We start from the raw sequence: 110,737 nt of genomic DNA on the forward strand, positions 1-110,737 counted from the left end.
CAAGTTTGTAGTTCTCAGTCATAGCAATTCATCCTTCCTTCTCACGTATTGTGGATTGGTGTATTTGTAAAGGGTGTTTACCCGTTTACACACGATTGTTTTCTTTGTTGCTTTTTGCAACAGGTGGCATAAATTAGAATGTGCCAACCATTTCGCGTACTACCTCTTCGGCAGTTGCGATTGCGTTCTCCTTGATATCGGCAGCGCTGCCGCCAGTAGGTACGCCATAGGTCTTGATCTGGCCTGCACTGATCCATGTCAGCTTGCTTTCCGTGCGATCGTTCATCACGTAGAACAAATCGTCAGCCAGCGTCTCACGCTCCACATCGTCGTCCGTGATTTTCCATGTACCTTCGATGTTATAAACGCCAGTCGCCAAAGAGCTGATTACAATACCTGTACCAGCAATGTTGATAACAGGCCGGTTCGTCAACTGATCGTAGTTAGAAACACCGCCAGATCCGCCACCTCCGCCCTGATTGGTCAAGGCAGAAATCCAGCTCAAATCAGCCATAATTGTGCCTCCTCTCAGAACATATAGTAAATATTGACATTAACCGCCTCAGAAAATTCCAGAGACGTAATGTTAATCTGATCCATGCCCAGCTCAAAAATACCAGTGATCAGTGGGATCTCCTTCCCGTTGATTTTCACTTTCGTTCCTTCTGGACAAATCATACTGAGCTTCCGCAGCGACATTTGACCGAAGTTCAAAATGCTATTGGGGTTATCCGCACGCTCATTCTGTTTGAAGATATCCAGCATATTGACATTCGGCGTCACAGTCCCGCTGAAACAACCCAAATGTGCCTGTGACATTTTTCTTACTCCTTTCCTAAGCAAGTACAACAAAGTCCAACTCTTCCAGAGTCATATCGTCGATCTCTGCCAAGGTTTTATCGTCCAGATCTGACAACAGGCGGTAGCGCTTCATGCCCGCATTCAGTGTCATTAGGATCTCTGCATCATTTGACACAGCAAACAAGCTGATCGTCTCGACAACCAGTTCGTAGAACATTTCGATAGCATTACCAATTTGCAGTTTCTTTTCTGCAATGGTTTCTGGTTCGGAAGTCTCAATACCGATTGCATTGCTACCGTCCCCCAGAGAATAGTGGAACTCTGTTTCTCCAATGCTTGCCGCAATCGCAAATGCGGCCTCCATTCCTGTTGTATAGCGATAAAGCAGCTCCGGGCTTGTCTGGTCAATACCGATCGCACTACTGCCTGACTCAAAATCGTGTTTCCGAAATGCAAGATCATTTGCACCAAAAACAGTCTGATTTTGAATAGTGTCAAAGACTTGCTTTTGTTCCGCAAGACTTTTTGCTACAATCGCCATTGCACTCTGCGCATCGCCAAGGGAACTCTTAGCATAAGCAATCGGCTGGCTAACTTTGATACCGATTTGACTTTCCAAGGCAAAGAAACTCTGGGCAAACAGCGTGAAAGCTGGGATATCCAGCCTCATCGCTGCCTGCTCCAGTTCGTTTCGATACTTGATAGTAAGTGCGGCGCTCGCTTCCAGACAAACTTGATCACCGATTTTCTCACTGACCGTAGCCAGCATCTCGTCGATCTCCGACAACAGAGCAGATTGATTTGCCACTGCAATTTTCTTTTGCAGGCTGAAATATGACAGCATCGCCCGCAAAACTACTCTGTTTACAGCTGATACGCCATCACGAAATGGGAGGGAGTAAACGATGATTGAACCTTCAGTCAAACGCTGTTTCAGGAAAATATCGTACTCCTTCATCTCCTATCGCTCCTTATGCCGTCGGGTTCACCACAGACAGGTTCAGAGAACCCAGCTTGATGGTCATGATGGTTGCAGCCTCAACACGACGACTTGCAGACAGCTCGCCGTACATCAGCAGGTTGCCACCAGTCAGAGCATCGTAAACAACAAAGTGGGTCATAGTGCCCCACTCGGAAGTGCTCTCCGCAAAATCAATCGCAGCATTGTTGGTCACGACGCCATTAACAGGGGCGCTCAAAGAAGTCAGCTCTACACGAGCATAGCCGGTGCCATCACCAGGCTCAACAACGCCACTGCCATCCAGAGCAGGCGCGGCGCTACTCAGACCCAGATAATACTTCTCCGGCACAGCCGGGGTTTTCTTGGAGCCAAACACATTGCCTGACACCAAATTCAGAAAATAGGTCGTATTCATCGTCCTCATCCTTTCTCAATGATTTTCTTTGTTGCTTAATGAGGGAAACTTTTGTTGATATTGTTCGCAATGCGAATAATACCCTGATCCGGAATCTCAATTTCCCCTGAGATATCCTGAATAGTAATCTGATAGATAAACTTACCGACCAGATCTACCGTTTCCTCTGGCAGCAACACCACACGCAGAACATTTGTTACAGTTCCGTCGCCGTCCTCACTCTTACTAACCTCCATCGGTTTGGCAATAAGCGGTGATCCGTTTTTGTTGACAAAATTGATCAACGCAAAACTGGCCGTACAGGAGGATAGATCAAACGGCTTTTTGTTTTGTGAAAAGAACGTGTGGAACACAAGTTCCTGCGTTGATCCTCCCACAAAGTCGATGGTAGGAAGTGAGTAAGGGCTGTAATCACAATTCATACCTATCACCGCCCTTTCAAATATTATTTTTCAGCGGATTTTGAAGTAGCTTCAACAATTTCCGCATTGTTCAAAACGTCGGCAACCTCTTCGAGAATGGCGATACTACCACTCAGATTTGCCAAATTCGCCTTGCCTTTTACATAGACATTGTTCAGCGCATTCAGCACGAATCCCAGTTGCTGCATAACTTGATCCTTCATATAGTCCTCCTTACAAAGACTTGATTTTTTCTTCCAGTTCGGAGATGCGACGGTAAAGCGTTTGAATCATGTAGGTATTCAAAGAGATAAACTCCCCATACCGCAGACGATAGAAAACGTCATCAATACCGTCTTTGGGATTGACTTCTTGGACAGGAGTAATTGTCAGGCCGGCAAAGTCATTCGTCGTCAAACCACTTTCCAACAATGCACGCTCAACGTCCTGCGCGATAAATCCAGTATGAAGTCTCTTAGACTTTCCAGCTTTTAGCTGATACTGAGTAGGTTTCAGCTTCATAAAGAAATTCTCGTACTTGTCCATTCTGTACTCGATCGCTTGCTTCAATCTCCTATCAGATCCGACCGAGATCTCTTCATCAGCAAACAAACCATTGTTTGTAATGGTAAAACCATGATCCGGTGCCTGCATACGCACACCTTTGTTGGTCGCAATAAAGTAGTATTCATCATCACTTCCGTACATTTTAGCGCCGTAAGTAAAACTCACGCCGTCGCTGCCCCTCGCGCAACAGAATCCACCATACTCACTGCCAAGAGTGATCAAATCGGCGTCAATCTGACCTGCACGAATATAGCTTGCATTGATATACAGCTTGCGCGTCGAAGAATCACTAAAAACGCCAAACTTTGTACCGCCATTTGTCAAAACATTAAAAACGTTTCGCTCATTGACGGTCGCATCGCTTCCGTCCATACCATCCTGGCCGTCTTTACCATTCTGACCGTCTTCACCGCGAATCTTAATCGCCGAAGTCCAGGTCACTCCGCCATCGTAGGTATAAGAAGCATAGAGATCTCCGTCATTGATAGACTTGTGCCAACTGGTACTTCCCCTGGACGGATACGAGTTGTATGACCCGGTAGGAGGTGAGGCGGCAATACTGCAATACAACACCAAGCACGGGCTGTTGCCGCTGCCCCAAGTAATGCTGCCGTCCGCCATATTGATGCTGCCCTTCATAGTGACATTGCCGGACGGATCGACATAGAACGCGCCGTTGTTTACATCAATACCGCAGCCTTTCAGCCATCCACCAGATTGTGGATCGGCGGTCAGATTTCCGCTCAGTCTTGAGGCAGAGAGCGTACCGCTAAACTCGCCATCTCTTGCGTGCAGTGTGCCGTCTCGCTTTACCCAGAATTTTGCATTCTCAGGTTTTGTAGCACCCGCCCAAATCGCATACAGCGAATTGGTATCCTTGGAAGAGTTGAGGGCAACAAAAGTAGAGTTTGATCCACAATGAAGCTCATTCTCGGCCAGTTCCCACCCGCCAATCGAACCGGAGTCGGCCTTGATTCTTCCTCTGAAATAAGCGCTGCCGTCTCGAAGATCCAGATAGAAGTTTGCGTTCTCAGGCATACCGTCCGCATCGAACTTGATATCGCCCCAATCGTCAATAAACTCCGGGGTCACGGTTGTACCGTTAGTATTGAACAGGAGCTTATTGCCGGCCACGATACCATACTTCGGATCGAAGATCATCAGGCCACCGTCGTCATGCTGCATAATGTACGAGGCGTTATACAACCACGCTCCAGTGGCGTCCACCTTGAATTGCATTACGCCGTTATCGTTGGCGTTCTCCAAGACGAGGTTGTTACCAATAATGAGACTACCCGCAAGCAGTTCTGTATTGATACCCCATGTCTCTCCAATCAGGATATCGTTACCCTTATCATCTTTGAGACCTGTTTTCGCATCGGAGTAAAACCGACCGATACCCAGTTTAGCAGTCTTCCAACCATCGTCAGTCATGGCAATCATGTTGTCCACGATACGCAGTTGATACTTACTGTCACCACCCACTTGGATACCCGCACCATTGATCACAACGCTCTGATTACTTGCACCAATAATGGTGTTTACTGCCGCATTCAAGGCGTTCTCCATAAACTGCGAAACCTGAGTAGTCTTATTCGCAGTTCTGTTGTAGAGGTATTTGCTGGTATCAAAACTGCGGCTGGACGCACTGACCTTATTGACCTCACTCAGCCAATTCGCAACTACGTCACGTTTTTGGAAACGATTAGAAAAGGTCAATGTCAACTTCTCGGGGTTCCCAAAGTCCAGAGCTACCCCGATCAGCTTCGGCTCGATCACACCACCATCACCGACGTTCAGATAAATGCTCTTGCCGAACTCCAATTTATTCTTAAACGGCTCAAATTCTTTCTGGAACAAGAAATTAGCCGTATCAATGGAGAACTCGTAAACAGGCCATGCCCATTCATCCAAAAGCTCTTCGCCAAATGCGTACAGCTCTTGCGCCACAGAATATTTTTGATACTCGTTCACATTTACTGTGAAAAACAGCTTGGATGTGCCCGCCTCAAAAGAAATCTGGGTGCCTTTGTTCTCCGTTACCCCATCCTGAGAAACAGGAGAAATATCACTGCTGAACTGAGAAAGTATGCCGGATGCAGTAACAAGTCCGCTCGGGAAGCTATGCTCATCAAACGTCGTAGATCCCATGTACACCGTCAGTACATATTCGTTTGTACTTGGGTTAACCTCCAAAGTACCACGCACAATGTCTGCCGTCAGCTTTGCGCTGGCAATTTTCAAAACGCCGCCCGCAATAGCATACATACTTTTACCGTTAAGACTTGCCTGTGCAATATCAGCCCCGGTCAATGTAACCTCCCCCTGCAATGTGGAGATGGCACCAGAAGCCGATGTATCTACATCGGTCGCAACGAAAGTTTCTTCTGCCGCTTCGCCCTCAATCAAATAGTGGTTGAGGATTTTTTGTTCGGCTTTTGTGAAATACTTGGAAATAGACAGCTGCTCTACAACACCCTGAATATCAGTGGTATACCGATCAATCTCTGCCTGCAAATTCGCAATCACTGTTTCTTGCGCCTCAATCTCAGAGTTCTTTGCAGAGATTTTCTCATTGATCTCTGTCAGCTGTTGCTGTTGACTTGTCTTTCCAGCGGCAGTGGATTCCAGAGCCATTGTCTGGATAATTACGCTTTGTTGCGTAGTCAGGACTTCCAAATCGCCTTTCAGCGAAGCGAGTGTCACTTCCTCCGCCAGCCTTTGGGCGGTTCTGGATGCCCGTGCTGCTACCAGATTGGTGTAGTGAGTTTGGTTGCTTTTAATTGCAGCATTCCAGCTCTTGACACGCTCGGCCAAAGTAACTGTGCTGCCCTCGGCGATCACATCAAAATCGCCGTTGGAAATGAAGTATGACAGGTTTACCATGTAGTCTGTGCCGATCGGGTTTACATCCCGAATACTCAGGTCGTCCGATCCGTACAGATGGAGCTTTGTCACCATATCATCGGTAAGCTCTTCCAGATCAACCGCGTCCACCAAATTCTGATAACTCAGATAGATAGGTACGGTTCCACGGCTTTTGCCCGCGTCGTAAGCACTAATTGTCCTGGCGTACACGTCAAACACAATCGTGCAGTTATACTTCTCCATAGCACTGCCATAGCAAAAACTCAAGGCGTCGCTATCGTACTCGTCAAAGGTGCGATAACATCCAATCAGCTTGGGGTCAACATACCCAATACTCCATGTCGTATCCAATTCCAGAATACGGCCCAGAATAGTATCCTCCGGCTGAACAGGATTCCAGAAGTTATACGTTCCTTCTTCCAAATAGAGTTTCTTTTTCTCAAAAAGCTGCTCAATAGAGTATCCGGTAATATGCTTTACCTCAGATACACCGTCACCTGATGTAGCTGGCCTCTGAAGAATGTAGATACCAAGTTGTTCGGTAAACAGCATTTTGTAGCTGGTCAGCAAATGATAAACCGGATTGATTTTCCCATCGGAATGCCGAGGAACATCGAACTCAACGCGGCTTACATCCGCATAGTTCAATTCAAAATTAAGGTTGCTGACCCAAGGGATAACCCCAAGCTCTTTACCGGCCAGAGTCTGCAACCGCAAAGCGGGCTGCTTAATCTGGCTGGCTTCCAATTTAGAATAATCCAGATACACCTCTGGCCTCCTTTCTTATGCTCCGACGTTATAAAGGTATCGACCGCTGATCGTTACGCTCCCAGTTCCAGTGAATACCAATTCATTGTCTCCGGGTTCCAACTCCAAAAACACAAAATTGAAGTGTTCATAAAGATCGTAGCCAGAAACTTCCTCGGTAACTACCTGGTTCTCATTGTCAACACGGATAGACAAACTGCTTCCCGGCAAATTATCAAACCGCATTTCTGCTCCGGTCGTCTTGTTCTTTACTGCAAAACTGGTACAGCCGGCAGCAAGAGTGACCAACATTTCTGGGCGCAACTTTTCCATGCAGGTACTGTCGTTGTAAAACCGCACCGCTGTTCCCCCGCTGATTTGATAGGTCTTCGCAAATGGATAACTATATCCATATGGGCAGTCGCAGATGATTTTAGCTTCAAACGCCATAGGCACCCAGCTGAGATGAATAGGCGTCAGTTCCTGAACGAGACACCGGAATTGAATATGCTCCATATCCGGCTGATCAATACTGAGCCATTGGTACTCCTGATACCCTGTCAGCCATTTTGAAACCGCCTGCATTTCATAGCGATCCAACTTATGATCTGCTCCGAAAATCAACGTAAAGCTCAACGGACTATCGTTATATCGCACACCATAGTGGATCGGCGCAACACGATTTGCCAGCCGCGTCTCCACCAGATTTGCTTTATTGCCAAAACTATTGGCACTATGTTTATTGCTGGACATATCCGCAATGTACATACCAAACATGGAAGCGGGCATACCAGCATAGGTAAATTCATAGCTTTTGAACATTGTCTTCCCTTCCTTGCTATATGAAAGGGACGCCCAATTTCGGGCGTCCCAATCTTATCTCCCGATTCCAATGAGCCGTCCAATCTGATTGACCATATCGCGTGTAACCTTGATATGCTTATCAACTGTAGACTGGTCGGCACCATGAATGATCGTATCGCCAATCTGCACTTCAATGGGTCTGCTGTTGTTGGTGATATTATTTACCGTCTTACTGCCGCCTACCTGCTTCATCACATCAGACAAAGTAGACTTGCCAGCATAATCCGGCAGATCACTCATTGCGTCAGAGAGCATATTGATACGATCCATCTGTGTGGTCAGATTGTCCACCATCTGTTCGCTCAATACCCACTCCTTGGTTTTCAGCAGAGAGAGTTGTTCGTTGGACTTGATATCTCCTCCGCCGACAATGCCACCCTCATGATAGGTGTACTTTCTGTACTTATCGTACAGCAGTTGCCCACCCACGCGATCTACGTACCAAACACCATCACTGCCGCGCACCGCAGTAATGCCATACTGTGCCAGCTGTGCGCCAAGCTCAAGATTGCGCCGGTTCAGATAGAGCTTGCCGGCAGCATCTTCATAAGCGTGCTGCTTGCTGTTTGCATACATTTCTTTGATGATCGCATGGATCATATCTTCGCCGCTGGAGCTATTGTCGTAGGTAGCATTCCCAACTTGGAAATTTGTTCCGCTGGACTGCGTGGCCTTGATGTCTCCTCCGATACTTCCCAGAGCAGACACGTAACTTCCATACCGTTGTGCAGCAGCCAAGCAGTTATCCCAAGCATTCGTAATATCACTGTTCAGCACATCACCATACTGCGTGTTCCAACTGATCAGCTCGCTATACAGCGTATCCCAGTGAGACTCGATATAAGAGATTGCCATATCATAGAGCTTCTGATGAGAAGAGATACTGTCTTCCAGAATCCCAATTTCCTTATCCTTCTCGTCATGATAGGACTCTTCCATCTTATCCAGAGCGTCCTCCTGAGCCTCCAGTGTTCTGTCCGCCTGTTCGTCGGCCAAATCAGACTGAAGCTCACTCAGTTCTTTGAGCAACGCAGCTTTTTCAGCTTGAGCTTCGCGGCTGTCATCCAGAGAAAGCATATCAATACGAGCTTGCAGCTTCGCAATCTCACGCATTTTAGATGCCATGGTCTTCTGGTGATCTGCCTCGTCTTTGCTGGCCTCCAATGACTGCTTCTTCAGGTCGATAATTTCAGAGTACGCATCCTTCATGTCCTCCAATCCGTCGATCTGATCTTGGATACGCTGTTTCAGCATATCCATTACATAATCGAGGATGTCGTTCAATCCGTTCTGCATCTCCTCTAACTCGTCCGTCACGCCACCCACGGTTTTACCAATGCTCTGTACGGCGCTGTCCGCCATAGCCCGAATTGCATTGATATTCCGCAACGCCGCTTGGTACTGATCTTCGTCCAGTCCAGCCAAAGCCAGATTTGCATAGACCAATCCCCAAGTTGCGTCAGTAGCCTGTTCGGTTGCATACAGCAAATTATTCAGAGTTGCGATATCGCCCTCAGACTTTGCCATACGAAGCGCTTCTACATAGGCCAAAGAACTCTCAATCGCCATCTGCTGCGTCCGTGCGGCAATAACCGCCTGGATGCGCTCTTCGTTGATGACAAGCTGCCCATTCTCATCAATCAGGTACGCTACGTACTTCTGCCCAAGCCCGATAATACTTTGCAAAGTATCTACGGTAATGAACCCGCTCTGGGCATACTCGTCCGCCGCGTCATGGAGTGTGTCATAAACATTTTGGATAGTATCAACCGCGTCGGAAGCCTCTTCAACGATACCATCCAGAAGCTCCGTAATCTGCTTACGGGCTTCCTTGATATCCTGTCCAAGTTCTTTCCAACTTTCCGAACCGTCACGATTTTCCTCGTTCAAGTCCGTCAGAGAATTGATAAGATCCTCAGTTTCCTTCCTCAAACCATTTGTGGCCTCCTGCAGAGTGTCGTATCCACCCTTACTATCGGCCACCAGCTCATTCAGGTGCTCCATGTTTGCGATCCAAAGTTCATTGGTATCGGCGTTATACTGTACCTCGAACCCCAGATCTCGCAGCGCCTTAGCGCCTGAAGAGATCGTGCTTTCCCTTTGGTCATTCAGATTTTGCAGCGCCTCTTGCTCACGCTGATAGGCACCGATCAGCTGACGCTCCAAAAGGATTTTCTCTCTCAAATCGTCAGAGTTATCAATTTTGGTTTCAAGCTCCGCTCTGGCCTCTTGTGTCTTGCGCAGCCGTTCAACCGCCTCTCGATAGTCGTCAATGGTAGCGACATACTCTTCGACATCTTTCTTAGAGCTGCTACCCGACTTCGTATCGCTCTTGAAACTCTTCAAAGGCGCATTTTTCAACGCCTGCAAAGCCGCGATTTGTCCATCAATCTGGCTGATCGCGTCTTGGTACTTGGAAACATCCAGTTCAATCTGGGAAATAAAGTCCTCCAGATTGCTTTCCTTAGCGGTGTAGGAATATTCTGTCCCCTTAAAGCTACCGCTTGTTAGGTTGAGCTTAATGCCACTACCGCCAGTACCACCACCAGACCCACCTTGTACGTCAGCCGATCCAGCTACTGTACCGCTTGCAACACCAGCAATAGCCTTAGCTGTCTGGTGTGCCTGCTTTGCGACAGAAGCAAGATCCGTCTTTACGCTGGTCAGGTTGTTGTACATCGTCTGCGCCAGATCATAGGCAGCTTGATTAAAGTTGCCATTTACATCCGTGCAGACCTCAGCCGCTACCCGGTTGAACTCTTCCGCATTTTGAGCCATAGCAGCCGCCGCCAGCTTAAACGCAGTCGCCTCATCAACGCCAGCATCAATCAGAGCCTGAGCAACAGCGTTACCGGCATTGATCCGATACTCCGCCAGCTCTTTTGAGATATCTCCCTCACCCTCAGCAACCGCTTTGGCAAGGTCAAGCTGCGTCTGAGCTGCTTCCATCTTGGCCTGCAAGACTGCCTTTTCAGCTTCCAGCTGGGCAATTTGCCCATCAATCTGAGCATCCAATTCAGCCTTTTTGCCTTGAATGAAAGAGTTTACTACGCCCTCGTTAAGGATAATCTGACCATCAGCCGCTACTTGGGCATTGTTCATGATCTCAGGATAGACCTTGGCGAACTCCAAAGCCTTATCCAATGACATGGTAAACCCGTTGGCTACCCCAGCCTGCAAATCTGCAAGCGTCCGGAAAGAATCAGAGATAGTATCAATGGTAGTTGCAACATTCGAGAAGTTTTGCAAAGCAGAAGTATATGCGTCCAGATCACCGGTGATTGAACCGTACAAACTGCTGTAGATCGCCAACTTGCCCTGGTTTTCAGCAATCGCCTCGTTGTTTTTCTTGATTTCCTCTGTGGCATTGCCGATCATGCCCGACCACAGACCACCATCATTGCCAAGGTTACGCTGCTCCTCGTAATACTTAATGCTCTCTTGCAGGGTGGCGTTACGCTCTTGAAGCGAGTCGATCTCCTTTTGGATCTCGTCCATCTCGCCCTGCATTTTAGCATTAGCGTTTTCTTTCCATGCCGCTGTGTTGAGCTTTACGACGCCGTTCTCCTCGTAGAGGTAGTCCAGATATTTTTCCTCAGCGCCGGCAAGAGACTCAATAGTTTCAGCAGACAATCCGCCGCCACCGGCCATATCACTTTCGGCAGACGCCAAAGCATCATACGAAGACTGCAACCCCGAAATAACATCGGTCAGTTTTTCCAGCTGTGCGATATATACAGAAGTACCACCGTTGTTTGTGGCCTGTTGCATTGCTCCGCTGAACTCCGGGAAGGTATCGTTGGCAAGCTCCAAAAGGATCTTCTTATATGCCTCAGAATACTCCGTGCTATCCTTGATCCCCTGGATATATCCGTCGAAAGCATCCTGAGTATTGATATCAGTAGTTTTCAGCGTCTCTCCAAGGTCAATGACCGCCTCATTTTTGAGGAAGTTCTCTTGAGCGGAGTTATAATCGTCTACGAGTCCCTGATAAAACTCAATCTGCTGCTGGACGTTGTTGAGGACATTTTGGGATGAGTCCCCAAGCCAGCTATCAGCCATGCTTTGCCAGCTATCGTCACTCAAAAGTACGTGCTGGAGTTCTTTGTACATTGCCAGGACTTCTTCTGCGTTCTTTCCTGCCAGTGCATAGCTAATACTGATTTGCCCGTTGACATTTTCCCACGCATCATTAACATAACCGATCTTTCGCAAAATCTGGTCAATGCCCCCTGCGTCAGTAACAACGCCAAGGAAATTCGTTCCAGAACCTTCAGCGTTGATACCTTGGTTATATCGTGACATTGCGTCACGGTACTTGGTATCCAAAGTATCTCTGGCGTCATACGCTGCTTGCAGTTTAATGTTGTCGAGCTTCTTAATCTCGTCATCCAGCTTGCCATTAACCAGATCAAGATTATCAGCCTGCGCCCCAACCAGATCCGTAATATCTTTCTGGATACGCTTCGCCGTCTCTCTGGCAGAAGAGTCGAAGTCGCCGGCAGTTGCCAGCTCTTTATACTCTGCAATCAGATCGGCAAGCGAATTACGCTGATCGTTAGCGACCTCCGCAGCCTCAGTCATAGACTGACGAGCTTCTTCTGCCCGTTGCTTTACGCTTTGCCATACCTGAGCCAAAGCCATGACAGCAGTAACTGCCAGGGTAATCCATGTCATGGGGTTAGTCGCCATCGCCGCAAATGCGGCCTTGGCGTTGGCACCGAGAACCTTCAAAGAAAATGCCTGCTTCTCATTCGCTGCGGTCTGTTGCAGAGCAGCAACGATTGCTTCCTTCTGAGCAGCCGTCAGTTTCTTGGAGTTTAGGATCTCGGTCATCATTGCGGCGGTAATCTGCTCGGTCGTCCGCTTCTCGGTAGCTTTCGCCATATTCTTGGCAAGCGTAGCAGCAGTCGTTTTATCCGTAGTAGCCTTTTCCGCCAACTCTTGGATCGTATATCTCTGTGCAGAAGCAATCAGACTGGTCATTGTCATGACCTGCTTCTTCTGCTCCGCAGTCAGTCCAAGTGCGCTCATTGCTGCCGCACGCTGAGACTTATCAAGTCCCATCAGCTTAGTAGCATAATACTGTACACTTGTGGCGCTACCGTCCATAACCACGCCAGACGCTCTGATAGCCTCTGTCACCGGAAGGACAGTGCTCTGGAGCATATTCATTTCGGCACGGAATTTATAAATCAACGCAATCGCACCAACAAGACCGATTGTACCAAACAATCCCAGCTTCTCCGTCAGCTGGTCAATCCCGTTGGAAACAAGGTTCAAAGCATCAACAACGAGCTTCATATCGTCGGTCTGGAACAGGTTCTGAGCCACACCAACCCATGTTTCTTTCAGTGCATTCAGCTTATAATCCAACGATTGCGTAATCTTGTCCATCTCGCGTCCTGCGCTGCCGGCGCTCTCTTCCATCTTTACGATGGCACTACGCGCCTGATCAAAGTTGGACAAAATCGCGGCACCAATCTGAGCCTGCCGTTTACCGAACAGAGCCTCCAAAAGGTTAGCTCTATTCTTATCGGTCAGCTCATCCCAGATATCCGCAATATCGGACAGAATGTCATAGGTCGAACGATAAGTCTCGGGATCGTCCGCCTCAAACAAACTGATACCCCGGTTATTATTGCTTGCGACCTTAGTGAGATCGGCAATCGTACCGGTCAATTCGGACACGTCTGCGGAGTATTCCTCCGTCTCCTCATCATAGCCACGGATACGCATTGACAAGGTTTTCAGACCGTTACCAACCGTCGCCGCGTCTCTTGTGATTTCGATAGCGGCGGTCGCCAGAGCTACCGTTTCCTCAAATGTATTGTTTGCAGCAGCCATAGCAGCAGAGCTACGGGTCATAGCCTCCACAATATCACCGTTGGACACGGCGAACTTATTACCCACTTCGTTGACCTTGGAGATAATACCATCCAAAGAGTCTTCAACATCGAGGTCGTAAGCCTTGATGATACTTACCAAGCCGTCTGTCGCCTGGGTAATATCCATGTCGGGAGAAATAGCTTCAAAGATAGCAGAGTTTTCTGCCAGCTTTGCGGCATCTTGCATAGCATAGCCCAGTCGTGCCCATTCCGCCGTCTGAGAAATAACTTCCTCAGTGGTTACACCCAGCGCTTTGGCTGTGCCATTGGCACTATGATAGAAACGGTCATACTCCTCTCTGGTCGCGGTCGTGACTTTTTGCAGGTCAATCATGGCCGTATCCAGATCAACGATCGTAGTAAGTGCAGATCTCAGCAGCCGGAACGCACGGAAGAGAAGCGTAGTAGCAGATACCCACTGGAGTACCTTACCTACGTTGTTCTTCAAAATGTCGCCCAAAGACTGCATATTCTTTCCAGCAGCTTTGACCTCAGATTTGAACGTGCTAAATTGCGCCGTCCATTTTCTCAAATCCATCTGATTGTCAACGCGCTTAAGGTTTTCACTCAGCTGTTGGAATTGCGCATTAAGACCGGGATCTTGCTTCAATGCACTCCACGTTCTTCCAACTGTTTCCAAATCCGCCTTTGCTTTCTCCAAGTTTTGAGTAAACTTGAAGTCGTTGACATCACCACGCTGGACGCGGAAAAGTTCAGACATTTCCTTACTGCAAGCACCAATCAGAGATTGCAGCCGCTCATATGTCGTAACCTTCTCCCTATCCCCCATATCAGCGCCATACTGTGCCGCTGTCTCCCGGAGCAGTCTCATATTCTGCACGAGATTTTCTGTGGGGGCCACCACCTGGCTAAACTTCGTTTGCAAATCAGCAATGGTAGACGGGATACTCTGCATTGCGACATCGTAATCTCGCGCTTTGTCAGCCAGCTCCATCTGGGTATAAACCAGTTGGGTACCATTCAAAAGACGGCTCTGTTCAAGAGCCGTCGCCTGTTTCGCATATTGAATAATATCAGCATAGGGAACCAGCTGTGCCTCCAGAGCCGCCCGCTGATTATTCAGCACAGACAGTTGACCTTGCAAAGCCAGCAACTTGTTTTTGTCGTCGCTGGTATTCAGCTTTGTCATAGAAGACTGAACAGAGGTAATCTGCTTGTCCAGAGAGATCAACTGAGTATAGATCTTGTTCGCACCACGCAGCCGCTCCTGGAAGACAGCCACATCATTGTTCAGCTGGTCAAAACTGTTGAGGAAAGCTACCAACTGATCTTTGGTGCCGACGCCTTGCAAAGTTTTCTTCAATCCGTCGATCTTACTCTTGAACGTGTCGGTCAGTGTTCCGGCAGATTCCAGTCGTTTCTCCAAGGCTTCCAGCCCGGAAAGCTGATCGGCCTTGATAGAACCGATGTCCTTTGTTCTCAGCTTGGTTGCTACATACTCGGCATTCTGGTACTCTTTGACCAAACGCTGCAAGCCGGAAATCTGAGCTTCCAGATTAGAGCGTTGAACATTATCCAGCCGCCCTTCGGCGGCAATCATGGTCTCAATCCGGGCATTGACTGCGGCGTAAGTATCATTCAGCGCTGTCAAATGAGCGCTATCCGTAATCGGCTTTACAGAAGTTTGACCGACATAAGCGGCTTGAATATCAGCCAAAAGAGCCTTTTGGCGATTCAAGTATGAAACCCTTGATTCATTGTCCTTCTTGGCCTGAGCCGCTACCTGCTCCTGCTCTCTGCGCTGACGCTCCAGATTTGCAGTCACATTGGTCAAATGGGTATTGATTTCGCCCGTCTCCGCATTATAGGTTTGCAGATACGTGACGGTTCTCTGCATCTGATCCGTACCCTGAATGGTCAGATTCAGCATACGTTCCTCTTCGCCGTTCACCGCTTCCCAGCGGCCAGTGATTCGGTCAATCTGGATACCCATTTGATCCAGTTGATCAGTCATGGCACGAGAGATGTCGGGGCTGACCTTCAAATTATTAAGCTCAGTCTTAATCTTGTTGACAGAGCTTTGATCCAAGCTCAAAGAAACACCAACGCTTTTGGATTTTGTTGCTCTGGCGATTTGCTGAGTAATCCGCTGAGTTTGAGACTGAATACCAGCTTCGTCCAGAGTTACACCAACCTTGATGCTGCTTTTGGAATTGATCAGCTTTGCAATGTTGGGAAGTTGCGCAGAAATACGTTGTGCGGAAGCCTCTTCATCAGCCTCCAGCTCACTGGTCAATACAATTTTCAGATCTTCGTCCACATCTCTCACCACCTTTTTCTGTTAAATTTCATTTCACATTGATCCCCTGTCGTCTCAGTCCAGCTTTCAAAGCATTTACATGAGCGCGGCTTTCTTTCAGGTGCTCAATGGTTTTTGCAGTAAAAGGACGAGGCTCCATATAGCGCCTACGGCTGGGAAAATCATAGTGATAGAATTTATAACCGTCTCCAAATTCCACCAGCCCAGGTAGATTTTTACCAGTCGTTACCTGATCGTCGTTCATACAGCCACCCGGATTCGGTTCAGTCATATTGACCACGACCATCACGCCGCCCTTTGCTGCTCCGCCTCGGATTTCAATGTTGTAGGGATCTCCCAATCCGCCGTATTCTCCACGGCGACGGTACATCCGAGGGGTATAGACCTTGTACACCTCAGAGTAGATGGTGGCAGCTTCTTCATCCTGGACTTCCTCAAAGACTTCTTTTGTCATTGCGTCGTCGATTTTTGCCATAAGCTGCTTGTTTGCCTTTTCAAGCGCTTCCCGAATGTTCATGCCGCCACCTCCCACTCAATAATTTTCTTTGTTGCTTACGCCTTTCTTGAGTTCAGCAGACCTTGCAGGATTCCACCTTCACCCAGTCCTTTGGTACCTTCGGAAAGGATACCGGCATACTGCATGAGCGACTCCGTGTCGATATCCTTCACCTTATCGGCCAATCCCTCCAGCAGATCGCGGAGAGCTGTATCCGTACCATGATCGGCAAGAATACTGCTCTTTTTCCAGTCGATAGCCTGCCCGCACAGGGGAACCATCTCATTCAGCATATCCTGATATCCGGCGTTCTGGACGTGATCCAAGTCCATAGCCAGATACAGCTCATTCATGGCATCCACATCCAGAGCGGGAACACCCACTTCATCTGTCTCGTTTTTGAGCGTCATGGCCGGGATATTGGTACACATCTGGAGAATAGTAGCTCGCAGCATAGGCGAGACATACTCAGGGCGGAACTTGCCCGTCGCATCGAAACATCCAGAAACCACACGATTCAGAAAGGTGCTCTTCTCTGCGATAGTCAGAGCTGTATGGAATGACACCTCAAAAGAGCTGTCCCCCACAGTAAACGCCTGGGTGTAAGCATCTTCCTTCTTGTTCTCTTTCAGAAAGGCTTTCACCGTATTTACAGCGATTTTCTTCATTTTATTGATCCTCCACAAGATTCATTGCCGCACGGAACGTCAGTTCGTCGGCGTGTTGGCTGATCCAGCCGCGATGATTTTCTACCAGTCGGCACACCGCCGTCCGATCATCACCTGCAAACCAGTTCAGATATGGAACAAAACCGGAGCGCTCCGGGTGATCGAACAAATCATTCTGTCCCTCATGACCGATTACGATGATTTTGCAACTGTCATGTAAACGAGTCAGAACCTTCTTCAACTCGTCAAAGTAATAGTTCTGCGCCTCGTCGATGATTACCACTTTGTTCTCAAAGTTGGTACCACGCAGAAACGTGTGCGTAGCGCACTGGATATATGCGGTTTGATACTTCTCGTTGACTGCACCATCGTAAAATGCAGTATTGCGATTTACACCAATTTTTTCCAATGCTTCATAAAATGGCTCAAAATACGGCTCGGATTTTTCCTCGATCGTGCCCTTCAAATATCCCTGCTTCTGCTCCTGAGTAGGAGAGGCAATATAGACGATGCCATTACACCGTCCGTATTGATAAAGCAAATTGGCTGTGGCCGTAGCAATCAGTGTCTTGCCGGTACCAGCTTTAGCATTGCAAAACACAATCAGCTTCTCCGTGTCCCAAATAGCATCCCGAAAAACTTTCTGGTATTCATCCAGTCTCAGTCCATAAAAAGGATGCTCCTGCAGGGTAGCGGGGACATCATAGATTTCCATGCTGGTATTTTTCTTTGCCATATCTTCTTCACTCCTATCAAAGAATGGTATCAATGTCAGTTACGATCTCGTCGGCAATACCCAACACGATCATCTCTTCACTGAACAAGAACCAATCACGGCGATAGTTCTGGTCGTAGACTTCCTCCGTGATTCGGGTGCTGGACAAGATGTACTCCTTCATGCGTTTTTCCAATTCCTTGGTAAACTCCAAGTTGTCCAACATTTTGCCGATGCTTCCGATCGCACCGGAAGATCCATCATGAATGAGACAACTGGTATGAGGAAAGACATAGCGCTTATGGCCGGCCATCAGCAGAAGTCCGCCAGCGCTGTACACTCGGCCCATACCGATCGTGTAAATCGGTGTCTTGGACAGGTGGATCATGTCGATGATGTGGAGCACCGTGTCCACGCTGCCGCCATCCGAATTGATGAAGATTTTGATGGGCTTACGCTCTTCCGGCGCAATTCCCTTATCCTCGGAGTTCCACTTCTTGATATACAAAGCGATATCAATAGTAGCGTCGCTGATATCGTCATTCCAAAGAATCTCGCGCTTTTTCAACCGGCGATAATATTCCACCATAGTGGGATCAGGCAACGTGGTGTCTAATACCCCCCCACGTCGATAAAATCCTCGTTAAACTCCTCCATGAGCTTCTTAGTCATCTCGTTCTTTTTCATTGAAGTCGTCCTCGCTTCCGATTTTGATATTGTTTACGACGTAATGCCCAATCATCACGGCGTCCGCCAAGTTGTCGTTTTCAGTAACGATCCCATAAATATCCCTTGCAGCTTGCAACGATAGGATTTTTGATGTCTTTTTGCCCGTAGGTTCGACAGATGTGATCTTTGACTTGATCTCCTTTGTCGTCCTACCTCTTGCTTTGCAGTAATTTTGCCATTGTGTGGGTGCTACCAAATTGTACAAAATATTCGTTTTTTCACACATATTCACGAGTACGCCCTGTAGTTGAGCCAGTTTTTTGAAAGATTGAACATTCTTTCTAAGCTGAATGTCCTCCAAAAACACCGCATCAATGTCGTGCGTTCGGATCACCTCACTAAGCAAAGCCTCAATGTGCAAAATTGCCTGCTCGAATGTATAGTTTTTGCTATCAAAGCCCCACGTCCCATAGTCCAGCAGTTTCTTTACCTCATAGTCATAAACCGCCCATGCGCCGTGTCTGGCTTGGTCAACGGCCAAGATTTTCACCCGTCTCACCACCTTTCTTTATGAGTCTGAAAAGGAGGGCCGAAGCCCTCCTTCCCATTACTCCTGCTGCGACTCAGCCTCGTTATCCACCTGTTCTTCGGCCTTGGTTTCCTCCGCTTCGACTACTGCTTTCTTCGCCCTGCTGTTTTCGTGCGCCAAAGCATAGATTTCCGCCAGCAGTGCTTGCACACTCGGCGTATATTCTGCCGTATTACGAAGGTCGATGCCGCGTTTCCGAAGAGCGCTATATGCCTGTTTCGCATCGTGGTTGGCCTGATACTCCATGAGCACCGTCCAAATGTAGTAGTGCTCAGGGGTGTCAGTATGAAGCCTCCAGCTCCGCTCTTTCTCACAGGAATAGCAGGTTTTGTACGAAGTGCCGCACACCTTGCAATTCCGAATCATGGTAAACCGCCTTACTCCTCAAAGAGGATGTAGCACAGCTCCGCGTCGTCGGCGCAATAATCCTTCAGAGCAGTGAAGGAGAAGGGGTGCGTACCTTCTGTGGTCAGGTTGACCGTGAAGTTGTTGTCGATCTTGGCCTTGGGGAAGACAATCTTACCGGCACGCTTGACAGACGGGTTGCACACGTCAGCAGCCAGAATGTCCACGACATACATCGCGGCCTCGGCAAAGCTCTCGGCGCTGTCCACCAGCTTGACGGCAGAATCCGTCTCGTACTCATAGAACACACCAACAGTGGTTCCGACGAAGGAAGCGGGCAGAGTGATAACCTTGCCCTCGATCTTGGCGTTACCCTCATCAACACCGACCTCGATCATACCGCTGATGTTCTTGTCCTCGCTCATGGTGTACACGGCAGCGGGGGCAGAAGTGGGCACGTGCTTCAGCGTAGCGGTCTTGGTGCCCTTGTCGTCCGTCACGGTGAGGATAGCAAAGTCGGCACCCTTGACCTTCTTGGAGCTATCGGCCACCTGCACCTCAGATCCGAGCTGTGCGCCCATCAGGTTCAGGTTCAGCAGAGACAGCTCACCAGAGAAGTTCACACCCTTAGCGGTGTCGAAACGGGCGAGCAGAACGCCCTGAGCGTCAGTCTTGTCGGTAGACTCGCCAGTGAACTCGATCTGAGGACTCTCCACGCTCGTACCGGTGAAGTCCACCAAACCCGTTGCCAGGTTGATCTGAGTAATTCGACGTACCTTGTCGATGACAAATTGAGTTGCGTTAAACATGGTATTCATCGTCCTTTCTATGTTTTTTTTCGGGATCATTTCAGATCCCCCATCCAATGCAGTTCCTTTTTGTCGAGCTTCTTCATATCCACACAGCCGCTGTAAATGCCTTGCATTACGAAGTTGTAGCTCTTATGCTTCTGAACACGCTCCACGCTGTCCATAAAAACACCGATGGGCAACGTCCATACGTCATCCCACCGGTACTTAAATTCTGGGCAGTTTGTCAAAGAAGAGATAAGAGGCAACAGTAATGATTGAAAAGGCTTCTGCATTTGCAGTGCCATTTCATCCCTGTCATCCTCAATCATGATTTTTCTCGTGGCGTCGTTAAATCCCGTATCCACATTCTTTTTCAGCTTATGGATTTGACGGAGATAGTCAGTCATGAGCTTATGAATAGCTCGGTCGATCACCACTTGATCTTTATTCTTCAGTACAAGGTCTGGGAGACCTGTTTGTGTACCGAGCTTAAAGGTCGTGAAGTCCATATCCCCAAAAAGGATAGACACCTCAGATTTTTGAAGCGTCTGGAAAAGGGATATGAAAAGGTCGTATTCGTCTATCTTCTCCCAGAAGACATGAAGTTTGTCCCAGATTTCGACTTTTCGATCGGCGGGGGTCGAACAGATAGTGCGCACCAGTCCGAAATACCGCTGCTCGCCAAAATCTACGATTTCCTCCAAGGTGGGTTGCCTGATCAAGATTTTATCGTTGATCTTGTATCCCTCTCCACGAAACAATTTCAGCTGATCAATCAATGATACCAGCCTCCCTATTCATCTCGTGGGTAACGTACGGGATCGACCACCCGGAGTATCCTTCGTTGAACTGAACTTCATCCGCCGTACTGAGCTTGATCCCACCCAGTCCGAACAGGGGCTTGTCCCCGTTGTTCAAAATGCGATCCACCTCATCTGCCAGCAGATCCGCTCTGGAACCCTGCAGCAAATCAATCTGGTGCTCGTTACAGATGATATAGACAGTAATCCCTGTCTCCTTAATCACATTCGAGTCGGTATAGACCACGCGACTACGCATCGTGATAAAGTTTTTGTCATCTGTTTGCGTACCAGGGACATAAAAGTGGGTTTTGATGAGGGGTTCCGCAGGGCTTTTACTACCCGTTTTGAAATCCTCAAACTCCGCCACGTTGTTCCCTACGTTACAGAGCAAATTGACCACCGCCTGATTTTGCAGCAGCTTTCGTTTCAGCAAGATCTTCTGTTGAATCATCGAATCAAAATGCGGCACCCTCATCACCTCCTTACCAGTTCACAATTTGGATTTTCATAACGGCCTCACTGCCGGAGGCGTCGAGGATTGCCTTGATCTCAATTTGTGTTCCCACAAATACGGGATCATCCGACGCCCGCAGCGTGATAACGCCGTTCATCTCATCGACAATGCTGGCCGCACCAGCAAAGTCATACTCCAAACGATATTGGAGTGGATCAATAGGAACGCCGCTCTCATCCAAGACTTGGACACGGATTTGCTTTGTCTCTCCGCCCGCGATCTTGAAATCGCCGTCCAGGTCTGTCAATGTGATATGGACACTCGCTCCCGAGGTTTCCTCCGTCCCACCGGGGACAGAAGTATAGTAATCTGCCACCATCAACTCGGCGTTATCGGTAGCGGCATTGAATTGGTCTTCCAGTACGGCCCATTGGATCAAGCCATCCTCTGCACGTTCATCGCCCACTGCATACGAGATCGGATCAACTCTGGTGATACGATAGGCTGTTGGATCGACCTTGTTCTTGTCCATCAAGAACCGGGTCTGAGTATCCAACATAATCGTTTCCTCATTGTACGGCAGATAAATCAGGTGCTGGTCTTCGCCAACCGTCATCTGCGTTTTACCCGCCTCACCAGTGCCATACTGTGTGCTGTTTGTGCTATATACGGGGTATTCTACAATCTCACCTGTCAAAGGGGAGACGAATCGGATGGAGTATTTGCACTTCCAGAGTACCGCCTTTTCATAAATGCGGTTGTTATCTGGCAACGAACTCACCAGCCAAAACGCCCCGTCGTGTTTCACGTACTGCCCACATCTCAAGATACCGATATTGCAAAGAATCTGTCTAACCGTTGTGCTGTTATACACATCGCTGGTTTTCTGTTGGACAATAGCTCTTACCTGCTGCGGCTCAGTTCCAATCGCCTTATCGTAGATCAAAACATCAGACCCGATAAAGGAATCGAGCACTTCCTGAAAACCATCTTGGCCGTATGCCCAAAACTCATCATCCTCAAACCCGCTGTTGAAAAGAGGGCGTGTCATTCGATACCAGCTTTTGGATTCTTCTGACATATTGCTACCCCCTTATCCATACGCAGGATCTTTCTGACGATGAAGCAAAACTTCAACCTTAGCGATCTGGTCGTCAAGTTCCTGTTTTGTTACACGTTTGGTCGCATCTTGGCCGGTTAGCTGAACATCCTTTCCATAGATCCCGTTCAGCGCCATTACCCTGCTCAGTTCCCTTTGCAGGTAAGACACATACATCATCTGGGCGAGAGTACGAACGGCAATACTTTTCAACTTGCCAGAAAACTTGCGTGTCTCCTCGTTATACCCGAGGTCACAGCCCAAATTCAGTTCAAAATCTGCTACCGCTGTGGATAGCCATTCTGCTTCCAATGCCTCCGGGATCTCATATTTAGTCAAAGGCATGGAGTGGAATTTTTGCTCAACGTCCGCAAAGGTCGTTTTCTTTTCGTCCGCCATAATCCACACCTTTTCCTTTCATCGGTTAGACCTTGGCAGTCTCAGCCAGCTTGCGCAGAACGTCCACCTTCCAGGACTCCGCGTCCTCAGCGCCCACATTGAACGCCAGCTCCACGAGCATTCTCTTTTCGGCGTCGGTTTTCACCATAGCTTCCAGCTGCTCGTTAAACTTGGCTTTGGAGCGAATAGCCAACAGTTCCTTAACGCTTTCCTCATTCAAGAGGATAGGCGCGGAAACTTCGGCATCATCCAGGCCGAACAGCTCCTTACGCTTTGCCTCGTCCACGATCTGGATACGGGCATGATTGCCCATACCATCAGTACCGGTAAACATCACGTTGCCGGTTTGGATCTGAGCCAGAACCTCCTCTTCGGAGAGGAGGGGAAAATTCCGAGCTTTGCCCGGAATTGAAATATCGCCCTGCCCCGCCAAACGCCGAAAGCCCAGAGGCCAGGAGCAAAGGTTGTTTACCAGAACATTATTCGTTTTCATAACGATTCCCCTTTGATTGAAATTAGGGGAGGGGTTTGTGCCCCTCCCCGTTTGTGCCGTCATTCAGGCATAAAAAAAGACCTCTCACTTAAAAAGTGGGAGCATCAAAGTTCGTGTCGGAAATCAGACCGATCTGATCTTCCATGCCCTCGGCAACGCCTGCGCCGAACTCCATATCGAAGCGGGTCAGGTGCTGACGGGTTACGATGTCGTCGCCGGTCATGGTGGTCAGTCCGCCACGCAGGAAGACCTGCAGAGGAGACACAGAACCGCGAGGCAGGAAGAACAGCAAACCCTGGGGCATATACAGGTCATAATCGGTGCCGTCCTTGTTCAACTGAGTCCAGTTGATCGCGTTGGGCAGCTCGGTTACAAAAGCACCGTTGTACATACTTACCAGACCAGTCTGGCGGATCTCCTCGGCAACAATGTTGTTGGCGTAGCGGATCTCGTCGGCGGAGAACCGCTTGAAGCCAGCGAAGTCGTTGAACTGGGACACTACGCTGTAATCGCCGGCAATGTTGACCTTACCATAGCGACGCATGGACTTGAGCATATTGTCAACGGCGGTCTTGGTGATGCCGTTGTCCTCAGCGAAGTGCTTCACACCCTTGGCGTTTTTCAGGGCGTTGTACAGAACGGTCATGACGTAGTAGGTCATCTTGTTCTGCATATCAATCTGCACCTGGTTCATACCCTCACGGATATTGCCGTCGAAGTTACCGTTCTGAAGCTCACGGTAGTCAACAGCAAAACCGGCAGAGATGGTCTGGGTGCCGATCGGATACTCACGCCAATTCACAGCGGCGAAGGGTACGTCGCTGCTGGATGCCTGGAATCGAGAATCGATGCTCTCGTATCCGTAGGTCTTCATCATGGGAGCCTCGTTGTAACCGATTCGGCGATAGGTGCCCATGAAGTCGAACAAGCGAACAACCTCCAACAGCTTCGGCTCAATGGAGAACCGGATGATGGAGTTGATCTCGCTACGGGCGGCGTTATCGCCGTCGATAGCCTTGCTGGACAGCTCTTTGATGGTTGCAACGCTCTTGTCCAGAGTCTTGTCGTCAACCTCGGGTCGCTTACCGGCGCTCAGAGCAGAAAATACCTCCACGATCTTGGAGTTCTGCTTGACACGACCAGTATTCACATCAGCCTGAGCGTTGCTCATGTTGATTTCATAAATCGTGCTCATCGTTTATCCCTCTCTTTCTCTTCTCACTGCACGCGGACAACGACGAGGACGCCCTTGCCCATGTATGCGGTCTTCTTCGTAACCTCGAAGTACACCTTGTAACCGGTTACGTCGGTGCTCTTAGCGAGCAGGCCATCCGTACCAAAGACCAGCTTATCGCCAACAGAGATGCCGGCATAGTCGGTGCTGATCTCATAGCTGGCAAACTCCATCTCCAGATTTGCCACAGTTGTCAGGTCGTCGGCGCGTACCTTCTCGCCGGCCTTGACCGTCAACGTCTCCTCGAAATTACGCATTTCAGGCTTGTCGTTGATATTGCTCACGATGCGGAAGCAAGCCTTAGCCTCCTCCTCAGAGGCGGGCAGGTTGGCAGTACGAGCGGCGCGATTCAACACCACACCCATGCCGACCTTCAGATCGACGGCGGCATTAACGTCGCCAACGTTCTGCACGTTCTTGTAGTAACCAATCGTCTTAGCCTTCATTGTTTTTCATCCCTTTCTTAAAATACGTCCACGTCGGCGGGGTCGGTGTTCTCCTTCTTGCCGGCGTCATCCGTCATGCCAAACACGTCAATCTGGCTGGCGGCATTGGTTTCTGCGATCTTACTCTCACGAGCCGCCTGCACCATAGCGGTGCAGATCTTGCCAACGATGCTGTTGATCTCTACGCTGCCGGGATTGGAATTGAAAGCGTCGATATCTTCCTTGGCAACTGCACGTTGCTCCTCGGTGTAGGGGGCCAGTGCAGCATTCAGCTCTGCCACGGCAGCGGCGTTCTGCATTTCGGTGATTTTGGCATTAGCCTCAACGAGGCTGGCCTCTGCCGCTTCCTTCGCGGCGTTAGCCTCAGTCAGTCCGGCCTCTGCCGCTTCCTTCGCGGCAGCTTCCTTGTCGTAATCCGCCTGAAGCTGCTTGATATCAGCTTCCTTCTGTGCGATGTCAGCTTTCAGCTGGCTAATCTCAGCCAGAAGCGTGTCAACTTTGGCCCAATACTCCTCCCACTTGGAGTTGACCTCAGAGACAGCACCAGTCACAGCCGCCATCAACTCGTTCTTGGTCTTCTCGTCCATTGTTCCATCCTCCTTGTCCACTTTTTTATTATTTAGCTCCATTACGATGGCGGCTTCATCAGCCGGTTTAACACTGAGAATCGCATATCCGCTGTAATCGTAATACTGCGGAACACGACCTTCCTCTTTCCAACCGCCGGAGTAAATAATGTATCCATCGTGCTCGGGCTTACCCACAATTTCCACGGAACCCTTAACAACAGAGTCCGCCATATTTTCGCGGAGCCAAGCAACAAACTTGGGATAACGCATTTCATCCAGCGTTCCTTCTGCTACCAAGCAGCGTTTAGTAACGCCTCCGATTTCTACGTCATCCACATACGCCTTGTCGAAGTGTCCAACCATAGTGGCGTCTTCAAACAAAGGCAGCTTATCCTCCTCCCGCACGTCCGTCATACCGTGGTTGTATGGAACATCCCGATCTTCGGTCAAAAATTCCGCTACAATCGACATTCCGACAACGGAGTGGAGGTTAGCTTGAACATATTCCTCTTTCCATGAGATTCCGTTTTCCTGCCAACGAGTGTTATCAGGGAAGATCTCATGCAATACGACCTTGATAGGTCGTCTGCCAGCAATCTTATTTTCACTGGAGATCTCATAGATAGGGGCAAAAGCTCTCTCAGACATACTCTCACCTCCTTATCCTGACGGAGAGGGGCTTGCGTTGGCATTGTTAGCCTTTGTAGACTCTGTGCTTGGATTGACCGGAGGATCGCCACCGATGCTCTTGTCCACATCACCGTCAGGCGCATCCTTACCGGTAACAGTGAACGAAGTCTTATGCACAGGGTACTTGTTCTCAAAGTCTTCATCCAACTCAAGATCCATAAGGGAGAGGTAGTCATCCACGTCAAACCCTGTAGAGGCAATCCATGCCATCAAGCTGCCCTTTCCACGGGCATACAGGTCAGAGAAAAACTTCACCTGTTTTTCTCGATTGACAAAAGTAATGGGAAGCACCCGGAACTCCACCCGGTAGCTGCCGTCCCTGATCACGTTGTAATTCAAGCACTTGTTCAGCTCTTCCACCAAAGCCTCAATCCACGTGAATACGTTATTCGCAACGATTTCCATATTCAGTGTGGCCGTGGCATAGTTACCCGTAGAACTGCCACTCAGAGCAGCAGCGGCCACGCCGATGTCCTCATTCACATCCTCTTTGATGGCATTTTCGTTTTCCTCATTCAAAAGGGAGAGATCAACCGGAAGCCGATCCATCTTTGTGCCAGAAGCCAAAGAGAAGAATGATACACCGTTTGTGTTGCTGCGTTGCGTCAGCGCTTGCTTGACTGTGTTATGCTGGTTTTCTTGCTGTGACTGAGACAGAGCAGATGTACCCTTGTCCTTTCCCTCGGGGAAAGTCTCATAGTAAATCTGGTTATTGACCGTATCCAACACACGCCGCTTCGTATTGATGAAGTATTTGGCATAGTCGATATCGTCCAACGCGGCTACTGCAAAAGGCACGCCGTACGGATCGTTCTGTCCGCTCTTGATCTTGGTTACAATCGTCTTGCGCCAGTCCAGTCTCTGCCAGCACGCACCATCCGGGAACTCTCCATTGGAATATCTACGCCATCCTTCTTGAATCTGACGAGGGAAGCCTTGCAGCTTACGCTTACGATCTCCCTCTGTCATGGCGCTAAAATACCGCAGGTCAAACGCTACTTCGTAGCAGTTGTTCCTGCGGCCAATGATTCTTGTATATTCTACCGGCAAAGAAATAACAACACAGTTGACGCCGGCTGAGTTAATCTCGGTGATGCCTTGGATATCAAGATCAGTCAGCGCAAGCCGATCGTCTACTGGTACTGTTCTCGTCTCCATGTACCCCACGTACATACCCTCATTGGCATCATGGAATAGACCGTCACGAATAACCTCCTTGTAGCGCATCGACCGGAGCACGCTGGTCATCTTGTCCATGCTGGCACGATACCCTTTACGGGGGCCTCCCGCTTTCTTGGGCTTAACAACTACCACATAATCAAGGGAGTGAAGACTAACCAGGCTATCAATAGCTGTCGTCACCGTGCCGTTTGAGTAATACGCCCACTTCGCCCATTGACGCAATTCAGAGATGTACTGCATAGGATCTCTCGCCATTCGCGTGATTTCTTCCGTGGAATACGGTGCCGTACATTTCGTACCGTAGTTGACCACGTTCAAATAGGACGAACCCAAACGCGTGTTAAACTCATAGGTCTTGTCGTCCTGCGGCGCACTGTTTACTTGCGACATAGGTACTGCGGCCTGCGTTTCAGATTGATTTCGGCCCATAATCCGACCAAAGAATGATTTTCCTGCCACTTGTCTTCACCTCCTTTAATTACAAAGTGTTACGTATTCATACCCGGAGCTATCCGAGAAAAGATCCGCCTCCAAAAGTGAAACGAAATAGTTGCCATAAGATACTGATGTATACCGGTCTTTCCGCGCACCTGGGCGTTCCTCAATCTTAATGAGGTTGGTCTGGTTCTGCACAGTATACTCCAACCCAATCATCTCATTGATCAACGCCACCGTCTCAAGGAAAGGACGCTCATAGAAAAGTTGGGTATCTACATCGGCAGAGACATACTCAGGATACAAGCGCTGCAATTCTTCAACGCCCTCTTGGTTGCTTACCATGAGTTCGATCATCCGGTTATTCAAACTATCCCGCATAGAGACAGCAATTTTGCTGTTCAGCTCCAAGGACGCCTTAACCGAGAAAACTGCCTCTTTCTGGCCTGCAATTACGATACGAGCTTTCAGCTTATCATCGTTCATACACGTCCAAGGTTCGTATTCCACGTTCCGATCTACGTCATAAAGCACTTTAGCCAAAGCGTCGTAAATAGCGACACCCGCGTTTCGTGTATCCAAAACGCAATAATCCGCCTCAAAGTCAGCGAACAGCTGCTTAATGCGAATGGCTTGTTTTGTCGTTTCAAATTCTGCCTGCGGCTCCATATAGACTACCTGCCGGCGATATCCCTGCTTGACCTCAATATGATCTCCGCTGGTATCTGAGACCTTATACTCCTTGCTCTCAGGGAGAGCACGAATGCAAGTAAATACCGAGTTATCGTTGCCGGTACCGCCCTCCGGGGCAATATCGCACGCGATAATACGGATTTCTCCTGCCTGTTTGGGAATTGTGTGCTTTGCCTTGACCTTTGACAGTACGTCCTCGTTCTTCCTTGGATAAAACGGACGTTTCAACACACGGTTCTTGTTCAGCATATCGTAGGTGAAGTAAGCATGGGCGTTCTCGGCCACCATCTGATTTTCATACTCAATCGTCCAGGCGACCCTATCCAGCTTCTTTCGCTCCTTCACCAAGAAGTCACGTGTTTTAATCTCGTGCTTCAAAGCGATGCTGTAATCCATACCGATCAGAACAGATTTGCCCTTGCCTAACATATCGCGGGTCACGAGCTTCATGTAGTCCCACATCCAGTGAGATTTGTACCATGCAGAGCTGATATAGATTTCTTTCGGTTCCTCTTTCAGTTCTTTGTACTCGTCGGGGTACTTGATTCTGAACGGAATCTGCCGCTGGAACAGCGTAGGAGAAAGAACCGTGTCGATAATGCTTTTCACAATCATACGGAACTCTTCATAAATGAAGACCGTAGCACGGTATCCACGCACATTTTCATTGGCAACCAGTACGACAATAGAGCTTCCGTTATTAAACTTCACTTCGATATCGTTCTGGTTGTCCTTGATAGTCTTAATCTCCTGTTGAAGCAACGGAGATCTTGGCAAAATCTCTTTGGCGATTTTTTCTGATACGATCAATCTCGCCTGCTTTTTTGTTGCCGAAGCTACGACGATCAATGATCCAGGCCGCAAAATTGCTTCTTTACAGGCATAGACCGCAATGATAAATGACTTTGCCGCACTACGAGCGGCCACAATGCAGATACTCGGAAAAATATCCATCAGGTACAAAATGATGTGCTGATAGAGATACAGAGTAATTCCGAAATACCGCTGCACAAAGCGGCTGGGGTTCCTTCGCCAAAACGTTATCCAATCCAATAGCTTTTTGACAAACTCAGGGTCGTTCAATTTGCTATTGGGTGAGAAATGTTCATGGACGTGTTTTTGCCGCTCATCCATCAACGCTTCGTAATCCATAACTCACTCCTCCGAATCAGACAGGCTAAATTCCTTGTCCAGTTCCTTAGAGCCGGTCAATAGATTGCGAAGAGGTCTGGTCATGAACCGCTCAATATACTCCTTCAAATGATCGAAGTCCGCATACAGCTTCTTGTCCTTGTAATATTCAGCCGGACAAAACTCCTCGATGTCTCGAATCATTTCTCCCAAAGGACTCAGCTGCTTTTCAGCCTCAGCCTTTTTCTTCCGGTCTTCGATCTCAGTAGTAGCTGCGTCAATCTGCGACTTGTAGCTATTCGCAGCCGTACCAATGTTGGAATCTCCCTTCTGAAGCAGCTTCCGCAGATTGAGCTTCATAAAGCAGATCGAAACGTACAATTCCTCCTGCCGCTTATCCATCGGCTCGCCGTATCGCTTTACCCAATCCTGATACTCGTACTGCATAGAATCGTAGTCGCCAGCATCAAAACCGACACCAAACCGGCGCACAACCTCCTCGGGCGTCTGGATGTCGTCATTTTTTGCTACATCCTCCACCGTAGGTGCGTTTTCCACATTGGCTTCCCAGCGCCGCACCAATGTATCAGAGTAGGTCGTTGCTCCGTCTACCTGGCTCAAATTCAGTCTGGAAATATAGGTACTGATCCGATTGCGGCTCTTTCCATTGCGGCTCTCACTGATCTTTCGTGACGACGCCCAGATGTCCAAATCAAAGTACATATCCGTGATTTGGCAAATCCGCTCTGCCGCTGCATCTTCGTCTCCGTCATAGAACTTTACGTACTGTTCGTAAAGCTCTGCAACGCAGTTCTTACAGATAGAGACAAAGCCGTTGTTACCCTTATAAATAGGGGACTTTGAACGGCCAAAATTAGTCTCCTGTTTTTTGTACTTGTGGCCGCAGCAGGTACAGCGATATTCTTCATCGCTGATTACACGCGGCTCAACTTCGGTAGGCTTCGCATCTTTCACTACCTTTTGCGTAGCCGGTTTCATCAGCTGTTTCTTTGCCGCCATGTCCGCGACCTCCTTTCTATATGACAAAACCTCGGAAGTCCAAAGACCCCGAGGTTTTCTCAATCGTTATAATTTTTTCTGGTGCGCCTGAAGGGATTTGAACCCCCGACCCACGCATTAAAAGTGCGCTGCTCTCCCAACTGAGCTACAGGCGCATATGTTATATTCAATCAGGCAATAATTCCGATTCGCACGGTTACTACACTTATTTATCCTCCGTTGCTGACTACCTTTAGAGGGGCATACTTTCTCAGGTTCACGAAGTCCCGTTGGGGTATGCCAGCCCGCCGCGCTCCTGATCGGCTTGCCGCTTTGCTTACAGCGTTCAGGTTGGTCTATCGCGTTTTGCCTGCGCCGGACTTTCACCGGAGGGAGCGACCCCAATCTACCTGCACACGGCCAATTTTTTATTTTACCGACGTGTCAGAGCCGTCACACGTCATCATAGGTAGTGTCCTTACGGACTGGTGGGATAAGAAGGAATCGAACCTCCGACGCGCAGGGCTTCAACCTGCCGCTCTTCCAACTGAGCTATCATCCCATAGAGCTACGCATTTTTGTTTATCGGCATTGCACAGGACAGCGTAGCAAAGTCCACCGTCCCCTGTCGCTGGAACCGCGCCGCTTTCGTACCGTTTGTCTTGGGGTCGTTAGAAAGCAGTAAATATCAACACATCCCGTTGGCGGCGGAAGTAGGACTCGAACCCACAAGCCGCTCATCACGACCAACAGTTTTCAAGACTGCTCCCCGCACCTACTGGGGTCAATTCCGCCACTTGTGAAATTTAGGCACACATTATTTTTTCAAGCTGATCGTACCCAACCCGAGCTGCCCATTCTGCGTGCTCAAAGAACACAACAGCCTTTCCATGATCGTCTCGAATGTATAGGCAAAGTGTTTTTGCTCCATTCACCGGGGACACATAATACATTAAAGATCCAAACGGAAACTTCATTGAATCACCCACTCATCAATTTGAACCCGACCTTATTTCAACTGCATATCGGGTAGCAACAAATATTTGTATGGTAGGGGAGGTGGGAGTCGAACCCACTCAGCTCGAAAGCAACGGTTTTACAGACCGCCCCAGCTCTCCAACTCTGGCGCTCCCCTATATTTACTATTCTTATATTGGTACGGGTAGAGGGGGTTGAACCCACGACCTTCTGATTAAGAGTCAGCTGCTCTACCAACTAAGCTATACCCGCATATGGAGCTGGTGGACGGACTTGAACCCCCGACCTACTGATTACAAATCAGCCACTCTACCGACTGAGCTACACCAGCATATGGAGCTGACACAGAGACTCGAACTCTGAACCTATTGCTTACGAAGCAACTGCTCTACCATTAGAGCTATGTCAGCATGGCAGGGGTTGAAGGACTTGAACCCTCACCTACATCGGTTTTGGAGACCGGAGTGCTACCAATTACACCAAACCCCTATAAAAATGGCGACGTGTACGGGACTTGAACCCGTGACCTCCGACGTGACAGGCCGGCGCTCTACTCTTCTGAGCTAACACGCCATATACAGCAACCATTTATGGTTGCATTTTTATTTTGCAACCAATTTAGGTTGCTTTGGTGATGCGTCCGGGGATCGAACCCGGAAATTCCACCTTGAAAGGGTGGTGACTCTACCAATTCGTCCAACGCACCATGTTGGTACTGCTAATGGGACTCGAACCCATACGGAATTTCTCCCACCAGCACCTCAAGCTGGCGCGTCTGCCTATTCCACCATAGCAGCATATTTGGATTTATTTGTCCCAATCAATTAAAGGGTATAGATCATAGGGCGAATCCCCAGTCGCAATTTTCTCATATCCGCCATCCACAATACGCCATAGCGTATGCTTCTTCTTTTCTGGATTTTGGCTGATCTGGTACTGCTTGCCCGACCTCGTTGTACACAGCACACCGGTACCGCACTCAGAGGCGGAAATCTTTTTAACGATTTTTGATGTTTTTTCTTTCGTTACGCCCGAATCTTTCTTCGGCATGATTGCACCTACTTTATAAATTATGGCAAGGCGCTTCCAGTTGGAAGCCTTGTTGCGGCAAGCAGTTCATGAGACTACTCTTTCTGTTATAACAACTTGTGCGCACAAGCCCCTTCACAGATCCACCTCTGGTACTCCCAACGAGACTCGAACTCGTATTGCCGACTTGAGAGGCCGGCCTCCTATTCCAGTTAGAGGATGGGAGCATATATAAAAATGCGGGCAAGGATTTACACCTTGCATGATAGCACCCCTTGCAGAGCAAGATACTTCCACGTCTACCTTCCCAATCGCCCACAGCGTCTACCTATTCCGCCACCGCATTTATTTTATTGGCTGGGGTAGCAGGACTCGAACCTGCGGTCGAGGGTAAACCTCTTGTCGGAGTCAAAGTCCGATGCCTTACCAGCTTGGCGATACCCCAATATGGAGATACCGATAGGATTTGAACCTATGATCCTGGGGTTGCAGCCCAGAGCCTTGCCACTTGGCTACGGTATCATAAGCTGACTTCAGCGGTAATGGATGTCAGCCCCATTGATTAACGCCCCACTCATAAGGCCACCGCTATTTATAATATCGTTTCGCCCAAAATGGGAGAGCTGTGGTGGCAGTAGCAGGACTCGAACCTGCGTCTTACGACGTATGAGGTCGTGCTGGAGCCATCTCCAGTCATACTGCCATATACGGTTTGCGTGGCTCACATCACTTGTACTTCGTGATTGCAACCCTCTCATCCCAGTACTGGCACTGGGTCGAGTGACCATCAAAACCGAAAAAATGGTGCGGGGCTGTGATTTAATGCAGATACGCCTTGGTGCCGAAGGTGGGACTTGAACCCACACGGTATCGCTACCAGAGGATTTTGAGTCCTCCGCGTCTGCCGATTCCACCACTCCGGCATATGGAGCGAGTGACGGGGATCGAACCCGCATCCCCGGCTTGGAAGGCCGGTGCCCTGGCCGTTGTGCTACACCCGCATATGGTGTCCAGTGACGGGATCGAACCGCCGACCCTTTGCTTGTAGGGCAAATGCTCTCCCAGCTGAGCTAACCGGACAGATCGGCTTACTCACACCGTAAGCCATGGTGCCGGCTCGTACTTCGCCTGCCGGATTGCGCCGGTTTTACTCCCAAAACCTTGTAAAAGTCATCACTGCCAGATGTGAAGGTTTCTATTTCCCATTCGGTTTACAGTCTCCGCTCTGTTCGTGGGACGGGCATGGTTGCGGGGGCAGGACTCGAACCTGCGACCACCAGCTTATGAGGCTGGTAAGCTACCACTGCTACACCCCGCAATATGGCTGACCCGGCAGGACTCGAACCTGCGACCATCTGATTAACAGTCAGACGCTCTACCATCTGAGCTACGGGCCAATATAGATCTACGAGACGCATTCTTAACGACACCACATTTGTTCGGCATATGCTTAGTTAAAGGCGATGATTTTTCTATTTCAAGTAGAATTGTTTTCAAAATTGCTGTTAGCGTCTCAAAATACGGAACACGGTTGTTCTTTTTCCCATAAAAAGTTTTTGAAAGTTGCTGTACGTGCCCCAAAAATGGTAGAAGATGCCGGACTCGAACCGTTCTTCCTGCTCCCTGGGCAGGCGTGCTACCGTTATCACTACATCCTCTATATATGGTGGAGCCGAGGGGAATCGAACCCCTGTCCGAAATCCCTACATGAATAAAACAGTCTTACGCAATAGACAACACTTTATCAATTCGCCTCAAACTGAGACGGGCGGATCAGCAGTTGTCACTCCGCGCCCAAGGCGCATCGGTTAGATGCACCTCCACCACCTTGTTTCTTTTCACAGTGACAAGGAAAACTGCAATACTCTGACCGAATCTTTGACCTCAGATGTTTACCCGGTCAGTGGGTACATCGTTTTGGAATCCAGCCGTCATCAGGCGGCAATTCCCTTTGCTGCAAGAGCAGCGGAAAAAGCGGGATGGATCATTACAACAGTCGTATCGTTGTCATTTCATTTTTGTTTAAGCCTTGAGGCGGTCTTCTACCTGCGAGTCTTACTCTCTCAGAACCCCGTCGAACCCATTACGGCCCCATATGAAATTGTCAAGGTGTACCGGTTCGGGCGTAGGCGCTGCCCGACCACGTTCCCCAATCCCTGCATATCTCAGACGTCGAATCTTATCGGCGCGTGGAAGGGGAAGTCTTGCAGTTCATAGAGAAAGATATGTGCCACAGCCGTATCTCCCGCCTTGTCATCGGCATTCGGTCAAAATACCATTCCTGTGGCGAATGGGACTGGTCGGGACAAAAAGGATCGAACTTTTGACCTCACGATTATCAATCGTGTGCTCTACCAACTGAGCTATATCCCGATATTACGGCAGATGCGTCTGCCGTAATAGCTGTACGTCCGAAAAACCTCGTCTGCAGCCGATAGGCTTTTGGCTGAGATAGCAGTAAAAGTAATGAGCTGAACCGCACAAACGCCAACTTAGCCAATACAGCATAGTGGTGGAACCAGGGAGGATCGAACTCCCGACCCCCTGCTTGCAAGGCAGGCGCTCTCCCAGCTGAGCTATGGCCCCATATGTCCGCCCCCTAATAAGGGGCGGCGCTGTTTTCGTTGATTTTCTTTGTTGCTATGGTCATATGATACCATAGGCATTTCTGGATGTCAATAGCTACAAAGAAAATTATTTTATATTTTTTGTGTCACTGCTGCGAGTCTGTACCGGCGCGAACATCCTCTTTCAGGCTGTTACTGGCTCGGAACGTGGGCACCTTGCTATCGCTCGATACCCGCATCTCCCCGGTGGAGATGTTTTTGCTATTGCGGCCTTTTCTGGTTTTCACCTCAAAGGTTCCGAAACCTCTGAGCTGTACCTGCTCCCCGCGAACCAGCGCGTCTCTGATGATTTGGAGCACTTCGTCCACCACATCATTGGCCTGATTCTTGTAGTAGCCTTTCTCGCACAGAGCGGACACGATATCGGCCTTAACCATTGTCCCACTCCTTAATTCAATTTGATCTGATAGCAGGCATCCGCACCTACTCCGGGGCGGAAAACCATCATCAGCTGTGCCGGAGTCGAATAGAGCCGTTTTCCGTTAGCATAATCATCCGTACCGCACAAGCAGGGTGCGATCATACTCTCGATTCCCAACTCTTCAAACTCCTCTTTATGGTGCTTATCGGCCAACACCACATAGTCAATATCGCTGGAATACTTCTTGGCAAACAGCGTGTGCAGCGTCTTTCCGGCATTCTTCACGTTGTCCAAGTCGCCATGGGCGGCACAAATGTTATACCCGCATACGGAGAAGTACAAAAACTCGTAATACTCCGATTCCGGGAAAACGATATCGCCGCGATCATGAAGCCGCTGCTCAAGCCACCAGGGGATCAGCCGCTCCATGTTATCCGCATGAATACTGTCGTTTTTATTTTGAACGGTTCTCAAATGATTTCCGTAGGTCGCGTGAACTACTGTCTGCTCAACCTCGTCGGCCAAAACACTGATCGCCTGTGCCATAATTTCTGACACCTGCATGATCTGGTCACACGTCAGCTCCTCAGAGGCAACACGCGCACTGGTGTGTATTGAACCATGAGCCGCGTCGCCCAACAACACGACATGAAGTCTCTGGCATTTATTCAGCCTGATACGCTCAACTGCTCGCTCAATCAGCCGTTCCACACGATAACGGCATACCTGAGTATTATACTGCTCCCAGATATTGTCCGTCACCATACCGTAATGCCAGTCGGCAAACACAAGAACAGCCTCAGCATCGCCAAGGAACATACAAAAGTCGTCCGGTTTATTAACCGATAGCGGCAAAAACTCATTCAGATTCTGAGCAGCCTCAACGAGCCGATCTTCCAGATTTTCCTCACGACCCATCCGATCGACCATCTTATTGAACTCGCGGCGCTGGTCGTAGAAGCGTTTGGCCTCTTTACGCATCTCCGCAATTTTACAGTTCAGCTCTCCCATATAATCGTCCTGGCCGGGATTACCCTGAGCGGCATACTTTTTCTTGAAATACTGCGCAACAGCATAGCCGGAGTATGGCGTTACAGATGCCGCCTTTCTCAAACTATCCCGATGGCATTCGATGCCAGTTGCTTCAACGATGTCTTCCCAGTCCAGATCGTCGGGCTTCTGTTCGACTTTGATTTCGATTAGGCGAAGACCATATTCATATGTATCCTCACCTTCTCTGCGTTCATACTTTGGATTCACGAATGTCTTCACCCCTCTTCTGCCGGCAGAAGCGTACTCTGCCTGATTTCAATTTCAATGTTTGGTACGCCGGCCCAACGCTCCAAGATCTCCTTGATATCGTAAGTCCGAGCACCATTCACGTCATACTCCGTCAGCGTCATATCGGAGCAGTCGATTGTTGCGTGAGAATATACCTCACGCTGCTCCCGCACTGCCATTTACTTGTGCTCCTCGATCACGTTCATACAACGAATTTCGTTCAGCTTTGCAAGCAGCTCAGGGGATTCGACGCAGAAATAATGACCTCTCTTCGAGTCCTGCTTCATCGTCCGAGGATAACAGTAGTAGTGGGGATACTTATGCGGAGGAAATGCTTTGACCAGCAGATCTTTTTCTGTCTTGTTAATAGGAACCACGAGAACCATCCTTTTCTAATAAATTTGAGGGTACTCCCTCAAAATTACACCAAATTTAGGACTTGGGAACTCCCGACAACAAACGGGAGTTCCCAACGTGGTTTCAGAATTATTCGACCAACAAACCCGAAAAACTGTATAAAATTGTGAAAATTCAACAGTTGTCGGACGTTGTTTTTGGGCATATTACCGTTTCTCTACGGAAATGGAACCCATAAATTTCCACATCCCACGGGCCGTCAGAAACCTCGGTCAACGTTGAAATGGGTGTCCGGCTCTGCTCAATCAAGTCCAAAAAACACTGATTAGGTGCCGAAAACAACGTATAAAACAAGGTGCGTGAGATATCTTTATTCTGAGGCTCCTCAATGGCGAGCATCAACCGATATGCAGTATGAGGACTGATCCGCAGTGACTTAATATAGTTGATATACTCCTGCCGAATCTCATGTACCAGGATTGCCTTACCGTAGTTATCCAGGTTTTCGTCTGTTCCATCCCAAACCGCCCGGATCTTAGATCTCATATCCCTGACAAACCCCAAGATCCGTTCGACCTGTGAATAGCTCACAGATTTTTGCAGATAAGCGTCGTTTACCAACAGTTCAGAAAACGGGATGAACGACGTATAAGCATAGCTTGTACGGTAAGAGTTCAGACTGTGCTGCAAAAAATCCATCGTCGTATTGTGGAAACGATAGTTTTTTCCCACACTGTCATAGTAGCCCTTCATGCGGGCGATCTTCCCGAAAAAGTTGGGCTTTACTTGCCGGCCATCATCGTCGCGTATCTCATATTTTTTTCTCAACCGTTTGATTTCCGCAACACTGTCTACGGCATATTCTCGCTTCGCCTTATCAATCTCGATGTTACTCAAAACGTCCAGCTGGGCGATCTCGCAGTAAAGCTCCTCATACTCGGAAAAATCTGCTCCGCTGTTCAGCGCGTCCCATAGCTTCGTATTCAGCTCTTGGGAGAGGTTTACGATCTCACCGATTTTATTGACCGATGTTTTGATATCCAGATCAGACTGATCTGATTTGGTATAATGACGCACGATTTTCTTAGCGTCTACCATGCTGGTCGGGACGAGGAATTTGTGATAGTTCTGTTCTGCGGCCCGAATAAGGATAGCGTTATTCGTCAGCAACATGGTATCAGAGTCAAAGTCTGCACCGGATAACCGGAAAAGAATATTCTCACCGATACTGTTAACACACACGATCTCTCGCGTGGTATTGACGTACTGCCGAATCTCCTCGTTGTCCGTATTCCTCGCCAGGAGTACATTTCCCATCGTCACATGGGGGCTGCGCGATCCGAGAATACTCTGATCAAAAGCAAACTGTTGGCAAAAAACATTGCCTACTCCGATTTTACTCTCACCATCAAATTGCCCAATCGCAGAGTAGAGCATTTCGATAGGGTTTCCCAGCAGAGTTGAATAGTTCCCTTCTACAAGGATGTGTCCACGGGCCAGCTCTTTTTTGAACGACTTCGATACGTCGGTTTTGAAGTTGTGGTACAGCTTCGTTTGAGAAAACTTATCTGTGACGCCCAACATCTGATATACCACATCGTTCGTCGTCGTAATTCCGTCGCTGTCGATCTCCTCATCCCCGCCCATATATTTGATATGGTACCGCAGCACCGCAGGATCTGTCTGGATCATGCGCAGATAATCCAACGACGGTTTTACCAACTGGTCAACATCATCTTGCGAAAGCTGAAGAGTATTCAAAAGCTGGTAATGGATCTGCACCATGCGGCCATCAAAGAAATGCGTCGGCTTCTCATGCTTCACGACACCAAAGTTACCGTCTTCGTCCAGCAATCTCAGCCACTGTTCCAGAGTTCCAAACTTCACGTACTTAATACTACTGGGCGTAGTAATGACCTTGATATCGCTGATATCCTGCGCCAGCGTGAAACCGGAAAGCTGGGATACGTCAGTAATGCCACGATCGGCAAAGAACTTCTGGATATTGGTATTAAAACAGGCCGATTTGAAAAACCGGTTCCGCAGAAGGATCATACCGTAATCCTGCCATTCGCCCATAGCACTTTTGTCAATGAGGGACTGTCCGTCCCAAATACTGTTCTCGATCTCAACCTCTTCCGGCTTTGAAGTAAGCCAGTTATCGCTACCAATCCTTGTCGCCACAACGCGATCTTTGAACACACTCTTATAGTCGTCGATTACCAAGAAGTTCTCGGGCCGCAGCGGAATAGTACCGACGATGCTACTCAGAGTAAGGGCGATATAGGCTTCCAGAGCGGCCAGATCAATCTCCTGACCCTCTTTCACTTTCAGCCCACAAAGCTCCCACTTGTGCATTCTTGGATACAGCTGCTCATCAATGAACAGGCACTTTCCAATTCGGCTGCTTCCGCTTGAACGCTTGAACCTACGGAACACAATACCATCGCACGTGAATCCGTCCTGATAAAGACGATTCCGAAGCTGGGCTACGGTAAGAAGTACCTTCATGGTTTTCCCAAGCCGATACATTCCATTATCAAAAACGAACAGATCCCCCAGCTCCTGGGGAGAGGCCGGATTTTCGACGGGAGATCCTACCCGTACAGCAATCAGCTCCCCATCCTTGATACAAATATTGTCGGTAAGCTGCACATCCTGCGGCAGATAGCCATACTTGATGTAGGTGTTGTCAAAGAAGCGGTTGAACTCCTTGACGCTGTACTTGAACGTGACATTGATCACGCGCCGGCAGTATTCCTTACCCCGCTTACTGAACGTGAAGTCCATGCGGCGGTATACCTTCTCATAAACTTCCCTCAGCTTTATCAGGTCGAGGCTATAATCCAAAGTGTTGACAAAACGTCTTGTATTGAACTGGTCGTTGTGGTCTGATCCAGCCAGCTTCACAGAATATTCCTTACTGTTCGGGCTTGAATAGTTCGCCAAGAACAAATCCTTGGCATCCACAGACACGATATAGACCGAGTTACCCATGGCCTATTCACCTTCCTCAGTTTGAATGTTTTCGACTTGAATCAGATCCCCATACCAGAACAACCAGGTCTCTACGCCCTCCAGCTCGATCAGAGCAGAGAACCCATCGGGTCGTTCACGATGCGGATGCGCAACAAATACCTTGTCGCGGCTGGACTCCACGAATTGACGGTACTCCTCTTGCATATGCGGATAATCCTTCCGAGCTGTGATTTGATCCACATTCAGAGCGACCAAATCCCCATCATGGATCTTTTTGTCGATCTCGTTTCCGAGGCTTTCCAGGACACCCGCAGCAAGTGTGCGTGAGCCTTTGTCCCTGAGCTTCTTTTTCAAAGCTCTGCGATTTTCACGGTTCAAACACATTACCCCCTGTCTGAATATTCCTGAATTACCTTTTCGTACTCCTGAGCGTTCTCTTTCAAAACGCCCTGATAGAACACTTCGTTTTCCCCTGCGTCGTCAGCCGGAGAATAGTCATCACACTTCCCCTGGCACTCCGAGCCACATTGGTCATACCAAATACAATTTTTTCGTGCGGTGTTCATTGTAAGCCTCCTTCCGCTACACACCGCCGCGTCAGCTCTCTTAAATTTCAAGTTCCCTATATGATCAAATGAATCGTTGACGCCGCATTAGTCTGTCGTGTTTCCATGAGAGATGCCGTTTAACCAATTCCGAAACAGTTCCCTCATCCGCCTGCTTGGAATGTAGATCCAGATTTCTTTGCCATCACGAATGGCTGACCGCCATACCCACTGGATCATCTCACTCAACGCATAATCATCCTCGCGCACCTCAACTCCTTGCTCCTGAAAGTAGTTTTTCAGCAAAGGGTTGTAGTACACGTTGACGCAGTAGGCCAAGCAGTCCCTGTTCCGATATGCGTTAGTAGCCCGGACATTGCAGGAAAGGAAACCCTTGGTATATCCTTTGCCTTTCAGGAGGGCTTGATAATCCTTAAAAACCGTCCACAAGTTACGGTCTGATGAAGAATTGAGCATATTCTTGAACAAGTTCGTCAAATTGTTTCTCAGCTGTTTGATAAGCGGCTGTCCTTTAGTATCACGCGCTTTCTTATACCAAGAAACAGATAGGCTCGACCTCATTTCGCCGATCTTATTCAGTTTCTCATCCTCGATGATATGAATTTTCTTTGGGAGTTCGGCCACGTAATCCGGTATGTGAGGTGTATCGCTGAAATGATATACCCCGTTCTCACAAACCGTTCCGATCCGCTGAACTTCGATATTATGAATGTCGAAGTAATATTTCTGCACCTGGGCATCGAACATATAGGTGAGAATGATCACCTCATCGAAGGATTGAAATACCTCAATCGGGAACTTCCATAGCAAGAGGCAGTCATTATACAAAATGACGTTGCCGGTCATGCACATATCCCGCAGGTCTTCAAATCTACCCTCGTAGTCATCATTTACCCACCGCACACGGTACTCAGAGTCAACCTCGATCATCTCCCGCTTGAGCATTTGCAAATCCTTTGGAGAAATCGGGATTGTCTGAACGGCTTGGAAAACCTCATCCAAAATGAGCTTATAGCCGCCGTCTTGGATCAGCGAAATCGTTTCATCGTTATACGACTCAAACAGCGCATGAGTACTGGCGATGTTATCCCTCATAGACAAAAGGTAATGCAGATTTTCCAACTTACCCTTACCTTTGCTTTGCGGATCTTTGAATTTCCGCCCACTGCAACTCCGTTTGATTCGTTCTACTTCGTCCAGGTATGGCGTGATAAATACGTAGCGGCTTTCCTTGTCTTGGTTCATCAAAGTGATCGCGGACTCGGTTTTACCTGCTCCCATAATCGTGTCACATACCTTAACGATCACACGCTTTCCTCCTTCGCCGTCTTGCGGTAATAGAAGAATTGGAGCTGCTGAACATAGCCGGCAAATCCGGCGTACTGAGAAGGGTCGAAATTGCCATGGTAGATATCATCAATCATGCGGTTGATCCACACATCCCTGGGGTAACTGTCCATACGGTGAAGCCCAAACAGCATCACACAGTTCGCAACCTTCTCGCCAATGCCCCGCAGAGCAATCAGCGTCTTCCGGGCTGTATCGTCATCCTGCTTCTGGAGCTGCACCCAGAAATCTTCGTCATACTCGGCCATCTCTTTCACATAGCTTTCACGATAGCCCAGCGATGCCGGTGACAAATCCTGACCTCTCAGCTGCGCCGGTGTCGGGAAGGAATAGAACTGCTGACCGTCGATCTCCCCCAGCGGCGTACCGAATGTCTGGCAGAGAATATCTACCGCTTTGCGAATGCGCGGGATATTGTTCCGCTGAGAGATAATGAAGGTCACTACCATCTCCCACAAATTCTGTCTCAGGACACGAATGCCGCCACCTGCCGCGATCGCCTCCCGCAAAAACAGGTCTCCGGCCATCTTCTGCTGATATGCTTCATAGTCAGCAGACAAGTCAAAATAGGGCATCCATACATCCCGGAACTCATCATAGGGGCAGTGAAAAACATACCCGCCATTGGTACCCGGTGTGATTTTCACCAGTTTCATGTCGGTGACCGCCACATATCCCCCATCCTGCAGTGCGGTCAGCCGGAAGCACTGGCCGGAATCTGCAATCTGCTTCAAATCAAACGTATGGGGAATGTTAATGAGCACGCCATCAGAAACCCTCCGGCAAATTACCTTTTCGCCACTCATCATACTCGCTCCTTTTCTTCAAATATTTGCGGATTATGCTCAGTCCGCAGTACACCAGATCGCAATACGGCTTGGAGCCGTCGCCATCGTATTGGGTGATTGCTGATACAACCTCCTGCTCCGTCAGATTCTCCGGCACATACCGAAACAGCTCAAATACCTCCTGCATTTTCTCAATGAGGCGGATATTATCGGCGCAGGTTTTGACTTGGCTCTTAGCCAGCGTCAGCATTGTCGCCGGGTCAATTCCATAGAGTCTTGCGGCATTTCTATACGCTTGCACCTCTTCAAACAGAGCGGCACGCTCCTGGTTCATACGCAGGATCGTTGTTTCGTACTCGCTCAGTCTGTGCGTCAACTCTTTAAGGTCGTCCACTGCACGCGCTCCTTTCTGATTGATTTACTTTGTTGCTATTTGAAAGTCAAACTTTCTTCACTATGCAGCCATATCCTCTACACGTCCGGCCATATCCCATCTTGTCTCCGAATAGGCCGTTGTCGTCCAGATTACGAATAGTCGCCTGCTTTTCATTGAGCTTTAAGATCTCGCCGTTCCGAAGCTCTTGGTACTTGGAGTCAATGTAGGCCACACGATCTCCGACCACAAGCTCCCGACCGAAAAAATCACAATGTTTCATATATTCACCGCCTTATCCAAAGTCCACGCAACCGCATTTGGGCGCTTCCTCACGGGAGCTTTGTTCCTTCTCGCCATCCCACTTCCAGACAGGAACGAGCTTCCGAAGATCCGACACAGCAGCGTCGCGCTCTGCCCGCAGCGCTTTCACTTTCTCCGCACACTTATACCAGTTCGAGCGCAGCCCGTCGCATTCCACTCTGAGCTTTTTCAACTCCTCCAACCAGTGAGCGAGCTGTTCATGCTCGGCAGCGCAGGTATCACAAGGGTTGCTTTTTCTCAGTCTTTCCCCAACCTTATAGCAGTGCTGGATCGTTTCGTCAAGGGTCATGGCCGCATCGGGCTTCTTCGGTTCAACCACGAAAGCCCACTCGTAAGCATCAACCGGAGAGTTGAGGTTCTTAAAGCACAACTTCCCATCGTAAACACTCCCCTTGACGTGAGAGCAGGTTTCCTCATCGCAGATGGAGCAGGTCGTAGAGGCTACACTACATCCGATAGACACATTCTTTACCATGTCGGCATTCAGGTCTTCGATCAGCTGCTTAGACACCTCAGAACGGAGGATGTAAGCATATGCAATCAGTTCGCAATAGATATCGCCGGATCTCGTAGTCCTCTCGATATCAGAGACCACGACGGTATCGTAGATACGAGCACTCTTCTCATTCTTGATAATCCCCGGCTTGCCGATGTACATTTTGGCAAGGCTATGAAGCGATTTAGTAGTAAAACGCTCAAAGTCCTTATCCACATCGTTGCTGCACACCCTCATACCGAATATAAACACCTGATCGGCGGTCAACGGGTGTGAGCTTACGGTATTGATCTTTCTCATGTCGGCATCGGTCGGGACGCCGCTTCTCAATTTAACGGGGCAATCCATGTTCTTCACCCACCCTTTCAAAGTAGAATGTAATTTTCTTTGGCGTTGGCTTAACCATACCAAACCGTACAGCCTGACGGTAAGTATAGCAGTCACGCTCCAAGGTGACCGGCATAGCTTCCAGTATTCGCCGCCAGCCCTCCAATGAGTTGCTGCGCTTGTAGTGATTGCAGCTCCGACAGGCCGGCAGCATATTTGCCAGATCGTCTTCGCCCTCACTCCTCAGCGCAACAACGTGATCGACTTGCATATCCTCATAGTTCAGCTGCTCGCCGCAGTATGCACACCGCCCGCCCATCTTGTCATAAATGGTGCGGCGCTCTGCCGGCGTCAGCCTGCGTCTCTTTTCCATTCATAAATTCTCCTTCCGCTCATTCTCCAACTTGTTTATCCGATGCGCTATAAACAAGTTCTTTCCGTAGCTCATCCTTCAATCTGCGCTTAGCCAACCGCTTGTTGGACTTTTTGGCTTTTGCCCACCCATTGTGGTTGTTCGCCCAGCAAGCATATCTGTGGCTAAACTCAGACTGCCAGCCGAGTTTTCCTTTATAAGTGTTAGCCTTCTTCATAGTTCACATCACATTTCTGCTCTGACCCGCATAAGGATTTTACCAAGGCGATTTTCTCCAACGCCATCACAGACGCCCCAGATGCGGTCGCCCCAAGTATTACCTTCAATGAGTTCGGCATCTTTGGTCGCAACAAGCTTGTCTGCCAAATCAGGATTCTGTGAGAACTTTGCCTTGCAAATCTCATACATAACGGTATCTTTGACCGCTTCCCAGTCACCACGGAGCTTAACCCTACGCCCAAGCCTCTTTGCCTCTGACGGATTCAGACGGCAAAACTCAGTCATACGTTCTGGGCATTTAGCCGCTTGAAACGCTGCCTCGTTATTCTCAAAACACATTCCATTGTAGGTAACTGGTGCCGAGTAGAAGTTACTCAGAAAATAATACTCACCTCTAAACTCGCTGATACTTACTCCCATGTTATACCTCCATCATTTCGTATCGATATATACAGAGCATACCGGTGTTTTGTGTCTCGATCATGACCGTACCTCATTACCGTGCCGCAAAGAAATCACGGTAGACCTTTTCGATGATGGTATGGCTGGAAATGTTGACACTCGGGACTGCCCATCGAGCTGTAGCCTCGAAGTCCTTCTCGTGCGCCGCAATGTAAGACCTCATGTCATTTCGCAGCCCATCCACCGTACCGATCGCACAGAGCAGAGAGTGTTGCGCCGCCTCAAAGTCCTTGATGGCACGATCTTTGTCGGGGCCGTCCGGGTAAAGGTCAATGACGCCCTTGCGCACAATCGCTACCTTAGCTTTCTCTTCCAGATTTGTTTCGGCGGCAAAGTAGTCCAACAGCAACCGTTCTCTTTGCCGGTCAGCCGGCGTCCATTCTGGCTGAGAGTGCTTCTTCAGGAACATAGTAAAACCTCCAAAAATGTTCAAAAGTTCAGAACCCCAAAATCGAATTATCACTTTTGAGGTGATAAATTCTAAATTTCGATGCTCAAACGCTCGTCAACAAACGGGGTATTTGAAAATCGTCCCTTAGAAGGGGAAGGGGTAATATCGCTACGCTCAAAGTAGTCTAAAAGTTGCAAAAATAGCCAATTTGCAAAGGGGAAGTTTTTGCAGTTAGGCCGCTCGCTTCGCTCGCGGATATACGGAGAGTTGGTAGCGGCCTAACCCAAAAGGTAGGTGCGGGGTAGACACTTTCGATTTAGTCATCTACCCATCCCCCCAGTATCTTGAGTCTTCTGCCGACTGGCAGTGTGGACACCAGAGAAAATCAAATGTCCCCTAACAGGTCGATTGAAACATCGTGGTAGGCTTTCTTCTCTTCCTCGTCTGCGATTCCGATATAGCGCATGGTGATGAGAGCACTGGAATGACCGAAAAGACGCTGGAGGAACACAATGTCGTGGTTGCTCTGGTAGTGGAAGTATCCGAAAGTCTTCCGTAGGGTATGGGTACCAATGTTCTGCTTGATCCCGCAAGCCTTAGCCGCATCCTTCAACTTCTTGCGCAGGGTGTCCACTTCAATGTGACCACCTTCGCGGGAAGCGAAGATGTACTCGTCAGAGTAGTGGCTGGCATCGTTACCGTAGTACCACTGAATGGCGTGGACACATGATTCATTCAGATAGAGTCCACGTCGCTTGTCTACCTTCTCCTGAAAGACTGAGATTTTGTCGGTGGTATCGGTGTAGTCTCCGACAATGTAGCGGATCTTGCCGTCAGGGAAGAAAATATCAGAACACTTCAGTTCCAGAAGCTCGTTGGCTCTGAGTCCGAGGTTGATACCCAAGATGAATGCCAGCAGGTACTTGGGATCAGCATTGGCCCGTAGCCAGGAGGCCATAGCGTCAAGCTGCTCACGAGACTTGATCGGAAAAACCGTCTGCTCTTCTCCTTTGCGGTAGTTGACCTTCTTGGGAGGCTCGACAGCAGAGGTACCGGGGAACTGAATGATTTTACAGCTGGTCGGCGGTACGGTATTGATCTGAGGAGCCGTAGGCTGATCAAAGAAGGTAAGTTGCGTGTCCATAGTCCACCTCATTTTCTTTGTCACAAAAGACCGTCAGTTGTTGTCTCTTACCTTAATATATTCTACCATATCTGGGGTCTAAAGTCAATCAGAATATTAGTTTTCTTTGTTGCTATCGGAGAAGAATACGACTGTAAACGGGGTGAATTATAGAGGGTTGACAGAAAAACCGAGGCTGTAAGGCTAAAAATGTGATTTTGGAGGTATGGGTTTAATTCATTTACTGTTGGGGAATCGTCGAGATTGATCCCGAGTGAAAAATGGGGATATGGGGCGTACGTGATAGAGTAGAGGTACTGAGTCGTTTCGTGAGAAACGGGGCGGGCGCGAAAATGTGAAGGCTCCCCCGGTGCCGGTGGCGTCCAGGCAGGCGGGCGGGGTGCCGTTGTTCGTCTGCTGACGGGCGAAAACGGGCCGGGGTTCTGCAAACTCTCCAAAAGCAGAATTGAAAGCGGGCAGAAAATGAGACGGGGCTGGAGTTGGGCACGGTGGCGGGCGGGGTGCCTGCTGGCCTGCGGCGCTGGCTCCTGTCGGGCTGGCTTCGGGCGGGGTTCGATGCCTTTATGACTTGGGCGGCAATTCGGCAGGCAAGCGGGCGCAAGTCCTCATCTTTTCGCCCTTTCTCCCTTCGTGCTTCTCTTCTCCCTCTTCGGATGTCCTCGTGTTCTCCTGCTGGCTCTGTCTGTTCGATCTGGGCGGGCAAGCTGGCGGCATAGGGGCGGCGGGCGGCGTGTCCGTCTGGCCGGGGTGCTGGGTGTGTCGTGCTCTCCTGCGGCATGGGGCAGGGCTGGCCGCTCTCGTGCCGTGTCTGCTGGCCGTCTCCCCTGCTGGCCGTGCTGGGGCAGTCTGTGCGGGCGCTGGGCATGGGCGGCGATCTCAGGCCAACCGGCTTGCTAATTGGCAAAATGCACAAAGATTCAATAAGAAATGCAGCATAATGACGAAAATAATGCCTTGTATTCTGTGCTTTTTACGCTGTAAATATGCCCGTTTTGGTGTAAAATAGGATATTTTTCTAACTTTTTGGATATAGCAACAAAGTAAATGATTGACGGATGGGATCTTTTATGATAAGATATAGACAGTTAAAGAGGGCGGGCGCTGGGGCCGTTGGCCGGGGGTATCCTCTCCGGGCGGCAGGCTCCACCGCTTCCCGATAGCAACAAAGTAAATCAACGTAAAGGAGAATGAACAATGAAAAAGACTTACAACATGAGCGAGACCATGACGCGGGCATGGGCCATCCGCAAAGCGGCGGCGGCTGACATGGGGTGCAAGGTGTCTGAAGTCCTGATGGGTGAATGTCTGAAGATCGCCTGGGCTGAAGCTGAGGGCGCAAACGCTGAGACCAACGCCGCCGCCATCGCGGGCGAGTGGGCGAACATGGCCGACGCTGACAAAGTGCGCATGATGACCGCTTGCATCCGCAAGGCGGCAAAGAATGAGATCGGCTATTCTACCGAAGACCATTACCTGCAGTTCTCTGAAGTGCCCGCGTTCGGTTGCTTCCGTGCCCATGATTTTGATGAATTTGTGTCTGAAACCTGTATTCGGGTTCTTGACAAGCTGTCCGACCTTGACAAGCTGGCCGCGACCAATGAACGCCGCGCCGCTCAGGGCAAGCGCCCGATGCGCCTGGTGTCCGTCGTTTACAATGCGGCGCGGGCTTCCATTGCGGCGGTATACTACGCCGACAGCAAACACGGCGCGGCGTATGACTGGCAGATTGAAGACGGCGAGGGCAACGCGGCGAGCTTCCTTGAAACCTGCTGCGGCGATGCTACGGTGAACACCGAAACAAGCGCCATCATCCGGGCCGACCTTGACAGCTTCCGCGCTGGGCTGGACGAGATTGGGCGGCAGATTTTGGAAATGGTAGCCGCGCACAAGACAGAGCGCGAGATCGGGAAAGCCGTGGGCATCTCTAACGTGGCCGTACACAAGCGCATTGTCAAGATGCGGGCAGCGCTGGAAAGTCTGCGGGTTGCCTGAAAAGAAATTTTTCCGAACGGTTAGCAACAAAGAAAATCAGTCTGTAAATGATAGTGGGGCCGGCGTTCCGTTTTGCCGGCCCCCAACAAAAAAAACGTAAAGGGGAACACAAAAATGACTATCAATAACGCGGTTCTGAAAAATTGCTTGAAGCTCTCCAGCAAGATCACGGTTTACGTGCCCGCCACAAACGGCATTGACCAGGCGGCGGACAATACGGAACAGGTCAAGAAAACGGCGGCGCTCCTCTCCGAGCTTTTCGGCGGCGCGACTTCCACCCCGGCGCTGGGCTACTGGATGTCTCCGGCTGCTGGCCTGGTGGCAGAGGCTACAACGGTAGTTTTCGCCTACGCTGCGGATGCGGCGCTCCAGGAGCACGTCGGGCGCGTGGTGGAGCTGTGCGAGGAGCTGAAGCGGGAGATGGGACAAGAGGCCATCGCCCTGGAAATCAACGGCGAGATGTATTTCATCTAACAGCAGGACGGCGGGCGAGGGCTACGGCTCCCGCCCGCTTTTCTGTTTTCCAGGCCGTGCAAGAAAGTTTTTCGGAACGGTTAGCAAATGCGGGAATACGTCTGTAATTATAACAGGAGATTCAAAACAACATAAGGGAGCGACGCAAAATGATGACGATTGAAAAAACCGCAAGAGAGCTACGGAGACGGATTAAAGCCGCCGGTTTTCGGGAGATCACGTTGACCATGGCCTGCAACGGTGACAAGGTGACGGTATCGCCTTGCTATTCCGGTTGCGGAACGCCTGCGAGCTTTGACCAGGTGGAATATTACCTGATTTATTCCCCTTCCCTTCCCTGGCTGGGCGGTGACACGCTGGAATCAGTGGCGGGACAGCTGAACAGCTATTCTAAACGGCTGAAGGAAGCAGAGGTGGAGCGGGAACGGCTGGCGGAAATCCGCAACAAGCTGGAGGCGGAGCCGATGGGCTGCGACGAGTGGGAGGAGCTGTTTTCCTTCTATTCCGATTTTTACAAGGACGTTTACGGACATCGCCCGCGTGATGTAGTCCGTCCATTCTGAAAAAGCCGGGCGGAGGACATGGAACAGAAAGAATAATATAGAACAGGAAAGCCCGCTGGATTAACCGGCGGGCTTTTTTATAATCGTCTATTTTTTTGTTCTTCGTATTTTTTGAGTGTATCATCTAATCTTTCAAGTTCTTCTTCCAAAGTGCCAACGGTGCGGGATGGATACGGAGATTCACCAGGTTTGTAGTGGTGGACAACTTGGGCTGCATATTTGTCAGCCTTTCGTTTCTGGAATGACTCACGGAGAAGACCGCTAACTAAATATGTGATTGCAAAAGGCGTTGGAACGCGGCGAAATAGTCTCATAAAAATCTCTCCTTCCTGGTTAGCAAAACTTGTTTTCTTTCTGTAATTATATCAAGAGTTAATAAATTTTCAACCATTGGAACGGAGGAAACCAAATGGACATTCAGGAGATCAACCAGAGTTCACCGGAGTTCCTGTATCAGATGCTGGGACGGCTGGAAGCGGATTGCCTGTATTATCTGGGGAACGGCGGGCGCTTTGCGGGCCATCTCTGGGCAGACAACGAGCGTGAGCAGATCAAACTGATGCGGATGATTTACCGCCGCTTGTGTGAGATTGGAGCCGCGCCGGAATGGATGAGCGAGCAGCAGATCAACGACTTTGCGGAGCAGATGCTGGTGGTATAAAAATTTTCAGGGCGGTTAGCAAATCGCCGTTTCTGTCTGTAATTATATCAGAAAACGAATGGAGGTTCTAACCGTGACAAAATATTATATTTCTTTGGAGGCTGACGGAAATTTTCATATTATCAAGTACGATACTGGCGAGGGTGTAAGAGTGCTGCGGGACGCTGGCGGACGGGAAACAAGTGTTGTAATTTATCACAATAGCTTGATTGTCTCCGCTCTGTATGACACCGTGGAGGCTGCTATAAAGCACTTGGGCGGAAGTCGCCGGGAAACGATTTTGCCTGATGGTCGAGTTGTGATTCCGGAGTCCGTGAATTATCCTGAGTTAACCATCCGCAATATCTTTGTGCCGTTTAGTGCTGTGCGTGGTGAGGTCTGGCCCGGAGAGCCTGGATGGGGAAAATAATTTCCCGATTAGGTTAGCAAATACGAATTTCATTCTGTAATTATAGTAGATACCAGAAAATCAAATGAAAATAACGGAGGCTGACAAACATGAAGTGGTTCAATAATCCTGAGACACTGGAAGACCTGAAAAAGCAATACAAGAAGCTGGCTTTTCAAAATCATCCTGACCGGGGCGGCAAAACTTCGGATATGCAGGAGATCAACGCTGAGTATGAAGCGCTGTTCTCCCGGCTGAAGGATACCCACAAAAACGCAGAGGGCGAGTTTTACACGGCACGGACGGCCACGACCGAGACGGCCACGGAGTTCATGGACATCATCGAAAAGCTGATTCACATGGAGGGCATCGAGATCGAGGTATGCGGTTCCTGGGTGTGGGTCACTGGCGACACCAGGCCGCACAAGGAAGAGCTGAAAGCCCTGTCTTTCCGGTGGAGCAGCAACAAATCCGCGTGGTATTTCCACCGCGACGGATACAAGAAGCGGAGCAAGAAGTCTCTGACGCTGGACGAGATCAGAGGCTACTACGGAAGCGAGAAGATCGAAAAAGAGGGTAGCGGAAAAATCGCGGTTGCATAACAGATCGGCGGGCTGGGAAAACCTGGCCCGCCTTTTCTTTTTCGGAAAATTTTACTGAGTGGTTAGCAAATGATCGGAACAGTCTGTAATTATAGTGGGAGGTGGTCAAGTCCATTGAAGTGCTACTACCTGGGCGATAAGAAAATCACCGAAGCGGAGGCCAAAGAGATCGAGGCCAAAAACCGCGAGATTTTAAGAGATGGAACGGTCGAAGAGCTTTTGCAAATTCGGCACGTTATTTGTCGGGAGGAATGAAAGATGGAACACACATTCAAGATCGAAAAGGAATTGAAGATCACGACAGAGAACATCGTGGACTGTGTACTGTCCTGCGAGGCAGGCGGCTTTGACTACTGGGGCGAGTTGTGCAGCGATGAGAAGGACTACGAGGCGGCGCGGCAGCGGCTGGCGGAGAGAGAAAAGGCCGATATGAAGCCCTGCTATGAGGACGTGCTGGCCGAGATTCTGGAGAGCGGCGGCAAGCTGACCGTGTACGACCGTGAGGACGACAAAGACCACGAGCTGACGTTGGAAAAACTTCTGAACGGCTGGAAAAAGTACATGGAAGATTATAACGCGGATGACTTTGACGAGTACGACGGAGTTTCCGCTGACTGTATCATGCAGTATGCGATTTTCGGCGAAGTGATTTACGGTTGATAAAAACGGGCTGGCCTGGTAGCTGGCCCGTTATTTTTTTGCCGGTTAGGTTAGCAGGATTGAAAAACCGTCTGTAAATATAGTGTAAGGGGCAACGCTCCAAGCAGCAAAGTAAATTAACGGAGGTTGAAAGAATGAAACGCTATGCAGTTTGTATCACTGATGATGACGGCGGCACGGGTGAAGCGGTTTTTACCGTGAAGAATAAAACAGAGGCACGGGCCAGAGGTCGCCTTTATATCCGTCAGTGGCAACTCCCCAACGGGAAGATCGAGTATATCCGGGAGTTGGCAGAGGGTGAAGAGGCCGTTAAGTTTGGTCGCGCCGCTGGCTATTGATAGGAGGAGGTATCGTGACGATGGTGGAGATGTATGTGACCGATAGCCTGTTCCTGGATGCTGAGAAAATCAGTGAGAAGGTTTTTATTGTGCATCTTTCCAACGGGAAAGAAATCCGGGTTGAAAAGGATGCGGAATATGTCAACGAAACCGGGAAGAAGTCAACCTGGATGTGGAAGATCGACGAGCAGTTTTTTGATAAGGACGAATATGCACTGAATTACCTCAAAAAGCTGCTGGTGGAGAGGTTGACCGGCAAGCGGATTATCCTTCATTCCAAGCGGAATGCGCCCGACATTTGCGGTGTGGATGGTTGTGCCTGCCGTGCCCGTGGAAAATGCAACACCGCCTTGTGCAGTTATTGCCCAGTGGCGGAAAAGTTCTTTGCAGATCGGGACGGCGTGGAGCTGGTTTATGCAATCTGAGGAGAGCGGGCAAAATCGCCCGCTCTTTTTTTTCTGGAGTAGTTAGCAAAACCGGTTTTGTTTCTGTGATTATACCAGGAGGCGATTACTAATGAGCAAAATGACGTGGGAAGTATACGAAGACAACGGTGGTGGCCTGTATATGGTCATTCTGAAAGACGGGAACCCCGTTCGTATTTTTGAGAATTGGGAATACGGCCCCAAGGGAGTATTGGTAGATGCAGTAAAGCAACTTGCTGATGACCCGACTGCATATGAGGGCTGGGATGGCGACATCGCAGACGATTATGACACCGACACATGGGTGCCTGGTGAAACGGTCAAAAACCTATACTGTGAGCTTACTGATATTCAGCGATGCAATACCCTGATTGCAGACAATGATGGTATTTATTTTGCACGCATGGGAGCCGCTGGGCATCGTGCATTTGGTGCATAAACAAAGTTAGCAAATTTGCCTTTCTTTCTGTAATTAAAGTAGAAAGTCAAAATAATGGAGGAATGACACATGACAACGAAAACTGATTTTCACGCCATCCAGGAGCTGAGGGAGAAATACGCCCCGAAAGTGCGGGGTATCGTCTCCGGCGAGGAGGCCAAGGCCATCTACGAAGTGCTGGAAATTGATAAGCGCAACAACATCGAGCTTCAGAATATCCGGGATATGGTGGTCATGATCTACGGTCAGTGGTTTGATAAATCACGCGACCAGTATCTGGAGGATAAGAAGAATGGCGTGCAGGCGGTTGATAAGTCTGCGGGGTATCTGGACGCAATGAGCGCCATCATCTGCGTCATCGACTATGAGAAATTCAAGAGAGGAATAGGAGTATAAAAATTTGGGGAGGGCGGTTAGCAAATCGTTCTCCCCTTCTGTAATTATACCAGGAGGTGCAGTGATGGAAAACAAATACGTTTCCTTCGAGGTTTACCGCCCCGTAAAGTCTCCCACGGAGAAGGGGGAATACATGGGAAAGACACCAAACCTGGAGCAGGCACGGCGGGCCGCTGATGCTGTTGGCGGTGCCTTGTACGGGATAACATCTGACGGACACAAAGTCCTGTTGCTGTAAGGGAGGAACAAAATGCAGGCGTTCACGAAAATTGAAATCAAATGGGTGATCGACGAGCTGGAAGCAGAAATGAAGCAGTTGAAATCCCTGAGTGCAGTAGAAACTGGGGCCGCACGTTCCCTGTATATCCTGCGGGCCGAACAACTGGACGTTATCTCTGGCAAGCTGCGTACAGCTATCGAAGCCGGAGACAAGCGCATTGAGATCAAGTATTAAGGAGAAGACTATGAAATTTTTAATCTGTATGCCCACCGGCAAGGATGGTATCCAAGATGATGCGGTTATCCGTAACGCCCTGTTGACGGCAGTAAACCGTATTACGCTGATGGATGAGAAGAGCGGCGAGTTTGAGGCTGGCGACGGCAACCAGAATATGGTTACGTTTGAAGTGTCCGAATGAATAAAGGAGGAAGACAAAATGGCACAATGTACGAGAGAGCAGGTTAATCGCTGGAACGCAAAACTGAGCAACGGGTTCCGGCTTGATCTGGAGCGCTTCATCGTATGGAATGACAAGGTGGCTACACGCTCCATCGAATTGCCGGACGGCAAAGTGCTGAAGGCTGACATCGGATGGACTGAGGTGCGCGAGGAGCCGAGATTGGGCTGTTTCTATCAGAAGACTATCGGCATGATGCCGCGCCTTTCCCTTTCCCTGTGGACTCCGAGCAGCACGCCGGGTATGTGGTGCAGCCGTGGCCTGGGTGCCGTGGTAAAAATCACTGACAACATCTACCAGAAACGCAACTGGAACGAGCTGGCAAAGTTCACCGCTGAATGGGACGAAAAGCGCCTGCTGGAAGAGGCCAAAAAGCATATGGCCGAGCTTCAGAATGATGTGGTAGCCTAAAAAAAGGCGGAGGGATTTTTCTCTCCGTCTTTTTTCTTTTTTGGTTAGCGACAAAGTAAATCATTCTGTAAATATAATAGGAGGCGATAAAAAAATGAGACAAGCACAAATGACAAGAAATGAACGGCGGTATTACCGCAAGAAGATAATCGAGCAGCGACTGATGGGGCTGGGAGTTCTGGCCTGCTGCGCTCTGGTGCTGTGGATGTGCTCCACCGGCGTAACCGTAGAAGATCGAGACGGCACGGCGGTTGTACTGCTGGCTCCGCTGGGGCTGTGGTTGCTGTTCTCTAAGCAGATCCTGATTTACTGAGGAGATGCCAAGATGAGCGAGAGAATTTTCAATGTTTCCCGGTCTACGAAAACCGGTAAGACGGTCAATGTTGGCGACTTCCCTACGGTTGAGCAGGCGCAGGCCGCTATGCTGAGTCACTACAAGGTGACACCTAAGCGTGGGGACTTCCGGTATCGTATCTTTGAGGAGGAGCTGGAAGAGATCAACGGAGTTACGTTTCGCAAATTCTGTCTGGTTCTCAGCGGCGGAAATAAACCATACAGCAAGAGCTATACACCGGCTGAATTGAAAGCCCTGGTAGAAAGTGAGGCATAATATATGGAACGAACGGATAAGCTGAATCAACTCAAGCAATTCAATAGGCCGTGGGAATACGACTGCTGTGGTATAGCGGAAAAGCTGGTTGAGCTGTCAAATCTGCCGGATGACGGGCAGTTGAAAAACGAGCTGACCGATGCTCTATACTATCTCAAAGCTGTGGCAGAGAATCCTTATAACAGCGACTATCATCGTGTGCTATTCAATGTGTTGTTGGTCATCACGGGGTTTGAGTGTTTCTAAATCAGGGAGAGGGGCAATCCTCTCCTTTTTTATTTTTATGGTTAGCAATTTTTCAAAACGGTCTGTAAATATAGTGGAGGTGCTGAATATGAAAACCTGCAAAATCTGCGGATGTTCTTTCGATGAAGAAAATTTTGAAGGTGTTGTTGTCAATGAGGGCATAGACAATGAATACCATGTTTGTTGCGATTGTGTCCCGTCCGAGTGTAACAACGGACATATTATTTCCTGTGAAGCCTGCGGTTCATATTTTTCGGCGGATAAACTGCACGACGAAGAGATCGAGGGGCATTCCTTTACCGCGTGTCCGGCCTGCGGGAAAGATGTGGTAGAGGGGTTGAGCCGTGCAGAATTTGAAGATGAATACTTTCGCCCGCGATATTCTGTTGTCGTTCGTCAATTCGGCGGTTCAGTTCGTGGATATATCGTGAGCGCAAATGGTCGCCACGAGGTCATGAAGCGGCTTCTGGAAAAGCTGGACTTCAACTATGTCGCAGAGGTATCCATTGGGGAAATCCTTGTGAAGGAGGACGAGTTTTAATGTACATGAGCAAAAAGAAGTTCGATGAGATCAAGGCCAAGCATAGCACCACCATTGTGGTGGATGCTGATGTGGGTGAGGCTCTGGCTTTTGTCCAGGACTTGCTGGAGGCTGAGGCGGACGCGATCAAAAACCGCGAGCCGCACGCAACTGCATCTATCGGACGCCTGAATGAAGCCGCCTATGAAGTGTTCTCCATCTCCAACGAGATCGACGCCGAGGAATTTGATGACGGCAAATAAAAAAAGTAGCCTCCCGGTTAGCAAAACTGGGAGGCTATCTGTAATTATAGTACAAGCACAAACAACCAACTTTAAGGAGGATGACAAAATGAGCGCTGCTAATTTCTGCACCATGAGGGACTTCCCTTTGTTCGCCAAGGACTACTATGAGGATGCCAAGCGCTGCCCGGAATGCGGCGCAATCCTGAGCGCAGACGATACGGAATGTGAGTTCTGCGAGTGTAACGAGCTGGAAGACTACCAGTATTATGATGAGTGCGCGGCCTACGACGAGCGCCAGGAGATCGAGGACAAACTGCTGGACTTCAATCGTGGCCTGCTGTTCCATGAAGTTAAGCTCCAAAGCGGATACTATTCTGGTGTCCAATTCTATGTGGAAATCAATCACGATTTAACCGAAGATCAGGATTATTCCAACGATGACTGCCATTACTATTTTGACTGCTGTCGGAGTGTAGCCTATCGGAAGTATGCGTCGGAAGTTCGGAAGATCAACCGGAAGCTGGCCGAGTTTGCCAAGGCATATGGATTCCAGGAATATGTGTGTACTGCCAGATTTTCAAACGGTGAGGCGTGGTATCAGCTTGCCTCTAATCCCCGTGCCCGTTTGAAATCTGTCGTGGCCTGATGACCGCCCGCCGCAGAACGCGGCGGGCTTTTTTATATTAAAAGTTAGCAAATAGCCTTTTGTTTCTGTATTTATAGTGAAGCGATTCCAAACGACATTTTGAAAGGACTTGATTTCGTGAATAATGAGAGCGGCCTGAATGAGAGCGGCCTGAGAACCTATGTGTGCAAGCGAGCCAGGATGTGTAGTTTCCTGCGTGAGAGAGGCTTTGAGCCTTACAAAGTTACCCCTGACCGGGACAATCCTATGTACGATGTTTTTCTTTTCACTGCGTCGCCTGAGCTGTACCAAGCTGTGATGGAATATATCAACACCAGTTCTGAGAGGAGAGATTTGAAATGAAAATTGATTTGACTGATGCTCAGGTTTCCTTGATCATCGACGGGCTGCGTGCTTTGCAGGAAAATGCTGCATATGAAAACAAATGTACCAGCGACTCGGAAATCCACGATAGCAACAACCAAATGGCCGATGAGGTAGACGACCTGTGCGAGTATCTTAACTGTTGCGAAGAGGTTACACCGGAGGTAGCTATCTGTGTCAAGGGCGGTTTGGTGAGTTCAGTTTATGCCAATGCCAATATGGATGTCGATGTATATGATCTGGATGTTTCCGACTTCCCGGACGAAGGGGAACAGGAAGCGGCAGACCAGAAAGAGGCCGAGCTGGATGAGCTGGTCAAGTCTCCCGGCTGGCGTGCTGTTTGGTAAGAAACCATTTTTTATAAGGAGGAACATATGAGCATTACTTATGATGTGTCCAAGCAGAAGGGCAGTTCCCGCTGGTATCCCCACAAGATCGAGACTCCCAAGGTGCCCGCTGGCCCACTGGGAGATAAGAAGCAGGCGCTTCATGCCGCCGCCGAGTTGATGGGGGTGAGCTACCCCGAGTATATGGAGTTGAGGAGGAAGAAAGGATGCGCGTAAACTACACCCCTGAAGAGATCGCAGAGATGCACGACCGTAACGAAAACTTCAACGGAACACGTGCTAACTTTTCCAAGATCAAGCTCTACCAGGCCGTCAAAAGCGACCTGGTGGAGTTTATGAATATGTGCGATGACGTGCGGATGATCGACGGGTATGACCCGAACATGAAAGAGAAGCACGCCATTCTCTGGCTGGACTTCTCCCCTGCCGCTACCCTGAACAAGGAAGAAACGGCAGCTCTTACGGCCATCATGAATAAGGCTGACGGTACAGTGATTTCTGCCGTCGATGGGCACGTTCGCATTTCCTTTGATATCAACGATATTTGGGATAATTAAACAGACGGTTAGCAAAACGCAGTTCTTTTCTGTAAGTATAGTAACCGGAGAAAAAACAAACGAGAACAAAATTTAGGAGGTACGTAAAAATGTCTGCGAATGTTGAGAGTATGTTCTATGCTGGACGCGAGAAGCCCTGGCACGGCCTGGGTACTCAGGTTGAGGAAGCGCCTACCAGTGCCGATGCACTTCGGCTGGCCGGTCTGGATTGGACTGTGCAGCGCAAGCCCATTCAGGTTTGCGGCGGGCGTAAGGTAGACAACTTCTTCGCTAATGTGCGAAGCAGCGACGGTGCAGTGCTGGGCGTGGTCAGTGACCGGTATCAGGTGGTGCAGAACGCGGAGGCATTTGCGTTCACCGACGCTCTGATCGGCGGAGAGGGTCAGGTTCACTATGAGACGGCGGGAAGCCTTATGGGTGGCCGAAAGATTTGGCTACTGGCAAAACTGCCCGATACGGAGATCGTCGGCGATAAGACCGAGCCGTATCTGTGCTTCTCCAACACCCACGACGGCAGCGGCGCTATCCGCGTGTGTATGACGCCTATCCGGGTGGTTTGCAACAACACTCTGAACATCGCACTGAATGGCGCAAAGCGTGCGTGGTCTGTCCGGCATACCGGCGATATTCAGGCCAAGCTCCAGGAGGCGCGGATGTGCCTGGACATGGCGAATAAGTACATGGACAAGCTGGCTGTGTACGCCGACCAGATGGCGAACAAGACCGTCACCGATGAGCAGATCGCCAAAATTCTGGACGAGATGTTCCCGGCCACGGAGGATATGAGCGAGCGTGAAAAGCGGAACGCGACGAAAGCCCGTGAAGAGTACATGATCTGCTACTTTGCGCCGGACATTCTCAAGTTCAAGGGGACTGCCTGGGGCGCACTGAACGCGATGAGCGACATGGTTGGACATACCGCTCCCCGCCGCATGACCTCCAACTACCAGGAGAACAACTGGGCCCGAATCATGGACGGCCATGCCATGATGGACAAGATGGCCTCTCTGCTGGCAGGCGTTGGCGCACGATAAGAACAGAACGAGACGGGATGGAGAAATCTATCCCGTCTTTTTTTTGGTTAGCAAAATTACAGAACGATTTGTAAATACAGTGTGGAGGTGAGTATATGAAACGCATAAGCCAAAAGCGACGGCTGATGGTCATTAAATATCAGAACCAGAGAGATGTTGACCGGCTGGATACCTGTTTGAAAATGTGCTGTTTCCCTCATGTAATTTTCAAAGAGTATGAATTTGTCGGTGGCGGCGCTCTTTGGAAAATCTACATTGATCGTGGGAACCTCACTTGGAAGCAGGTTATGGCCGAGGTCAATAGAGTCCATGCTACCAAATTCGAGTTCATTAACGATGGCTCATATATTCAAGATGGGAGGCTCTATACTCCCTTAGTTATTCAAAAGTGAGGTGTGTTTATGTTACGGCCTGGACGTTACAAATCCGAGCATGATGGCAATGTCTTTCAAGCATATCGGTATGTCATGGAAGTCAAGGAAACCGCGAAGTCCTATATCTTCAAGCTGCTGGAAGTTGAGAACCGATACGCCGACGATCATATCGAAATCATGTTTGGCGGCAAGAAGCGGATTGTTCTTCCCAAGGATAAGCCTTGCCGTCATGCAATGCGAGTGTGGAGTGCCCACGACTTTACGATTTACCCCTTCCAAGCCGGCGTCCCGTTCTACTTCGAGAAGGAGGATGTGGCATGAAAATCCCCAAGTATGTTTATGAGCTGGTGGAGCTGGGGCGGTTACGTCCCGCTCCTTTGGATGAGCAGGCCAATTCGAGTATTGCAGGCCAGGGTGAATATGGATATATGTTCCGAGTCTATCGGAAGAGTAACAGTCAATCCGGCGGAGTGTTTGTTTCCGAGGTGGAACGTATAACAGCCTGGGCGCGACGGGAGTACGCGGAATCCAACATTCATACATACCGCTGGTACACTGATAAAGAGCACCGTAAACCTTACTACAAACGGGATTATGCACTGGTGACGATCACTGATCCAGTTGCACAGCAGCTGGAAAAGTTGATTGCTTTGGTTAGCAAGAAACACTAACGGTCTGTAAATATAGTAAGGAGGTGGTCAATGTGTTTCGAGTTATCATCGCCGGAGGGCGAGACTTTGATGACTACCAGCTTTTGAAAGCGACCATGGATAAACTGCTTTGCAATATTACGGACGAGATCACCGTTGTTTGTGGACAGGCCAAGGGCGCTGATACGCTGGGTGAACAGTATGCCATGGAAAAGGGATACGCCATTGACTATTACCCCGCCCAGTGGAAATTATACGGCAAGCGAGCTGGATACCTACGCAATGAGCAGATGGCACAGAACGCCGACGCTCTGGCCGCATTCTGGAACGGTGAAAGTCGTGGTACCAAGCACATGATCGAGCTTGCCAAGAGGTACGGTTTGAAAGTGCGGGTCAAGCGATATTAAGGAGACAGAGATATGTTAGTCATTAAGAAAATATGCGATTACACAATTCCGATATTTGGGAACAAGAGAGTTCTCCCCTATGCAAAGCTGCTTGTTTCTGATGGTATTACAGAAAAGTTAAGGCCGATCATAGATGATGGCGGAAGACAGTACATCACGTTCAACCGAAAGAGATACTACATCAAGAATGCTGGGAGCCTCTATTCTCCCCACTATGTTTTTGCCGATGAACGGAACCCCTGATTGGATAGCCCGAGTGGAACCGTTAAGATTTGAGTATAAGGAGGTAACAGTATGAAGATTACGGTTGCTGTCATAACCCCACAGGATTACGAAAAATTCAATGCCGTCGGAATGAACGCCGAGGCGTGTCTGGCAGACCGTGTAAAGCTGATATGCCAGGATGACGCCGGACACGTGGCAGAGTCCTTCATGAAACAGGATGAGTTCGACCGGCTGGGGCTGGCCTACATCGAGCAGAACGCAAAGCTGGAGCACTCTGAGGTCTGCGACGAGTGGTTTATGAAGTGTTCTCAAAATTCCTGGTACAACGATCTGGAACGCAATCCTGAGAAAGTCATCAAGGTTATGTTCGTCGGCATCGAAGACGGAACAGGCCGAGAGGTTTACCGGGGCATCGAGACACAGCGTTACTATCTGCGCGAGGTATACGCCAACCAGCGTTTTGCCAAGTGGTATCTGTGCGGCGAGCGCCGGGTACCGGAGGATGGTAGAGAGCCGAGACCTAACTTGATTTTCCAGCTGGGAGATCAGACGGAAAAGGTCGTGTATGATGACTGGAACGGCGTTGCTGCCTACAAGGATCAGTTCAACGAAAACTTCCGAGAAAAGGTTAGCAAATAGTAGTTTCATTCTGAAAATGTAGTGGTCTGGGAGGCTCCACTATAAAAAGCCTCACCCCATAAAGTGAGGTGGCTGATATGGAAATCCTCTTTGGGCTTGTCATCGTGGCCGTGAAGCTGATTTTGGAACACGTGGCCGTGAGGCACGCCAACAAATACTCCGATACCGTTGTTCGTAGATACAACAAAAATGAAAGTGAGGAAGAAAGATGAGTTTGATGGAGAAGTTCTCCGCCGTCGAGATCAAGGCGGACAACAGAATTTCCGAGGATGACAAGGCGTTTTGTCTCCGCCAGCAGGAAGCCTTTGATAAGGCTGGGTCGGCGCTCCAGAAGGTTGCTGAGGCGATGGCCGCAGCCAAGGCAGAGCAGGCTGGAATCCTGACCGCAGACGAAGACTTTATCGACCGGTATGTGGGCGGTGATTGCGACGTAGACGGTGTTTACGACACCATGAAGAAGAGGAACCGCACATTCATTTCAGCTGTCGTCAATTATTTCAGCCGTAAGTACAGTGTTGAGCTGGACGAGCACGAGATTGAGGAGCATCTCATTCCCACCGGCCCGAAGGAGCCGAATTTGCCCTGGGGTGGATACAGAAGCATGAGCGAAGACGAGATTGCCTCTTATCGGCAGGAGCTGGACGCCTATAAGGTCGAAAAGGATAAGTTTGAACAGTCCTTGCGTACTCTCCCTCTCCGGTATGAACAGGTCGTGGATGAGATCTTCGTTCAGCTGGGTGGTTTTTCTTTCCAGGAGAAAGCGATGAATGAATTTCTGTCCCGCACATGGAATTGCTGCCATAGCACATATCGGGACAACGCGGAGGAATTTGAGATCAAGAATGATACGCTCAAATTGACCGGCTACTGGTGCGGGTGCAAAGATGATAGCTGGCGGAGCCATGATGAGTGGGAGTCTACGGGTAGCCTCAAAACTCTCTTAAATGCCCTGGCTTGGTATGAGTGTGGGCGTATGGATGAAGGAAATCTGTGGTTCCCGGAACTCTTCAGATATGGCACTGATCGGAATTTCTTTGAGACTTACAATATGGAGAAGGTTAAGAGTGTCAAGCTCTTCAAGAACGGTAGAGTGGACATCAAGTTCCGCAGTGTCGCCTATGTCCAGGAATTTGTGGAAACCTGTCTACGGAGAAAAGTAGCGTAAGGAATGGAGAAGATCAAAATGACGAAAAAGCAACTGGCGGCATTGAATCGGATTGTGGAGAGGGAGCAAACCCGATACGACGAAACCCAGTCGGAGGCTCTGGCCGGTGTTCATCCCAGCGAGAAGCATTTTGCTGTAACAGATGGAACTATGGTGGTGCTGTTTGCGAAACAGCCCGAGGGAATCCCCGTAGGTGATCGGACGGAAACGTATGATAAGTACGTCCAGGACTATCTCAAGGACGCGAGGGCTTCGTTGGTTGCTTCGCCGCCCACTGTGGATGATTGCAAAAAGATCATCCGTGAGTGGAGGGATATGAAGAATTTGGGGAAGCCCCTCTTCCCGAAGATTACCGTTACCACCGAGGATGAGAACGGCGCTCCTATGACGAGCTATTTCGACGCTTATCGCTATCTGGATATCTTGGAGGCTGTCGGGCCGTATCGTAATATCTATATGGGGAGCAGCGACACAATGCGGACGCCGTACCCGTGCCTGCTGGTGTATAAGCGGTGTGGACGTGACGAGCGAGATAGTGTCAACTGGGACGAGCCGGCATTTCTGCTGCCGTGCCGTCCTTGACAGGAGGAGGATGTTATGAGTTTTGAAGACGCACTTGAAAAGCTCTTGTCTCTGGGCATCTATAAATGTCTCGCAGAACGAGTTTTGAGAACTGTTTGCAAAACAGGAAGAAGCATGGACGTTATGGTAGGGAACGAGAATTATCGTATCAATGCGGTATATTCGGGTGAGAGACGCGAGGATACGAAATTCTGGGGACTTGCTACAAGCAACTATACTTTCGATGTGGGGAGAGTTTGACATGACCAGACGGAAAGTGATTTTCTGGAACGATCTGAATGACAGCTATATCGTTTCCGAGGAATATAACGGCGACAAGGCTGAAATGGAACGCTTCGGCCTTGGAGCCTGCGACCATACTTGGCCTGAGTTTATGGAGGCTATGAGAAGTGTGAGCAACATGGCGGACTTCCTCAAGGTGATCTCCTACATCACTGCCAGTTACCATGCTACTGTCAATGGTGTGCCTCTCCCGGAGCAGGCCAATAACCTGCCTGGGTCACGGCTGAATGTCGCCCATAGCCATAAGGAGCTGTATAACTTAGTTGGCGACATGGATGAGGTGTGGGAGGTCAAGCGGAATATCCCTGGCGCTCATCTGCTGGACGTGTCCACCATCGCTCCCAAGCCCAAGCAGGTCTGGGACGGAAAGGAAGTCATAGATGAGGATGACTTCGACTACGCCACCGCAAAGCCCGGTGACTTTGTGACTCAGGCCGTAGTGGACAATGCAATGGATTGTCTGCCACCTGTTTGTATGAGTGCCCGGTGCTCTCAGATGGGCGAGCCGTACTCCAGCAAGCTGGATGAAAAGACCGGCGAATGGCGGAGCACCTATGCCACCTTCCGTAAGGTCGGTGGAGAGTGGCCGAATGGTATTTGGGAATACTGCGGTCACTGCTTCCGGGGTGAAACGGTGGAACGGGGCAAAGAAATGGATCATATCTAAAATCTTCTCGCTACTATTGAGAGATGAGGTTAGCATCCGTCGTCTCCCGTCTGTAATTAAGACGGGAGACGAAAATTTTGGAGGTGTTAATTTTGAAACGGTTTAAGGTGCAAACCGCAGACGGCCACACTTTGCTGCTCTACTATCCCACCCAAGAGAAAGCTCAGGAGAGCTACCCGGACGCCACAATTACGGAACATACCGACCAATCTCATGTGGGGTACATTGAGCGGATGCTTGCTGCCGCCAACGATTGTAAAACGGCGGAACGCAAGGGTTCTACCGTTTATCTTCTCAGGTTTAACACGTCGGCGGGCATCTGTTTGGCGATGCTTTTCCGAGATATCAGCGACGGAATGTGGTATGACTTGTGCCAGTATCAATTCTGGAAATCCGGGGCACTGGTCGCTCCTATCACTAAGACCCTATCTAATCCGGCTGCGTTTTGTAAACAGTTTCTTTTCCCGAAGTCGGAATACCAAGTGCTTTGTGCTGGCGGCAAGCTCCCAAAGCCGGAAGAAATCAGAGGCGTTAGGAAATTCGCTTCTGTCCCTTTTGAGGGAATATGTCAGTGCCAGCTATTCCTAAAAGGTGACGACTTATATATCAAGCATAACGACTACTTTTCGGAAACGCACTCCACCGGAAAGATTGATCCGCGCACCAACATGGAGGAACGGGTGCTATATATTTGCCACGCATGGCTGAGGATTACCAATTTTGTACCATTGGTAAAACTCCTGAACGACGTGGAAATTTCTGCCACAGTTTGGCCTATGCTTCGGGACTTCCACCAATGGCCGGCAGGTGAATATAACATGGAGTGGAACCGCTTTTTGGAGGGTGTAGCGAGGGCTACAAGAAACTATCTGAGCAAAAAGGAGGCAGGTTATGGAACAGAGAACCTGTAATATCATCATGTGCTGCAAAGGGCATTGCAAACTCGCGGGCGAAAATGCTCCGCCGTTGGAGGCCATCGCTGCATACATGAGCGCTGAGTGCGCTTGTCCGAAGGAAGACTACACCGGAAAGCTGATGGAAATGATTTTGAGAGAGGCGCTGTTTGATTATATGGCGGGCGCGGACAAGCCCGGATATGAGCTGCGCCAGCTTCTTCAGCAATATGCCACACGTGACCCCAATCTTTCGGAGCGTATCTACACCCTATTCCAGTTAGCCCAAGTGAGAGATGATAACAGGTATGTCAATGGGTTTACGGATAAATTGCTCCGGCAAAGTGAGATTGATCTTGGAGCCTCCAGAGACAGTATGCCCTGTCTTTTGGATGAAAAGAAGATCGTCAATTATCCTTGTTCTCGCGCCTGCCCGCTTTTTGAAGACTGCATTACAAAGTGGTATCAGGTAAGAAAAAGAACCTGACCGGTTAGCAATCCCCCTTTTCTTTCTGTAATAGAAGTGAGGGGCGCGGTTCTGAGAGGACTCCGCACAAAAGCCTCTCTCCAGAAAAAGAAAGATAGAGCAGGTGAAAGAATGAAGTATCAATACCTTAATGAACCGATTCCCCAGGAAACCCGACAGGAGTTGAACGACAAGATCCTCTATTTGGTAGACCAGGATTTGGCCGAACAGTCTGGGATCTCCCGCGAGGATATCTATAATGCCTATACCGGAGACGGTGGATTGCATGGCCTGAAACGCTCTGACTTTGCCAACTATCATGAGTATGCGGAGGCCAAGAAGGAGATCGAGAACGGTCAGTTTTTTACGCCTCCCGCTCTTTGCCAGTTTATCATGGAGGCGCTGTCCCCTGCTATGGACGAAACGGTAGCAGACCTCACCTCTGGCATCGCCAACTTCTGTAACTTCATGCCGCTGGAGGCAAACTTCTACGGCTGTGAGTTGGACATCAAGTCCCACAAAGTAGCGCACTATCTTTACCCCGCCGCTAATCTGGAACACCGTGATATCCGTTTCTATCAGCCGAATATGCGGTTTGACTATGTAGTGGGCAACCCTCCGTTCAATCTGAAATGGGAGACGGAGGGTGGCGAGATCATCTCTCAGATGTACTACTGCCTGAAAGCGGCGAAGCTGCTGAAGCCTCTGGGCATTATGGCGATTGTGGTGCCGGCATCTTTCCTGGCCGACGAATATTTGGACGGCGCGAAAATTTCCGAACTGGCAAAAAATTTCTCTTTCCTGGGTCAGGTCTCCATTCAGAAGGATGCGTTCAAATCTCTTGGCGTGGATAGCTACGCTACCAAGATATCCTTTTGGCAGAAGAAGCTGGACGCTGCCGACAAGGGAGAACCTTATGCTCTGAACAGCGCCAACTGGTTCAATCTGACCGACATGAATAACGCGGCAGAGCTGCTTGAGATCGTCCGTAAGGAAGTCGTTGCCCCGGCCAGAGAGCGGATGCGGAGCAACAGTGCCCGCGTTAAGCTGGCGTCGATGGGTGGGAGCGACAATGCGTTCGAGTATGAAGTGCGGAAGCTGATGTTCCATATCAAGTCCAACCCCAAACTGATAGACAAATATGCCAAGTGTCAGGAATATCTCTACAAGTTCCGCCATCAGGAACAGCCCAAGGATATGAAGTATGAGGAATGGGCAAAAATCCGTATTACGGAAGCTAAGGTACTGGCCTATCTTCGTCGTGTTATCAAGTCTCAGCATAAGAAGCCCAGCCAGGATGTGGTACGACTGGTCAAGCAGGATGGAGGGCTGATTTACAAAGGGTACAGCAAAAAGGCACAGAACAGCATGAGCGACGGCATGAAACAGCTCGTTCCCTTCTATGCCCTTGCCTCTGGACAAGCGGATGATACAGGTCTTGAGCAGTATGCCCGCCTTATTCGTCGTAAGCAGCGCGACTATGAGCGAGAGACGAAACCTTTTACCGAGATGGAACAGGACGCCGAGATCGCTCAGTTCCTGGATGACTTTACCGTTTATGACAATGAGAACGAGGAGTGGATTCACCTCAATAACACCCAAAAGCACGACCTGAACCTCGTTCTTCAGAAGCGTTATCATCTGTTACAGTGGGAACAGGGTGGTGGCAAGACGCTGGCCGGCATCTCCACAGGCCGGTATCGGATGGAGCGTCAGGGCGCTCGTAACGTGTGGGTGGTGTCCACTGCTATCTCCATCAAGAACAACTGGGATCTGGTGTTCAAAAATTATGGCATGACCAACTACCGGATGATAAAGTGCCTCGCCGACCTCGACAAAGTACAGGATGGGGAGTTCGTTATCATCACCCTGAATATGCTTACCAAGTACCGTAAGCAGATCAAGCGCCATATCAAAATGCGGAACCAGAACGTGTGCTTGGTGTTCGATGAGTCCGACGAGATGACCAACCCGGATAGCAAGCGCACAAAGGCTGTGTTGGATTGTTTTCGGAGAGTACGGTTTAAGCTGGAAATGACCGGCACTGTCACCCGGAACAACATCTCGGAATGTGCTCCTCAGCTTGAGCTGCTTTATAACAACTCTTACAATATGCTCTCCTGGGCAGAAGATCTGTATTGCTGTGAGAAGGATGACGGTGAGGAATATCTGAACTGTTCAAGTAATTCTTACTACGGCCAGCCCTTCCCTGCTTATAAAGCTGGATACAGTCTGTTCGCTGAATCCCATCTGCCTGAGCGGATCACCGTTTTCGGAGTGGGTAAGAAAACCCAGGACATTTACAATGCGGATGCCCTGAACAAGCTCCTCTCTTACTCGGTCATCACCCGGACTTTCGCGGAGATCACCGGCAAAGAGATACGTAGACTTCATCAAACCCCAGTTTCATTCGCTCCTGCAGAGCGTGAAGTCTATCAAAAGGCCATGGAAGAGTTTTTCTCCATGCGCCAGCGGTACTTCGCCCTTACCGGGAATAGCCGCAAGGATAGTATGATGGCGCTGATCCAGCAGATTACTTTGTTGCTCCGTATCTCTGCTGCACCCAACACCGTGGAGGAATACGACAGCCCGAATACGCCGGTCAAAATTCGGAAGGTTTGTGACATGGTAGGCGAATGGAAGGATGAGACTGTAGTTATTGGTGTCCGCCATAAGAACGTGGTGGAAGCATACGCTAATGAAATCCGCAGAAGATTCCCGGATCGGAAACTGTTTGTCGTGACCGGCTCTACCACCACTCTGGCCGGACGTCGAAAGCTGAAAAACACTCTGAAAGAAAGCGGAAACGGCATTCTCCTTTGTACCCAGCAGTGCCTCCCCTCCTCTGTCAACTTTGAGTTCGTCAACAAAGTTATCATCCCGGAGCTGCATTACAACAATGCGCGGATGAGCCAGTTCTATATGCGGTTTGTTCGCTTTACCTCTACGGACTGGAAAGACATCTACTTTGTTACTTACTCTGGAAGCATTGAGTCCAACCAGATGCAAATGGTGCTCGCCAAAGAGAAACTGAACCTTTTCATGAAGGGGCAGGACGTAGATCTGGATGAGGTGTATGACCGCTTTGGCGTGGATTATGACCTGATGAGCCTGCTGATGTCTCGTGAGGCAGACGAGGACGGAAACTTCAAAATCTCTTGGGGAGAGCAGAAGATCAGCTAATAATAAAACCGCCCTCTTCGGAGGGCGGTTCATTTAGGCCATGTACTTACTGCGGAATATACGAAGCATTCCGTTTTCCCATGCCGTTTTGACATGGCTTCTGCACCATTTTGTGTATCGGTCGAATTGAAGTGCTGCCGCTTGATTGGACAGCCCGTATGTTGCCTTGATCTCAGAAGCGGAACGGATACCCATTTCACGCAGGATAGGAAGCGGAGCAAGTAAATTCCAGGCGAAGTAGTCTGCCTCGCTCTCGAACTGGTCATAGAAGCCCCTTTGCTCATTGTAGGCGATTTCGGCTTCCTCTATGACTTCCAGATGACCTATATAGATATGGCCGATCTCATGCGCCAAAGTCCACCGGATACGGCCAGCGTTCATTTCAGCATTGTAGAGAATAAGATAACGGTTTGTATCTGGATCGTAGTGCGTCGCTCCAGAATTGCTTTTGCATAGAACGGCAACGTCTTGGACAGTGCATCCAGTGACTTCGGCCATTTCCTGATACGACAAAATGCGACAGCTTTTGGGGATGCACTGCAAGAGCAATTCAGGTTGGATAGGATAGGATACAGAGTCCATGTCTTGGTAAAGCTCCAAGACCTTACGCTGTACAAAAACACTCCTCACTATTTTGCCCTCCTTTCGCTACACGGAGACATCATGGGTGCATATTATAACTTATTCCGTGTCCAATAAAACGGACTTCTTCTGCTGCGGATCATTCTCATCGGAAAAAGCGTAGTCAAATCCGATTTTCAAAATGCCCATCATGCGGTTTCTATCCTGCTCAGTCATGCGTTCTCTGGCTCGCTGGAGGGTAATATAGTCGGGGTCGCCAAGCATGGTATCGGCAGTAGAGCGCACATTAGAAGCGCCTACCAGGTAGTCAATGGAGACATGGAAATACTCGGCGATCTTGGAGATTTTATCAATAGTTGGAGAGGTAGAGCTTTTCCACCTTCCAATGGAATACTGGCTCATACCAAGTTCGGATTCCAGTTTGTTGATTGTGATGTTATTTTCAGCACACAATTCTTTAATCCTTGTAAAAATGACGGAGTCCATAACACAACCTCCAAACAGAGAATTTGAATGTCACGATTTTTTTCGTGGAAAGCACTTGACAGCACGAAAGCAAGCTGGTATAGTAAATACCAGACACGAACATATTCGTGAATTTAAGTACATCATATCACACGTTTTCAGTTTAGTCAACCTAATACTTATTTGGAGGCGCGTAAAAATGCACATCGTAAACAGTATGGCAGCAAACTTCGGCAAATATGATTTGGATGTCAGCGCCGTGGGGATGCGGAGTATCAGCGAGACGGACATTAAGCTCCCGTACACTGGTGTCCTCCCCGTACAGATGTCAGCGTCCTCTGGTGCCTATGTCTACCTCAACGTCCAGCTGGCTCAAGGCGCACGCCTGGTTCTGGTTGCGCATGGGAAGGGCAAGGATATCAAGCGTCCTCTCGAAGCGTCCAGTGAAGAGATTATCGCTTTGCTGGATGGTTTTTTCAAGCAAAACCAAGACGCTACCGGCCTTGCTCAGTATTGGCTCGGCGTGTGGCAAGCTCATTATACGGAATGGAGAAAGATCGTGACCGGCCCGGATCGGCTGTTGACAATCCTCTCTTCCCTGTCCGTAACGGATCGTGAGTTCCTGTGTAAGCATATAATGGACGTGCCGGCGACAGAGTGAGGTGAAGCGGATGTCCCCGAAAATTTCGCAAATAATTTTCTTGTTTGCTATTGACAATCTCAGCTACGTATGGTAAGATAGCGACATAGAAAATGATTTGAACGGATTGGAGAGGGGAATATGATCCGTAACAAATTCTTTGAAGACCCGGACGGCGGCTATGCTAAGGTAGGCGTCAAGAAAAACTTTGATATCGCCTGGAAAAAGGTTCTGGCCTATGAAGAGCAGACAGGCCAATCGCTGGACAATGGCTTTACTAAGGAACAGTATGTGTCCATGTTCAACTCCATGAGGGTTCGTCATACCAGCATTTTCTTCAACTATAAAAGCCATGTGATGAGCTATGTGCGATACCTGATTGCTAATGGCGTGCTGCCGGCAGAACAGGAAAGCATTTTGGCCTCCGTCACTGTGGACGACCTGAAAATCAACGAGACCAGCGGAGTGCAATACTACAAGAACTTGGGTATGCTCCACCAGGCAATCCAGGATTCCATCAAAGTGTCCGAGTGCTACGATGAAACCTTGTTTGACCTGCCCGCTGTAATTCTTTACTTGGCTTGGTTTGGATTGACCGAAGAGCAGATCATCAATTTCCCCAAGGAAGATGTGCTTGATGACGGCGTGATGATAAACGGTGAGAAGATCGAGATGCCGTTTGAAATCTTGCAGATATTCAAGCGTCTGAGGGATGCAGAGGGATACTACCAGCAGGCCAGAGGCGTAATCTTCCGTGCCTATGTCTATTCAGATAACCTGATTCGGACGGAGCGGAACAGCAAGATCAACGTCTCTAAGATGCAGGGTCTGGTAAATCGTCTGAATACCCTGATGGGCGGTGCCTACTCGCTACGGTACAACGTAATACACCAGTCCGGTATATTCTACCGTGCTCATCTGCTGGAATGCGAGAGTACCCAGTTCAATCTGGAAGACCCGGAGTTCGCGTCTAAGGTGCTCTGCGAGGATCTGTCCAGCAAGGTCAAGCACACAGCCCGGATCAGAGACTACAAGCTCTACAAGCAACTATTCTACTAAATGGCTTCGGCCATTTAGTTCTTGGATAGCAACAAAGAAAATTATTCTGTAAGAGGAGTGAAAGCAATGAGATTCCGTAAAAACGCCGTCCCCGTACCTGTCACCCGCGATCTTCTGCAGGAAAAGCAGACTGAGGTTGCTCGTCTGGCTCGTCAGGCAAGCGAGGCGGTAGACATCGTTACCAGAACAATGAATGAGCTGGAGGGTATCAACCAGCAGATCGACAACGACCTGGCTGAGATCGACGCCTATTCCAAGGAACTGGCCGCGACACGCGCCACTATGTCCCAGCAGCGGAAGAACAATACCGCTATCATCGCCAACTTCGCAAAGCTCCTGGATACCAGTCCCGCAGAGAGCGTGAGTGAGTAATTCATTCGGTTGACCAATCGGAGTATGAGGCGCTAACAGCAATTTTACAACTATCAAACTTTTACTTTGACTCAATGCGTCTCGTTGAAAAGCGTGGAGGGGTAATCCTAACTGGTAAGGAAGCAGTTTGCTAAACTGTTAGTAATCCGAAAGGGTGTGTGGGTTCGAGTCCCATCCCCTCCGCCAAGCCGCAATAGCGGCGAACTCTTTATCACCTCCTCTCTCTGACGGCGGGAAAGACCGCTGACGGCCCGGAAAGACGGGCGACATGGGAGCGTCCGATGGCAGCTCATAACGTGTAATCGACGGTGGACACGCACAGCAATTTTACCTTGAAAGTCTGCAAAACTTTTGCTTACGGTTCGACTCCGTAGCTCCTAAAAAACCGTCATCAATCTATAAGAAGGGTCGTGTGTGTCATGAAGAAGTTCCTGGCTATCGTTCTGTGATTCAAAGTGATCAGCGGCAGCGGCGTCCAGCGCCGGGTATGTGGAGGAAACCATGAATAGAACACGAGACAAGCCCTAAGTCATCTTCGGATGACAGTACAGTAATGAATGCGACGATGAATGAACAGTAACGAATTGGGGCACTAACAGCAACCATCAACATTACCTGCTTGTGGAAATGAGAATGTGTCCCGCACACGTGGCAAAGAGCCATTTTACGGATATAGCGGTTTCTGGGAGGTTTCCGTATTCGTATGCGTACAGAGCAACGCAGACAGCAATGAAAAAGCCTCCCACCATGCAAGGATAGCTCAGTTGGTAGAGCACCAGTATAAAAAATGCGTAACGTCCCCCTCCCCCAGTTGCGCTAACAGCTATGTAAAAAGGGAACTGATTGTCGTGGGTTCGAGTCCCACTCCTTGCAACAAGCTACTTAGTGTAGTCATAAAAAAAGGAGGTGCAACAGACTAATGTTGAATATGGGTTTGCTTGTCTGTTGTTCCTTGCCGTATGTCATTATCTCGACCCCGATAATTTACAGTACGGTGAAAACCTGGTTCGCCGCCAGCCATAATAGTGCGGGAAGCCGAACCGATCGGTATAACTGTTTGCCGTATTATACGGCTGGGTTTGAGTAGAAAATGCACATAAGAGGGGTCATGCAAAATAGCCCCGCTACGGCGGGGCGTACGCCAGGGTAGCTCAGTTGGTAGAGCGCGTACTTATGCGTGTCTTGTTGAGACGCTTACAGCAACTTTCTATGGACTGTTAATCCCGTGGTCGTGGGTTCGAGTCCCACCCCTGGCACAAGCAGAAGCCGCCTCTGCTAATGGGCGGATAGGCATAGGGCTTTGGGATCGTTTATGTCTATGCTGACGGTAAACGCCAGATATTCAACCCAAATATCTTGAACTGGGTTGTGACGGCTCGGAAAGACGAGCTTCATGCGGCAGTGGTGAAGTGGTCAACACAGCAGCCCTATTACAATGCGAAACGAGGAGTTCCGCTAACAGCAATGTTCAAGGAAGCCAAGCTGCCATTCGTAGGTTCGAGTCCTACCTGCCGCTCCATTTCTCTGGGCACAAACAGCAACAGTAAATAAAAAGTGTGTCCTGGGTATCTCAATATAGGAGGTAAGAGATAATGAGCAACTTTATGGATGGGATCAAGAGCGCGCTGAATAACGAGTGTAATGTCTCTGTCACCGAGAACGGTGCAGTCGGCTTCCGTACTACCGGCAAGGCTCTCCTGGATCTCAATTTCGCTGTGGCATCTCTCCGTAGTGCCAGCGAGCACGACATCTCTCAGCGCTTCACCAAGGCGTTCTTCGAGGACAAGCTGATGGCAATGAAATGGCTCTTTTATGCTCGTGATGTCCGTGGTGGCCTGGGTGAGCGCCGGCTGTTCCGTGCCTGCATGGTGCCTCTGGCGAAGGAGTTCCCCGAGTACGTCGCCCCTGTGGTGGCACTGGTGCCTGAGTACGGTCGTTGGGACGATCTGTGGTGTCTGCTGGATACGCCCGCGTGTGACTGCGTGACCGGGCTGGTCAAAGGGCAGCTTTATGACGATACCCAAAATGCGGCAGAGGACAAGCCTATTTCTCTTCTGGCAAAGTGGATGCCTCGCTGTAAGACTTCTTCCAAGCAGACCCGGCATTATGCCCAGATCTTGCGGAAGGCTGTCGGCATGACCGAGCGCCAGTATCAGCATACCCTCGCCAATCTCTCCCGTTACCTGCTTGTTGTGGAGCAGCAGATGACCGCCAAGCAGTGGGAGGAAATCGACTATCAGCGTGTCCCCTCTCGTGCTAACCTGCAGTACAACAGCGCTTTCCTCCGTCACGACGAGGATCGCCGACGTGCATTCCTGGGTGCTGTAGAGAAAGGCGAGGCCAAGATCAACGCTTCTGTCCTCTTCCCGCATGACATCGTACATCGGTACGGTTATGCCGACGGCACCGACGCCAATCTGGAAGTGCTGTGGAGGAACCTCCCCGATACGGTGCAGGGCTGTGGTAACACCATCGTGGTGGCCGACGGTTCTGGTAGTATGAGAGTGAGAATCGGTAACACTGATGTGTCTGCGCTGGAAGTAGCAAACTCTCTGGCGATCTACTTCGCCGAGCGTTCTTCTGGTCAGTTCAAGGATCAGTACATCACCTTCTCTGAACATCCTCAGCTGGTCGATTTGAGCAGAGGAAAGAACCTTCGTGAGAAACTGCGGATCGCGGCTATCCATAACGAGGTTGCCAACACCAACATTGAGGCCGTATTCGACCTGATCCTCACTACGGCGATCAACAAGCACATGGATCAGAGCGATCTTCCCGCGAACATCCTTATCATCTCTGATATGGAGTTCGATGGTTGCGCAACTACCAGTGCAACCTGCCGTGATAGGTGGGGACATAACAGAGTAGCCGCCCCTACTCCCCGTCTGTTTGAGGTGATTGCCCAGCGGTATGCGGAAGCCGGATATCAGATCCCTCGCCTGGTATTCTGGAATGTCAACTCCCGTAGCGGCACCATTCCTGTTAAGGAGAACGATTTGGGTGTTGCGTTGGTCAGCGGTTTCTCTCCCAATATCGCCAAGATGGTGATGAGCGGCCAGACTGATCCTTATGACTGCCTGTTGGAGGCCATCAACGCAGAGCGGTATCAGCAGGTGGACGATGCCCTTCGTCCTATTATCTCCGCATAAGCAACAAAGTAAACCATTAAGGAGGCTCAGAACGATAGAGTAGCAAGTAGCTGTCTACGCTCTGAGCCTCTTTTATCAAAGGAGTGAAATACGTGGTATATCTCGACAATGCTGCCAACGCTCCGGTCTTCCCGGAGGTTCTGGAAGCTATGCTCCCTTGGCTCCGGCCCGATCATGTAGGCAATCCCGGAAGCCTCCATACCCAAGGGGTCAATGCTCGTGAAGCTGTTGAAAATGCCCGCCGCCAGGTAGCTAAAATGATTGGTGCCGATCCCTCAGAGGTGTTCTTTACCTCTGGTGGCACAGAGTCGAACAATGCGTGGTTGCAAAACTTTGGCGGCGACTTGATTTTAACAACTGCTCTGGAACACGATTCGGTTCTGGAACCTATGTCTGCGCACTGTCATCGCCATTATATCAAAGTCCACAAAGATGGTAGCGTAGATCTAAATGACCTGGAACGTTTTTTATCGGATGCCCATACTGCTGAGTCTAACTATTTACCTCGTGATGGACGTTCGACGGCTGTTTCTATCATGTGGGTAAATAATGAACTGGGCACTGTCAATCCTATGAAAGAAATCGGAACCCTTTGCAAAAGGTATCATGCCGTATTCCATGCCGATGCTGTGCAGGCGGCAGGCCATGTGAATATGAACGTGAAGGACTGCGGAATTGACTTCTGCTCTATGTCCGGTCATAAGTTCGGTGCTCCTCTGGGTGTTGGTGTGCTTTATATCAGCAATTCTATCCGTAAATCCCCGTGGATTATCGGTGGAGGCCAGGAAAACGGAATGCGTGGTGGTACCGAGAACGTTCCGGGAATTGTAGGAATCGGCAAAGCAGCAGAAATCGTTACTGAACGCCTCCAGAACTGGAAGCTACGGTGGGGATTGCTCAGAGATACATTCTTAACTGATTTGGGGCTAAGAATGCCTGGGGAGTTCTATATCAACGGTGATAGCGAGAATTATTCTTCTAACATCATCAGCCTGACCATCCCTGGCGTCAACAGTGAATCTCTGCTTCTTCTGTTGGATCAGTTGGATATCTACCTTTCTGCTGGTTCTGCGTGCAGCGCTGCCAGTGCTAAATCCTCTCACGTTTTGCGTGGTATTGGAATGTCTGATGAAGATGCGGCCTGTACTGTGCGTATTTCAATGGGGTTCAATACCACTGTTAATGAGATGCACGAAGCGGCAGAGGCTATCGTGACTGTCTCTCATAAGCTGAAATCCATGTATTCTTAATTAGCGACAAAGTAAATTAACGAGGAGTGAATATAATGTACTGTGCCTATGTTACCAGGATTCACAATCTGAGGAAGCATACCAATGCCGACCGGCTGCTCTGTGGCGAATGTTTCGGTAATACGGTGATTGTGGATCTCGGCACCGACCCTGATCAGCTGGGCGTGTACTTCCCTACCGATGGCAAACTCGGTTTGGAGTTCGCACAGAAGAATGACTTGCTGCGGCGCAAGGATGAGAATGGCGCTCCGGCTGGCGGATACCTTGACCCGGAGAAGCGGAATATTAAGGCTCTCAAGCTCCGGGGCGAGAAGAGCGACGGTCTGTTCCTCCCTCTCTCCTGTTTGGCTTCTTTTACCGATATCAAGAAGCTCCAAGAGGGCGATACGATCTCTGTGTTGAACGGTATCACTATCTGCGAGAAGTACATACCCGCCGTCAAACGCGCCTCCGGTAGTGGGGGGGGTGGCAATCATGTTCGTAAGCGTTCTGATCCTATTTCCCCACTCTTCCAAGAACACGCTGACACGGAGCAGTTGGCCTACAATCTCTCCGCATTCCATGCTGGGGATCTGGTAGAAGTTACCCTGAAAATGCACGGAACTTCTCAGCGTACCGGCTATCTGCCTGTGTTGCAGGGCTATAAATATCGGAACCGTATGGAGAAGCGGCTCTATGAGAGCCGTAAGACCCCGAATGTGATTCGTTCCAAAATCAAGCGAGCACCTATCTATGACTGGGGCTACGTCACCGGAACCCGCCGCGTGGTTCTGGGCACCTTCGATGAGGGAGGCTACTACGGTAATAACGCCTTCCGAGAGAAACACGCCAAGGTATTTGAAGGAAAGCTCTACAAGGGAGAGACAGTCTACTATGAGGTCGTTGGATTCACTGACGACGGTACGCCCATCATGAATCCCGGAAATAACTCTAAGCTGAACGACAAGGAGTTTACCAAACAGTACGGTAAAACCACCACATTCAGCTATGGCTGCGCCCCCGATGGCAAGGAACATCCCAAGTCCAATCTTTTCGTTTACCGCATGACGATGACCAACGAAGACGGCGATGTGGTAGAGTATCCGCCCGACTTTATGCGCTATCGTTGCGAACAGATGGGTGTCAAATATGTTCCTCTGATGTATAGGGGGCTTATTCCCGAAGAGGAAATCTTCACAGGAACTTCTTGCGAGCTAACCAATGCTGGTGAATGGATTAAAACCAAAGCCGAGCAGTATTATGATGGCCCCGATCCTGTCGGTCATACCCATGTTCGGGAAGGTGTCGTGTGCCGCATTGTCAACCGTCCCAAGTTCGCCGCCTATAAGCATAAAAACTTTGCGTTCAAGGCGCTGGAGGGGCTGATCAAAGACACCGCCGCCGCGCCTGATATGGAAGAAGCTCAGGATGTTGGAGAACAGAATGGATGAAAAAGTCGTTCTTGACTTTATCAACAACTTCAAAGCTGGGCAGATATGGAGCAGTTCGACTCAAGCCTATACCGGAGAATGATCCGGGATTGTATCAAAAAGGAGCGATATGACGATGACGACTTTGATCCAGAATGAGCAGAAGCGCCAGAAGATTATGGCGCGGATGCGGGAACATCTGGTGCCCGTCTTGGAGCATTGCAGGGGAGGCTGGGTTGGCCTCTTCCTGCAAGGTTCTCAGAATTATAACCTTGACTATGAGGGTAGCGATATTGATACCAAGGCAATCATGCTGCCCAGCTTTTCCGATTTCGTGTTGAACGCCAAACCTCTCAGCACTACCCACATTATGGAGAATAACGAACACGTGGATTTCAAAGACATTCGCCTTATGTTCGACTGTATCAAGAAGCAGAATGTCAACTTCGTTGAGATCCTGTTTACCCCTTACTCCATCATCAACCCGGAGTATGCCGACCTTTTCCAGCCCGTTCTGGACGCTCGTGAAGAGATCGCCCGGTATAACAACTACGCCGGGATGAACTGCATTATGGGTATGGCTCTGGAAAAGCAAAAGGCAATGGAGCACCCCTACCCTGCCACAATGGACAAGATTGAGGCATTTGGGTATGACCCGAAGCAGCTTCACCATGCTCTGCGGCTGAGGGAGTTTATGACCCGTTACGAAGCCGGCGAGCCTTACGCTGACTGTCTTATCAGTAACCAGTGTGATTATCTCAAAGAGGTGAAGCGCGGTTGCTACTCTTTGAAAGAAGCACGGGCACTGATGAGCACTGCAATTCAATCTATGACCGAAGACAAAAAGCGCTATATGGATACGGTGCCTGTTTCGATCAACCAGCACGCCAATGAGGTACTGCAAAAGGCTACCGTTGAAATTCTCAAACGATCCTTCTTAAAGGAAATCCAAGGAGGAGAATAAGATGCCGATGTTTTACATGATGGTTGGCCTCCCTGGTAGCGGGAAGTCATTCACTGCCGAAAGCATCCCTAACGCCGTCGTCCACTCCAGCGATGCAATCCGTGCCGAAGTTCTTGGTGACGAGAACGACCAAACCCAACAGGACTTGGTTTTCCAAACCCTTCACAAAAGGGTTTTGCAGGATCTGGTGGATGGCAAGGATGTGGTGTACGACGCAACCAATATCAACTACAAGCGCCGTATCGGGTTCCTTAATCGTGTCCGAGCGCTCCACAAACATGATTTGCGGACAGTATGTCTTTTCATGGCGACACCCTATGAGGTGTGTCTGGAGCGCAACAATAATCGGGAACGTTCTGTCCCGGAGTCTGTAATCCAAAGGATGTACTTCAAATTCGATGTTCCCATGATGGCGGAGGGTTGGGATGAAATCAGAATCGTGGGCGACGAAGATCGCCACGACCAGATTGATACCCTCATGCTTCGTCTCTCCAAGCTGGAACATGATAACCCGCACCACGAGTACACGGTTGGTCAGCACTCTATGACGGCATGGCAGTATCTGATCAGCCACTATAAAGATGCCGATGCTGTTCTGCTCCGCGCTACGTTGCTACACGATATTGGCAAAGAGAAGACCAAAGTATTTCATGACATCAAAGGTAATCCCACTGAGATCGCCCACTTCTATCATCATGAGCGTGCAGGAGCTTATGACAGCTTCTGCTATACCGGCGATCTCAGTCCTAACCAGCGCCTTACTGTGGCGCTGCTGATCCGCTGGCATATGTGGCCGTATGCGGTTGAAAAGTCAGATAATCCGAGTAAGACGGTTAGCAAAATCAAACGTCTGCTTGGTAATGATATCTGGAACCAGGTCATGGTGTTGAACGCCTGTGACCGCAATGCACACTGAATAGGAGGAAATAACTATGATTCCCGACATGATCCACACTCCCTACATCGCTCCCCGCATCTCTGTTATGGCACCCCCCCCGGTAACTGCTGAACGGTTCGTTGATGAGCTTCTGAGCGGCCTGTGTATGCCGGACGGCGGCTTTGTTGCCCATCTCGCTCCCAGCGGAGATCCTTTCTCCAACGGTTGGAATGCGGCAATGAAGCTCCAAGCCAATCAGCCTGCTTCTCGCCGTCTGCCGATGCCCGTCAATGTGATCTTCCACAACCCGGCTACCATCGTGTTCTGGGATGACGGTGATAAGACGGTTGTGAAGTGCCAGCCCGGTGATACATTCAGCGCCGAAGCCGGCCTGACTGCTGCCATGCTGAAGAAGTACATGGGCAACGACAATACTTTCAACAAGGTCATCAACGAGTGGCTGGCTCGTGCCAGCTATGCCAGCGTCCCTGCTCTGCCGGAGGCCACAGAGTAACCAATGGACGGTATCATCCTACTGCTTTTGGCTCTGGTGCTGATTTATACGGTAGGATTGGGCGGCGATGACGACAATCATTGGAACCGGGGAGGTGGGTGCTTTGCATAGCAGAGAAGAGTTGGAAGAGATGCAGCGCCTGCCTCTCCAACGCAAAATCCAGATCACTACTGCTCGTATTATCGAGTGGTATCAGCACTACGATGGGAAGGTCTATGTGGCATTTAGCGGTGGTAAGGATTCTACCGTACTACTCGATATTGTGCGGCGGATCTACCCCGATGTGCCTGCTGTTTTCTCTGATACCGGGCTTGAGTTCCCGGAAGTCAGAGAATTTGTTAAGAGCTGTGAAAACGTTACGATTGTCCGGCCTGAGATGAACTTCCGTAAAGTCATTGAGGTGTACGGATATCCCGTTGTCTCGAAGCGTGTAGCTGACACTGTGGAATATGGGCATAAGCCAGGTTCTTTCAGATGGAAAGAGCTGCATGGAGAGATTATGCGGAGCAACGGAACGCCGTCAGAGTTCAACTGTGAAAAATGGTGTTATCTGTTGGATGCCCCATTCAAGGTTTCTTCTCGGTGCTGTACTGTCATGAAGAAGCAGCCTATGAAGAAATACTCCAAAGAAACTGGTCGAGTACCTATTATTGCAACTATGGCAAACGAGAGCAGATCTCGGCGTGCCACATGGTTGCGTATGGGATGTAATGCTTTTTCCGGTAAGAAGCCCAGCTCCCAACCCATGTCTTTTTGGACTGAGGAAGATGTGCTGGAATACCTCTATACCTATCAAGTCCCCTACGCTTCAGTTTATGGCGAGATCGTCAGAACTGATGGGGGGGGTGGACGACGACAGGCGAAAAGCGTACTGGCTGTGTCTTTTGTGCCTTTGGCGCTCACCTTGAAAAAGCTCCAAACCGTTTCCAGCGTCTAAAAATCACGCACCCAAAGCTCTGGGATTACTGCATGAGGCCGTGGGAAGAACATGGTTTGGGTATGCGGCAAGTCCTTGAGTATATTGGTATTCCGGTAGAATAATACAAATAAAAAAAGGAGCGCCTTATGATTGATGTAATGGAAAACATCAAAAAACTCTCCGCCGCTTTGGATGCGGAAACTGCAAGCCTACATCCTTCCGGCAAGCTGCTTCTGCTTGGTTCTCAGGATAGCGTGTTCCTGAAAGCCATCAAGCGTAAGGCAGACCAGCTTGGTATCAACTGTGATCATACGTCCAACCCTCTCCCTCCCTATCGAGGGATTGTTGTGGATAGTGAAACAGTGTCGTTCAACTCTATTCTCGATCCTGATGTGGATATTGACCACTCTTATTCTCCCGGAATGTCGGCGGTCTCTCAAGCAGTCATGGATTTGCTAATTGAGTCTGGATTGGTATGGGAGAAGGATATTACCATCGTAGGCCGAGGGCACGCCGTTAAAGAACTGGCGAAGTATTTGGACTTTAACAACGCGACGGTTACAGTAGCACATTCCAAAACAAAAAGCCTGTTGCAAGCTACGCAGAACCGGGATGTGGTGATTTACGCAACTCCGATTATCACGCAGGATATTTCCTACAATACCCGCGATCTGGTTATTGACCTGGGAAACAGCGTCCCGCATCCTGACCGGCTTAATTGCCCCTATGTAAATCGGATCGGACAGCTTACCGTAAGTATATTGCTAAACCGTTTTGCAAAGAAGGAGTCGGTATGGATCTGAAATTCAACACAGTATATTTTACCCAAAAACCTATTCCGCTGCCCCATGCGATTTTTAAGGGCAGCGAAAATAATTCAAATTTAGAAAGGAGCTAATACCAATCCCGGTAAACCGGGTTTCTACAAGATTGATAAGTGTAGAGTAAAGCCGTCTGTTACAGCGTGAAAGCCATCTGGCCGGTAGCAAGGGAGGATTAGACGGTTGACCTCAGCCGAGATGGTTGTGGTCGGTATGAAGCACATCGTTTGTTTTTCTGGCGGTCATTCCTCTGCGATTGCCGCCGTGGAAGTAGTTAGAAAGTTCGGAGCAGAGGACACGATCTTGCTCAATCATGATTTGTGTCCTCGAACCGAAGACGCTGATATCAAGCGTTTCAAAAAACAGGTTTCGGATTATCTGGGCGTTCCCATTACTTACGCCAATATGCCCGGATGGGATGTTAAGGATCAGTTCGACGTGTGTATGGAAATCAAGGCGTTTAAGGCTGGCGCTCAGTCCACCGCCTTTTGCACCAACAGACTGAAAACCGAACCTTTTCATAAATGGCTGTCCGAGCACTATCCCGCAAATCCTCCCGAAGTAAGGGACGATATCTCATTAGTCTATGGCTTTGACGCCAATGAACAGCACCGTATTCGGCGCAGAGTTGGCATTATGGCCGCGATGGGGTACCAAACAGAGTACCCTTTGACATGGGAGGTACGTACTATCCATGACATCGAGGAGGTTGGGATCGAGCGTCCGAAGACCTACAGCATTTTCAATCATGCAAATTGTACCGGGTGTTTGAAAGCCGGCAAACAACATTGGTTTGTTGTTTATTGCCTTTATCCTGAAATATGGGAAAAGGCGAAGCTGGCCGAAGACACAATCGGGTACAGTATTCTCAAACAAGGCTATCTTTCAGACTTTGAGACGGAATTTGCCAAGCTCAAAGAAAAGGCGTTGCCGCCCACTGAAAAAGCCAAACCACAAACATTTTGGGCCGCTGCACGAAAGCTCATCAAGGACGACGATGATCTACCGTGTGAGTGCTCATTTTAAGGAGTTGTTTAAGATGAAGATTCTTGTAATAGTGGATATGCAAAACGATTTCATCAATGGTGCGCTCGGAACCCCGGAGGCGCAGGCTGCTGTTGGAGATGTCGCCAAAAAGATTTCCGGCTTTGACGGAGATCTGATTTGCATTACCAAGGACACCCATCGTTCTGCCGACTACCTGAAAACCCAAGAAGGTCAGCTGCTTCCTGTCGAGCACTGCATTGAGGGGACTCACGGCTGGCGGCTCGACGATATCATTGCCACGGCCATTAGTCATGCGGCTATCGACGCGGGGAAAAGCGTATCCGTATTCCAGAAGGATACGTTTGGCTCTGTAGAGCTGGGCGATTACCTGGTAGAACTTTCTGCCAGAATGAAGCAGCGTATTGAAGAGATCGTTTTCGTTGGACTCTGCACCGACATCTGCGTTATCTCTAACGCACTGCTCGTCAAAGCGTTTCTGCCTGAGACGAAAATCACCGTTGACGCTGCCTGCTGCGCCGGCGTTACCCCGGCGAGCCACAACAATGCTCTGGCTGCTATGAAAGCGTGCCAGATCAATGTGGAGAACTGGGAGGTCTGAAATGATTTTTGTTGACGATAGAAGGATCGACTTCGCCAGTTTTCCCGACGGTACATCTTCGATTCGCATTGCTCCCAAGCTGGACTTCACGTTTTTCGCCATGGGTAAGTCCGCTTATTTCATCCGGTGGATGTACGACAATGATGCCGAGTGTATGCAGCTCTGGTATTTGGTGAAGCACCTCAAGAGTGCTGGCAACCCGCTCCTCTATCTGGAGATGCCGTATATCCCCAACGCCCGTATGGACAGGGTAAAGAACCGCGATGAGGTGTTCACGCTCAAGTGGTTTGCTGAGTTTATCAATTCGCTTGGGTTCGAGTCTGTCAAAGTTCTCGACCCTCACTCTAATGTGGCTATGGCACTGATTGACCGGGCTGAGACTATGGATGTGAAGCATTACATCGACTATGCAATTCAGTGGATGGTCAGTCAGGGTCTGAATCCTCTGCTGTGCTACCCGGATGAAGGTGCTGCCAAACGATACTCTGAGCTTCTTCCTATGGAGTATGTTTTTTGCATTAAACATCGTGACTGGCGCACCGGCAAGATTGAGCGGCTGGAGCTGACAGAGCCTGAGAAAGTCAACGGCAGAAATATTCTGATCGTGGACGATATCTGCTCTCGCGGCGGGACATTTACCCATACTGCCACGGCTCTGAAAGAAGCCGGCGCAGAGGAAGTCATGCTCTATGTTACCCACTGTGAGAACACGATCCTGAAAGGCACTGTGCTGACAGATGGTCTTATCTCTCGTGTATTCACCACTGATAGTATCCTCCGTGTTGATCACGAGAAGATCTCCATTTGTAGATGATTATGAAAAGAGGGTAAAACAATGATTTCATACAGTCCTTTGCTCTGTTTGGACTTCTACAAGACCGCCCATGCAGAGCAGTACCCCACCGCACTGACCAAGATGGTGTCTTATTACACCCCGCGCATGACGCGGCTGGCTGATACTGAGAAGGTCACAATGTTTGGTCTTCAGGCATTTATCCAGGAGTATTTGATCGAGGCGTTCAATACTCACTTCTTCAACCGCTCATTGGATGAGGTGCTTGCCGAATACAAGCGGGTACTGAACAACACCATCGGCACGGACGGCGTTGGCGTGGAGCGTTTGACGGCGCTTCATAAGCTGGGGTATCTGCCTCTGGAAATCCGGGCCGTACCGGAGGGAACCCGTACCAATATTCATGTTCCGCAAATTGAGATCTCGAATACCAACCCCAACTTTGTGTGGTTGGTCAACTCTATCGAAACAATGCTGTCATGTACCATGTGGCATACTCAGATTTCAGCGGAAGTCGGATATCGTTACCGGCAGATTGTCAATAAGTACGCCGCCCTCACCTGTGACGATGATGTGGTGCGGGCCAAGCTGCTGGGCGACTTTTCCATGCGCGGTCAGGAAAGCGTGGAGAGCGCCACCAAGAGTTCTGCTGCGTTCTGCCTGAGCTTCCTTAATACCGCTACAGTGCCGGCTATTCTTTGGCTGGAACACAACTACGCCTGCCGGGTAGAGAACGATGCGGTGGCTTACGGTGCTCTTTCTACTGAACACAGTGTTATGTGCTCCAACTATGCGGTTGACGGTGACGAGATTACGCACGTGCGGCGTCTGCTGAAAGAAATCTATCCGTACCAGAACTTCTCTATGGTCAGCGACAGCTATGACTACTGGAACCTGGTCAATAATATTCTCCCCGCGATTAAAGAGGACGTGATGGCACATCATGGGTGTCTTGCTATTCGCGGCGACAGCGGAAACCCCGTGGAGATTGTAACTGAGACGGTGTTCAAACTGTGGGAAATTTTTGGTGGTACCGTGAACAGCAAGGGTTACAAAGTTCTTGATCCACACGTCAAGGCATTGTATGGCGATAGCATTACCCCGCAGCGGTGCGAGGCAGTGTATAAGATCCTGATGGAGCATGGCTTCGCTATCAACAATGTTTCTCTGGGCGTCGGTTCTTTCTCTATGCAGTGTCTGGAGACGATGGACGGCGGCGAAAAGACTTATGCGCCGTACACCCGTGATACATTTGGTATCGCAGTCAAAGCGACCTATGCAGAAGATGCTGACGGAAAGCCCATCATGATTTTTAAGAACCCCAAGACAGATAGCGGACATTTCAAGGAGTCTCAGCGCGGCTGCTGTAAGGTTGTATATGACTATACGTACCACAACTTCTTCTGCCAGGACGGTTTGACTTGGGAGGAGTCGCAGATTGGGAACTGGCTGAAGCCAGTTTTCAAGGATGGCAAGCTCCTGAGAATTTATACCCTGGATGAGGTTCGCAATAATCTTCATGAGGGAAACTTTTGAGAAAAGAGGTGCCACAATGTTAGCTAACCCAAAGCGTACTAAGGATGAGATTGTCCAGTGGATTCGTTCCTACTTTGAAAGTAACGGCCATGGCTGCGATGCGGTGGTCGGTATTTCTGGTGGTAAAGATTCCAGCGTTGTTGCCGCTCTTTGCGTAGAGGCACTGGGCAAAGAGCGTGTAGTGGGTGTTATGATGCCGAATGGAGAACAGCCCGATCTGGACGATAGCAAGCAGCTGATCGAATTTCTGGGTATCAGATACGCCTATACCGATATCTCCAAAGCAGTGTCTGCGGTAAGTGATCAAGTAGCGCTCAATATGAACGTCAGCGATCAGACGAGGATAAACCTCCCTCCCCGTATCCGTATGGCGACCCTCTATGCTATTTCTCAGTCGTTGCCTCACGGCGGACGTGTTGCTAATACCTGCAACCGCTCTGAAGACTATGTGGGATACTCTACCAAGTTTGGCGATAGCGCCGGCGATTTTAGCCCGCTCGCTAATCTGATGGTGCATGAAGTCATCCAGATTGGGTACGAGCTTCTTCTGCCTATCAACCTGATAAGCAAGACCCCTTCCGATGGGCTGTGTGGAAAAACTGATGAGGATAATCTTGGATTTACTTATGCTCACCTGGATGCTTACATCATGTATGGCACCAGTGGAATTGAGGAAATCGACAAGAAGATTGCCTCTATGCACGATCACAACCTTCACAAGCTCAATCCTATGCCTGCCTACGGAACGACAATTTTTTAATAGGCGGTGAGAAAATGGAAGAGCGTACTTATTTGAGCGGCACCAGTTTGGCCGGTATGTCCCCTACCCGCTCTCGTGTGGAGAACGACTACTATGCTACTCCGTTCGAGGCGACAGAAGCCATCCTTAGCCGAGAAGAGCTACACGGCTCCATTTTGGAGCCTGCGGCTGGCGAAGGGCATATCAGTAAGGTGCTTCGGGAACATTATCCCAACAGTCAAATTATCTCTACTGATCTGGTTCAGAGAGATGATAGGTTCGGATGTGGTATTGTTGGCGGGGTGGATTTCCTCACTGAGAACTATCCCGAAAAATTCAACAACGTCATCACGAACCCTCCGTTCTCTTTGGCGAAAGAGTTCGCTGAGAAAGCTCTGGAGGTATCCACTGGCAAGGTGATCCTGTTCGCCAAAATCCAGTTTCTCGAAGGACGGCAGCGTAAGGATTTCTTTGCCACCCACCCTCCGAAAGCCGTGTATGTATTTTCAAAACGTGTCAATCCTTTGAGAAACGGATTGGAAGTTGACGAAAATGGTAAGCCCTGGTCAAGTACCATGTGCTTCGCTTGGTTCGTATGGGAACATGGCTATACCGGCGAACCTTGCATTCGTTGGATTTAATTTGTGACAAAGTAAATTAAGAGGTGCAGCTATGAAGATGGATAAGGTTGCCGGCAGCGGCAACGACGAGTTCTATACACCGGAGTATGCGATTACCCCGTTGTACAAGTATCTCCCACCCCCCCCCGTGACAATTTGGTGCCCGTTTGACACTGAGGATAGTTTGTTTGTAAAGCTCTTTCGGCAACGTGGCTATACCGTAATCGCAACACATATTGCAAACGGTCAGGATTTTTTCGCTATTGATCCGCCGAAGTGCGACTACATCATCAGTAACCCTCCGTACTCCCTCAAAGGTGAAGTGTTTGAGCGGCTGTTCCAGTTGAATATACCCTTTGCTATGTTAGTAGGGGTCGTCGGACTCTTCGAGAGTCAGAAACGTTTTGAGATGTTCCGTGAGCATGATTTTGAAATCATGTATCTCAATCGGCGCGTATCTTACTTTAAGAATTACGCTGACCAAAAGCCGTCTCTAAACCCACCGTTCAGCAGCGTCTATGTATGTAAAGGGATATTGCCTAAACAGATTATCTTTGAAGAAATTCAAAAAAACGCATAATAGCAACAAAGAAAATTATTGACTTTATGGAGACAGTATGATAGAATGGAGATAGCTCAAGGGAATTTGTAAATCCCTTAACCTTCCATTTAGCAACAAAGAAAACCAACATAGGAGGAACTAACTTGGATTACCGAACTGCCCTTTTCTGCGAGTTCGATCGTTACGCCGCAGAAAGCTATTGCGCCGTTCATGGTGTTGATCCTACCCTTAACATCGGAGATATTACCAAAGCCGATGAGAAGGTTGTGCCGGATTTCAATGTCATGTTCGGTGGAAGCCCGTGCCAGGACTTCAGCATAGCGGGCAAACAGGGGGGGGCTGCATGGACTTGTAAGCATTGCGGCCACGTATATAATCCCCTGGAAGCTCACTATGATCAACGCGACCATTGCCCTAAGTGCGGATCAACTGAAATCGAGAAGACCCGCTCTTCCTTACTGGTCGAATGGCTGCGTTTCCTAAGAGAAAAGAAGCCTCGCTTCGCTATCTACGAGAACGTTAAAAATATTACCGGTTCTCGCTTCTATGCCACTTTTAACCTCTTTGTCAAAGAGCTGGAAGACTACGGTTACAACGTCTACTGGCAGGTTCTGAATGCAAAGCACTACGGAATCCCCCAGAATCGTGAGCGTGTTTATTGTGTCATCATTCGTAAGGATTTAGATAATGGGAAGTTTAAGTTCCCGTCTCCTATCCCTTTGAAAAAAGCGCTGGTAGATATGCTGGAGGATAAGGTTGACGAGCGATACTACCTGCCTGATGACAAGGTAGCTGCCATGATAACCCCCCGTTCAGACAAATCAGTAACACCGTCCGCGCCAGCGGAAGAGGTTCCACAGACCACCACTGCTGGGACTTGCTCACTTGCCGGTGTGAAGCTGAGTAAGAAAGGCACCCAGTTTGAAGGATACTGTGAGACGGCCTTGACTTTGCTGGCCCGTGACTATAAGGGCTTTGGAAATCAGCAAATGACAGGAGTTATGGAGCATAATGAGTAAGCGATATATTATCCCCGCTGCAATTCGTGGAAGATATGCGGGGGGGGTAAGATAATACAGCGTTTGGAAGTTCGCCCTAATATGTGTACCAACACTTTGACGGGTGTTCAAAAAGACAATGTGTTGATAGAGATAAATGAAAGCGAGGAAGCCAATGTGAAAATCGTATGTGAGCGTCGATGCGATGAAGGTGTGCGTTTTTTCAAAGATAATGTCTGCGGCACTATTCGCACCATTGACGGGGGGGGGGACAAGAGAGTGATGGAAACCAATGAGAAACACGAAAGTTGTATCCGAGTTCGGAAACTGACCCAGTTGGAGGCATGGCGACTGATGGGCTTCTCTGACGAAGATTTCTACAAAGCTCAAGCAGCCATGAATCAGAATTTATACGGTGGCAAAGACCGTAGCGGTTCTCAGCTTTATAAACAAGCGGGAAATTCCATTGTGGTCGATGTGCTTTGTGCCATCATGAAAGAGTTATACGAAGCTATGCCCTACCTCTTTGATGATATGGCAGTTGGATCTTTCTTCTCCGGCATTGGCGCATTTGAAAAAGCACTCTCTACCTTTGATGTTCCCGATGATAGCAACAAAGTAAATTATTCTCCCAAGGGTGATGAACTGAAGCAGCTGGGATTTATCAACGATTACAATGGAGACGCCAATCGTGTATATGATAGCGAAACCGTTGCACGTGCTTTGAAAGCCGAAGCGGGGGGGCGGAGCCAAGACTGGATGGTATGCTCTGAGAAGCCCGGAGGTTGACCATGGAGAAAGTCAGAATTAAGCAGGCCACCCAAAAAGGTTATATCGAGTGTGCTGTGGGGGGGGGTAGCGGATTTATCTTACCCGTCCAGTAAAACTCGAAGAGGTCGAGTTCAGGAAGGTGGTTGGATTTGTCCAACTATCACTGCAACAGAAACCGGCATTTGTCGGATAGAAAGAGGTGATTCATATGAGCATTGCGTTGAGAAACCGCCGTGAAGCATATGACCAGATCGAACCGAAGCGTCCTAATCGTAAGGCTATGATTTTGGATGTTCTGACCAGCGGTGATCCTGGCGGTATGACTGCTGATGAGATTGGCGAGAAGCTGGTCTCTGAGGGTAAAATCCCCACCAACAGTCCGAACTTCACACGGCCTCGTCTGACAGAGATGAAAGCCGAGGGCAAGGTTATGATCGTCGGCAGGCGTCCTGGCAAGTCTGGGTGCAATACGGCAGTCTGGAAGGTGAAGCGCTGATGTATGGCGAATATACCTGTCTGGACTGCGGCAAAACCTTTGACGATCCGAAGCGATGGGAAGAACGCCATGGGTTAGATTCTCCGCCCTATGAGGATTTCAGCGGTTGTCCTTACTGTGGCGGAGCTTATACCCGTACTATCCTTTGCGATGCCTGCGGAGAACCGATAGTTGGCGATTATGTCAAAATCCAAACAACTGGTGACTGCTATTGTGATGAATGCTTCATGATGAAGTCGCTGGGTGAAGATGATTCATGAGAAGAGGTCGTGAAATGAAAACCTCAGTCAAACGGCGTGCGAAAAACTGTATACGGGGAGCGGTTTTATTGGCCTGTTTCATTGCCGTCTGGTATGTGGCCTCGTGCTTCACTCAACCGCTGTTTATCCCCGCCCCTGCTGCCGTCTGGGAAGCAATCGTCGGGTTGGCAGAGACAGGCCAGTTACAAAAAGGACTTGCCTACTCTTTCCTGCGGATTACTGGCGCGTCTGCTCTTTCTATGCTGGTAGCAATTCCCCTCTCCCTTCTAATTTATGGCGTGAAGCCTATCAAGGAAACTATCATGCCGGTTGTTTCCTTCTTACGGTATGTTCCCGTAACCGCATTTTCTCCGCTCCTGATCCTATGGTTTGGGATTGGGGAGCAGATGAAAATTTCGTTCCTATTTATTGCAACGTTTGTTTACTTGCTGCCGTCGATCCTGCTTTGCTTTGACGACGTACTGCAAGATCTGATGGATACGGGCAAGACAATCGGAATGACCAGTTGGGAGACAATCAAAGAAATCTTGCTCCCCGCATCGCTCCCTTCAATATTCAGTACGTTCCTGATGATGTATGGCATTGGCTGGACATACTGCGCCGTGGTAGAAGCAACCAACGCTAAGTATGGCTTGGGCTTCATCATCAATGTAAGTTCTGCCAGAGGCCGTACCGCCGTGGTGTTCGGAGCAATCATCGTAATCATGTTGTTCAGCTTCGTTTTTGACAAGCTGGGGAACTTGCTGATCCGAAAGATATTCCAGTGGAGGTACTGCGATGATCAAGTTGAATGATCTGGCTATTGGGTACAGCGGCGAAGCAATTCTGGAACACATCGACCAGGAATTTGACGACGGTTTGATTTACGGCATTTTGGCGAAGTCTGGTGCCGGTAAGACGACTCTCCTCAAAACCATTGCCGGCCTTCTTCGCCCCGTTCATGGTAAGGTTATCATTGATGGCACTACCTATCGGAACGCCGACAAGAACCCTGTGTACATGATGCACCAGCGCTATTCCAACTTCGGCTGGCTTTCCTGCACAGAGAATGTGCTGATTGCCCAACGGGACAAAAAACTCCGTAATCGCAATGACGCTATCAAGGTACTTGCAGCGGTTGGGTTAGAGCAGTATGCAGATAAATGGCCGTCTCAGCTCTCAGGTGGTATGCAGCAGCGCCTTGCGTTGGCAAGAACGCTGTATGTCAAGCCGAGATACCTGCTTATGGATGAACCGTTATCCGCTTTGGACGACAAGACCCGTAGCAAAATGCAGCGTTTGATTTTGGATATCCATGCTGAGACAGGCAACACAATCATTATGGTAACGCACAGCCAGGACGAGGCGTTCAAAATGTGCGATAAAATAATTAAATTTGAAACGAGAGGAGCTGTAACAAACCATGGCAGGTTTATTTGAACGCATGGGGCTGGTTCGTACCGAATACGAAGGTATGCCTGAAATCCCCATGCAACCCGTATCCGAGCCTATGTACGCGCCTGAGACGCCGGTAATTGACGCTGCTCAGGTGTCCTATGATGATGTGATCGCATCCATCTATCAGCAGGGCGATATCGACGACGAGAACTCGATCTTTAAGATCAAGGCGTATATCGACATTCTGCCCCAGGACATGACTAAGGCTAAGAAACAGGCGTCCATCGCCGGCATTCTCAGTGTCAACGGGATCAATGTGGATGATCTCATTGAGGACGGTCTGAAGCGTGGTCGCGTCTTGGACACTGCCGAGGATAGTATCAGGGCAGAAAACGACGCACTGATTGCTGAGACCGAGGCGGACATCGAACACCTGAAGTCTCTGATCGAGCAGGCGGAAGCCAGAATTGAGGACTCCAAGCAGAAGACCTCTGATTCCAGCACCGCCATCCAGAAGGAAAAAGAAGCTATCAGTCAACTCTTGGAGTTTGCGAACGGCGTTGCCGGTAAGGAAGGAGCACAGTAATGGGCGTTGTGATTGGAGCGGTAGCGGTTGTATTTGTGCTCGCCCTGATCATCTTCCCCGGCGTCCGGGGTAAGCTGAAAGTCCTCGTTGGAGGGTTCCTCAACATCTTTGTGGAGGATATCGCCAAGACACCCGAGGGTGCCAAGGCTGTCTTCCAGCAAGCTATTGAGGAAGTGCAGGAGCGCTACAACAAGGCCGGTGATACCCTGAATCGGTTTGTGGGCGAGCAGTCCTCCGTCCAGAAGAACCTCAACAAGCTATATGGAGAACTGAAGGACGTTGAATCAAAGTGTGAGTCTCTGGTCAGATCTGGCAATATGGCCGATGCTGCCATTTTTTCAACCAGGCGTGAGGAAATCCTGTTTGAAATCTCCCAGAAAGAGGAATACCTACGAGAGATTGAACCTATGGTAAAAGAGGCTCAGACCGTTTATGAAGCGTACGACAAGAAGCTCCGCGAGCTGAAAAAGCAGAGCCGTATGACTGTCGAGGAAATGAAACTCCGTGGCAACATGAAGGATCTCTTAGGCGATCTGGACGAGCTGCGCCGGGACTCTGCCACTGATAAGCTCTTGGGCAGTGTCCGGGACGGAGCGGAGGATCTTCGCAAAGAGGTTGATGGTGCGATTGTCGTTCACGCAAGCCGTACCACCACCAAAATGTCAATGGCTGAGAAAAATGCGGCGAAGGCTCAGTCAGATGCTTACCTGCAGTCTCTCGCCACAAAGTATAACGGGAAGCCGGCTATTCAGGCTTCACGGTCTGGCGTCACCTTCGACGCTCCTAAATCCAAAATGAAAGAGGAAAGGAAGTAACTCACCATGAAGAGAATGAAACTCACTACCGCTGGCCGTGTGGTGATCTTCGTCATCGTGCTGGCGCTCCTCGCCGGTATCGGCGGCTTCGGCTATAACTACTACAAGAACAACATCGCAGACGACAAGCCCATCAGTTCGGGCACTCAGTCTGGCAGCACGTCCCAGAAGCCCACAACAAAGCCATCCGCCGGCAAGACGGACACCTCTGATCCCGTGATTAACCTGTCTCTGGATGAGTGGGTAGGCTGGAAGCCTATTATCGACGCCAACCAGGGTTTGACCACGCAACCCGGTTCAATTTTCGACCAGCTGGGCATTAAGGTCAACATCAATATCATCAATGACGCAACCGCCAGCAGCAACGCTCTGATTACCGGAGAGCTGAATGCTGCGGGTTATACCACCAACCGTACCGCGTTCCTATCTGGTAAGTTCCAGGAGGCCGGATTGGATGTGGTAATGCCGGTATTCACTAACTACTCCGCTGGCGGTGACGGCATTATTGCTAAGTCCGGTATCGATACCGTAAATGATCTGCTGGGCAAGAAGATCGGCGTTCCCAGATTCAGCGAAGCCCAGACGCTTGTGGCATGGTTTGTTAATAAGAGCGACCTGTCCGATGCTGACAAGCAGTCTATCATTGATAACATGATTCTCTTTGACGATGCGTCTGAGACGGGCGAGGCGTTCTTCGCCGGCCAGCTGGACGTGGCAGCGACTTGGCAGCCCTACCTGTCTTATGCAACCGAAAACAGCGGTGCGCACATCATGTTCTCTACCACCGCCTCTAAGAGTCTGATTATGGACGGTATCGTATTCCGTTCCGACTTTGCCCAGGCACACCCCGACGTTGTGACCGCCTTTATTGATGGTATCTTCCAAGCCAACGCAATGTATACCACTAAATTTGACTACATCCGCTCTGTCATGCCTATGTTCGCCGGCGTTTCTGACGAGGAAATTAAGGCTCAGTGCGGCGACGCCGAAATGATGGGCTACGCCGAGAATAAGGAAGTGCTGGACTCCACTGCTCCTTCTGTCTACTTCGATATGTGTGATATCTGGGAGTCTTTGGGCGAGATGGTCAATCGCAAGGCGGCTATGACGCTCTTTGATAACCAGTATCTGCTTCCTCTGGCAAGCAAGTATTCTTCTACCTCTGCCTCTACCAGCAAGCCCGTTGAGCTGACCGAGGAGCAGAAGCAGGAAATCGTCAATTATGAGGCGCTGCTGAGCAAATCCATGACCGTTGAGTTTGTGGCTGATACCGCTCAGTTCAAGAACCCCGAAGAGGCATACGCCATCATGGATGAGTTCGTCTCTATCGCCAATACTCTGGATGGCGCGATTATCCAGGTAGAGGGTAATATCAATGCCCGCAATTACTCCGACTCTGGGCAGGCGCTGTCTGCTGAACGTGCAAAGGCCGTCGCCAAGTATTTCATCGCTTGCGGTATTGATCCGAACCGTCTGATTACGGTCGGCAATGGCAACACGAAGATGGTTGCAGATCCCGGCTCTGCCGATGCCTACCTGAACCGTAGAACCGACGTGTTCTTCAAGATCATCGAAGAGTAATTCTGCGCCTTACGAGGAGGGGCATTGTCCCCTCCTCGGGGCACCAACATAATAAAGGAGTGGTCAATATGGATGTAGTGAATGTAGAAAGCGCAAATTTGGACGATTTGAAAAAACGGTTCGTTGAAATTTGCGCTACTATCAATCGTCCGGGTATGGAAGATCTGATGGCGTGGTTGGAACGTTCTGACTTCTATACTGCGCCGGCAAGCACGCGCTTCCACGGCAACTATACTGGCGGGCTGCTGGAGCATAGCCTCAATGTGTATGACAAGCTCTCTGGGTTTGTGGCTCGCTATCCTGAACTGGAAATCTCACCGGAGACGGTGGCGGTCACTGCGTTGTTCCACGACCTAACGAAGGTGAACTACTACACCGTCAGCTCTCGGAACGTCAAGGATGATGTTACGGGCGCATGGCATAAGGAGCCGTTCTACAAAACGGAAGATCGTCTCCCGCTTGGTCATGGCGAGAAATCTGTCATCATCCTGCAGAGCTTCATCAAGCTCACACGTGACGAAATCTTTGCGATCCGCTGGCATATGGGCAGCTTTGATTGTGCGGTCAAAGGCGGGGATTACAGTATGGGCAATGCTTTTGAAACTTGCCCGCTGGCAGTCATGACGCATTTGGCTGATATGGAGGCTACCTATCTTGTCGAGGGTTTAGCAACAAAGTAAATCAACGGAGGCTAACATGGAAAAAAGCGTTTTTCAAATTCTGAACGAGTACGATATCACGGAACACCTCAAGAAGAAGGATAAAATCGTCTACCTGCCTTGGTCTAAGGCATGGATGATCGTGAAATCCCTCTTCCCCAGTGCCAAGTTTACCATCAACAAGGCCGCTGACGGCTGCATTTACCATACGGACGGAAAGACCGCCTGGGTAGAGGTATCTATCACCATCAACGACCAGACTGAAACGGAGTCTCTGGCTGTTATGGATTTCCGTAACAAGTCTATTCCCATCGACACGATCACCTCTGCCGATGCAGAGAAGTCTATCAAGCGCTGCTTGGTCAAGTGTGCTGCTCTGCACGGCCTGGGTCTGTCTCTTTGGACGGGTGAGGAGCTGTCCAGCGCCGCCCGCAAGAAGAAGGAAGACGATCTGGACGATGTGAAACAGGAGATCCTGAGCGTTGTTGCCGGGAAGCTGGAAGCCGGTGTGTCCAAAGACACCATCTACAAGGCTATCGAAAGTGTTGCCGGTGTGAAGAACCCCAACGCTATCAAGGATATCGCAACGGCTCAGAAAGTCGTTGAGCAGATCAAGAAACTGGAGGTAAAGCACAATGCTTAATAAGGTAATCATCATGGGTCGTCTTACCCGCGATCCTGAGATCAAGAAGGTAAACAATGACATCTCCGTGTGCAGCTTTTCTATCGCCTGCGACCGCGACATCGTGAACAAGCAGAACAATGAGCGCGAGACGGACTTCTTCGATGTGACTGCGTGGCGCTCTACGGCGGATTTCGTTGGCAAGTATTTTGGCAAGGGGCGCATGATCGTTGTTGTCGGTCGGCTGCAGAAGCGCAACTACACCGATAAGGACGGCAACAAGCGTTCTGCCGTAGACATCATTGCCGAGAACGTCTATTTCGGCGATTCCAAGAAGGACGGCGAGACTTCTGACAACGCCTCTGCCTCCACCACCGGATATGCTACCGCTCCTTCTCAGAACAGCGACTTCGCAAATGTCGGTGAGGAAGATGGAGAGCTGCCCTTCTGATGGATAATTCTTTTCTCCTGGACACTATGGACTGGTCATACTCCCGCGTTAGCAGTTTTGATCAGTGCCCGCGTATGTTTGACCTTACTTACCTCCAGTGCATGGATCGCGTGGACAACGCTTTTGCTCAATGGGGTTCACTGGCGCACTCGCTTTTAGAGCGATATTTTCGTCAGCAGGTCGAGCTGTGGGATTTATCCGGCCTCTATGAGAAGGAATACGCAAGAGCAGTTACAGAACGGTTTCCATTTCCCCGACTGGAAGACAGCTACTATGAGCGCGGTATGGAATACTTCGATAATTTCGGTGGACAACTGGGAGACGAAGAAGAAGTGCTTGCGGTCGAAGACCGGTATACCTCCACACTGGGCGGCAGACCGGTGGTGGGCGTCATAGACCTGGTGCCTCGTAATAGGTCTGGGCTGATCGTTTGCGATCACAAAAGCCGGGGCAAATGGAAATCCAGAGAGGAACGCCGCAAATATCTCCGCCAACTGAACTTGTATGCAGTACGGGTCAAAGAGGTCTACGGTGAGTGGCCGCGTGAACTTTGGTTCAACAAGTTCCGCGAAGGTATCTTGGACAGAGAGCCATTCAACATCGTAACTGCTCAGGAGGACATAGACTGGTTCCTGCATTCCATTGACGACATCTATAAGGCAAGGAATTTTCCTGCCAAACCCGACCGTTTCTTTTGTGACTACCTATGTTCTGTGCGTGAGCATTGTGAGCATTCCAGCCAATATGTTACGGAGGAATATAAGTGATGGAAAAGATCAAGGTAATTTTCCTCGACGTTGATGGTGTGCTCAACAGTGATCGTACAGTCCGCAAAACCCAAGGCGGCTATACGTTTGTTGACAACAGGCAAATGAAGAACCTGAAGCACATCATTAACATGACAGGAGCTAAGGTCGTTCTTTCCAGTGATTGGAGATACGACCGAGACGACCCGAGATACAACGGAGACTATCTGGAACTGGAAGCAGAGCTGTTGAAATACGGGATTCGTCTTTACGGCTTTACGCCGGAGCTGCCATCCTGTCACAGAGGTATGGAAATTGACTGCTGGCTAAAAGAACATAGCGAGGTCGGAGACTTCGTAATTCTGGACGACCGGGCAGATATCGAGCCGAACAAAGATCACTGGGTTCAGACGGTAATGCGCCGAGGACTCGGTGTTGAGGAGGCCGAGAGTGCTATCCACATCTTGAACGGCAAATGAAAGACGGATTTTATTCGGATAAGACCCGTCCACATGAAGTGGGCGGGCTTACCAAAGAACTGAGGTGATTTTACCCGTGCAGATTGATAGAGAAGCAATTTTGCAGGCCAAAGAAAAGCTCGGAGATCGTAACGCTCAGATTATCGTCGAAGAGCTGGGGATTACCGATTTCGATGAGAAAAACATGAAGTGTTGCTGTCCCTTCCATCAGGAGGATCACGCTTCCTTCATTTACAACAAGAAAGCATTCAACTTTCGTTGTTTCGGTAGTTGTGGCCGTAGCTACGACATTCTGGACGTTTTCATGTATAAAGGCGCGACTTATGCCGAAGCCTGTAAGAAACTTTTCGAGCTTGCCGAAATGCCCTACTCTTTCGGAGAGCTGGGCGTAAAAACCAAACGGCATTATAGATATCCCCACGAAGTCCCCTGCACTGATAAATCCAAAGTGTACGCATATTTTGAGCAGCGCAAGATCAGTCGTGAGACGCTGGATGCTCTTGATGTGCGGCAGGACTCCGAGGGAAACGCGGTATTCAATTACTACGACACGAACGATGTGTTGACGATGGTGAAATACAAACCGTCGCATAAAGTCCAGCATGGTCAAGCAAAGTGCTGGTGCCAGCAAAACTCTGATACGGCTCCGTTGCTATTCAACATGAACCGCATCAACGTTAATTCTCCCCTTCTGATCTGTGAGGGCGAGCCGGATTGCCTTAGTGCGATTGAGGCAGGATTCAAAAATGCTGTTTCCGTTCCTCTGGGCAGTTCAAATCTCCACTGGATCGACGAAAACCTGGAATGGCTCGATCAGTTTGAGAGCATTATCATTTGCGCCGACAACGATGACGCCGGCGTGAAAATGCAGAAAGAGTGCGTTCCCCGGCTGGGTAGCTGGCGAACAAAGGTCGTAGACATCCCAGCAGTCCCCATTGGAAATACTGGACGGGTAACAAAAGACCTGAATGAGATCCTTTACGTTTGCGGCAAAGACAAAGTGTTGGAGCTGATCTTGGACGCTAAAGACTCCCCTGTTCCTTCCGTAGCCGACCTTTCTGATGTCGAGCCGACCGAGTATGAGGATGTTGATGGTGTGACTACCGGGCTGAAGGCCATTGATGATGAGCTGATGCGGCTCTTTTTCGGAACGCTTACTATTGTGAGTGGTCAGCCCGGATCTGGTAAGAGTAGTCTTCTTACTCAGCTCGCGTGCAATTCTCTCGATAATGACATCGGTACGTGGCTTTTCAGCGGCGAACTTCCCAACGGTGTAGAAAAGTCCTGGTTCAACTACATTTTCGCCGGCCCCCGCAATATCACGGATGCTATCTCTCGTCGGGGCAATCCTTACAAGAAGATTTCCACGACGACGCTTGCCGAGATCAACAAGACCTATAAAGGGCGTTGGCATATCTATCGTGATGACTACGACAACACACTGGATAAGCTCATCGCCTCTATGACTGATACCGTTCGGAAGTATGGTGCCCGTTGCCTGATCCTCGACAATTTCATGTGTATTGACACTGAAACCAGCGAAGAGGAGCTGCGCTCTCAGACAGATACGATTAAAAAGCTCATTGAGTTTGCTAAGAAGTATCAAGTGGCTGTAATCCTTGTTTGCCACCCTCGAAAGATGGACGCCGGAACCAATGTAGGCATCTATGATATCGCTGGTACCAGCAACATCGTGAACCTGGCACATCGGACTATTGGCCTGCGGCGAGTAACGGACGCAGAACGTGAGAATGCTGCGAAGTATTCTGAGAAGCGTCGCCAGTTGCTCAAGTACGATGTGATCGTAACTATCGTCAAAGACCGTATGTTTGGCCGGCAGAATATCGACGTTGGCCTCTATTACGATCCCGCTTCCCGCCGTTTCTTCAGCGATATGGACGAGTATGACCGTCGTTTTTCTTGGGATAAGAAGGAGTACAAAGAGCCTCTGCCTCTTCCTCCTCAGCTGCTTGCTGAAGAGCGTGCCTCCGAAGACGAAGCATTTGGAGCGGTGAACGACAGAGAGGGCTAACTATGGTGGATTTTGGAGTATGTGACTGTGGCGGTAGCCTTATCCCTGTTTGGTTCACAGAAGAAGAGACGAAGGTTGCCAACGGCATTATGTATAAGACAGGCCGAGTTCGTAGGGCGTGTTCTCACCTTGTATGTGAAGCCTGTCTGAAAAACTTTTGCGTTGACGATACCTTTGACGGGCCGTGGCACAATCGGAGGTGATTTTATTGAGCGGTAACTATACGGCATACCATGTCCATACTGAATTGTCGCTGTTAGACAGCGCGACGAAGTTTGAGGACTATATCGCTAAGGCTGTCGAGCTGGGGCAGACTGCCATTGCTTTTACGGAGCATGGTAACATCTATCAGTGGGTCGCCAAAAAGATGGCCTGTGATAAGGCCGGATTGAAATATCTGCATGGCTGTGAAGTCTATTTGACTGAAAAGCTATTGCTTACCGATCCACACACCGGAGAGCAGAATAAGGTACGCGATAACTACCACACCATCCTGATTGCCAAGAACTACGCTGGTCTTCAGGAGATGAACGAGCTAATCAGCCGCTCAAGCCAGGACGACCACTTTTACTACAAACCCCGTATCACGTTTGATGAGTTTCTTGGTATTTCCAGTAACGTCATTAAGATCAGTGCTTGCCTTGCTTCCCCGCTGAATCGCATGAGCATTACTCATCCTATGTATGAGCGGCTACTGAAGCACTACGACTATCTGGAAATCCAAGCGCATGACCACCCGGAGCAGGTTGCCTACAATCGCCACTTGGCGGAAATGTCTCAGAAATACGGCATCCCGCTCATTGCAGGCACCGATACTCATAGCCTCAACAAATACAAGGCTGAGTGCCGAACGATCTTGCAGTTGAGTAAACACATCGAGTTCGCCAACGAAGATACGTTTGACCTTACCTATAAATCCTATGACGAGCTGGTAGCAATGTTCGCAACGCAGGACGCCTTGCCGGAAGCGATGTATTTGGAGGCCATTGAGAACACCAACCGTATGGCCGACTCTGTAGAGCCGTTTGAGTTGGATATCTCTTTCAAGTACCCCATTCTCTATGGCGAACGTGATCGAGAGGTGCTTCATCAAGTTCTTGACGATAACCTGCAAGCAAAGATCAAAGAGGGCGCTATCATCCCAGAGCAGGTCGAGCCGTTCAAAGCGGCCATTGCTGAGGAATGCCGGGTTTTTGACAAAATTGAGATGTCCGGCTTCATGCTTTTCATGAGCGAATTGGTGACATGGTGTAAATCTCATGGTATCCCCATTGGTTTCAATCGTGGTTCCTGCGGTGGATCTCGTGTAGCTTACGTCACCAATACAACAGACCTCAATCCTGAGACATGGCATACAGTGTTCAGCCGCTTCTGTAACGAAGATCGTAAGGAGATTGGCGATATTGATATTGACGTGTCTCCCTCCCAGCGTGATCTGGTTTACGACTACATCATCAACCGTTTTGGTCAAGAAAAGACCGCGTTTATTCTGGCGATCGGCACTATCAAATCTAAAGGCTGTATTGACGAAATCTGCCGTGCTTTGGCACTGCGTTGGAATCGTGAACACCAACGGGACGAGAAAGAGTTCCGCAGAGTAATGGCGCAGCTCAAAGATGAGAACGTGAAGATCGTTTTTGGGGATGCGAGAGACGGCTTTAGCCTATATTTCTTTGATGAGGCAGGTAATCTTCTTTTGCCCAGCCGCATGAAGGACATCCCCCGCGCCGAGCTGATTAAGCAGTTTTCCAAAGAGTACACAAAACTCAAAGAGGAAAACGAAAGGATCTTTGCTAAGAACCCCTGGGCTGGTAAGGCAAGTGCCAATATCAAAAAGGAGTTTGAGACAGACGAGGCAGCGGCTCGGGAAAAGTATCCCGAAGTATTCTACTACTACGACGGGCTTCTTGACGTGGCGATCTCTCAGTCTATGCACCCTGCCGGTATTGTGGCAAGCCCTATTACCCTCCGAGATAACTACGGTACGTTCATCTCTGACGGTAAGGAAATCCTGCAGATTGACATGGAGTGTGTGCATGAGGTCAGCTTGGTTAAGTATGACATTCTCGGATTGAAAAACATCGAGATTATCAAAGACGCTTATGAGCTGTTGGGTAAGCCTTACCCGAAGTCTCACGAAATCAACTGGAATGATGAGGCTGTCTGGAAGGATATGCTGAGATCTCCCATTGGTATCTTCCAGTTTGAAGGAGAGTTCGCGTTCCAGATGCTTAGGCAATACGAGCCGCACAGCATTTTTGACATGAGCCTTGTTACGGCGGCGCTTCGTCCTTCGGGTGCGTCGTACCGTGACGACCTTATGCAGCACAAGCCTCACAAGAATCCCTCTCCCATCATCGACGAACTTTTGGCAGATAACAACGGCTATCTTATTTACCAAGAGGACGTTATCAAGTTCCTACAGCAAATCTGCGGCTTCTCCGGGTCAGATGCAGATAACACCCGCCGCGCTATTGGACGAAAAGACGAAGAGCGGTTGAAAAAAGCTCTCCCGCAAATTCTTGAGGGATATTGTGAAAAGTCACCGCAACCCCGTGAAGTTGCAGAGCAGGAAGCAAAGGAGTTCTTACAGATCATCCAGGACGCTTCCAGCTATATGTTTGGTTACAACCATTCAGTTGGGTACTGCATGATTGGCTACCTATGCGCCTATCTGCGGTACTACCATCCGTATGAGTTCATCACAGCCTACCTTAACAATGCCAACGGCGAGGAGGATGTGAAGAACGGGAACGAGTTGGCAACGCTTTACGGTATCAGGATTGTCCCACCGCGTTTTGGCCTTTCCAAGGATAAATATTTGCTGAATACCGAAGAGAAGGTTATCGCCAAGGGTATTTCTTCTGTAAAGTACATGAATGCCGATGTTGCCAACGAACTTTACGAGCTGGCAAAGGCCGGCAAGCCTAAATCTTTTATGGACTTGCTTATGCAGCTGGACGAGAAAACACACTTGGATACACGGCAGCGGGATATCTTGGTGAAGATCGACTATTTTGCCGAGTATGGCAATTCCAAAGAGTTGTTGCGTATGGTGGACTTCTTCTCTTTCTTCAAGAACGGAACGATGAAGAAGATCTCCAAGGATAAGGTAACGGTTGAATTGGAACCCATAATCGCCCAGTATGCAACTGATAAGTCCAAAAGCGGCCAGCCAGCTAAAAGCTATACCTTCACTGATTTGCCCGGATTACTTCGGCATTTGGAAGTGGTGGTCAGGGATATGCACATTCAGGATTTCGACCTGAAAAGCAAAATGCAAATCCAGTTGGAAAATCTGGGCTATATCGACCTAACCACCAATAAAAAAGAAGATCAGCGAAAACTGGTTATTCTGGATATCTACCCCTTGCGGAGCAAGAAAACCAAAGAGATTTGGGCTTACGCCTTGCAGGTGCGGTCGATTGGCACGGGAAAAACAAATCGGTGGACAATCTACTCAGAACTCTACGATCGCAAACCGCTTCAACGCTACGATACCATTTATGTTCCTATGAATGGATGGGGCGAGCGGCGTGGGTATCTGTATTTGTACAACTACGACTATGTAATTTAGGAGGCATTTTCAATGCACGAGACGAAATCGAAATGGTTCAAGAAAGTTCTCAGAGCGACGCTGTGTTTCTTGGTAGTCTGCGGATCTCTGAGTGCAATGTTGTTCGTCCCGAACAAAGAGGAGGAAACACCACAAGTCCCCATCGAAAAGGAACTTTGTGTTTACTCTGCGCCGCTTCAAGTGTCGCCTACACCTACGCCTATTTCTATTGAGGAAGAACCGGCAGAACCCGAGGCAGACCTTAACCCATATGCAGAACTGTCACCCACGGATACCGAAAAAGAGCTGCTGGCGTGTATGGCCTACAGCGAGGCAGGAAACCAGAGCTTTGATGGTCAGGTTGCCGTGGTGCAGGTAGCGCTTAACCGCTATATGCACGAAGCGTATTCCGGCAGTATCAGTGATATTCTCTTCTCACCTTGTCAGTTTGTGGTAGGAGATTACTATGGGTCTGTGCAGATGGAAGCAGTAGATGCTGCTCTTGCCGGCCATCCAGCGTTGGATTTGAATACCGACGTAGTGTACTTCTCTACTGGATCTTTGACCTATGGTAGCTATTATAAGACGATCGGCGATCACGTCTTTCGCACTTATATTTGATAGTAACAAAGTAAATTAAGCAAGGAGGATTAACATGGGAACAGTTACAATTCAGCGATTCACCTATAAGAACCCTATTTCCATGATCGGTGAGGAAGCTGGTGTCTGCTGGGGTGCAGATACCAGCGACCCCGAAAAAAACTACAAACGCGGCTTGGATTGCTTGGAAAACGAGCACGGCAGAACGTTTGAGTTCCCGGATGTCTATATGATCCTGGATGGCTATTCTGCCAGAGTGATCCGTGAGTGGTATACCCACATCGGCGGCGCTCCCACCAGACTGCAGGCCAGTACCAGATATATCGACTATGAAAGCGGTTTCGATTATGTAACACCGCCCAGCATTGCGGGTAACTCCGCCGCCGTCAAAGTCTACGACTGGATTATGAAGTGTATCCAGACCGGCTTGAAGATGTTGGAAGGGTTTGGTATCCCCAGAGAGGATTCTGCGCTTGGGCTTCCTCTGGGCATGGGCACCAAGATTGTGTGCAAGCATAATCTCCGCAACTTAATTGATATGTCGCATCAGCGGGAATGCAGCAGAGCTTATCACGAGTACCGTGGCCTGTTCGCTGATGTTGGTAACGCTCTGAGAGAGTATTCCGACGAGTGGGCATATCTGGTCGATCACTACTTTATGCCGAAGTGTGAATACTTCGGGTTCTGCCGGGAGAAGAAGTCCTGCGGCAGAAAAGGAAGGAGGGTTGCGGAATGAAAATCGTTTGCATTTCGGGTAAAGCCCAGCACGGTAAAGACACTACCGCCAAACTTTTGGAGGAGATTTTGGAAGCCCAAGGCAACCGTGTTTTGATTGCCCACTACGGTGATCTGGTCAAGTACGTATGTAAGACCTTCTTTGGCTGGGACGGCAAGAAGGATGAAAAGGGACGCACGCTTCTCCAGCGTGTCGGTACTGACAAAATCCGCGCTGTCTCTCCTGATTATTGGGTAGATTTCATCGTCAGTATCCTCGACATCTTCTGCGACGAATGGGATTACGTGCTTATCCCTGATACTCGTTTCCCCAACGAGTATGAGATCTACGAGACCTACGGCATGGACGCTATTTTGTTGCGGGTAGTTCGCCCCAACTTCGTGTCTCCGTTGACCGAAGAGCAGCAGAAGCACGCTTCGGAGACTGCATTGGACGATTACCAGTACGACGCTACGATCGTCAACGGCGGCAGTCTGGAAGATCTCAAAGAGGCCGTAAACAACTTTGTGAACAACGCTCTCAAAGGAGAACTCCATGAAGAAACTGACAATTCTGTTTGATGCCGACGATACCGTAGAAAACCTGAGTGATTGCTGGATTGCAATGTTGAACGAGCGTTATGGCACCTCCGTAACGCCGGAAGATGTTCACGGCTGGGATATCTCCCTTGCTTTCCCCACGCTGACGAAAGAGCAGATATTCGGCGTACTCCATGATGACGAGCTTTGGCGGCGTATCACTCCGATCCCAGGCTCTGTTGAGGTACTCCAAAAGCTCTATGACGAGGGGCACCAGCTCTATATGGTGACCGCATCCAGCTATCACACCTGCAAAACGAAGGTGGAACGGCTTTTAGAGCTGTTCCCCTTCCTGGACTGGGAGCACATCATTTTTGCCTGCAACAAGCAAATGGTGCGTGGTGACGTTTTGATTGACGATGCCCCACACAACTTGGTTGGGGGCGAATACGCCAAAATTCTTTTTGACCGTCCCCATAATCGTAGCTTTGACCATGTAGCTCATGATGCGCTCCGGGTAAACACGTGGGAAGAAATTGACCAAGTTATCCACAGCTATCTTTTGTAAGGAGGAATTTTTATGGTTGTCATTAAACGTGATGGCCGTGAAGCCGACTTTGACAAAGGCAAAATTGCCAATGCCATTCTCAAGGCATTCACGGAGGTTGAAAAGCTCAGTGCGGTAGGAGATAAGAACGAGGTGCCCAAGAAAATCTCCACCCGTTTGTATAACCGCTATCAGCGGCGCAACCGTGCGATTTCTGTTGAGGAAATCCAGGACGACGTTGAAACTGAGCTGATGAAAGAGGGCGAGTTCGTAGTCGCCAAAGCGTACATCAAGTATCGCTATGAACATGAGCTTCTGCGGAACGCTTCTTCTTTGGACGGCAAAATCCTCTCTATTGCGGATAACGTCAATGAAACAGTCATCCAGGAGAACAGCAACAAAAATCCCACAATCCTCTCTACTCAGAGAGACTACATCGCCGGCGAGGTAAGCCGCGATATTACTGACCGTCTGCTTATGCCGGATGACATTAAGCAGGCGCACGAAGAGGGTGTTATCCACTTCCATGACAGCGACTACTTTGTGCAACACATGATGAACTGCTGTCTGATCAATCTGGAAGATATGCTCCAGAACGGCACAGTAATTTCCGGTACGCTGATTGAAAAGCCTCACTCCTTCTCGACTGCCTGTAATGTTGCTACCCAGATTATTGCCCAAGTAGCCAGTAATCAGTATGGCGGTCAGTCTATCTCCCTGTCCCACCTTGCCCCCTTTGTTGAGGTGAGCCGACAAAAGATTCGCAAGCAGGTAAAGGCTGAGTTCCTGAAAATTTCTTCCCCGGACAACTTTGCAGACCCTGAGAAAGTGATCTCAGATCTGGTCGAAGAGCGTGTCCGTGAAGAAGTAAAGAAGGGTGTTCAGACTATCCAGTATCAAGTGATTACCCTCATGACTACCAACGGTCAGGCTCCTTTCATTACCGTCTTTATGTATCTGAACGAGGTCAGCGATCCTCAGACCAAGAAAGACCTCGCTATGATCATCGAGGAGGTCGTGCGGCAGCGGTACCAAGGCGTCAAAAATGAGAAGGGCGTTTGGACGACACCGGCGTTCCCCAAGCTGATCTATGTGCTGGAAGAGGATAACATCACTGAGGATTCTCCCTACTGGTACTTGACCCAGCTGTGTGCCAAGTGCTCTGCCAAACGGCTGGTGCCCGACTACATCTCCGAAAAGAAGATGCGCGAGTACAAGCTGTCCAAGGGCGAGACCGAAGGTAACGGCGATTGCTATACCTGTATGGGATGCCGTAGCTTCTTGACACCCGACCGCTCCGGTAACGGCTGGGACAATGTTGCCAATGCCGGCAATTACCAGCCCGATAAGCCCAAGTATTACGGACGTTTCAACCAGGGAGTCGTCACCATCAACCTCCCCGATGTTGCTCTGAGCGCTCTGAAAGTTTGGGAGGCAACCGGCGACCATAACGACATCCAGAATCTGTATGACACCTTCTGGGAGATTTTCGATGAGCGGCTGGAGCTGTGTCATAAGGCGCTGCAAATCCGTCACGAGCGTTTGAGCGGTACCCTGTCCGATGCTTCTCCTATCCACTGGCAGTATGGCGCTTTGGCCCGCCTGAAAAAGGGTGAAACCATCGACAAGCTGCTTCACGGCGGCTATTCCACCATCTCTTTGGGTTATGCCGGTCTGTACGAATGTGTTATGGCGATGACTGGCAAGAGCCATACCGACCCGGACGGCGAACCTTTTGCTCTCAAGGTTATGCAGTACATGAACGACAAGTGCGCTGCATGGAAAGCCGCTGAGGATATCGACTATTCTCTCTACGGTACTCCTATTGAGAGCACTACCTATAAATTTGCCAAGTGTTTGCAAAAGCGCTTTGGTGTGATCGAGGGCATCACCGATAAGGGCTACATCACCAACTCCTATCACGTTCACGTCACAGAGCATATCAATGCTTTTGATAAGCTGAGATTTGAGTCTCAGTTCCAGAAGCTCTCTCCGGGCGGAGCAATCAGCTACATCGAAGTGGCAAACCTCTCTGACAACATTCCTGCTGTACTAACGGTGTTGAAGTACATCTACGACAACATCATGTATGCGGAGCTGAACACGAAATCCGACTACTGCCAGGTGTGCGGCTGGGATAAGGAAATTGAGATTGTGGACGACGATCGCGGCAAGCTGATCTGGAAGTGTCCCAACTGCGGGAATACCGATAAGAGCAAGATGAATATTGCGCGGCGTACCTGCGGCTACATCGGCCTAAATGACTGGAATCAGGGCAGAACGCAAGAAATCAAAGAACGTTATGTCCACCTGGGTGGCGACGAATGAACTACGCGAAGATTCGCAACTATGACATCGCCAACGGAGAGGGAATCCGCACTTCCCTCTTCGTTAGTGGATGCACTAACCACTGTCAGGGGTGCTTTAACGAAGAAGCCCAAGATTTTAATTATGGCCTACCCTATATTCCTGAAACAGAACAAACTATTCTGAAACAAATCTCTAAGCCCTATGTTGCTGGTTTGAGCATCCTTGGGGGCGACCCCCTGTGTCAAAACAACAGTGGTCTTACTCTTCTTATAGAACTTACCAATGCTGTGCATGACTTAGGCAAAACAGTGTGGCTATGGACAGGGTTTGTGTGGGAAGATTTTGACCACATTAAAATGAGCCTTAATAAAGCACTGATTAAAACCCTACTATACAACTGTGATGTAGTGGTTGACGGCCCCTTCAAAATGGAGCTGTCTGACCGGATGTTGAAATGGCGTGGTTCTGCAAATCAGCGGGTCATCGACGTACAGAAAACCTTGCGCCAAAAGAAAATTGTCCTATACGAAGGTGGACACTATGAATGAAAAGATCGAATTTCGCTGTCCCAAATGCGGGAAGCTCCTGGATGGTATTACGTTGGATTATCGGTTGGAGTGGTTATGTAGCAAATGTACCGAGGATCAATCTGATGTTCTACACTGTGAGCGTGGATGTAAGGTTAAAGCCGTGGATCTGGATGCCGGGTTGAGCTGCGATTCCAAACAGGCTCATGAGCTTTTGACAGAAGGTCAGGTTTACGAGGTTGAAAAGATTCATGTCGGTGGTTGGTGCTCCTCTATCCGGCTCAAAGAGTTCCCCGGTAAAGAGTTTAACACCGTACACTTCATTCGTTACGAATAGGAGGAAATATGGAGACTGTTGAAATTTTAGCAGGTGGTGAATTTGCCAATGCCGTAAAAAGTCTTGGCCTGACATCTGCCGTGTGTACTTACCATTATCAGCCTCAGCCTACGCATTGGCGTGAAGAATACCAAGTTTGGCTGTTGTCCAAAGAGGATTTTGACAATATCTGTGCTATCGACAACGATGACTGGAAGGACGATTGGGGCTGGTGGCGTCACGCTTATGGTTCTAATCTGGGCACTGTTGACTGCGCCTATGTTATCAATGGTGAAAAGCTGATGGCGTGGGATGGTCTTCAGCGTAAAGAGTGGTGTCAGGATTGCAGTGATTGCGCCGGCACCGAAAAGGACAAGAACGAATGCTTTCACGACCATCAGTACCCCGACATTCTCATCTATCTTTGCGATGAAATTGGGGCTTCTACCGAGCGCAATGTTTGCGCTTGCACGATTGATCTGGCACGGCAAAACAACCTGACCCTTGCAGAGCTTTTCAAAAAGTATCTGGGATAGGTCGTGTAAAAAACAGTATCATCCGCACAACAAAACTATCAAATTGGGAGGCAAACGAAAATGCTCATCATTAACCTTTTTGGCGCTCCCGGTGCTGGTAAATCCACCGGAGCTGCCTATGTCTTCTCTCAGCTGAAAGCTGCCGGCGTTAATGCCGAGCTTGTCACCGAGTTCGCCAAAGATAAGGTATGGGAAGGGACAAAGGCTGTTTTCGAGAATCAGGCATACATCTTTGGCAAGCAGTATTTTCGCATCAGCCGGCTTGAGGGCAAGGTCGATGTGGTGATTACCGATTCACCTATCCTGCTCTCTGCGTTCTATAACGACAACGATCACGTACTGGGTGAAGAGTTCGATAAACTGGTTTTCAAAGTTTTCGACTACTATAATCGCATCGACGTATTTGTTCATCGGGTGAAGCCCTATAACGAAGCAGGACGCTTCCAGACCGAGGAAGAGAGCGATGCGATCAGCAAAGAGATGTTGCGTTTCTTGGATAAGTATGGTGTTAACTGTCTGCATATCAACGGTGATTTCGTAGGGTATGACAGCTTGGTTAATACCGTACTGGATGCTTTGGCAGCAGACGGCAAGCCTATTGTCTGCCCGCACCCTTCTGATTCGGCAGAAGCGCTAACGATTAAGGTGCGCTATCTCAGCGACAAGATCCAACCATTGGAATATATCGACGGCAAGTCTGATTGGGTTGACCTTCGGGCAGCTGAGGATGTTGAGCTGAAGACCGGTGAGTCCAAGCTGATCCCCCTGGGAATTGCTATGCAGCTTCCCAAGGGTTATGAAGCAATCGTAGCTCCTCGCAGCTCAACCTATAAGAATTTCGGCATTCGTCAAACCAACAGTATTGGCGTAATCGACGAGACTTACTGTGGCGACAACGATCAGTGGTATTTCCCCGCCCGTGCAGACCGCCATACCGTTATTCATGCCGGCGATCGCATTTGCCAGTTTCGCATTGAGAAGCACCAGCCCCAGCTGTTTTTCGAGTCAGTCGATACGCTGGGCAACGCTGATCGAGGCGGTATCGGGTCTACTGGGAAGAGGTGAGTAACGTGCTTCAGCAGAAGTATGTGAGGGGTTC

Annotated in this window: 133 protein-coding genes, 27 tRNA genes, 1 other RNA gene and 1 pseudogene (2 of these 162 only partly in view); 90 read left to right on the forward strand and 72 right to left on the reverse strand. The window is 49.5% G+C overall.

What is annotated here, in order from left to right; all coding sequences use genetic code 11:
* The 69 genes from H8Z83_RS03345 to H8Z83_RS03685 all read right to left on the reverse strand — a co-directional run.
* A protein-coding gene (locus H8Z83_RS03345; RefSeq protein WP_187013748.1) for a hypothetical protein crosses the window boundary here: on the reverse strand, positions 1-22 show its 5' portion. Its footprint begins 1,070 nt before the window's first position; only the first 22 of its 1,092 coding nucleotides appear in the window; the start codon lies at positions 20-22; the stop codon falls past the left edge of the window.
* A gap of 111 nt (positions 23-133) precedes the next feature.
* Positions 134-514, reverse strand: a complete 381-nt coding sequence (locus H8Z83_RS03350; protein ID WP_187013749.1) for a hypothetical protein — start codon at positions 512-514, stop codon at positions 134-136.
* A 14-nt stretch (positions 515-528) separates the two neighbouring features.
* A complete protein-coding gene (locus H8Z83_RS03355) occupies positions 529-819 on the reverse strand; it encodes a hypothetical protein (protein WP_130849588.1) in 291 nt (96 codons plus the stop codon).
* Positions 820-835: 16 nt separating this feature from the next.
* Positions 836-1,759, reverse strand: coding sequence for a hypothetical protein (locus tag H8Z83_RS03360; RefSeq protein WP_187013750.1), 924 nt, complete (start codon positions 1,757-1,759; stop codon positions 836-838).
* Between the two features lie 13 nt (positions 1,760-1,772).
* A complete protein-coding gene (locus tag H8Z83_RS03365; RefSeq protein ID WP_187013751.1) occupies positions 1,773-2,186 on the reverse strand; it encodes a phage tail fiber protein in 414 nt (137 codons plus the stop codon).
* Between the two features lie 26 nt (positions 2,187-2,212).
* On the reverse strand, positions 2,213-2,599 hold the full coding sequence (locus H8Z83_RS03370) for a hypothetical protein (protein WP_187013752.1): 387 nt from the start codon (positions 2,597-2,599) through the stop codon (positions 2,213-2,215).
* A 23-nt stretch (positions 2,600-2,622) separates the two neighbouring features.
* Positions 2,623-2,802: a hypothetical protein gene (locus H8Z83_RS03375; RefSeq protein ID WP_130849584.1), complete on the reverse strand. Its 180-nt coding sequence runs from the start codon at positions 2,800-2,802 to the stop codon at positions 2,623-2,625.
* Positions 2,803-2,812: 10 nt separating this feature from the next.
* Positions 2,813-6,781 carry a tail fiber domain-containing protein gene (locus H8Z83_RS03380; RefSeq protein ID WP_187013753.1) on the reverse strand — a complete coding sequence of 1,323 codons (3,969 nt, stop codon included), beginning with the start codon at positions 6,779-6,781 and terminating at the stop codon, positions 2,813-2,815.
* 15 nt (positions 6,782-6,796) lie between these two features.
* Positions 6,797-7,582: a phage tail domain-containing protein gene (locus H8Z83_RS03385; protein WP_130849582.1), complete on the reverse strand. Its 786-nt coding sequence runs from the start codon at positions 7,580-7,582 to the stop codon at positions 6,797-6,799.
* A gap of 54 nt (positions 7,583-7,636) precedes the next feature.
* Positions 7,637-15,793, reverse strand: a complete 8,157-nt coding sequence (locus H8Z83_RS03390) for a phage tail tape measure protein (RefSeq protein WP_366463707.1) — start codon at positions 15,791-15,793, stop codon at positions 7,637-7,639.
* 28 nt (positions 15,794-15,821) lie between these two features.
* Complete coding sequence (locus H8Z83_RS03395; protein ID WP_187013754.1) at positions 15,822-16,310, reverse strand: YomN family phage-derived protein; 489 nt, start codon at positions 16,308-16,310, stop codon at positions 15,822-15,824.
* A gap of 35 nt (positions 16,311-16,345) precedes the next feature.
* Complete coding sequence (locus H8Z83_RS03400) at positions 16,346-16,957, reverse strand: hypothetical protein (RefSeq protein ID WP_187013755.1); 612 nt, start codon at positions 16,955-16,957, stop codon at positions 16,346-16,348.
* A gap of 1 nt (position 16,958) precedes the next feature.
* Positions 16,959-17,693 carry a PhoH family protein gene (locus tag H8Z83_RS03405; protein WP_130849579.1) on the reverse strand — a complete coding sequence of 245 codons (735 nt, stop codon included), beginning with the start codon at positions 17,691-17,693 and terminating at the stop codon, positions 16,959-16,961.
* Between the two features lie 16 nt (positions 17,694-17,709).
* Positions 17,710-18,276 (reverse strand): ATP-dependent Clp protease proteolytic subunit, encoded by a 567-nt coding sequence (locus tag H8Z83_RS03410; RefSeq protein ID WP_187013756.1) that lies wholly within the window; start codon positions 18,274-18,276, stop codon positions 17,710-17,712.
* A 60-nt stretch (positions 18,277-18,336) separates the two neighbouring features.
* On the reverse strand, positions 18,337-18,891 hold the full coding sequence (locus H8Z83_RS03415) for a crossover junction endodeoxyribonuclease RuvC (protein ID WP_187013757.1): 555 nt from the start codon (positions 18,889-18,891) through the stop codon (positions 18,337-18,339).
* Positions 18,892-18,948: 57 nt separating this feature from the next.
* On the reverse strand, positions 18,949-19,296 hold the full coding sequence (locus tag H8Z83_RS03420) for a hypothetical protein (RefSeq protein WP_187013758.1): 348 nt from the start codon (positions 19,294-19,296) through the stop codon (positions 18,949-18,951).
* An 11-nt stretch (positions 19,297-19,307) separates the two neighbouring features.
* Positions 19,308-20,084, reverse strand: coding sequence for a YomU family phage tail tube protein (locus tag H8Z83_RS03425; protein WP_130849575.1), 777 nt, complete (start codon positions 20,082-20,084; stop codon positions 19,308-19,310).
* A gap of 35 nt (positions 20,085-20,119) precedes the next feature.
* The gene (locus H8Z83_RS03430) at positions 20,120-20,845 is read right to left on the reverse strand and encodes a hypothetical protein (RefSeq protein ID WP_130849574.1); all 726 of its coding nucleotides are present in this window, start codon (positions 20,843-20,845) and stop codon (positions 20,120-20,122) included.
* Complete coding sequence (locus tag H8Z83_RS03435) at positions 20,838-21,338, reverse strand: YomW family phage-derived protein (protein WP_187013759.1); 501 nt, start codon at positions 21,336-21,338, stop codon at positions 20,838-20,840. The genes H8Z83_RS03430 and H8Z83_RS03435 overlap by 8 nt, the downstream gene beginning before the upstream one ends.
* Positions 21,339-21,351: 13 nt before the next feature.
* Complete coding sequence (locus tag H8Z83_RS03440; RefSeq protein WP_187013760.1) at positions 21,352-22,404, reverse strand: hypothetical protein; 1,053 nt, start codon at positions 22,402-22,404, stop codon at positions 21,352-21,354.
* A gap of 12 nt (positions 22,405-22,416) precedes the next feature.
* Complete coding sequence (locus H8Z83_RS03445; protein WP_187013761.1) at positions 22,417-22,821, reverse strand: hypothetical protein; 405 nt, start codon at positions 22,819-22,821, stop codon at positions 22,417-22,419.
* Positions 22,822-22,846: 25 nt separating this feature from the next.
* Positions 22,847-23,314 (reverse strand): hypothetical protein, encoded by a 468-nt coding sequence (locus H8Z83_RS03450; protein WP_187013762.1) that lies wholly within the window; start codon positions 23,312-23,314, stop codon positions 22,847-22,849.
* 88 nt (positions 23,315-23,402) lie between these two features.
* A complete protein-coding gene (locus H8Z83_RS03455; RefSeq protein ID WP_187013763.1) occupies positions 23,403-24,509 on the reverse strand; it encodes a YonB family capsid-like protein in 1,107 nt (368 codons plus the stop codon).
* Positions 24,510-24,532: 23 nt separating this feature from the next.
* Entirely contained in the window at positions 24,533-24,994 is a 462-nt protein-coding gene (locus tag H8Z83_RS03460) for a hypothetical protein (protein WP_130849568.1), read from the reverse strand.
* Between the two features lie 17 nt (positions 24,995-25,011).
* Positions 25,012-26,211 (reverse strand): hypothetical protein, encoded by a 1,200-nt coding sequence (locus H8Z83_RS03465; RefSeq protein ID WP_187013764.1) that lies wholly within the window; start codon positions 26,209-26,211, stop codon positions 25,012-25,014.
* A gap of 12 nt (positions 26,212-26,223) precedes the next feature.
* Positions 26,224-27,894, reverse strand: a complete 1,671-nt coding sequence (locus H8Z83_RS03470) for a hypothetical protein (protein ID WP_187013765.1) — start codon at positions 27,892-27,894, stop codon at positions 26,224-26,226.
* A gap of 15 nt (positions 27,895-27,909) precedes the next feature.
* Complete coding sequence (locus H8Z83_RS03475) at positions 27,910-29,715, reverse strand: terminase large subunit domain-containing protein (protein ID WP_130849565.1); 1,806 nt, start codon at positions 29,713-29,715, stop codon at positions 27,910-27,912.
* A gap of 3 nt (positions 29,716-29,718) precedes the next feature.
* Positions 29,719-30,714, reverse strand: a complete 996-nt coding sequence (locus tag H8Z83_RS03480; protein WP_130849564.1) for a YonG family phage-derived protein — start codon at positions 30,712-30,714, stop codon at positions 29,719-29,721.
* A 79-nt stretch (positions 30,715-30,793) separates the two neighbouring features.
* Positions 30,794-30,869 (reverse strand) — tRNA-Lys (locus H8Z83_RS03485).
* 310 nt (positions 30,870-31,179) lie between these two features.
* A tRNA-Phe gene (locus H8Z83_RS03490) sits at positions 31,180-31,255 on the reverse strand.
* Positions 31,256-31,395: 140 nt separating this feature from the next.
* Positions 31,396-31,488, reverse strand: a tRNA-Ser gene (locus tag H8Z83_RS03495).
* 253 nt (positions 31,489-31,741) lie between these two features.
* Positions 31,742-31,828: transfer RNA gene (locus H8Z83_RS03500), tRNA-Tyr, on the reverse strand.
* Between the two features lie 19 nt (positions 31,829-31,847).
* Positions 31,848-31,923, reverse strand: a tRNA-Lys gene (locus tag H8Z83_RS03505).
* A gap of 3 nt (positions 31,924-31,926) precedes the next feature.
* Positions 31,927-32,002, reverse strand: a tRNA-Thr gene (locus H8Z83_RS03510).
* Between the two features lie 3 nt (positions 32,003-32,005).
* Positions 32,006-32,081: transfer RNA gene (locus tag H8Z83_RS03515), tRNA-Thr, on the reverse strand.
* Between the two features lies 1 nt (position 32,082).
* Positions 32,083-32,160: transfer RNA gene (locus tag H8Z83_RS03520), tRNA-Trp, on the reverse strand.
* Positions 32,161-32,167: 7 nt separating this feature from the next.
* Positions 32,168-32,244, reverse strand: a tRNA-Asp gene (locus tag H8Z83_RS03525).
* A gap of 56 nt (positions 32,245-32,300) precedes the next feature.
* A tRNA-Glu gene (locus H8Z83_RS03530) sits at positions 32,301-32,377 on the reverse strand.
* Between the two features lie 4 nt (positions 32,378-32,381).
* Positions 32,382-32,468, reverse strand: a tRNA-Leu gene (locus tag H8Z83_RS03535).
* Between the two features lie 10 nt (positions 32,469-32,478).
* Positions 32,479-32,721, reverse strand: coding sequence for a hypothetical protein (locus tag H8Z83_RS03540; RefSeq protein WP_187013766.1), 243 nt, complete (start codon positions 32,719-32,721; stop codon positions 32,479-32,481).
* 129 nt (positions 32,722-32,850) lie between these two features.
* Positions 32,851-32,927, reverse strand: a tRNA-Glu gene (locus H8Z83_RS03545).
* A 127-nt stretch (positions 32,928-33,054) separates the two neighbouring features.
* A tRNA-Gln gene (locus H8Z83_RS03550) sits at positions 33,055-33,145 on the reverse strand.
* A gap of 3 nt (positions 33,146-33,148) precedes the next feature.
* Positions 33,149-33,222, reverse strand: a tRNA-Cys gene (locus H8Z83_RS03555).
* A gap of 104 nt (positions 33,223-33,326) precedes the next feature.
* Positions 33,327-33,403: transfer RNA gene (locus tag H8Z83_RS03560), tRNA-Met, on the reverse strand.
* A gap of 133 nt (positions 33,404-33,536) precedes the next feature.
* Positions 33,537-33,623 (reverse strand) — tRNA-Leu (locus tag H8Z83_RS03565).
* Between the two features lie 3 nt (positions 33,624-33,626).
* Positions 33,627-33,701: transfer RNA gene (locus H8Z83_RS03570), tRNA-Gly, on the reverse strand.
* 3 nt (positions 33,702-33,704) lie between these two features.
* Positions 33,705-33,780: transfer RNA gene (locus H8Z83_RS03575), tRNA-Val, on the reverse strand.
* A gap of 163 nt (positions 33,781-33,943) precedes the next feature.
* A tRNA-Met gene (locus H8Z83_RS03580) sits at positions 33,944-34,018 on the reverse strand.
* Between the two features lie 3 nt (positions 34,019-34,021).
* Positions 34,022-34,097 (reverse strand) — tRNA-Asn (locus H8Z83_RS03585).
* A gap of 191 nt (positions 34,098-34,288) precedes the next feature.
* Positions 34,289-34,358 (reverse strand) — tRNA-Pro (locus H8Z83_RS03590).
* Between the two features lie 6 nt (positions 34,359-34,364).
* Positions 34,365-34,793: a transfer-messenger RNA gene (ssrA, locus tag H8Z83_RS03595) on the reverse strand.
* Positions 34,794-34,997: 204 nt separating this feature from the next.
* Positions 34,998-35,073 (reverse strand) — tRNA-Ile (locus tag H8Z83_RS03600).
* 137 nt (positions 35,074-35,210) lie between these two features.
* Positions 35,211-35,286, reverse strand: a tRNA-Ala gene (locus H8Z83_RS03605).
* 127 nt (positions 35,287-35,413) lie between these two features.
* Positions 35,414-35,704, reverse strand: coding sequence for an HU family DNA-binding protein (locus tag H8Z83_RS03610; protein ID WP_130849562.1), 291 nt, complete (start codon positions 35,702-35,704; stop codon positions 35,414-35,416).
* Between the two features lie 11 nt (positions 35,705-35,715).
* Positions 35,716-36,948 carry a hypothetical protein gene (locus H8Z83_RS03615; RefSeq protein WP_187013767.1) on the reverse strand — a complete coding sequence of 411 codons (1,233 nt, stop codon included), beginning with the start codon at positions 36,946-36,948 and terminating at the stop codon, positions 35,716-35,718.
* An 8-nt stretch (positions 36,949-36,956) separates the two neighbouring features.
* Complete coding sequence (locus tag H8Z83_RS03620; RefSeq protein ID WP_130849560.1) at positions 36,957-37,148, reverse strand: YonK family protein; 192 nt, start codon at positions 37,146-37,148, stop codon at positions 36,957-36,959.
* Positions 37,149-37,500: 352 nt separating this feature from the next.
* The gene (locus tag H8Z83_RS03625) at positions 37,501-40,323 is read right to left on the reverse strand and encodes a hypothetical protein (protein ID WP_187013768.1); all 2,823 of its coding nucleotides are present in this window, start codon (positions 40,321-40,323) and stop codon (positions 37,501-37,503) included.
* Positions 40,324-40,326: 3 nt separating this feature from the next.
* Positions 40,327-40,683, reverse strand: a complete 357-nt coding sequence (locus tag H8Z83_RS03630; RefSeq protein WP_187013769.1) for a hypothetical protein — start codon at positions 40,681-40,683, stop codon at positions 40,327-40,329.
* A 5-nt stretch (positions 40,684-40,688) separates the two neighbouring features.
* The gene (locus H8Z83_RS03635; RefSeq protein WP_187013770.1) at positions 40,689-40,871 is read right to left on the reverse strand and encodes a hypothetical protein; all 183 of its coding nucleotides are present in this window, start codon (positions 40,869-40,871) and stop codon (positions 40,689-40,691) included.
* 87 nt (positions 40,872-40,958) lie between these two features.
* Positions 40,959-42,179 carry a YonV family putative phage-derived protein gene (locus tag H8Z83_RS03640; RefSeq protein ID WP_187013771.1) on the reverse strand — a complete coding sequence of 407 codons (1,221 nt, stop codon included), beginning with the start codon at positions 42,177-42,179 and terminating at the stop codon, positions 40,959-40,961.
* On the reverse strand, positions 42,176-43,027 hold the full coding sequence (locus H8Z83_RS03645; protein ID WP_187013772.1) for a DNA-3-methyladenine glycosylase family protein: 852 nt from the start codon (positions 43,025-43,027) through the stop codon (positions 42,176-42,178). Before H8Z83_RS03645 ends, H8Z83_RS03640 begins: the two co-directional genes overlap by 4 nt.
* On the reverse strand, positions 42,987-43,400 hold the full coding sequence (locus H8Z83_RS03650) for a hypothetical protein (protein WP_187013773.1): 414 nt from the start codon (positions 43,398-43,400) through the stop codon (positions 42,987-42,989). The genes H8Z83_RS03645 and H8Z83_RS03650 overlap by 41 nt, the downstream gene beginning before the upstream one ends.
* 46 nt (positions 43,401-43,446) lie before the next feature.
* Positions 43,447-43,662: a hypothetical protein gene (locus tag H8Z83_RS03655; protein ID WP_187013774.1), complete on the reverse strand. Its 216-nt coding sequence runs from the start codon at positions 43,660-43,662 to the stop codon at positions 43,447-43,449.
* 12 nt (positions 43,663-43,674) lie between these two features.
* Positions 43,675-44,499, reverse strand: coding sequence for a hypothetical protein (locus tag H8Z83_RS03660; protein WP_187013775.1), 825 nt, complete (start codon positions 44,497-44,499; stop codon positions 43,675-43,677).
* 31 nt (positions 44,500-44,530) lie between these two features.
* The gene (locus tag H8Z83_RS03665; RefSeq protein WP_187013776.1) at positions 44,531-44,899 is read right to left on the reverse strand and encodes an HNH endonuclease; all 369 of its coding nucleotides are present in this window, start codon (positions 44,897-44,899) and stop codon (positions 44,531-44,533) included.
* A 19-nt stretch (positions 44,900-44,918) separates the two neighbouring features.
* Entirely contained in the window at positions 44,919-45,116 is a 198-nt protein-coding gene (locus tag H8Z83_RS03670) for a hypothetical protein (RefSeq protein WP_187013777.1), read from the reverse strand.
* An 8-nt stretch (positions 45,117-45,124) separates the two neighbouring features.
* Positions 45,125-45,538: a riboflavin biosynthesis intermediates N-glycosidase gene (gene ybiA, locus H8Z83_RS03675; protein ID WP_130849550.1), complete on the reverse strand. Its 414-nt coding sequence runs from the start codon at positions 45,536-45,538 to the stop codon at positions 45,125-45,127.
* Positions 45,539-45,614: 76 nt separating this feature from the next.
* Positions 45,615-45,989: a hypothetical protein gene (locus H8Z83_RS03680; RefSeq protein WP_187013778.1), complete on the reverse strand. Its 375-nt coding sequence runs from the start codon at positions 45,987-45,989 to the stop codon at positions 45,615-45,617.
* A gap of 367 nt (positions 45,990-46,356) precedes the next feature.
* The gene (locus tag H8Z83_RS03685) at positions 46,357-47,115 is read right to left on the reverse strand and encodes a tyrosine-type recombinase/integrase (protein ID WP_187013779.1); all 759 of its coding nucleotides are present in this window, start codon (positions 47,113-47,115) and stop codon (positions 46,357-46,359) included.
* 1,194 nt (positions 47,116-48,309) lie between these two features.
* Here H8Z83_RS03685 and H8Z83_RS03690 point away from each other — a divergent pair.
* The 3 genes from H8Z83_RS03690 to H8Z83_RS03700 all read left to right on the forward strand — a co-directional run bounded on the left by H8Z83_RS03690 (position 48,310) and on the right by H8Z83_RS03700 (position 50,144).
* Positions 48,310-49,107 carry a hypothetical protein gene (locus H8Z83_RS03690; RefSeq protein ID WP_187013780.1) on the forward strand — a complete coding sequence of 266 codons (798 nt, stop codon included), beginning with the start codon at positions 48,310-48,312 and terminating at the stop codon, positions 49,105-49,107.
* Positions 49,108-49,221: 114 nt separating this feature from the next.
* A complete protein-coding gene (locus H8Z83_RS03695; protein WP_187013781.1) occupies positions 49,222-49,581 on the forward strand; it encodes a hypothetical protein in 360 nt (119 codons plus the stop codon).
* A 149-nt stretch (positions 49,582-49,730) separates the two neighbouring features.
* Positions 49,731-50,144, forward strand: coding sequence for a hypothetical protein (locus tag H8Z83_RS03700; protein WP_187013782.1), 414 nt, complete (start codon positions 49,731-49,733; stop codon positions 50,142-50,144).
* 77 nt (positions 50,145-50,221) lie between these two features.
* Here the strand turns inward: H8Z83_RS03700 and H8Z83_RS03705 are convergent, their stop codons facing one another.
* Complete coding sequence (locus tag H8Z83_RS03705; protein ID WP_187013783.1) at positions 50,222-50,458, reverse strand: hypothetical protein; 237 nt, start codon at positions 50,456-50,458, stop codon at positions 50,222-50,224.
* 95 nt (positions 50,459-50,553) lie between these two features.
* Here H8Z83_RS03705 and H8Z83_RS03710 point away from each other — a divergent pair, with 95 nt between their 5' ends.
* The 38 genes from H8Z83_RS03710 to H8Z83_RS03885 all read left to right on the forward strand — a co-directional run bounded on the left by H8Z83_RS03710 (position 50,554) and on the right by H8Z83_RS03885 (position 69,242).
* Positions 50,554-50,805 carry an LPD11 domain-containing protein gene (locus H8Z83_RS03710; protein WP_187013784.1) on the forward strand — a complete coding sequence of 84 codons (252 nt, stop codon included), beginning with the start codon at positions 50,554-50,556 and terminating at the stop codon, positions 50,803-50,805.
* 73 nt (positions 50,806-50,878) lie between these two features.
* Positions 50,879-51,214: a hypothetical protein gene (locus tag H8Z83_RS03715; protein ID WP_187013785.1), complete on the forward strand. Its 336-nt coding sequence runs from the start codon at positions 50,879-50,881 to the stop codon at positions 51,212-51,214.
* Between the two features lie 89 nt (positions 51,215-51,303).
* A complete protein-coding gene (locus H8Z83_RS03720; protein ID WP_187013786.1) occupies positions 51,304-51,795 on the forward strand; it encodes a J domain-containing protein in 492 nt (163 codons plus the stop codon).
* A gap of 114 nt (positions 51,796-51,909) precedes the next feature.
* The gene (locus H8Z83_RS03725; protein ID WP_165449847.1) at positions 51,910-52,050 is read left to right on the forward strand and encodes a hypothetical protein; all 141 of its coding nucleotides are present in this window, start codon (positions 51,910-51,912) and stop codon (positions 52,048-52,050) included.
* A 3-nt stretch (positions 52,051-52,053) separates the two neighbouring features.
* The gene (locus H8Z83_RS03730; RefSeq protein ID WP_187013787.1) at positions 52,054-52,455 is read left to right on the forward strand and encodes a hypothetical protein; all 402 of its coding nucleotides are present in this window, start codon (positions 52,054-52,056) and stop codon (positions 52,453-52,455) included.
* Between the two features lie 134 nt (positions 52,456-52,589).
* Entirely contained in the window at positions 52,590-52,793 is a 204-nt protein-coding gene (locus H8Z83_RS03735; RefSeq protein ID WP_130849535.1) for a hypothetical protein, read from the forward strand.
* Between the two features lie 14 nt (positions 52,794-52,807).
* Positions 52,808-53,218: a hypothetical protein gene (locus H8Z83_RS03740; protein WP_187013788.1), complete on the forward strand. Its 411-nt coding sequence runs from the start codon at positions 52,808-52,810 to the stop codon at positions 53,216-53,218.
* A gap of 91 nt (positions 53,219-53,309) precedes the next feature.
* Positions 53,310-53,657: a hypothetical protein gene (locus H8Z83_RS03745; RefSeq protein WP_187013789.1), complete on the forward strand. Its 348-nt coding sequence runs from the start codon at positions 53,310-53,312 to the stop codon at positions 53,655-53,657.
* Between the two features lie 69 nt (positions 53,658-53,726).
* Complete coding sequence (locus tag H8Z83_RS03750; protein ID WP_187013790.1) at positions 53,727-54,053, forward strand: hypothetical protein; 327 nt, start codon at positions 53,727-53,729, stop codon at positions 54,051-54,053.
* A 64-nt stretch (positions 54,054-54,117) separates the two neighbouring features.
* Entirely contained in the window at positions 54,118-54,291 is a 174-nt protein-coding gene (locus H8Z83_RS03755; RefSeq protein WP_187013791.1) for a hypothetical protein, read from the forward strand.
* Positions 54,292-54,303: 12 nt separating this feature from the next.
* Positions 54,304-54,507 carry a hypothetical protein gene (locus H8Z83_RS03760; protein ID WP_187013792.1) on the forward strand — a complete coding sequence of 68 codons (204 nt, stop codon included), beginning with the start codon at positions 54,304-54,306 and terminating at the stop codon, positions 54,505-54,507.
* A gap of 10 nt (positions 54,508-54,517) precedes the next feature.
* Complete coding sequence (locus H8Z83_RS03765; protein WP_187013793.1) at positions 54,518-54,691, forward strand: hypothetical protein; 174 nt, start codon at positions 54,518-54,520, stop codon at positions 54,689-54,691.
* Between the two features lie 18 nt (positions 54,692-54,709).
* Positions 54,710-55,141 carry a hypothetical protein gene (locus tag H8Z83_RS03770; RefSeq protein WP_130849532.1) on the forward strand — a complete coding sequence of 144 codons (432 nt, stop codon included), beginning with the start codon at positions 54,710-54,712 and terminating at the stop codon, positions 55,139-55,141.
* A 94-nt stretch (positions 55,142-55,235) separates the two neighbouring features.
* Positions 55,236-55,454 carry a hypothetical protein gene (locus tag H8Z83_RS03775; protein ID WP_187013794.1) on the forward strand — a complete coding sequence of 73 codons (219 nt, stop codon included), beginning with the start codon at positions 55,236-55,238 and terminating at the stop codon, positions 55,452-55,454.
* A gap of 12 nt (positions 55,455-55,466) precedes the next feature.
* Positions 55,467-55,751 carry a hypothetical protein gene (locus H8Z83_RS03780; protein WP_187013795.1) on the forward strand — a complete coding sequence of 95 codons (285 nt, stop codon included), beginning with the start codon at positions 55,467-55,469 and terminating at the stop codon, positions 55,749-55,751.
* 3 nt (positions 55,752-55,754) lie between these two features.
* The gene (locus H8Z83_RS03785; RefSeq protein WP_187013796.1) at positions 55,755-55,997 is read left to right on the forward strand and encodes a hypothetical protein; all 243 of its coding nucleotides are present in this window, start codon (positions 55,755-55,757) and stop codon (positions 55,995-55,997) included.
* An 88-nt stretch (positions 55,998-56,085) separates the two neighbouring features.
* Complete coding sequence (locus tag H8Z83_RS03790) at positions 56,086-56,538, forward strand: hypothetical protein (protein WP_187013797.1); 453 nt, start codon at positions 56,086-56,088, stop codon at positions 56,536-56,538.
* The gene (locus H8Z83_RS03795; RefSeq protein WP_187013798.1) at positions 56,538-56,780 is read left to right on the forward strand and encodes a hypothetical protein; all 243 of its coding nucleotides are present in this window, start codon (positions 56,538-56,540) and stop codon (positions 56,778-56,780) included. The genes H8Z83_RS03790 and H8Z83_RS03795 overlap by 1 nt, the downstream gene beginning before the upstream one ends.
* A gap of 88 nt (positions 56,781-56,868) precedes the next feature.
* Positions 56,869-57,408 (forward strand): hypothetical protein, encoded by a 540-nt coding sequence (locus tag H8Z83_RS03800; RefSeq protein WP_187013799.1) that lies wholly within the window; start codon positions 56,869-56,871, stop codon positions 57,406-57,408.
* A gap of 162 nt (positions 57,409-57,570) precedes the next feature.
* Positions 57,571-57,750: a DUF5659 domain-containing protein gene (locus tag H8Z83_RS20120; protein ID WP_366463753.1), complete on the forward strand. Its 180-nt coding sequence runs from the start codon at positions 57,571-57,573 to the stop codon at positions 57,748-57,750.
* The gene (locus H8Z83_RS03805) at positions 57,747-58,118 is read left to right on the forward strand and encodes a hypothetical protein (protein WP_187013800.1); all 372 of its coding nucleotides are present in this window, start codon (positions 57,747-57,749) and stop codon (positions 58,116-58,118) included. The genes H8Z83_RS20120 and H8Z83_RS03805 overlap by 4 nt, the downstream gene beginning before the upstream one ends.
* Positions 58,119-58,145: 27 nt before the next feature.
* Positions 58,146-58,334 carry a hypothetical protein gene (locus tag H8Z83_RS03810; protein ID WP_130849524.1) on the forward strand — a complete coding sequence of 63 codons (189 nt, stop codon included), beginning with the start codon at positions 58,146-58,148 and terminating at the stop codon, positions 58,332-58,334.
* Positions 58,325-58,675, forward strand: a complete 351-nt coding sequence (locus tag H8Z83_RS03815) for a hypothetical protein (RefSeq protein WP_187013801.1) — start codon at positions 58,325-58,327, stop codon at positions 58,673-58,675. Before H8Z83_RS03810 ends, H8Z83_RS03815 begins: the two co-directional genes overlap by 10 nt.
* Positions 58,676-58,764: 89 nt before the next feature.
* Positions 58,765-59,709, forward strand: a complete 945-nt coding sequence (locus H8Z83_RS03820; protein WP_187013802.1) for a DUF932 domain-containing protein — start codon at positions 58,765-58,767, stop codon at positions 59,707-59,709.
* Positions 59,710-59,804: 95 nt separating this feature from the next.
* Complete coding sequence (locus H8Z83_RS03825; RefSeq protein WP_187013803.1) at positions 59,805-60,101, forward strand: hypothetical protein; 297 nt, start codon at positions 59,805-59,807, stop codon at positions 60,099-60,101.
* A 9-nt stretch (positions 60,102-60,110) separates the two neighbouring features.
* A complete protein-coding gene (locus H8Z83_RS03830; protein ID WP_187013804.1) occupies positions 60,111-60,404 on the forward strand; it encodes a hypothetical protein in 294 nt (97 codons plus the stop codon).
* Entirely contained in the window at positions 60,401-60,754 is a 354-nt protein-coding gene (locus H8Z83_RS03835; RefSeq protein ID WP_187013805.1) for a hypothetical protein, read from the forward strand. The genes H8Z83_RS03830 and H8Z83_RS03835 overlap by 4 nt, the downstream gene beginning before the upstream one ends.
* Before the next feature lie 32 nt (positions 60,755-60,786).
* Positions 60,787-61,140 (forward strand): DUF2493 domain-containing protein, encoded by a 354-nt coding sequence (locus H8Z83_RS03840; RefSeq protein ID WP_130849518.1) that lies wholly within the window; start codon positions 60,787-60,789, stop codon positions 61,138-61,140.
* Positions 61,141-61,152: 12 nt separating this feature from the next.
* The gene (locus H8Z83_RS03845; RefSeq protein WP_130849517.1) at positions 61,153-61,383 is read left to right on the forward strand and encodes a hypothetical protein; all 231 of its coding nucleotides are present in this window, start codon (positions 61,153-61,155) and stop codon (positions 61,381-61,383) included.
* A gap of 51 nt (positions 61,384-61,434) precedes the next feature.
* A complete protein-coding gene (locus H8Z83_RS03850) occupies positions 61,435-62,004 on the forward strand; it encodes a hypothetical protein (protein ID WP_187013806.1) in 570 nt (189 codons plus the stop codon).
* A 77-nt stretch (positions 62,005-62,081) separates the two neighbouring features.
* Positions 62,082-62,216, forward strand: coding sequence for a hypothetical protein (locus H8Z83_RS19850; protein ID WP_256435289.1), 135 nt, complete (start codon positions 62,082-62,084; stop codon positions 62,214-62,216).
* The gene (locus H8Z83_RS03855) at positions 62,213-63,169 is read left to right on the forward strand and encodes a hypothetical protein (protein ID WP_187013807.1); all 957 of its coding nucleotides are present in this window, start codon (positions 62,213-62,215) and stop codon (positions 63,167-63,169) included. The genes H8Z83_RS19850 and H8Z83_RS03855 overlap by 4 nt, the downstream gene beginning before the upstream one ends.
* Before the next feature lie 18 nt (positions 63,170-63,187).
* Complete coding sequence (locus tag H8Z83_RS03860; RefSeq protein WP_187013808.1) at positions 63,188-63,751, forward strand: hypothetical protein; 564 nt, start codon at positions 63,188-63,190, stop codon at positions 63,749-63,751.
* Between the two features lie 15 nt (positions 63,752-63,766).
* Positions 63,767-63,991 carry a hypothetical protein gene (locus H8Z83_RS03865; protein WP_187013809.1) on the forward strand — a complete coding sequence of 75 codons (225 nt, stop codon included), beginning with the start codon at positions 63,767-63,769 and terminating at the stop codon, positions 63,989-63,991.
* 1 nt (position 63,992) lies between these two features.
* Positions 63,993-64,700, forward strand: a complete 708-nt coding sequence (locus tag H8Z83_RS19495) for a hypothetical protein (RefSeq protein WP_243184712.1) — start codon at positions 63,993-63,995, stop codon at positions 64,698-64,700.
* A 92-nt stretch (positions 64,701-64,792) separates the two neighbouring features.
* Positions 64,793-65,611, forward strand: a complete 819-nt coding sequence (locus tag H8Z83_RS03875; protein WP_187013810.1) for a hypothetical protein — start codon at positions 64,793-64,795, stop codon at positions 65,609-65,611.
* A complete protein-coding gene (locus H8Z83_RS03880; RefSeq protein ID WP_187013811.1) occupies positions 65,592-66,080 on the forward strand; it encodes a hypothetical protein in 489 nt (162 codons plus the stop codon). Before H8Z83_RS03875 ends, H8Z83_RS03880 begins: the two co-directional genes overlap by 20 nt.
* Before the next feature lie 111 nt (positions 66,081-66,191).
* Positions 66,192-69,242 carry a DEAD/DEAH box helicase family protein gene (locus tag H8Z83_RS03885; protein WP_187013812.1) on the forward strand — a complete coding sequence of 1,017 codons (3,051 nt, stop codon included), beginning with the start codon at positions 66,192-66,194 and terminating at the stop codon, positions 69,240-69,242.
* A 33-nt stretch (positions 69,243-69,275) separates the two neighbouring features.
* On the opposite strand, the gene H8Z83_RS19500 is transcribed toward H8Z83_RS03885, so the two are convergent.
* A complete protein-coding gene (locus H8Z83_RS19500; RefSeq protein WP_187013813.1) occupies positions 69,276-69,872 on the reverse strand; it encodes an ImmA/IrrE family metallo-endopeptidase in 597 nt (198 codons plus the stop codon).
* 51 nt (positions 69,873-69,923) lie between these two features.
* Complete coding sequence (locus tag H8Z83_RS03895; RefSeq protein WP_187013814.1) at positions 69,924-70,310, reverse strand: helix-turn-helix domain-containing protein; 387 nt, start codon at positions 70,308-70,310, stop codon at positions 69,924-69,926.
* A 178-nt stretch (positions 70,311-70,488) separates the two neighbouring features.
* On the opposite strand from H8Z83_RS03895, the gene H8Z83_RS03900 reads away from it, so the two are divergent.
* From H8Z83_RS03900 to H8Z83_RS04135, 49 genes and pseudogenes are all read left to right on the forward strand, one after another.
* Positions 70,489-70,950: a hypothetical protein gene (locus H8Z83_RS03900; RefSeq protein WP_187013815.1), complete on the forward strand. Its 462-nt coding sequence runs from the start codon at positions 70,489-70,491 to the stop codon at positions 70,948-70,950.
* A 120-nt stretch (positions 70,951-71,070) separates the two neighbouring features.
* On the forward strand, positions 71,071-71,988 hold the full coding sequence (locus H8Z83_RS03905; RefSeq protein WP_187013816.1) for a hypothetical protein: 918 nt from the start codon (positions 71,071-71,073) through the stop codon (positions 71,986-71,988).
* Between the two features lie 66 nt (positions 71,989-72,054).
* Positions 72,055-72,360, forward strand: a complete 306-nt coding sequence (locus tag H8Z83_RS03910) for a hypothetical protein (RefSeq protein ID WP_187013817.1) — start codon at positions 72,055-72,057, stop codon at positions 72,358-72,360.
* A gap of 95 nt (positions 72,361-72,455) precedes the next feature.
* Positions 72,456-72,546, forward strand: a tRNA-Ser gene (locus H8Z83_RS03915).
* A gap of 563 nt (positions 72,547-73,109) precedes the next feature.
* Positions 73,110-73,233 (forward strand) — tRNA-OTHER (locus H8Z83_RS03920).
* 267 nt (positions 73,234-73,500) lie between these two features.
* Positions 73,501-73,616 (forward strand) — tRNA-Asn (locus tag H8Z83_RS03925).
* 139 nt (positions 73,617-73,755) lie between these two features.
* Positions 73,756-73,879: transfer RNA gene (locus tag H8Z83_RS03930), tRNA-OTHER, on the forward strand.
* A 73-nt stretch (positions 73,880-73,952) separates the two neighbouring features.
* A complete protein-coding gene (locus tag H8Z83_RS03935) occupies positions 73,953-75,509 on the forward strand; it encodes a DUF2828 family protein (protein WP_187013818.1) in 1,557 nt (518 codons plus the stop codon).
* 92 nt (positions 75,510-75,601) lie between these two features.
* Complete coding sequence (locus tag H8Z83_RS03940; RefSeq protein ID WP_187013819.1) at positions 75,602-76,759, forward strand: cysteine desulfurase family protein; 1,158 nt, start codon at positions 75,602-75,604, stop codon at positions 76,757-76,759.
* Between the two features lie 35 nt (positions 76,760-76,794).
* The gene (locus H8Z83_RS03945; RefSeq protein WP_187013820.1) at positions 76,795-78,189 is read left to right on the forward strand and encodes a 2'-5' RNA ligase; all 1,395 of its coding nucleotides are present in this window, start codon (positions 76,795-76,797) and stop codon (positions 78,187-78,189) included.
* A 115-nt stretch (positions 78,190-78,304) separates the two neighbouring features.
* Positions 78,305-79,132 (forward strand): hypothetical protein, encoded by an 828-nt coding sequence (locus H8Z83_RS03950; RefSeq protein ID WP_187013821.1) that lies wholly within the window; start codon positions 78,305-78,307, stop codon positions 79,130-79,132.
* A 1-nt stretch (position 79,133) separates the two neighbouring features.
* Complete coding sequence (locus H8Z83_RS03955) at positions 79,134-80,048, forward strand: AAA family ATPase (protein WP_187013822.1); 915 nt, start codon at positions 79,134-79,136, stop codon at positions 80,046-80,048.
* 16 nt (positions 80,049-80,064) lie between these two features.
* Positions 80,065-80,523 carry a hypothetical protein gene (locus H8Z83_RS03960; protein WP_187013823.1) on the forward strand — a complete coding sequence of 153 codons (459 nt, stop codon included), beginning with the start codon at positions 80,065-80,067 and terminating at the stop codon, positions 80,521-80,523.
* A 67-nt stretch (positions 80,524-80,590) separates the two neighbouring features.
* Positions 80,591-81,460 (forward strand): phosphoadenosine phosphosulfate reductase family protein, encoded by an 870-nt coding sequence (locus tag H8Z83_RS03965; RefSeq protein WP_243184713.1) that lies wholly within the window; start codon positions 80,591-80,593, stop codon positions 81,458-81,460.
* Positions 81,461-81,588: 128 nt separating this feature from the next.
* Complete coding sequence (locus H8Z83_RS03970; protein WP_187013824.1) at positions 81,589-82,245, forward strand: hypothetical protein; 657 nt, start codon at positions 81,589-81,591, stop codon at positions 82,243-82,245.
* A 231-nt stretch (positions 82,246-82,476) separates the two neighbouring features.
* Entirely contained in the window at positions 82,477-83,289 is an 813-nt protein-coding gene (locus H8Z83_RS03975) for a hypothetical protein (RefSeq protein ID WP_187013825.1), read from the forward strand.
* 13 nt (positions 83,290-83,302) lie between these two features.
* Positions 83,303-83,869, forward strand: coding sequence for a cysteine hydrolase family protein (locus H8Z83_RS03980; RefSeq protein WP_187013826.1), 567 nt, complete (start codon positions 83,303-83,305; stop codon positions 83,867-83,869).
* Position 83,870: 1 nt separating this feature from the next.
* Entirely contained in the window at positions 83,871-84,683 is an 813-nt protein-coding gene (locus H8Z83_RS03985) for a phosphoribosyltransferase family protein (RefSeq protein WP_187013827.1), read from the forward strand.
* Between the two features lie 21 nt (positions 84,684-84,704).
* Positions 84,705-86,198 (forward strand): nicotinate phosphoribosyltransferase, encoded by a 1,494-nt coding sequence (locus H8Z83_RS03990; RefSeq protein ID WP_187013828.1) that lies wholly within the window; start codon positions 84,705-84,707, stop codon positions 86,196-86,198.
* A 16-nt stretch (positions 86,199-86,214) separates the two neighbouring features.
* Positions 86,215-86,958, forward strand: a complete 744-nt coding sequence (gene nadE, locus H8Z83_RS03995; protein ID WP_187013829.1) for an NAD(+) synthase — start codon at positions 86,215-86,217, stop codon at positions 86,956-86,958.
* A gap of 14 nt (positions 86,959-86,972) precedes the next feature.
* Positions 86,973-87,578 (forward strand): NAD(P)-dependent oxidoreductase, encoded by a 606-nt coding sequence (locus H8Z83_RS04000; protein ID WP_207303592.1) that lies wholly within the window; start codon positions 86,973-86,975, stop codon positions 87,576-87,578.
* 31 nt (positions 87,579-87,609) lie between these two features.
* Positions 87,610-88,137, forward strand: a complete 528-nt coding sequence (locus H8Z83_RS04005) for a sugar-phospahte nucleotidyltransferase (protein ID WP_187013830.1) — start codon at positions 87,610-87,612, stop codon at positions 88,135-88,137.
* A 125-nt stretch (positions 88,138-88,262) separates the two neighbouring features.
* On the forward strand, positions 88,263-89,138 hold the full coding sequence (dcm, locus tag H8Z83_RS04010) for a DNA (cytosine-5-)-methyltransferase (RefSeq protein WP_207731975.1): 876 nt from the start codon (positions 88,263-88,265) through the stop codon (positions 89,136-89,138).
* Between the two features lie 81 nt (positions 89,139-89,219).
* A complete protein-coding gene (locus tag H8Z83_RS04015; RefSeq protein WP_187013831.1) occupies positions 89,220-89,906 on the forward strand; it encodes a DNA cytosine methyltransferase in 687 nt (228 codons plus the stop codon).
* Positions 89,907-90,096: 190 nt separating this feature from the next.
* A complete protein-coding gene (locus H8Z83_RS04020) occupies positions 90,097-90,384 on the forward strand; it encodes a DNA gyrase (RefSeq protein WP_187013832.1) in 288 nt (95 codons plus the stop codon).
* Positions 90,384-90,644, forward strand: a complete 261-nt coding sequence (locus tag H8Z83_RS04025) for a hypothetical protein (RefSeq protein ID WP_187013833.1) — start codon at positions 90,384-90,386, stop codon at positions 90,642-90,644. The genes H8Z83_RS04020 and H8Z83_RS04025 overlap by 1 nt, the downstream gene beginning before the upstream one ends.
* Positions 90,645-90,658: 14 nt before the next feature.
* Positions 90,659-91,438 (forward strand): ABC transporter permease, encoded by a 780-nt coding sequence (locus H8Z83_RS04030; protein ID WP_187013834.1) that lies wholly within the window; start codon positions 90,659-90,661, stop codon positions 91,436-91,438.
* Positions 91,422-92,063: an ABC transporter ATP-binding protein gene (locus H8Z83_RS04035; RefSeq protein ID WP_187013835.1), complete on the forward strand. Its 642-nt coding sequence runs from the start codon at positions 91,422-91,424 to the stop codon at positions 92,061-92,063. Before H8Z83_RS04030 ends, H8Z83_RS04035 begins: the two co-directional genes overlap by 17 nt.
* Positions 92,047-92,607 carry a hypothetical protein gene (locus H8Z83_RS04040; protein WP_187013836.1) on the forward strand — a complete coding sequence of 187 codons (561 nt, stop codon included), beginning with the start codon at positions 92,047-92,049 and terminating at the stop codon, positions 92,605-92,607. Before H8Z83_RS04035 ends, H8Z83_RS04040 begins: the two co-directional genes overlap by 17 nt.
* On the forward strand, positions 92,607-93,422 hold the full coding sequence (locus tag H8Z83_RS04045; RefSeq protein WP_187013837.1) for a hypothetical protein: 816 nt from the start codon (positions 92,607-92,609) through the stop codon (positions 93,420-93,422). Before H8Z83_RS04040 ends, H8Z83_RS04045 begins: the two co-directional genes overlap by 1 nt.
* 6 nt (positions 93,423-93,428) lie before the next feature.
* The gene (locus tag H8Z83_RS04050) at positions 93,429-95,003 is read left to right on the forward strand and encodes a phosphate ABC transporter substrate-binding/OmpA family protein (protein WP_187013838.1); all 1,575 of its coding nucleotides are present in this window, start codon (positions 93,429-93,431) and stop codon (positions 95,001-95,003) included.
* A gap of 68 nt (positions 95,004-95,071) precedes the next feature.
* A complete protein-coding gene (locus H8Z83_RS04055; RefSeq protein ID WP_187013839.1) occupies positions 95,072-95,683 on the forward strand; it encodes an HD domain-containing protein in 612 nt (203 codons plus the stop codon).
* Positions 95,684-95,699: 16 nt separating this feature from the next.
* Positions 95,700-96,305: a Sak single strand annealing protein gene (locus H8Z83_RS04060; RefSeq protein ID WP_187013840.1), complete on the forward strand. Its 606-nt coding sequence runs from the start codon at positions 95,700-95,702 to the stop codon at positions 96,303-96,305.
* Positions 96,298-96,735: a single-stranded DNA-binding protein gene (locus H8Z83_RS04065; RefSeq protein ID WP_187013841.1), complete on the forward strand. Its 438-nt coding sequence runs from the start codon at positions 96,298-96,300 to the stop codon at positions 96,733-96,735. The genes H8Z83_RS04060 and H8Z83_RS04065 overlap by 8 nt, the downstream gene beginning before the upstream one ends.
* Positions 96,735-97,502, forward strand: coding sequence for a RecB family exonuclease (locus H8Z83_RS04070; RefSeq protein ID WP_187013842.1), 768 nt, complete (start codon positions 96,735-96,737; stop codon positions 97,500-97,502). Before H8Z83_RS04065 ends, H8Z83_RS04070 begins: the two co-directional genes overlap by 1 nt.
* Positions 97,502-97,960: an HAD domain-containing protein gene (locus tag H8Z83_RS04075; protein ID WP_187013843.1), complete on the forward strand. Its 459-nt coding sequence runs from the start codon at positions 97,502-97,504 to the stop codon at positions 97,958-97,960. Before H8Z83_RS04070 ends, H8Z83_RS04075 begins: the two co-directional genes overlap by 1 nt.
* 76 nt (positions 97,961-98,036) lie before the next feature.
* Positions 98,037-99,992 (forward strand): AAA family ATPase, encoded by a 1,956-nt coding sequence (locus tag H8Z83_RS04080; protein ID WP_187013844.1) that lies wholly within the window; start codon positions 98,037-98,039, stop codon positions 99,990-99,992.
* 208 nt (positions 99,993-100,200) lie between these two features.
* Entirely contained in the window at positions 100,201-103,569 is a 3,369-nt protein-coding gene (locus H8Z83_RS04085) for a PHP domain-containing protein (RefSeq protein ID WP_187013845.1), read from the forward strand.
* 12 nt (positions 103,570-103,581) lie between these two features.
* On the forward strand, positions 103,582-104,169 hold the full coding sequence (locus H8Z83_RS04090; protein WP_187013846.1) for a cell wall hydrolase: 588 nt from the start codon (positions 103,582-103,584) through the stop codon (positions 104,167-104,169).
* Positions 104,170-104,203: 34 nt separating this feature from the next.
* A complete protein-coding gene (locus H8Z83_RS04095; protein ID WP_187013847.1) occupies positions 104,204-104,884 on the forward strand; it encodes an FAD-dependent thymidylate synthase in 681 nt (226 codons plus the stop codon).
* Positions 104,881-105,444, forward strand: a complete 564-nt coding sequence (locus H8Z83_RS04100) for a deoxynucleotide monophosphate kinase family protein (RefSeq protein ID WP_187013848.1) — start codon at positions 104,881-104,883, stop codon at positions 105,442-105,444. The genes H8Z83_RS04095 and H8Z83_RS04100 overlap by 4 nt, the downstream gene beginning before the upstream one ends.
* A complete protein-coding gene (locus tag H8Z83_RS04105) occupies positions 105,419-105,970 on the forward strand; it encodes a 5' nucleotidase, NT5C type (RefSeq protein ID WP_187013849.1) in 552 nt (183 codons plus the stop codon). Before H8Z83_RS04100 ends, H8Z83_RS04105 begins: the two co-directional genes overlap by 26 nt.
* Before the next feature lie 12 nt (positions 105,971-105,982).
* On the forward strand, positions 105,983-108,277 hold the full coding sequence (gene nrdD / locus H8Z83_RS04110; protein ID WP_187013850.1) for an anaerobic ribonucleoside-triphosphate reductase: 2,295 nt from the start codon (positions 105,983-105,985) through the stop codon (positions 108,275-108,277).
* Positions 108,274-108,807: an anaerobic ribonucleoside-triphosphate reductase activating protein gene (gene nrdG / locus H8Z83_RS04115; RefSeq protein ID WP_187013851.1), complete on the forward strand. Its 534-nt coding sequence runs from the start codon at positions 108,274-108,276 to the stop codon at positions 108,805-108,807. The genes nrdD and nrdG overlap by 4 nt, the downstream gene beginning before the upstream one ends.
* Positions 108,800-109,123, forward strand: a complete 324-nt coding sequence (locus tag H8Z83_RS04120; RefSeq protein ID WP_187013852.1) for a hypothetical protein — start codon at positions 108,800-108,802, stop codon at positions 109,121-109,123. Before nrdG ends, H8Z83_RS04120 begins: the two co-directional genes overlap by 8 nt.
* An 8-nt stretch (positions 109,124-109,131) precedes the next feature.
* Complete coding sequence (locus H8Z83_RS04125) at positions 109,132-109,638, forward strand: hypothetical protein (RefSeq protein WP_187013853.1); 507 nt, start codon at positions 109,132-109,134, stop codon at positions 109,636-109,638.
* A gap of 60 nt (positions 109,639-109,698) precedes the next feature.
* A pseudogene (locus H8Z83_RS19505) lies at positions 109,699-110,160 on the forward strand (AAA family ATPase); the annotation flags it as partial.
* Positions 110,161-110,277: 117 nt separating this feature from the next.
* On the forward strand, positions 110,278-110,703 hold the full coding sequence (locus H8Z83_RS04130) for a dUTP diphosphatase (RefSeq protein ID WP_366463755.1): 426 nt from the start codon (positions 110,278-110,280) through the stop codon (positions 110,701-110,703).
* 5 nt (positions 110,704-110,708) lie between these two features.
* Positions 110,709-110,737: the start of a hypothetical protein gene (locus H8Z83_RS04135; RefSeq protein WP_187013854.1), read on the forward strand. It continues 274 nt past the right edge of the window; the window shows 29 of its 303 coding nt (coding positions 1-29); its start codon is at positions 110,709-110,711; its stop codon lies beyond the right edge, outside the window.

It is taken from the genome of Dysosmobacter segnis (genome assembly GCF_014297285.1).
Lineage (GTDB): Bacteria > Bacillota > Clostridia > Oscillospirales > Oscillospiraceae > Oscillibacter > Oscillibacter segnis.

What these genes read in the sequence shown, in the direction of transcription:
- H8Z83_RS03350 (WP_187013749.1), bottom strand. Translation starts at nt 514, where the DNA reads ATGGCTGATTTGAGCTGGATTTCTGCCTTGACCAATCAGGGCGGAGGT.
- H8Z83_RS03355 (WP_130849588.1), bottom strand. Translation starts at nt 819, where the DNA reads ATGTCACAGGCACATTTGGGTTGTTTCAGCGGGACTGTGACGCCGAAT.
- H8Z83_RS03360 (WP_187013750.1), bottom strand. Translation starts at nt 1,759, where the DNA reads ATGAAGGAGTACGATATTTTCCTGAAACAGCGTTTGACTGAAGGTTCA.
- H8Z83_RS03365 (WP_187013751.1), bottom strand. Translation starts at nt 2,186, where the DNA reads ATGAGGACGATGAATACGACCTATTTTCTGAATTTGGTGTCAGGCAAT.
- H8Z83_RS03370 (WP_187013752.1), bottom strand. Translation starts at nt 2,599, where the DNA reads ATGAATTGTGATTACAGCCCTTACTCACTTCCTACCATCGACTTTGTG.
- H8Z83_RS03375 (WP_130849584.1), bottom strand. Translation starts at nt 2,802, where the DNA reads ATGAAGGATCAAGTTATGCAGCAACTGGGATTCGTGCTGAATGCGCTG.
- H8Z83_RS03385 (WP_130849582.1), bottom strand. Translation starts at nt 7,582, where the DNA reads ATGTTCAAAAGCTATGAATTTACCTATGCTGGTATGCCCGCTTCCATG.
- H8Z83_RS03395 (WP_187013754.1), bottom strand. Translation starts at nt 16,310, where the DNA reads ATGAACATTCGGGAAGCGCTTGAAAAGGCAAACAAGCAGCTTATGGCA.
- H8Z83_RS03400 (WP_187013755.1), bottom strand. Translation starts at nt 16,957, where the DNA reads ATGAAGAAAATCGCTGTAAATACGGTGAAAGCCTTTCTGAAAGAGAAC.
- H8Z83_RS03405 (WP_130849579.1), bottom strand. Translation starts at nt 17,693, where the DNA reads ATGGCAAAGAAAAATACCAGCATGGAAATCTATGATGTCCCCGCTACC.
- H8Z83_RS03420 (WP_187013758.1), bottom strand. Translation starts at nt 19,296, where the DNA reads ATGATTCGGAATTGCAAGGTGTGCGGCACTTCGTACAAAACCTGCTAT.
- H8Z83_RS03425 (WP_130849575.1), bottom strand. Translation starts at nt 20,084, where the DNA reads ATGTTTAACGCAACTCAATTTGTCATCGACAAGGTACGTCGAATTACT.
- H8Z83_RS03440 (WP_187013760.1), bottom strand. Translation starts at nt 22,404, where the DNA reads ATGTCAGAAGAATCCAAAAGCTGGTATCGAATGACACGCCCTCTTTTC.
- H8Z83_RS03445 (WP_187013761.1), bottom strand. Translation starts at nt 22,821, where the DNA reads ATGGCGGACGAAAAGAAAACGACCTTTGCGGACGTTGAGCAAAAATTC.
- H8Z83_RS03450 (WP_187013762.1), bottom strand. Translation starts at nt 23,314, where the DNA reads ATGAAAACGAATAATGTTCTGGTAAACAACCTTTGCTCCTGGCCTCTG.
- H8Z83_RS03455 (WP_187013763.1), bottom strand. Translation starts at nt 24,509, where the DNA reads ATGAGCACGATTTATGAAATCAACATGAGCAACGCTCAGGCTGATGTG.
- H8Z83_RS03460 (WP_130849568.1), bottom strand. Translation starts at nt 24,994, where the DNA reads ATGAAGGCTAAGACGATTGGTTACTACAAGAACGTGCAGAACGTTGGC.
- H8Z83_RS03465 (WP_187013764.1), bottom strand. Translation starts at nt 26,211, where the DNA reads ATGTCTGAGAGAGCTTTTGCCCCTATCTATGAGATCTCCAGTGAAAAT.
- H8Z83_RS03475 (WP_130849565.1), bottom strand. Translation starts at nt 29,715, where the DNA reads ATGGATTACGAAGCGTTGATGGATGAGCGGCAAAAACACGTCCATGAA.
- H8Z83_RS03480 (WP_130849564.1), bottom strand. Translation starts at nt 30,714, where the DNA reads ATGGCGGCAAAGAAACAGCTGATGAAACCGGCTACGCAAAAGGTAGTG.
- H8Z83_RS03540 (WP_187013766.1), bottom strand. Translation starts at nt 32,721, where the DNA reads ATGCCGAAGAAAGATTCGGGCGTAACGAAAGAAAAAACATCAAAAATC.
- H8Z83_RS03610 (WP_130849562.1), bottom strand. Translation starts at nt 35,704, where the DNA reads ATGGTTAAGGCCGATATCGTGTCCGCTCTGTGCGAGAAAGGCTACTAC.
- H8Z83_RS03620 (WP_130849560.1), bottom strand. Translation starts at nt 37,148, where the DNA reads ATGGCAGTGCGGGAGCAGCGTGAGGTATATTCTCACGCAACAATCGAC.
- H8Z83_RS03625 (WP_187013768.1), bottom strand. Translation starts at nt 40,323, where the DNA reads ATGGGTAACTCGGTCTATATCGTGTCTGTGGATGCCAAGGATTTGTTC.
- H8Z83_RS03635 (WP_187013770.1), bottom strand. Translation starts at nt 40,871, where the DNA reads ATGAACACCGCACGAAAAAATTGTATTTGGTATGACCAATGTGGCTCG.
- H8Z83_RS03645 (WP_187013772.1), bottom strand. Translation starts at nt 43,027, where the DNA reads ATGATGAGTGGCGAAAAGGTAATTTGCCGGAGGGTTTCTGATGGCGTG.
- H8Z83_RS03655 (WP_187013774.1), bottom strand. Translation starts at nt 43,662, where the DNA reads ATGAAACATTGTGATTTTTTCGGTCGGGAGCTTGTGGTCGGAGATCGT.
- H8Z83_RS03660 (WP_187013775.1), bottom strand. Translation starts at nt 44,499, where the DNA reads ATGAGAAAGATCAATACCGTAAGCTCACACCCGTTGACCGCCGATCAG.
- H8Z83_RS03665 (WP_187013776.1), bottom strand. Translation starts at nt 44,899, where the DNA reads ATGGAAAAGAGACGCAGGCTGACGCCGGCAGAGCGCCGCACCATTTAT.
- H8Z83_RS03670 (WP_187013777.1), bottom strand. Translation starts at nt 45,116, where the DNA reads ATGAAGAAGGCTAACACTTATAAAGGAAAACTCGGCTGGCAGTCTGAG.
- ybiA (WP_130849550.1), bottom strand. Translation starts at nt 45,538, where the DNA reads ATGGGAGTAAGTATCAGCGAGTTTAGAGGTGAGTATTATTTTCTGAGT.
- H8Z83_RS03680 (WP_187013778.1), bottom strand. Translation starts at nt 45,989, where the DNA reads ATGTTCCTGAAGAAGCACTCTCAGCCAGAATGGACGCCGGCTGACCGG.
- H8Z83_RS03685 (WP_187013779.1), bottom strand. Translation starts at nt 47,115, where the DNA reads ATGGACACGCAACTTACCTTCTTTGATCAGCCTACGGCTCCTCAGATC.
- H8Z83_RS03690 (WP_187013780.1), top strand. Translation starts at nt 48,310, where the DNA reads ATGAAAAAGACTTACAACATGAGCGAGACCATGACGCGGGCATGGGCC.
- H8Z83_RS03695 (WP_187013781.1), top strand. Translation starts at nt 49,222, where the DNA reads ATGACTATCAATAACGCGGTTCTGAAAAATTGCTTGAAGCTCTCCAGC.
- H8Z83_RS03700 (WP_187013782.1), top strand. Translation starts at nt 49,731, where the DNA reads ATGATGACGATTGAAAAAACCGCAAGAGAGCTACGGAGACGGATTAAA.
- H8Z83_RS03705 (WP_187013783.1), bottom strand. Translation starts at nt 50,458, where the DNA reads ATGAGACTATTTCGCCGCGTTCCAACGCCTTTTGCAATCACATATTTA.
- H8Z83_RS03710 (WP_187013784.1), top strand. Translation starts at nt 50,554, where the DNA reads ATGGACATTCAGGAGATCAACCAGAGTTCACCGGAGTTCCTGTATCAG.
- H8Z83_RS03720 (WP_187013786.1), top strand. Translation starts at nt 51,304, where the DNA reads ATGAAGTGGTTCAATAATCCTGAGACACTGGAAGACCTGAAAAAGCAA.
- H8Z83_RS03730 (WP_187013787.1), top strand. Translation starts at nt 52,054, where the DNA reads ATGGAACACACATTCAAGATCGAAAAGGAATTGAAGATCACGACAGAG.
- H8Z83_RS03735 (WP_130849535.1), top strand. Translation starts at nt 52,590, where the DNA reads ATGAAACGCTATGCAGTTTGTATCACTGATGATGACGGCGGCACGGGT.
- H8Z83_RS03745 (WP_187013789.1), top strand. Translation starts at nt 53,310, where the DNA reads ATGAGCAAAATGACGTGGGAAGTATACGAAGACAACGGTGGTGGCCTG.
- H8Z83_RS03750 (WP_187013790.1), top strand. Translation starts at nt 53,727, where the DNA reads ATGACAACGAAAACTGATTTTCACGCCATCCAGGAGCTGAGGGAGAAA.
- H8Z83_RS03755 (WP_187013791.1), top strand. Translation starts at nt 54,118, where the DNA reads ATGGAAAACAAATACGTTTCCTTCGAGGTTTACCGCCCCGTAAAGTCT.
- H8Z83_RS03760 (WP_187013792.1), top strand. Translation starts at nt 54,304, where the DNA reads ATGCAGGCGTTCACGAAAATTGAAATCAAATGGGTGATCGACGAGCTG.
- H8Z83_RS03765 (WP_187013793.1), top strand. Translation starts at nt 54,518, where the DNA reads ATGAAATTTTTAATCTGTATGCCCACCGGCAAGGATGGTATCCAAGAT.
- H8Z83_RS03770 (WP_130849532.1), top strand. Translation starts at nt 54,710, where the DNA reads ATGGCACAATGTACGAGAGAGCAGGTTAATCGCTGGAACGCAAAACTG.
- H8Z83_RS03775 (WP_187013794.1), top strand. Translation starts at nt 55,236, where the DNA reads ATGAGACAAGCACAAATGACAAGAAATGAACGGCGGTATTACCGCAAG.
- H8Z83_RS03780 (WP_187013795.1), top strand. Translation starts at nt 55,467, where the DNA reads ATGAGCGAGAGAATTTTCAATGTTTCCCGGTCTACGAAAACCGGTAAG.
- H8Z83_RS03785 (WP_187013796.1), top strand. Translation starts at nt 55,755, where the DNA reads ATGGAACGAACGGATAAGCTGAATCAACTCAAGCAATTCAATAGGCCG.
- H8Z83_RS03790 (WP_187013797.1), top strand. Translation starts at nt 56,086, where the DNA reads ATGAAAACCTGCAAAATCTGCGGATGTTCTTTCGATGAAGAAAATTTT.
- H8Z83_RS03795 (WP_187013798.1), top strand. Translation starts at nt 56,538, where the DNA reads ATGTACATGAGCAAAAAGAAGTTCGATGAGATCAAGGCCAAGCATAGC.
- H8Z83_RS03800 (WP_187013799.1), top strand. Translation starts at nt 56,869, where the DNA reads ATGAGCGCTGCTAATTTCTGCACCATGAGGGACTTCCCTTTGTTCGCC.
- H8Z83_RS03805 (WP_187013800.1), top strand. Translation starts at nt 57,747, where the DNA reads ATGAAAATTGATTTGACTGATGCTCAGGTTTCCTTGATCATCGACGGG.
- H8Z83_RS03810 (WP_130849524.1), top strand. Translation starts at nt 58,146, where the DNA reads ATGAGCATTACTTATGATGTGTCCAAGCAGAAGGGCAGTTCCCGCTGG.
- H8Z83_RS03815 (WP_187013801.1), top strand. Translation starts at nt 58,325, where the DNA reads ATGCGCGTAAACTACACCCCTGAAGAGATCGCAGAGATGCACGACCGT.
- H8Z83_RS03820 (WP_187013802.1), top strand. Translation starts at nt 58,765, where the DNA reads ATGTCTGCGAATGTTGAGAGTATGTTCTATGCTGGACGCGAGAAGCCC.
- H8Z83_RS03825 (WP_187013803.1), top strand. Translation starts at nt 59,805, where the DNA reads ATGAAACGCATAAGCCAAAAGCGACGGCTGATGGTCATTAAATATCAG.
- H8Z83_RS03830 (WP_187013804.1), top strand. Translation starts at nt 60,111, where the DNA reads ATGTTACGGCCTGGACGTTACAAATCCGAGCATGATGGCAATGTCTTT.
- H8Z83_RS03835 (WP_187013805.1), top strand. Translation starts at nt 60,401, where the DNA reads ATGAAAATCCCCAAGTATGTTTATGAGCTGGTGGAGCTGGGGCGGTTA.
- H8Z83_RS03845 (WP_130849517.1), top strand. Translation starts at nt 61,153, where the DNA reads ATGTTAGTCATTAAGAAAATATGCGATTACACAATTCCGATATTTGGG.
- H8Z83_RS03850 (WP_187013806.1), top strand. Translation starts at nt 61,435, where the DNA reads ATGAAGATTACGGTTGCTGTCATAACCCCACAGGATTACGAAAAATTC.
- H8Z83_RS19850 (WP_256435289.1), top strand. Translation starts at nt 62,082, where the DNA reads ATGGAAATCCTCTTTGGGCTTGTCATCGTGGCCGTGAAGCTGATTTTG.
- H8Z83_RS03855 (WP_187013807.1), top strand. Translation starts at nt 62,213, where the DNA reads ATGAGTTTGATGGAGAAGTTCTCCGCCGTCGAGATCAAGGCGGACAAC.
- H8Z83_RS03860 (WP_187013808.1), top strand. Translation starts at nt 63,188, where the DNA reads ATGACGAAAAAGCAACTGGCGGCATTGAATCGGATTGTGGAGAGGGAG.
- H8Z83_RS03865 (WP_187013809.1), top strand. Translation starts at nt 63,767, where the DNA reads ATGAGTTTTGAAGACGCACTTGAAAAGCTCTTGTCTCTGGGCATCTAT.
- H8Z83_RS19495 (WP_243184712.1), top strand. Translation starts at nt 63,993, where the DNA reads ATGACCAGACGGAAAGTGATTTTCTGGAACGATCTGAATGACAGCTAT.
- H8Z83_RS03880 (WP_187013811.1), top strand. Translation starts at nt 65,592, where the DNA reads ATGGAACAGAGAACCTGTAATATCATCATGTGCTGCAAAGGGCATTGC.
- H8Z83_RS03885 (WP_187013812.1), top strand. Translation starts at nt 66,192, where the DNA reads ATGAAGTATCAATACCTTAATGAACCGATTCCCCAGGAAACCCGACAG.
- H8Z83_RS03895 (WP_187013814.1), bottom strand. Translation starts at nt 70,310, where the DNA reads ATGGACTCCGTCATTTTTACAAGGATTAAAGAATTGTGTGCTGAAAAT.
- H8Z83_RS03900 (WP_187013815.1), top strand. Translation starts at nt 70,489, where the DNA reads ATGCACATCGTAAACAGTATGGCAGCAAACTTCGGCAAATATGATTTG.
- H8Z83_RS03905 (WP_187013816.1), top strand. Translation starts at nt 71,071, where the DNA reads ATGATCCGTAACAAATTCTTTGAAGACCCGGACGGCGGCTATGCTAAG.
- H8Z83_RS03910 (WP_187013817.1), top strand. Translation starts at nt 72,055, where the DNA reads ATGAGATTCCGTAAAAACGCCGTCCCCGTACCTGTCACCCGCGATCTT.
- H8Z83_RS03935 (WP_187013818.1), top strand. Translation starts at nt 73,953, where the DNA reads ATGAGCAACTTTATGGATGGGATCAAGAGCGCGCTGAATAACGAGTGT.
- H8Z83_RS03945 (WP_187013820.1), top strand. Translation starts at nt 76,795, where the DNA reads ATGTACTGTGCCTATGTTACCAGGATTCACAATCTGAGGAAGCATACC.
- H8Z83_RS03950 (WP_187013821.1), top strand. Translation starts at nt 78,305, where the DNA reads ATGACGACTTTGATCCAGAATGAGCAGAAGCGCCAGAAGATTATGGCG.
- H8Z83_RS03955 (WP_187013822.1), top strand. Translation starts at nt 79,134, where the DNA reads ATGCCGATGTTTTACATGATGGTTGGCCTCCCTGGTAGCGGGAAGTCA.
- H8Z83_RS03960 (WP_187013823.1), top strand. Translation starts at nt 80,065, where the DNA reads ATGATTCCCGACATGATCCACACTCCCTACATCGCTCCCCGCATCTCT.
- H8Z83_RS03965 (WP_243184713.1), top strand. Translation starts at nt 80,591, where the DNA reads ATGACGACAATCATTGGAACCGGGGAGGTGGGTGCTTTGCATAGCAGA.
- H8Z83_RS03970 (WP_187013824.1), top strand. Translation starts at nt 81,589, where the DNA reads ATGATTGATGTAATGGAAAACATCAAAAAACTCTCCGCCGCTTTGGAT.
- H8Z83_RS03975 (WP_187013825.1), top strand. Translation starts at nt 82,477, where the DNA reads ATGAAGCACATCGTTTGTTTTTCTGGCGGTCATTCCTCTGCGATTGCC.
- H8Z83_RS03980 (WP_187013826.1), top strand. Translation starts at nt 83,303, where the DNA reads ATGAAGATTCTTGTAATAGTGGATATGCAAAACGATTTCATCAATGGT.
- H8Z83_RS03985 (WP_187013827.1), top strand. Translation starts at nt 83,871, where the DNA reads ATGATTTTTGTTGACGATAGAAGGATCGACTTCGCCAGTTTTCCCGAC.
- H8Z83_RS03990 (WP_187013828.1), top strand. Translation starts at nt 84,705, where the DNA reads ATGATTTCATACAGTCCTTTGCTCTGTTTGGACTTCTACAAGACCGCC.
- nadE (WP_187013829.1), top strand. Translation starts at nt 86,215, where the DNA reads ATGTTAGCTAACCCAAAGCGTACTAAGGATGAGATTGTCCAGTGGATT.
- H8Z83_RS04000 (WP_207303592.1), top strand. Translation starts at nt 86,973, where the DNA reads ATGGAAGAGCGTACTTATTTGAGCGGCACCAGTTTGGCCGGTATGTCC.
- H8Z83_RS04005 (WP_187013830.1), top strand. Translation starts at nt 87,610, where the DNA reads ATGAAGATGGATAAGGTTGCCGGCAGCGGCAACGACGAGTTCTATACA.
- H8Z83_RS04015 (WP_187013831.1), top strand. Translation starts at nt 89,220, where the DNA reads ATGTGTACCAACACTTTGACGGGTGTTCAAAAAGACAATGTGTTGATA.
- H8Z83_RS04020 (WP_187013832.1), top strand. Translation starts at nt 90,097, where the DNA reads ATGAGCATTGCGTTGAGAAACCGCCGTGAAGCATATGACCAGATCGAA.
- H8Z83_RS04025 (WP_187013833.1), top strand. Translation starts at nt 90,384, where the DNA reads ATGTATGGCGAATATACCTGTCTGGACTGCGGCAAAACCTTTGACGAT.
- H8Z83_RS04030 (WP_187013834.1), top strand. Translation starts at nt 90,659, where the DNA reads ATGAAAACCTCAGTCAAACGGCGTGCGAAAAACTGTATACGGGGAGCG.
- H8Z83_RS04035 (WP_187013835.1), top strand. Translation starts at nt 91,422, where the DNA reads ATGATCAAGTTGAATGATCTGGCTATTGGGTACAGCGGCGAAGCAATT.
- H8Z83_RS04040 (WP_187013836.1), top strand. Translation starts at nt 92,047, where the DNA reads ATGGCAGGTTTATTTGAACGCATGGGGCTGGTTCGTACCGAATACGAA.
- H8Z83_RS04045 (WP_187013837.1), top strand. Translation starts at nt 92,607, where the DNA reads ATGGGCGTTGTGATTGGAGCGGTAGCGGTTGTATTTGTGCTCGCCCTG.
- H8Z83_RS04050 (WP_187013838.1), top strand. Translation starts at nt 93,429, where the DNA reads ATGAAGAGAATGAAACTCACTACCGCTGGCCGTGTGGTGATCTTCGTC.
- H8Z83_RS04055 (WP_187013839.1), top strand. Translation starts at nt 95,072, where the DNA reads ATGGATGTAGTGAATGTAGAAAGCGCAAATTTGGACGATTTGAAAAAA.
- H8Z83_RS04060 (WP_187013840.1), top strand. Translation starts at nt 95,700, where the DNA reads ATGGAAAAAAGCGTTTTTCAAATTCTGAACGAGTACGATATCACGGAA.
- H8Z83_RS04065 (WP_187013841.1), top strand. Translation starts at nt 96,298, where the DNA reads ATGCTTAATAAGGTAATCATCATGGGTCGTCTTACCCGCGATCCTGAG.
- H8Z83_RS04070 (WP_187013842.1), top strand. Translation starts at nt 96,735, where the DNA reads ATGGATAATTCTTTTCTCCTGGACACTATGGACTGGTCATACTCCCGC.
- H8Z83_RS04075 (WP_187013843.1), top strand. Translation starts at nt 97,502, where the DNA reads ATGGAAAAGATCAAGGTAATTTTCCTCGACGTTGATGGTGTGCTCAAC.
- H8Z83_RS04090 (WP_187013846.1), top strand. Translation starts at nt 103,582, where the DNA reads ATGCACGAGACGAAATCGAAATGGTTCAAGAAAGTTCTCAGAGCGACG.
- H8Z83_RS04095 (WP_187013847.1), top strand. Translation starts at nt 104,204, where the DNA reads ATGGGAACAGTTACAATTCAGCGATTCACCTATAAGAACCCTATTTCC.
- H8Z83_RS04100 (WP_187013848.1), top strand. Translation starts at nt 104,881, where the DNA reads ATGAAAATCGTTTGCATTTCGGGTAAAGCCCAGCACGGTAAAGACACT.
- H8Z83_RS04105 (WP_187013849.1), top strand. Translation starts at nt 105,419, where the DNA reads ATGAAGAAACTGACAATTCTGTTTGATGCCGACGATACCGTAGAAAAC.
- nrdD (WP_187013850.1), top strand. Translation starts at nt 105,983, where the DNA reads ATGGTTGTCATTAAACGTGATGGCCGTGAAGCCGACTTTGACAAAGGC.
- nrdG (WP_187013851.1), top strand. Translation starts at nt 108,274, where the DNA reads ATGAACTACGCGAAGATTCGCAACTATGACATCGCCAACGGAGAGGGA.
- H8Z83_RS04120 (WP_187013852.1), top strand. Translation starts at nt 108,800, where the DNA reads ATGAATGAAAAGATCGAATTTCGCTGTCCCAAATGCGGGAAGCTCCTG.
- H8Z83_RS04125 (WP_187013853.1), top strand. Translation starts at nt 109,132, where the DNA reads ATGGAGACTGTTGAAATTTTAGCAGGTGGTGAATTTGCCAATGCCGTA.